This is a genomic window from Thermostichus vulcanus str. 'Rupite' (assembly GCF_022848905.1).
Lineage (GTDB): Bacteria > Cyanobacteriota > Cyanobacteriia > Thermostichales > Thermostichaceae > Thermostichus > Thermostichus vulcanus_A.
The window spans coordinates 6,659-121,633 of the sequence record NZ_JAFIRA010000005.1; the positions used below are offsets into that span (position 1 = coordinate 6,659).

Here is a 114,975-nt window from a genome sequence, read left to right on the forward strand (position 1 = left end):
ACGCATCCCTGACCTCTGCTCGGTCAGGATGGATCGTAAAAAATGGAGAGTAGGAAATAGGGAGGCTTCGCCCACGCATCCCTGACCTCTGCTCGGTCAGGATGGATCGTAAAAAATGGAGAGTAGGGAATTCGAATCCCTGACCTCTGCGGTGCGATCGCAGCGCTCTACCAGCTGAGCTAACTCCCCGTAGCTTTACCAGAATAACTCGAATCCGCAGCCAGTATCTGCTCCGCTCGCAATTCCAGCCCTGGGAACAGCTCAGACTTGACGGCATCGGATCCCTTCAGTTCCAGCGGGTCGTACCACCCCTCATGCAACAGCAGCAGGCTCACCTTCTCTTCTAATGGATCGACAATCCAATACTCCCCAATCCCCAACACACTGTATTCCGCCCGTTTGGCGCGATAATCACTGGCCCGGCTCGACTCGCTCACCACCTCCACCACCAAAAGTGGGGGCGGCTCATTCAAGCGGATCAACGCCTCTCGCCCTTGTAACCCCTGCCATTGCTCCTCCGTCAGCACCACCACATCCGGGATCCGCACCGTATCCCAGCGATTCCCCCGTGGCGATTGCACTCCCAGCCCCCCTTGTACAGTTGTCCAAGCCAACTGCTGTCGGGAGATCTCCGCATCAAAAACCCGACTCAGAAATTTTTGAATCTCTGTGTGCCGTCCAGTTGGCAGTGCCATAGGAACCAGCTCCCCCGCCACCAACTCGTAGCGAATATCACTGCCATCGGCATAGGTAAGGTATTCTGCCAGGGTTAGGTGATCGGACTCTGTTGTCAGGGTAGAACCTGTTGCCAAAGCCATAGAACTTGCTCAGCCAGGACTTGCTTATTCGCCATCGTAGCCTTGTCTGCAATTGATCTATCGAGCTAAGGATCCCGCGATGCCAATCTACAAAAGCCTGAGTACCCCCGAACTCATCCAGTCTGTGGATGAAAGCGGCGATCCTTTGGCTGCTCAAGAACTGGTAGACAGGATGAAAGCGGATCCCAGTCGCACCCCCGTCAATCCTCAGCAAGACCCAGACTGGCCTGCCAAGCTAGAGGCCCTTATCGCCCATCACCTCAACTCTACTAACCCACAATAAAAACCCTCAATAAAGAGGCTGCAACTGGGCGCAGCGGCTGGCTCCACCCAGCCAAAACAACCCCCTCAACAAACGATGCCGAGGGGGAATTGGTCAGCCAGGGGGCAAGGATGAAGCCGGGGAGCGGCCTGATTCAATAAAGCTCTTCTTCTTGGTGGGTGATGATGGTGCAGTCGGAGGTAGGGTAAGCCACGCAGGTCAACACATAGCCCGCCTCGATCTGATCATCATCCAGGAAGGATTGATCGCTTTGATCCACCGTGCCGCTGGTCAGTTTGCCCGCACAGGTTGAGCAGGCTCCCGCGCGGCAGGAATAGGGCAGCTCCAAGCCTTGCTCCTCAGCCACATCCAAAATGTACTCGTCATCCGGTACTTCGATGGTGGTGTTCAAGCCTTGCTCTTCGTTGATCAGAGTGACCTTATAGGTAGCCATCCTGGTTGTGTCTCCAGTGAAAAACATCCACTCCTCATCCTGCCACCCTTCTGCCCCGGATCAAGCACAATTCTGGAGGGAAATAGGCAAATCTTCCTGTTTTTTACAGAAACACCCCCAAACCCCCTGCCCAGTAACGGTTCTAGCCCTTGCCGGCTGACTGAAAATCCTCAGAAATAGCCCCACCGATGCGTACCGACAGCCTCTTCTAACAATCGGTTGGGTGCAACGGGTTTACCTAGCCGAGTTGAATCCCGGCCCAAATTGCCGAACTCCTGCAGATCCCCCTAGCCCAAGTGGAGCAACTTCTCTAAGACGCTACCCGTTGAGGGTCAAGAAGACTCTGTCCCTACCACCTCAATAGGTTCCAATCGATATGGATCCCTTTTTCCCAAGCTTTCTGCCCCGCCCAGCCAGAAAAAAACAGCAATACTTGTCAAACTGCGCGGATCTGCCTGTATGATTTACGGAGTAACCAGAGCAACCGCTGACACAGGCGTGTATGCGTCTCCCAGTCGATTGGCAATCTCCCAGGGCCTTCAGTTGCCTTAGAAAACCTGATCGGGTAAGTTAAGGGAAGTGTTCAGCCGAACCCTACTTTTTTGGTAAAGAGGAGAAAGAATGAACGGAAAATCATATAAGTGGCTGATGAAGTCACTTGGGTCTCTGTCGCTGGCATCCGCAGTAGTGATGCTACCGATGATTTTGGCTGGTTGTAGCGATGACAGCTCTTCCAGCACTGTGCCCCTGCCCCCTCCCCCGCCTCCGGCTCCGCCGCCAGCTCCCCCGGCTCCTCCGGCTCCGCCCCCAACCCCAACTCCTCAGAACCTGCTGCTCAGTGTCGTTGTTACCCGGACCAGCAGTGGTGGTTCTGGTTTAGGTGAAACCACGGGTCTTCTGCCAGGTGGTACAGTTACCGGTGTTAGCATTGACACCTCTTTCCGTTTCCGTTTCGGGACTTCTGTCAATGCGGCTCCCTTCGCGTCATCCTTCACGATTCGTGCCAGCAGCGGGGCTACCGTTTCCACAACCTGTGAGTTCAACTTTGACTCTACAGAAGTTGTCTGCACTCCCAACTCGCCGTTGGTGAATGATCAGACCTACACTCTGACCATTTCTAATGTGCCAGATCTGTTTGCGGATGGACGGCCTTTGTTCCCCAGTCCACAGACTTTCACCTTCACCACTGGCGCGACTGCGGTTGGGCCTGGCCCGATTAGCTTCTTGGCCAGTCAGTTTGCTGCAGTGACCCCGAATGGTCAGATCTTCTCTAACCCGGTGGTGATTCCGGTGGGTTACGGTATTCGCCGGACTAGCCCAGCTGAGAATGTGCCGGTGGGTGTGCGCACCGACTATCGTGCGCTGTTGTCCTTCCCGATTCCGTCTTCGATTCCTGCCAACGCGGTGGTGCAGAGTGCGCGGTTGACCTTGGTGCAGCTACCGTCGAATGACAGTGTTTCTCTGCCTGGGTTTGGGGATACGGGTCTGGGCTTTTTCTTCTTGGATCCGACTCCGCACAACATTCCTGCGAACAACGTGGTGTTCCAGGAAGTGACCTTGGGTGCACCCAACAATGTGGTTTCTAGCGATTTCTTTGCTCCTGCCTCGACTCCGAGTTTCATTGCTTTGAGCATCAATGGCAATGTACTGGGTGGGGATATATCGGCAGGGCCGCGGGTGGCTGATGTGGCACCGGGTGTGCAGCGTTCTGTTTCGGGTAGCCGGTTCTACCAGATTCGTCTGCAGTGTGCCCGTGAGGTGTTCAACAACCAAGCCACGCCTTCGCTGCTGAGTGTGGGCACGATTAGTCAGTCTTTCAGCTTTAACCTGCCGACTCAGAATGTGCAGTTTGAAGCCGTGGGCAATGCCACCTTCGCCCAGACGTTGATCACTCGGGATAATGGTGGTGAGGTTATAACAAATGCCGCTACGGTTAACGCGACTTTTGGATTGCAGGTTAACCCGAACACGGTCACTGTAGTTGTCAGTGGTTCTACGTTTGTGGGAACCATCAATCCTTCGAGTTCCATTGTCACCTTCTCGGCTAGCAATGCTGTTCCGCCTGCCGCACTAGCTATTCTGTTCCCAGGGAACTCGATTAGCGTCACTACCCAACCTGTAGTTGTAACGGGAGCAACTTCGCAGAGTCAGGTCAATGCCTTTGGGCAGTTTAATCCCATCTTCTTGGGTAATTTGGCTGCCACGATTGATCTGTTCTCGACGGTGAGCTTGGGTACGGCCAGTGCCAGCAGTGTGGTAGCCAATGCGGGTGGAGCCAACTTCGAGGTCAGTCAGGGTGTGAATGGTGTGTGCCGGGCTGAGTTTGATAAGGATCCGGGCACGGGTACTGCTCCGATTACCACGGCGCGTGGGCCGCGCTTGGATGTGACCTTCACCATCCCTCGGTAGAGGGTTGCTCTGATGAGCTAGTTTTCTAGGCCAACAGTGAAGCGGGTGCTGAAACCTCAGGCCCGCTTTTTCTACACTCTCTCTACTTTGGCTTTGGGAACATGCTTTATGTCCAGAGCAACCGCTGACACAGGCGTGTATGCGTCTCCCAGTCGATTGGCAATCTCCCAGGGCCTTCAGTTGCCTTAGAAAACCTGATCGGGTAAGTTAAGGGAAGTGTTCAGCCGAACCCTACTTTTTTGGTAAAGAGGAGAAAGAATGAACGGAAAATCATATAAGTGGCTGATGAAGTCACTTGGGTCTCTGTCGCTGGCATCCGCAGTAGTGATGCTACCGATGATTTTGGCTGGTTGTAGCGATGACAGCTCTTCCAGCACTGTGCCCCTGCCCCCTCCCCCGCCTCCGGCTCCGCCGCCAGCTCCCCCGGCTCCTCCGGCTCCGCCCCCAACCCCAACTCCTCAGAACCTGCTGCTCAGTGTCGTTGTTACCCGGACCAGCAGTGGTGGTTCTGGTTTAGGTGAAACCACGGGTCTTCTGCCAGGTGGTACAGTTACCGGTGTTAGCATTGACACCTCTTTCCGTTTCCGTTTCGGGACTTCTGTCAATGCGGCTCCCTTCGCGTCATCCTTCACGATTCGTGCCAGCAGCGGGGCTACCGTTTCCACAACCTGTGAGTTCAACTTTGACTCTACAGAAGTTGTCTGCACTCCCAACTCGCCGTTGGTGAATGATCAGACCTACACTCTGACCATTTCTAATGTGCCAGATCTGTTTGCGGATGGACGGCCTTTGTTCCCCAGTCCACAGACTTTCACCTTCACCACTGGCGCGACTGCGGTTGGGCCTGGCCCGATTAGCTTCTTGGCCAGTCAGTTTGCTGCAGTGACCCCGAATGGTCAGATCTTCTCTAACCCGGTGGTGATTCCGGTGGGTTACGGTATTCGCCGGACTAGCCCAGCTGAGAATGTGCCGGTGGGTGTGCGCACCGACTATCGTGCGCTGTTGTCCTTCCCGATTCCGTCTTCGATTCCTGCCAACGCGGTGGTGCAGAGTGCGCGGTTGACCTTGGTGCAGCTACCGTCGAATGACAGTGTTTCTCTGCCTGGGTTTGGGGATACGGGTCTGGGCTTTTTCTTCTTGGATCCGACTCCGCACAACATTCCTGCGAACAACGTGGTGTTCCAGGAAGTGACCTTGGGTGCACCCAACAATGTGGTTTCTAGCGATTTCTTTGCTCCTGCCTCGACTCCGAGTTTCATTGCTTTGAGCATCAATGGCAATGTACTGGGTGGGGATATATCGGCAGGGCCGCGGGTGGCTGATGTGGCACCGGGTGTGCAGCGTTCTGTTTCGGGTAGCCGGTTCTACCAGATTCGTCTGCAGTGTGCCCGTGAGGTGTTCAACAACCAAGCCACGCCTTCGCTGCTGAGTGTGGGCACGATTAGTCAGTCTTTCAGCTTTAACCTGCCGACTCAGAATGTGCAGTTTGAAGCCGTGGGCAATGCCACCTTCGCCCAGACGTTGATCACTCGGGATAATGGTGGTGAGGTTATAACAAATGCCGCTACGGTTAACGCGACTTTTGGATTGCAGGTTAACCCGAACACGGTCACTGTAGTTGTCAGTGGTTCTACGTTTGTGGGAACCATCAATCCTTCGAGTTCCATTGTCACCTTCTCGGCTAGCAATGCTGTTCCGCCTGCCGCACTAGCTATTCTGTTCCCAGGGAACTCGATTAGCGTCACTACCCAACCTGTAGTTGTAACGGGAGCAACTTCGCAGAGTCAGGTCAATGCCTTTGGGCAGTTTAATCCCATCTTCTTGGGTAATTTGGCTGCCACGATTGATCTGTTCTCGACGGTGAGCTTGGGTACGGCCAGTGCCAGCAGTGTGGTAGCCAATGCGGGTGGAGCCAACTTCGAGGTCAGCCAAGGTAGCAACGGTGTGTGCCGGGCTGAGTTTGATAAGGACCCTGGCACGGGTACTGCCCCGATCACCACGGCTCGTGGGCCCCGCTTGGATGTGACCTTCACCATCCCTCGGTAGAGGGTTGCTCTGATGAGCTAGTTTTCTAGGCCAACAGTGAAGCGGGTGCTGAAACCTCAGGCCCGCTTTTTTTTTAATACCAGTGTTGTAGCCCGTATCCTGATTCACCTCAGGATCACTTTAACTTAGGCCCATTCACCTAGCCAGATAATATAATTAGAGCCTGTGAAGTTCAAGGATCCAGCTCAAGTGACACCCGATACCTTTGCGGCAACCTTTCAAGCGGCAACCCAGTGGCATCAGTCTGGAGAACTGCAGCAGGCAGAGGCGGCCTATCGTCAGGTGCTCAGCCTAAAGCCCGACCAACCGGATGTACTGCACCTTCTGGGCATTCTTTACTATCAAACGGGTCATCTTGAGGAGGCGGTGGCTTTAATTTCTCAAGCCATCCAGATCAACCCTAAACAGGCTGCTTTTCACAGCAACCTTGGGGCAGTATTCCAGGCCCTGGGCAAGTTAGAAGAGGCCATTAGCCAGTACACGCACGCGGCTGCCCTCCAACCTGACCATTTGCAGGCTCTATTTAACCTTGGCCTTTGTCATTTTCAACTGGGCCAGTACGACCAAGCCGAGCACTACTATCAGCAGGCGCTGGCCCTTCAGCCACAGGATCCACATATCTTGACCGATCTAGCTCATATTTATCGACAGAGGGGATGGTTCTCGACGGCTATTGAACACCTGGAATTGGCTTTGCAAGCTGAATTCACACCCGATCGGGCTCGACAGTTGGCGGATCTATACCGGGATTCAGAGCAGTTTGAATCAGCGATTGCCCTGTATCAGCAGTTAATTCAACAAAACCCTGAACAGGCAGCCTTGTACAACGGCTTGGGGTTGACCCTGGCACAGCAGGGGAACCTAGAAGAGGCAGTTGTTGCCTTTCGAAAGGCGCTAACACTGGATCCGTTTCTGGTGGAAGCTCACCTAAACCTGGGTACGGCCCTACTGGATCAAGAAGAACCGACCGCAGCGATAGAAGCTTATCAAGCGGCTTTAGCTCTCCAACCAGATCGCCCGCGGACTTACTTTAACCTGGCTACAGCCTTTCGCAAGCTGAAGGAACCGGAACGAGCACTTGATTATTACCATGTGGCGATTGGTTTACAACCAAGCTACGCCGAGGCCTATCGGGGTTTGGCTGGGTTCTTGTCCGACCGCGAGTTCCGGAAAACCTTTCCGACTGGCATGTTGGATAGCATGTCTCACCTGACCCGTGCCTTGGGCTGGCGGCCAGATTATGCAGAAGCCTACTTTGAGTCAGGCTGTTTGTTGTTAGACCAAATGCAGTTTAAGGCGGCAATTTCCTTATTTGAGGCTGCTCTGGAGCACAAGCCGGACTTTGCCCTAGCTTACAACAATATGGGCATCGCCTATCGTCACTTGAATGAACCGGAGAAGGAGGAGATTCAATACCGCCAAGCTTTGGTCCATGATCCGGAGCTGGGGGAAGCCTACAGCAATCTGGGGTTAATGCTACAAAACCAAAGGCGGCATGCTGAGGCTGTGCCTGTTTTACAGGAAGCCATTCGCCTTAAGCCAGACTTTTTGGATGCTCATCGGGCACTGGGTTCTGCCTACAAAGATTTGAACCGTTTGGCAGAGTCTGTGGAGTCTTTTGAGCGAGCTTTAGAGATTAACCCGGAGGATCCTTCTACTTACGCTGGGCTGGCAGGTACGCTCCTACAACAATGTCGGCATGATGAAGCCATCAAAGCCTATCGCAAATCGGCCAAGCTGGCTCCGGGGGTGATTGCTTTCCACGGCAACATCCTGATGGGCTTACACTATGCTCCTGATTTTGACCCCGATGAAACTTACCGGGAGCATAAAAAATGGGGCGATGCCTATCAAGCTTCGGTAGCTCAGTACCGCCGACCCTATCATCGGGATCGAGATATGAAGCGCCCGTTGAACATCGGCTATATCTCAGGTGACTTCAAATTGCACTCGGTTAGCTTATTTTTCGAGCATGTCTATAACCATCATGATCACGAGCAATTTAAGATTCACTGTTATTCGAATGGGCCAACTTCTGATGCCGTAACAGAACGGATGAGGGAAAAAGCGGATGTTTGGCATGATATTTCTAAAACATCCTCAGATTTCGAGGTGGCGACTTTAATTCATGAAGACAAGATCGATATTTTGGTAGACTTGGCGGGACATACAGGTTACAACCGACTCAATGTGCTGGCCTTAAAACCGGCTCCTATTCAAGCGACTTATCTGGGATATCCAGACACAACGGGTTTGAGTCTGGTGGATTATCGAATTACGGATGCTTATGCAGATCCGCCCGGTATGACCGAGAGATATCACACGGAAAAGTTAATTCGGCTGCCCAAGAGCTTCTTATGCTACAACCCCATTGATGCTTTTCCGCCAGTATCGGAACTGCCTGCTTTGGCAACAGGCTACATTACCTTTGGCTGCTGCAACAATGCCACTAAAATTACCCCCAATGTGGTGGAGGTATGGGCGGAAATTTTGAAGCGGTTGCCCACCGCTCGGCTGTTGCTGAAAAATATGCGCTACACCGACCGCAGTGTGTGTGAGATTTTCTGGGAACGTTTCGAGCGCTGCGGAGTTGAGCGGGAACGGGTGCATTTGGTAGGTGATCGGCAAGGGTTTCTCGAACATTTCCAGGTTTATAGCGAAGTTGATATTGGCTTAGATCCGTTCCCCTACAACGGCACTACGACTACCTGTGAAACCTTGTGGGGAGGGGTACCGGTGGTTGTTCTGGCTGGGAACGCCCATGTGTGCCGAGTGGGTGTTTCTATCCTCACCAATGTCGGGCTTCCGGAGCTGATTGGGCAAACTCGTGAAGAATATGTAGAAATAGCTGTGCGTCTGGCGGAAGATCTCCCTCGGTTGCGAGACCTGCGGCACAATTTGCGCTCCATGATGGAGGCATCGCCGCTACGGGATCCACAGGCTCACGCACGTGCTCTGGAACGGGCCTATCGGCAAATGTGGAAAGCCCTTGTGGTTAGCGGTCAGTAGAATTGGGCGTAATCTGAAAGGTTGATCTAAGATTGCCGCTCTTTGTGATTTTGCTTCATCTCTGGAGCCAACTGCTCAAAGAGGTTCCAAAACTTTTTGGCAACAGCTGACCAGCTTAAATCCTTGGCCCGCTCTAACCCTTTTGCAATCAAGGGGGATCTCACCTGATAGTTCTGAATACGTTGTAAGGCCTCTGCCAGTTGCTGAACAGATCCTTGACACAGCAGGGAGGCAGAGAGCTGTTCTGCAGTTTGGGTGGATTTAAGAGACTCTAAGCCAGATGCACCTGAACGCTCATCCTGATAGCTGATGACAGGACAACCACAGGCCATGGCCTCAAGAGGGCTGTCGGCTCGGAAGGTTGAATGGGAGATCAGCGCTAGAGAAGAGGAATAGGCACAGGCTAACTCTGGATTGTTAAGGCTGAGGTAATGGATGCCATTGCCCTGCGGCAGTTGAGCCTTAGCAGGATCCACTGGAATATGGCTGGGAAAAGCAAAGACCAGCTCTGTGCGAGAAAGTTTCTGCCCTTGCAGGAGTTCCCAGGCTTGGCTAAGGGATTGAATCCCACGATAGTCCGTCAGCTGTTCGGGTAGGACGGCCAAGAAAAAGGGACGGGTTAATTTAAATTTGCGGCGAAACTCTGCCATCGCATCAGGGGTAGCAGGCTTAGCCCAGCCCCCAATGGCAGGATAAACAAGTGAGATTTGTTCTGGACGGATCCCTGGATAGTATGTCTGAAAGCCAGATAAAACATCATCTGAAAAGCAGATGTAGTGTGAGGCACTCAAGATAGAGTTTTTCTTCTCTATATATTCAGATTGAAACTGGCTGCCAGTTTCTGCTTCCAAGTCGTATATGCATGAAATAGAAGGGGTTGTTAGCGTTGTTGTATATCCGGTTGAGATGAACAAACTTGCATCTAGTTGGTCGCAGGCAGACTGTAAGCCCGCTCGATCATCTTCAGCATCTTCGAAGGAAAAATGGGGTATCTCAGAAAAAAAAGTCCCTGGGGGCATCCAGGTTTGTCCACGAGTTAGAACAACAAACTGAGTTGCTTTCTTATCTGCAACCCACTCTGCAAACAAACTCAGCCACATGTGGGACTGATCAATTCTATTGGAACGAAAGTATCCTTCAGACTGCCAGATCACACCATCGATCACAATCATACAGATCTCCCGTTATGAACCTTGCAGGGCTGCAAACATTTTTGCCAGGTAAAAGTCTTTGAATCGCGTTTGCATGAGCTGATCGTGAACGTTGAGAATGAATGCAGTGAGATCATACGACAGGAAGATTTCGTGTAGGATGACAGCCATTACCAGACGTTGGCGCGGTGTCAAACTCTCCAACTGCATAAAGTTCTTAGCATAGACGTAATCGCACCAGAGAACTTGGGTATAGGGGCGATAGGAACGGGCAGAAAAGGGCTTGAGGCAAGCCCCAGAGTTTCCGGTCATGCCATGTAACCAGAAGCCATGTTCTCGAAGGGCAACATCTACATCACTAAAAAGAGCTTGATTTTTATAGATTGGAATATATTCGACCTCTGTTTGGATAACCGTAATATTTTTTAGGGTTTTGCTTGCGCCTCGAATAACATCTAGTTCAGCACCTTGAACATCAATTTTGAGGAAATCAACTTCCCCTAATTCAGGAATATCGTCCAAGCGAGTTGTTTGTACCTCTTCGGTTCGTATGACCTGGCAGACATCTGACAATCCCTCAAAGTGTTTTAATACTTCCTCGTCTGGCTTATAGAGAGAGGAGGTGTACCCGACGTTGGTCAAGTAAAACTTCCGTCGAGAGCCATCACCAATGTAGTAGGGGAGATAAGTTCGCTTAACTTTATCTGCACTTGGAGCTTCAGTTAGCGCCCTAGCATTCAACTTTTCACATTCCTCTTTTTGTGGTTCAAATCCAATAACCTGGGCATGTCCCTCCTGAACGAGTTTATCGAAGTTATCTCCACCTAAGAACATAGCCCCTACATCCACAATTTTGATGAAGGGCATATCCTTACCAAGGATCTCACTGATTGGGAAAGGCATTACTTTGCTCCAGCAGATAATTCAGATTAAACCGGCTTCGCTCAGAAGTGGAAATCGATTTGGATGTACAGCGGTTAAGTTTAACGTACTAGGAGGCTGAACAGAAGCCTGAATTGGGCTGAGATCTTTGAGAAGGGGATTATACACATAAATGAGGTAGCCAAACTCAGCAAGAACTCTAGCCGACTCAAGTCCGGTTGTTTGACCAGCATGCTGATTCTCAAACATGATTACCGGGGTACATGCCTCGATCATTTTTCTCCCGCCCTTCAAGACAGGAACCTCTGCCCCTTCTGCATCAACCTTGAGGAGGTCAATGGTTGGATTCCCCTCTGAGATCCACAGTTCATCAAGGGTGATCTGCTGAACAGGTTTTGTTTCTTCCACTACCGACATCGGATCGGTAACGATGCGATTGAAGACACTTGCGCCTTCCTCGACAAGGTAAACTTCGCCGGGTTCTTCTCCTACGGCTGCCTCGATAACCTGTACGGACTTGTCCAGTTTATTTTGAGTGGTTGTAGCCCGCAAACATTCCAGACATCCCGGTGTTGGTTCGATGGCGTAGACTTTTCCGGACTTACCCACACAACGAGCAAACAAAAATGTATAGACACCAACATTGGCGCCTACATCAATAGCATTCATGCCAGGCTTGAGTATTTGCCTGCACAGCTCAATTTCACTTTCAAACCAGCGATCTTGAGTCAGGAGGACAAAAGTTACAATGCTTCTCAGATTAGGTTCTAGGTTGAACTTGTATCCTTCATACTGGATCCATATTTCAAGTTTTTCTTTCGAGCTAGAACCCTTGCCTTCTTCTTGAGGTGTTGCTTCTGCCTCTGAATCGGGTTCTACTATGGGGGATTGCTCCTGCTGAACGTAGTGATTAAGGGCAAGCTTGAGAGCTTGAATGGCTCTCTCTCTCTGGTTCGGGTAACGACTGGCAATTCTTTGCAGTAGGAAAGGGCCCTCTGGTTGTGCTTGAGCAACTGCATTCATGGCTACAACCATTTGCGCCTCTAGATCCTCAGGATCAATCGCTGCTGCCAGCCGCCAGTAGGGCAAAGCTTCAGGCCGATAAGCAACTCCACTGTGGTGAGCTAACCAGCGGGCTAAAGCATGTAGATACCGCTCTCTGAGATCCAGTTGTGATTTGGCAACTGTTTTTTTGATTCGCCCTGATGGTTTTCCGCCCGCGCTATGGCTTGCTGTAGTATCAGCCAGTTTTGTGGGATCCCAGACTAGCTTGGTTTCCAAGCCAGATAATCCCAGAGTGGGATCCTCGAGGTAGCGTTCAGTTAGCAATTTAGAGAGAAGATCTTTCCCTTCTTGAATAACGGTATGAAAGCTTCCTAGAGCAAGTAATGCATGAAGACGATTTAGTTGGCAAGGAAGATGAGTCGGATCAAGATCCAGCCCTTGACGCCAAGAAGCAAGAGCTAGAGCCCAGGCCGCGCGGCGTTCCCGAGATGTTTGAGCTTGTAGGGCCCGCAGGTGATGTGACAATCCCAGCTCATTATATTCATCGGGAGTAGTACACATCCCCATAAGTTACACCTACTCACTGAAGTCGCTGGACTATAATAGCATCTCATCTACTTGTTCTCTTCCCCATGCCTGTTCCTAGCTGGTTCGGAATTTGCCTTGAGGGGCTAGAAAAGTTTGATAAGTTAGGAAGCAGTGGATTGAGTTTTAAGGGGTGTTCATGTTGCGCCGTTTCCCTGTCTGGATTACCGTCGTCGCCCTGTGGGGAGGGATCGCCTGTACCCAGGCAGCACCCGTGCAAGCCCCTGACGAAGTTGTGAATACCTTTATTGCGGCTACCGACAAGGGGGACTGGGGTACTGCGGATAGCTACCTGACCGAGCGCTTCAGTAATGCCCTACGGCCCGGCTCTCTACCCTCAATCTGGGGCTTGGTCGGGGAGAATCCACAGATACGCAACCAAGAGGTGACTGGCAACACCGCCTACGTCTGGGTGGAAGGGACAAGTTCGCTGGAAGATGCAGGGCAGCGCCTGGGGCTAGATCCCCTAACCCTGCGCAGCTACTTAACCGAGCCGGATTTTGCGGATCCGAACTACCAACAGTTGGCCTCACAGTTGGTTGGGATGCGCCTGGAGGGAGACACCGTTATCTCTCGCGTCAAGATCACTCTTTACCGGCAGGAGGCAGGCTGGCGGATCGAGGTTTGGCAACCGGATGCCCCAGAAGGGGAGGCTTCTAGGCCGGACACAACCCCTCAACTTCAGCTAGCCCCCCAGGGATCCGAATTACAGAACCCAGGAGCCGCTGATTCCTCCTCAACCGAAGCTGAGGAACCTTCAGAAAACCCATAGTGCATGGGTGGTTGGGAGCTTAGGCGCTGTCATTGTTTCCGGGATGGTGTTGACGTGAGACCGTGGTTTTTTCTGGTTTTGGCTCTACTGCCTCTGAGCGGCTGCTGGCAGGTCAAAACAGCTGAGCAGACTTTGCAAGCATTTGTGGAGGCTGCCAATGCGCGGGACTTTGCCACTGCTGAGGCATTGCTCACCCCACGGCTGTTGCGAGGGATCCCTCCGGGTGCGTTGGATCAATCCTGGCCTTCGGCGGAAAATGCCACCCTTACCCAGATTCAAGAGGTGGGTAATACGGCTGTATACCGGGTGGATTCGGTTTTGACTCCCGAAGCAGTTGTGCCAACCTTTGGCTTCCAATTCACGGTGGAAGAGTTACAGACTTTTTTAACGGAGCCGGATCGGGAGGATCCCCGCTTTCGCCCGTTGAGATCTCAGTTGGCTTTTTATGAGCCTTTAGAGGATGGGCGTTTGCGCTCGGCAATGGATGTCACCCTTTATCGCAGACCTGAGGGGTGGCGGGTGGAGTTGGCTCGCTTGCGGCCCCTGAATACAGAGGTTCTGAATGAGCCTATAGAACTAGCAGAAGAAGGGCAGCCTTTCCAGCTAACTGGAACTGTGCGACTCCTCAACCGAACTGAAGGGTGGATTGGGGTCAACTTAGAAGAGGTCAGCCCAAGTTTAGAGCGCTATGCAGGCACCTGGATTTCAGTGGTTCCTGCAGAGAATGCCCAAGTTACACGCCTTGGCCGCCCTGCCAGTTGGTTAGATTTACAACCTGGGGATCCCGTGGAGATGGAAGGCACCGTTCGGTTTGCTATTGTCGCTGACGTAGAAGGACGGATCCCGGCAGCAATTACTGCCGAGCGTATTACAGTCATTGCAGATGGGGACAGTCGATGATTGCGAGAAGGGATCCACCCTGATGTTCCCTTTTGCCCCTGGCCAGCCATTGATATTCCCCCGCTCCTTGTCACAGAAGGGTTAGGAAATCGAATCAAACAGGTCATCCTAGTGAAGAAAGCATTCAAGAACTCTCGCGGAAAAGGATCTGGCTGTGGCCTGACTAGAATGGGATCCCAAGCTGTTGAGAGCAACACATGTCAGACCGTCTGGATCGCATCGAGGCCATTTTGATGACTGTGGCCGAGCAGACTGCCGCTAATACCCGTGCCATTCAAGCTCTAACGGAGGATCGAGAAGAAACACGCCGTGCGATTGGCACTCTCTATCAAACTGTGCAAACCCTAGCAGAGGATCGAGAAGAAACACGCCGTGCGATTGGCACTCTCTATCAAACTGTGCAAACCCTAGCAGAGGATCGGGTGCACCTCTACAGCATTTTGGAAACCCTCACCCAAGAAACCCGGCAAAATACCCGTGATATTGCTGAGCTGCGGGCTAGCATTGCCGAGCTGCGAACCAGCATTGTCGAGCTGCGAACCAGCATTGCTGAGTTGCAAGCCAGCATTGCTGAACTGCGGCAAATATCGGAGCAACAGAACCGCGCCATCACTTACCTGATGAGCAAAGATTAAGTCGGATTCTGAAACCAAGCCAGCAAATCCGCTTCAGAAGTAAAGTCCAGCAGAGCCACGGCCAAGTTTTCCAGCTGATCCAGCGGCAAGGCGCGGATCCGAGCCTCCAGCTCAGAAGATAGGGATCCGAACTTACGTTCCAGCTGACGCAGGGTTAGTTGAAGTTCTCCCTGTTGCAATCCCTGTTGCAATCCCTGTTGCAATCCTTCCTGGCGCCCTTCTTTGAGAGCTTCGGCTCGCCACTCTTGATAGATCACTGATTCCCGCATATCGATCTCCTCTAGGATTTGCCTGATGACCTCTTTGTCCAATACTAGCCCCGCCAAGACTGCTGTTGACGCTTTCAGATCTCCCTTGATCCGGGGATCCTCTATCTGCTGAAGTTGCCCAGCCACCTGTCTGAGCATGATCTCTGGAGCTTGATCCATTTGGGTCAACAGGACAAATGGCAAAAGTCCGGGTAGAGCCAGCAATGAAGCGGGATCCTGTTCCCACAATCGCAGCACCCCAAATCGGTGCCTTAGCTCATCAGCACGAAACTCTGTCTCAAATACCCATGAGGATCCGCTGCGGCGCAAATAAACCACAAGCTGTTGCACCCGCCGCTGTGGATATTTGCGATAAAGACGCAGACGATAATCTGCCATTCGAAAGGGCAATTGAGGATCTGGATCTGTCTGAAACTCCAGATGAAGAATCTGGTCAAAGTCACTGAGCAGTATCACCGAATCCGCTCGAATAGGCTCTGCTGACAATTCAGTTGGATCCAATTGCGTCAGAGAAAGAGGGGATCCGAGCAGCCACTGAGCAAATTGTTCAGGGAAAAGCTCCACCAGATATTTACAGACGTTGTCGTAGGCCATGAATCAAGGACAAGCAGAGGACTCAACGGTAACTGGGATCCAGGGATCCGTACTACCTGAGGTGTCGGAGCAACAAAACCGCGCCATCACCTACCTGATGAGCATTACAGCCCTTTGCGCCAAGGGCACGCTAGCGCGACCGTTAGTCACCTAGCACGGGGGAATCCCCTTCGCGACAGCGGTGCGGAGCACTCTAGCGCTTTCAAAATAGGGTAAGGACACAACAGTTGTTGTCGCAAACCCACGTTCACTTGATGGGATGGCGCAGCCTGCCGTAGGTATTGTTGCTACACGCAACGCTAATGCTACGTGACACGCGACTGCGGAGCATTAAAAGGCTGTAAGTTGGATTCTGAAACCAAGCCAGCAAATCCGCTTCAGAAATTTTGGCGATACAATGGCCAGAATTGGCAAATCTTTCAATTCAATCTTTCAATGACAGTGTGGAGCCTATCAGGAATGTGAGCGCAGTTCCACCTTTCCTTGGATTGAGAAAGCCTATCTCTATCTATTTCTGGAGCAAGCACAACAGGATGAAATTGCGGCTGAGCAAGCTTGACGAAAGTTGGTGTAAAAACACTTGGCAAGCCGGTAAAGTGGTGAAATAAGCAAGTGTAAGATAAATTTAATAAACCTACAGCCCTTTCGCTTTTCCCCAGAAGTCACACGATGATGCGCACCCTATCCCGCTTGCTGCTCACCTCAGGGATCCTTGGATTGATGTGGGCAGGGGATACCTGGGTGCGGATCTTTTCTGTTCCCGTTCCTGGTTGGTTTTCTGCTGCTGCTCAGGCTGAATCTATGGCGCAACTTCAGGAATGGGTGGTTAGTCCCGAAACCGCCAGCGAACTGATCCAGCAGGGAGCGACCCTCCTCGATGCCCGAGACGCGGAGTTGCACCCACAGGGGTTCCTCAAGGGATCCGTTCTTGCCCCTTGGAGGGAATTCTCGCAACAGGAAGCGCCCCACAACGGCAAACTTTTGACAGATGATGCCCTTCTGACGGAGAAATTGCAGGCACTGGGGGTGTTTCAGAATCGCCCAGTAGTGGTGGTGGGGGACTCGGTTCAAGGTTGGGGAGAAGATGGGCGGATTGTTTGGATGTTGCGCAGCCTCGGTCATTCCCAGGCGGTGATGGTGGATGGGGGCTATGGGGCCTTGGTGACGTTAGGGATCCCGACCACGACAACCTTGACCGCGCCACAACGGGGTGACTTTGAGGTACAACGCACTGACCTCTGGACCATTGATCGCGATACCCTACAGGCCAGCCTCGGATCCGATAGCGTGGTGATCATTGATAGCCGTGAAGCCAAAGAATATGAGGGGGCTACTCCCTATGGAGAAGCGCGCGGCGGGCATATTCCCGGTGCGGTTCACCTTCATTACAAAGAGCTGATGGATGCCCAGGGATCCCTCTTGCCACCTGAGGAAATTCGCGCCCGCTTGCAAAAGGCAGGGGTTAATCCAGAGGCCGAGATCATCTCCTACTGCACAGCCGGGATCCGCTCGGCTTGGTTGACCACCGTTTTGGCGAACTTGGGCTTGCGGGCGAAGAATTATCCGGGATCCATCTACGAATGGGCCGCCAGCGACCCCCAAGACTACCCCCTAGAAAAATGACGGGATCCCTGCCCACGGTGATCTTGGCCGGATGTGGTTACGGGGCCATCGATGCTTTGCGGGCCCTCAAAGGTCAAGCACGGGTGATTGCCATCAATCCCTACCCTTATATTGTCAATTCCGGCATGTCCACGCGGCTTTTGAGTGGCCGGTTCTCTCTGGACTTGGTGCGGATCCCGCTGTTGGAGCATATTCACACCAATGGGGCAGAGTATGTTCAGGGGCGGGTGACCCAGATCCAGCCCGAGGTGCAAACCCTCACGGTTCAAACGGAACTGGGCCGACGAAGGCTTGCCTATGACTACCTCCTGGTGAATGTGGGCCGGGAGCTGCGCACAATCGCGGGGATCCACCACGCTTTTACCATTCGTCCTGCCGAACAACTGCTGGCAGCTCAAACCTGGATCCGGGACTGTTGGCGCCGGGCAGCACAGGGGGATCCGACGCCGGGGTTGCTCACATTTGTTGTTGCGGGGGGAGGCTGCACCGGTACCGAGCTGATGGGAGAACTGTACGATCTCTGCCAAGAGATGAGCGCCACAACCGGGATCCCGCTCACTCAGGCCAGATGGGTGTTGATCAACCGCAACCGATATCTTGCCACCGGCATTGCGGTTGAAAAAGAGGGTCAAAACAACCGCTTCAGTCGCTGCATCGAAACCGGGATCCGCCGTTTGGGGGTGGAAATCTGGGCGGAATGCCAGGTGAAAGCCTTTGGGCCGGAGCAGGTGTGGTTAGAGGATGGCCGTGAACTGTTGGCGCAAACTCGCCTGTGGGCCGGGGGATTACAAGTGCCGCAGTGGCTGTCGGAATGTGGATTGCCGGTGGGGCCAGAGGGATCCCTGATCGTGGATGAATGTTTGCGGGTAAAAGGCTCAGAACGGATCTTGGCCATGGGGGACTGTGCCGATTTTGCCTGGGGATCCCAAACTCGACGCTTGCCCAAGATAGGGGTGTATGCGGTGCGCCAAGGGCCGATTGCCGCCCAGAACCTGCTGCGGCTGATTCGGGGCCAACCCCTCATTCCCTACCGTCCGCAAGCCACCGCTTTTGTCTGTGTGACCGTGGGCAATCGCATTGCTGTTGCCAAAAAGGGGTGGTTCATCTGGCGGGGGTACTGGGCCACCGTTCTGAAAAACCTGTTTGACTGGCTCTACATGCGCAACCTCAAGCCCGTGCGCTGGCGGGAGTTTTTCTACTAGTACCTTCTCTTCGAGCACTAGCCCAAGCTCCGCCAAGAACGGGGTTAAGATCAGATCAATATCCAGGATCAGCATCAAGAATCCCTACCCATCAGCCTCCCTTTCCCTTTGCGAGAGCAGCAGCCAGCCAGGAGTACGAATGCCTCTAGATAACCTGCGCGGACTCTATCAGCAAGTCATTCTGGAGCGATACAAAAAGCCCCACAACCGTGGCAAAGTGGATCCCGTTCATCGTTACCAACGGGGGCACAATCCCTCCTGCGGCGATACTATCGATCTCACCCTGCAACTGGATCCGGCCCAAGAGCGAATTGCAGATGTGAAATTTGAGGGGGAAGGCTGTGCCATAGCTCTTGCTTCAGCAGATTTGATGGCGGATGCTCTACGAGGGCGAACCATACCGGAGGCGATGCAGTTAATCGAGCGATTTCAAGCCATGATGCGGGGGGGGGAAGAGTTTCCCCGAGAACAACGGGCCCTGAATGCCATGAAAGGGGTAGCCCAGTTTCCGGTTCGAATTAAGTGTGCCAACCTGGCCTGGCATACCCTGAAACACGCATTGGAATCAGCCGAACCAAATGCAGCCGCCTTTGTGAGCAACGAAAGCACCGACTAATAACTTTTCCCCGGTCTTACCCCACTCCCTCGCTAATCTGAGTTAGCTAGAAAAGATTCCTAAGATTTACAGTTCTTGTTGGGGCGGGTCATGTCACAGCAGGTTTTGCTCGTTGAGGATGATGCCAATCTCTGCTACATCCTGAGTTTGCTGTTGGAGCGGGAGGATACCGAGTTCGTGGCGGTTGCTTCTGCCCGCAATGCGATTCGCCATTGCCAAACCTCTCGGCCGGATCTGATTATTCTGGATTTGGAACTGGCTGGAGATGAGGGATTTGCCCTCCTGGATTGGTTGGATAAAAATCCTCCTGCCAAACCGATTCCCATCCTGATCTATACCGCCCGCGATGTGGAATATCGGGAGCGTGTCCGCCTACAATCCCAGTTCACCCAGGTCTTCACCAAGGGACGCATCAGTCCAGCGGAGTTCCAAGAACGGGTACACCAACTGCTAGCCAAAGCCTCATGACCCATCGCCTCTTGATTATTGATGACGAACCCGATATCTGGGAGATGACCCAGCTGATCCTAGAAAACTTGGCCGGCTGGCAGGTCTTAACAGCGGGATCCGGCCCAGAAGGGATCCAGAAAGCAGCCCAAGAGCAACCGGAAGCAATCCTGCTGGATGTGATGATGCCAGACATGGACGGCCCAACCACTTTAGCCCGTCTGCGAGCCTTGCCGGAAACCCAAGGGATCCCGGTCATTTTCCTCTCGGCCAAGGTTAAGAATGCTCAGGATAGCTCCTTTGCACATTTGGGAGCGAATGGGATCATCAGCAAACCCTTTAATGCCGCCACCTTAGCTTCGGAAATCGCTGCCTTGGTGGGCTGGGATCCCTAACTGAGATTGACCTGAGATTGCCCAGATTCACTTCTCCCCCGTTACCGATCCTAAAGCAGGTCTTAAGAACTGTGAGGATTGCGGCTCGCATCCGCCAAATTGCGTAGGCAAAGAGTGCAAATGACTTACGTATATTCTCGGTTTTTCCCTGGTTTTTCCCCAGTCGATGCCTAAGATAGGGGCATGAACAAGAGAAGTCCCGAGGAAATACGGATGATAACTACCGTCGATCCAACCCTGGATTACCGCGCCTACCGCTTGGCAGCCCTGTTGAGTGAGAACCTGCCGTTGGGAGAGCTCTTGGGGATTTCCCTCAAGTGGCAGAACGACGCCTCTTCTCCTGACCAGCGTCAGTCTGGGGTTTCTCGTTTATCCATGCAGCAAATTGAACAACGTTACCTAAACCCACGCTAGAATACGCCATGACTACTTCTCCTTTTAATACAGCCTCTTTGACGGCTTCTAGCATCCAAGAAGTCGTAGAGCAGGTGTTCCGCAATCGATTCTTGAGTTTGGGCCAGGAAAATTTAATCAACGATCTCCTGTTTCAGCACCGCTACTCCGAAATTGACCTGGAGATGTTGGATCAGCTCAGCTTGGCTTTGCTCAATCATGAAATTTCAGTGGAATCAGTTGCCCCCCCACGAGCGCGTATGTCTTCGACAGGCTTTGCCAACGCCCAGCCGGCCCACAGGGCAACAGCTTAGGGTTCCCCGTGCAGCGTTGATGGGATCCCTCCAATCGGTGCGGTTGAGGTGGACAAGGCGAGGGATCCCCGTCAACACCAGCAGAAGAGTTTGTTGGTTCTCCAGATGGTGTGATTAAGTGAGGGATCCCTGCTCTGTTCCATATTGGGATCCGGAGAACCGCCAAAGCCAAGAGGATCCCATGTCCCAGCTCAACCTGAAAAGGAAGGGCTGACAGAAGACGTCGGCTCTAAGGCACGTAAGCGTTGGCGTAACTGGGTGATTAAATCTGCCCGTTCCAGCAGTGAATCGGGCATCTCCGGGCCGGTGATCACCATATCCATGGAAATGGGCCGCTGATCGATCAGAGCCAGCACCTCCTCCTCCGGGATCAGGCCCAGCTTCATGGCCAAGCTCAGCTCATCCAACACCACCAAGTCATAACGGCCACTGCCCACAGCCGCTTGGGTAAAGTGCCACAGCTCATCCAGAGCCACCCGTTCCTCGGGATCCAACTGGGGGGTATCAATACAGCGGTGGAGCCGACAGCGCGCCCACTCCAATGAGCTACCCAGCAAAAGACGATTCTCTGGCCCCTGGTTAATTCCACCCTTGAGAAATTGCACGATCAGCACCTGGGTTCCCTGACCTGCCAATCGCAAGGCTTGAGCCATGACGGGAGTAAAGGTGCCCCGACTGGGGTGGGTGTAAAGCTGCAGGGATCCCTGAGGAATCAACTTGGCAGATCGCTCGGGCGAGCTGGCCTGCTCTGCAGATCGTTTGGCACGGGTAATCGAAACGGCATCTTTGGAGGAGGGCATGGGATCTGGGGAAGCAGTGCAAACCACGGTTTTATCTCGTGAGCGGGTCGGGGAACTGGATTGCCGAACTGACATGGCGCAGGGCCTACAAGTGGTGGAGAGCAGTGACCATGGATTCCATCAAACACCACCTGTGCGTATCCGTCAATGAATTAGTTCTGGCTCTGCGGAACGCACAAATTGTCCTCAATACAGTGCCCAGAGGCACAATTCTTGTCCATCCTAGCTTTCCGTCGTGAGCAGCCTTGGCAAGAAAAGAAAGAGCTTTCTAGGGAGATGCGACATTTTTTCCATAATGGCTTAAGAGGTATTCTCTATCGCGTATTTCATTGGCAGGGAATACATATTGGGATAGATATAGCCAGAAGTAAGATTGCTTTACAGATAAAAATGCTGGCGCTTTAATGGTGACAACGAGAGACAATCGCAACAGGCTTAAAAGGGACAATCATACACCTAAGCCTTGCCTAGACTGGAAAATCGCCTGTTCCCTAGATGGGGAACAGAGGGCTGAGATGTAAAATTGATTTTGTTTTGTGTCATCAATTGGATCCATCTTTTGTAGCCTAAATTTTTGGTTTTCTTATGAAAAGCAACGGATTAAAAACTCCAAAAAATAAAAGATGGCGAGGAAGATTTTAGCCATTTTCGAGAATTTGCCTATCTCTCTGTGAAATTTCGTGTATTCTTGTCTTGTGGGGTTAATCCTTTGTTTGTCTCAGGGTTTTAATTTGTTTTCTCTGTTGGCTGTTCGGCTACTACTCTTGTATAGTATTTATTCGAAATTATTATTGCGGTAGATGCGATTTTGATATTCAGCAGAATCCTATTCAAGACTGGCGAACAGAAGCGCTGGATCCCTGAGGGCTGGGGCTGTCGGGATCCGGCCTCTGCTGTAAAGGAGAATCTTTCTGGCCCGAGAACGGCCTACTTACCGAGGGAGATCTGATCCCAGAGAGTGTCTGAACTATCATCAAAGCAACCGGGAGACGAATGGGGATCCAACCGTAAATGGGAACGAACCCTCCCCAAAAGGTGTCCCAACGGTTGTGATCCCCTTGCTCAGGACCTCGAGATTATCTGCCCTGCTCCCCCCCCCCGCTCCCATGGATCCCTTGAATGACTCTCTGAACCGTGCAGCGCAGGAACGACCCTACTGGTTGGCGTGGGCACAGGTGAAGGGAATTGGTCCCCACCGTCTGAAGCGGCTACGGGAGTGTTTTGGCTCTTTACAACGGGCCTGGGAAGCAGATGAACTGGCCTTGCAACAGGTAGAGGGAATTGGCCCTACACTAGCCCAGTCGATCCAAGCCGCCCGTCTGCACCTGATCCCGGAGCAAGTCCTGGAGCAAACCCTCAAGCCAGGGATCCCCTTCCTCACCCCCGCCGATCCCGACTATCCGCCCTTGCTGTGGCAGTTGCCGGATCCGCCGCCGATTCTTTACGTGCTGGGAGAGTGTCCCACCTGGGAACAGCCGGCCATTGCCATCGTCGGTACCCGTGCCCCCACCGCCTATGGTCGGCATTGGACAAAGCAGATCGGCGCTGCCCTAGCCGAAGCCGGATGTGTGGTGGTATCGGGGTTGGCGGCGGGGATCGATGGTGTGGCTCACCAAGCCTGTTTGGATGCCGGGGGCAAAACCCTTGCTGTGGTCGGCACCGGCGTGGATGTGGTGTATCCCGCCCAACATCGACCGTTGCACCAGCGCATTCAAACGCAAGGGGCGATCCTCAGTGAATATCCGCCCGGTACGCCCCCTGCCAAAGAACATTTCCCCCAACGCAATCGCATCATCGCTGGCTTGTGCCGTGCCACGCTGGTCATGGAAGCCCCCGATCACTCTGGTGCCCTGATCACTGCGTATTTGGCCAACAACTACGGGCGGGAGGTGTATGCCCTGCCGGGCAACATCAATACAGCGGCGGCCCGCGGCTGCCTCAACCTGATCCGGACAGGCGCGGGCATGATTTTGGGGATCGAGAGCTTGTTGGCAGATTTGCAGTTGGTTCAGGGATCCCCTCGGGAAACAGCAGACGCTGAATCTACCGGATCCGGGAAGGCCCAAGCTAGCCCCACGGATCCGAATCAACAGCTCCTTTGGCAAGTTTTGGGATCCGAACCCATAGGCATTGATGCTCTAGCCCAGGCCACCCAGATGGAGATCACCACTCTGTCCAGTACCTTGCTGATGATGGAGCTAGAGGGTTGGCTGATCCAACTGCCGGGAATGCGCTACCGCCGTGCTCCCTAGCGACAGAACTGTAACCGGCTCTCCGACCGGCTCTCGACAGGCGGGATCCTCGTGACGGGGGGAATTCACATGGGTACTGACCGGATAAGCCACCATCGCCTCAGGGGGAAAGGGGCGCAACAACGACACAACCCGCCTGGGATCCTGAAGGTTCGGATCCAGCCAGTCATCATAGGCTTCTGGAGGCAAAATTACGGGCATACGCTCATGCAGCACCTGCATCAACGCATTGGCGGTGGTGTTGAGAATGGCACAGGTCTCAATTACAGACCCTTCCGGCCCTTGCCAACGTTCCCAAATGCCTGCAAAGGCAAACACAGGCCGTTCTTGCAGATGAATCCAGTAGGGTTGCTTGGTTTTGCCGGATCCCGTCCACTCGTAAAAGCCATCCGCCGGGATCAAACAGCGCCGTCGCCGAAGTGCCGTTCTGAAGGAAGGCTTCTCAGCTGCCGTTTCAGAGCGGGCATTGATCCATCCCCCCTTAAATACCTTGCTCCAGGCGGGCACCAAACCCCAGCGAAAATGGGTTGCTTTGCGGGGAAGGGATCCCCCTGCCTCGAAAGCCACCACCGCCAGTACAGGCTGAGAAGGGGCAATGTTGTAGCGGGGGGCCAGTGGCGGGATCCCGGCTTCTTGGGCATCTTCTTGGGCATCCAGATGCAAATCGAAATGCTGCATGAGCACTTCCGGATCCACCGCCAAACTAAATCGCCCACACATAAAAGTGCCTCAGTAGAGATTCTTTTCGGATCCCGCTCCATGAGCTCAGACCTTAGTGGAAATGCCCAGCAATTGCAGGATCCCTCGCAACGGAATCTCCACCCAATCGGGGCGGTTGTTCAATTCATATCCCAATTCATAAATTGCCTTTTCCAACAAATAGGCATCCAACAAAACTTCTAACTCCTGCAGATTACGGGGCAAAAAAGCCGACTGGGAGGCCACCTGCAAATATTCCGCCAAAAAGCCTGCACACACCCAGCGATGCCAAAACTGGGCCCAGCGCATCATGGCAGCGCGGTTGTCCTCGTTGATCAAGCCACTGTCCAGTTGTTGGCGCAAGGCCATACTCACCGCATAGTGAAAGGAGCGCAGCATCCCCGCCACATCCCGCAAAGGGAATCGTTTCAGCCGCCGTTCCCCCAAAGAGCGGGCCGGTTCTCCTTCAAAGTCGATGATGACGAAGTCCTTACCGGTAAATAGTACTTGGCCGAGGTGATAATCCCCATGACAACGGGTGCGCAGAGCCGTGATCTTTTGCTCTAAGACCAAGCGAAAACGGCTCATGATCTCGTCTTCTTGATCTTTAACGACACGAGCCAATTTGGCTTCCGGCTCTGGTAGTTTGTGCATTTGCTTATGGAGCAGGGGAAACACCTGCCCGGCCAAATTGCGCATGGACTGGTAAATAGAGCGCTGATAAAGACTGGAAAAAGGTTCGGGCGCAAAATCTTTGTCTTCGGTCTCGGCAGCAAGGGCAATGTGCAACTCGGCGGTTCGCTTAGCCAAGATCCGCACCGACTCCAGGTAGCTGCCAATGGTGGCATAGGCCAGTTCTGGCAAAGGCAATTGGGCCAGTTGCAGCAGGGATCCCTGCGGTACGGGTACGGGATCCACCGCTTGGTGATGGATCAACACCGTCTCGAAGTACTGGCTAAGGCTGTCGAGAGTGTAGTGCCAGGCATCCCCCTCATTGGGGATGTACTCCTGCAAAATGGCCAAGGTAATCGACTTGTCGGCGGATTCAAAACTCCGGGATCCCTTGCGGCGGCGATACTCCAGGGATCCGAGCACCCGTGGCACCTGCACTTGGGCATGGTGTTGGACGAGGTAGCGGCCAATCTCCAGCTCCGGGTTCACTCCTTCCGAAACCTTGCGGTAAAACTTGAGAATGTAGTGATTGCCATAAACCACCGAGGTGTTGCTCTGCTCCGCCTTGAGAACGCGCGGCTCTAGGTCAGGATCGTACTCAAAGGGAGAAAGGGTAGTGGCCAACAGTTCCCCTGAACTTTGCCGCAGACGGCCCTGCTGGGCGATGATCTGCAACGGAATATGCAAAAAGGTCTTGTCTGCCAAAGCATCGAAGAGGATCCCAGGTGGCTCCCCCTGCACCTGTACCGGCGCAATAATGGCCTGAGGCATCTCCATGCGCATTTGCAAAGCGGCCTCTTGGGTGGCATAGCCCACCGGGATTAGGTAGGTTTCCGCATCTCCTTCCGTGAACTCCGTCTGTAGGATCAAAATCTGGCCGCGAAAAGGGGGATCCGCCTCCCGATTGCAGGGAATGGCATCCACAATTTGGGTTGCCTGAATTTGTCGGGCTTTGGAACCAAACCAACGACAGCGATAGAGGTAGTCGCCCAACACTGCTTCCACCAGCTTCCGGGTTTCCCCTTGAAAGAGACTTTCCCAAGAGCCATTTTTTGCCTTCAGAGTGGGGATGCGCTCCAACTCTTCCGGCTTGCTGTGGCTAGGGTGAAGCCGTTCCGATTGCCGTTGCGGTTCGATGGAAAACCAATAGAACGAATGGGGGCCCAACGTCAGGAAATAGGGCAACTGCCCAATCGGGGGGAACTCGGTGCGCCCGAAGATCTCCACCGGAATGAACCCTTCCCATTCCGCCAGCTCCAGCTCCACACACTGCACATAGCGAGATAGGTTGGCCACCACCAGGATGCGCTCCTCTTCAAACACCCGCATAAAGCAGAGCACCTTGCGATTTTCCGGATGCAACAGCTCGAAGGATCCCTGGCCGAAAGCTTGGAAGCGCTTGCGCACGGCGATCAGCCGTTTCATCGCCCACCACAAAGAATAGGGGTTGTTCCGCTGCGCCTCCACGTTGACGGTTTCGTAGTGGTATTCGGCATCGATCACAATCGGTAAATAGAGTTTTTGCGGATTGGCCCGCGAAAAACCAGCATTGCGGTCGGCACTCCACTGCATCGGGGTGCGTACCCCATTGCGATCCCCGAGGTAGATGTTGTCCCCCATGCCGATTTCGTCCCCGTAGTAGAGAACGGGGGTTCCCGGCAGGGAAAACAACAGGCTGTTCATCAATTCAATGCGACGACGGCTATTGCCCAGTAGCGGTGACAAACGACGGCGAATGCCCAGGTTCACCCGTGCGCTTGGGTCTTTGGCGTAAACCTGGTACATATAGTCCCGCTCTTCGTCGGTGACCATTTCCAGGGTGAGTTCGTCGTGGTTGCGCAAGAAGATGGCCCACTGGCAGTTCTCGGGAATGGGGGGTGTCTGTTGCAAGATATCAATAATCGGAAAGCGGTCTTCCATCTGGATGGCCATAAACAGGCGCGGCATCAAAGGGAAGTGGAAGTCCATGTGGCATTCATCTCCCTCGCCAAAATAGGCCACCGCATCTTCCGGCCATTGGTTGGCTTCGGCTAGTAACATGCGATCCTGATACTTGTGGTCGATGTGCTTGCGCAGGGCTTTTAGGAAAGCGTGGGTTTCGGGGAGGTTTTCGCAGTTGGTGCCTTCCCGTTCGTAGAGATAGGGCACTGCATCCAGGCGCAGACCATCCACACCCATATCCATCCAAAAATCCACCACCTCAAAGATGGCCTTCTGCACGGCGGGGTTGTCGTAGTTCAAATCCGGCTGGTGGGAATAAAAACGGTGCCAGTAATAGGCTTTGGCCACCGGATCCCAGGTCCAGTTGGAGGTTTCAAAATCTTGGAAAATGATGCGCGCTTCTTTGTATTTCTCGGGGGTATCACTCCAAACGTAAAAATCCCGTTCTGGGGTACCCGGAGCGGAGCGTCTGGCCCGTTGAAACCAGGGGTGCTGGTCAGAAGTGTGGTTGAGGATCAGCTCGATGATGACACGGATCCCCCGTTGGTGGGCGGCGTCTAGCAGCGCTTTGAAGTCTTCGAGGGTGCCAAAGGTGGGGTTAACGCTGGTGAAATCCGCCACGTCGTAGCCATCATCCCGCAAGGGAGATGGGAAAAAAGGCAGCAACCAGATGGCGGTCACCCCCAGATCCTGCAGGTAGTCCAGCTTTTCCGTCAGCCCCTGAAAGTCTCCTACCCCATCGCCATCGCTATCGGCAAAGGCTCGCACCGGTACCTCGTAAATCACCGCGTCCTTGTACCAAAGGGGGTTCGGGGTCAGGGTGGTGGAGACGGAGCGCAGAGAGGTTCGAGTCATCATACCGGGACAGAAATAGCAGGGGGTAACTTCGCAACCATAACCGCTGTACAGGGATCCCCTCAAGCTGGGTCAAGGTTGGAGCTGGTTTTACCAGTGTGTCTGGGTCGGTCTTGAACTGGAACCTAGATCCGCAAAACTTGGCCCAAAGCATCATTCCTTCATACTCTCTTCGCTTTCGGGTAACCTTCACGCAATGCCCCCCCGCTTTTGGGCTTCCTTGCGGGAGACGGCCACATTGCGTAGTCCGGTGCGGATCAACTCCTGTTCGATCAGGGCAAAGAACCGCTGCCGATCCCCACCCCGTACCACCGCCAAATGATGGGCTTCTGCCAAGGCAACCGGGTAGCCAAAGCCCTTTTGCACCTGGCTCAAGACTCCTGCCAAGGCTCGCTGTAGCAACTGGGCATCTTGTGCAACCCAAGCCGGGAACTCCACACGGGCAATCTCTGCCTCCTCCAGGGATCCCTGACTGACATTCAGGTAACAACAGTGAATATGGTGCTCTCCGAAGGGAGCCAATACCTTTGCCCCACTGCGCCAAATCGGGCTGCGCTCTCCCGGTTGTAGTAGGGATCCCCAGAAGATCCGATCCGGCAACGGCGCAAACGGCTGGCAAGGCGGAGCCTGCTCTGAGCTGCAATAGCGGTGACATTCACAGCTTAAGAACGGACACAGCCCCAAGCGCAGATAGTTCACCGTCTCGCTGCTGCGGGAGGCGCTGATGTACCCCACCAACGGGATCCGGGCCGCTCGTAACCGTTCCAGAACCGCCAACAGGGGATCCAACCACAGCCGTTGCTCCTCAGCCGCCAACGACTCCAGCCCCCACGGAATCAACGATCCATCCACCAGCGCCAAGGTGGTACGGCGACGGGGGACAGCAAGAGCCAACTGGGCCAGTTCCTCCCATTCCGCCTGGGTACGCCGCAGCGCCAAAACCTCTTCTGCCCGCAAACCGGAGTTGTGTTGCAGTTCGGCCGAGCGGTACAGCAACACCGGCAGGCTATCCAACAGCGGCCATTGCTGGGTGCCGTAGTGCAACACCACCCGTCCCACATTGATCAAGGAGCAATAGGCGATCTCGTGATGGTTGGGCACAATCTGGGATCCATCCGTGGCCACCACCGTGTGTCGTCCCTTTAGGGGCTCAATTTTGGCTTGGGATCCCCAGGTCTGCGGCGGCTCGGCTGGGCTGGCACAGGTAAACGAAAGATGGGATCCCCAATCGGCATAGCGAGATTGCCAAACCTGCGGTTCCTGTTGCAGCTGCTCTAGGATGTGTAGAGCCTGCTGCAAACGCTTCTGGCTGGCTTTGGCTTCCTGTTGCAGGTGTTGAGTCAGGCCGGGGATTTGGCCACTGAGCTTAACGAGATCCAACATAAGCGGGTGGGGCTACAGCTTCCCCAGCGGGGATCCCTAGGGGTTCCGTCCCGCTGACGGGAGCAGAGGCTGTTGCTTCCAGTTCTAATTCTTCCAGCGGAAACTCTCCGTACACCTCGCTACTGTTGTTGGGGCTTTCTTGCAAATGCACCCGATGCAACTGTACCCCCAGCTCCCGCACCGGCAAAGTGAGCAGTTGTTGAATGCGCAGGGCGATATTCTCGGCGGTGGGCACCACCTGGGCAAAGTATTCGATGTCTTCGTTCAAGAAGGTGTGGTCGAAGGGCTTCACCACCCAGTGGTCGATCACCTGCTGCAACGCCACCAAGTCCACGATCATGCCGGTACGAGGGTCGATGGATCCCTTGACGGTCACCTCCAGGCCGTAGTTGTGGCCATGGCCGTGGGGGCGGGCACACAACCCGTAAATCTGGCTATTTTCCTCAAAGCTGAGGTGATCCAACGCCAATCGATGGGCGGCGCTGAAATGGGTGGCTACGGTTAAATAGGCTTGCATGGCTTCTCCTCGATAGTCGGCCCAAAGCTCAGGACTTTCATACAGACGAATGCTCGTCAAGGGCAAAGCATCCCCCAGACGCTGCCAAATCGCATAGGCGATAAACTCAGTGGTCGGCAGGGTTTGAGCAAACTCCGGCCAAGCCTGATTCAGATAGGCAAAGTTGAGATCTTGAATCACCCGTTGTTGCAAAACCTGCTTCACATCCGACAGGTTCAAAACCATGCCATAGGCATCCACCTCCCCCTGCATACCAACCTGCAACACATAATTGTGCCCATGCCCAGGGAAACAGGCATTTGGGCCAAATCGGGCGAGATTTTCAGCTTCCGAGAGCTCAGGTAGCCAATAACGATGGCTGGCGGCAAATTGCGCACGGCGATAGATTGTACAGGTTCTGGACATGAGTTGAAAACATCCGCAAAGGGATCCACTCTCTCAGCATAAACCCCAGACTAAAAACTTTGTTAAATCCGGTCGCGGGAGGAAAAATCGGGTTGGATGGAACTTATGATCTGATCCCCTAGTCTGAAGAACAACAGTAATGCCATTCCAGAGACTCCGCCCCTCTGATGCCAGGGGAAAGCCTCCCCTCTCCCCCAAGGGTGATACGCTATTGAGCATGAGTGAGTCTTACCTGAATCACCCCACCTTTGGTCTGCTCTACAGCCTGTGTCAGGTTAATGAAAACCAGGCTCTTTTCACGACCCTTTACGCCCAAAGGCTGTTTTTTCGGGTTTATTTTGGATCCCTTGAGAACACCCCAGACGGCCAGAACGTGGGTGCTGAAGAGCTGATCTTTGATCCGATTAGCCGCAACGAGGCCCGCCAGTTAATCGAAGAACAGATGCGCTTGATGCGCCGGGCCGCCCGCAAAGATGAGCTGGAGCAGTTACAGCTGATCTATAAGCAAACCTTTGCCTAAAGATAAGACTTTCCTGAGACTCTCTTGTGTTCCGACTCAAGACGTTTTTCCCACAGACAACCGAGTGACATGCTCCCGACCCTCATGCTGTGCCTACCAGATGGTGTCTAAGTTCATCAACAACTTGAAGTCTGTATCTGGTCGCAGGCTGCGGTCTGAGTTTGCAGAGCGCATGAACAAGTTCTGTCGCGTAGCGGTGCAGAGCACTGTTGGAAGTCCGTGCTTGGGAATGAGTCGTACTTCATTGCCAGTTGTGGCGGGGTCACAGTGTCCGTCTTGAAACGGTACACTGAACAGCAGGATTCCCCTGATTCGGGCAGCGCGCGCGACTTCCTGCCGACTGGCTAAAAAACCCTGGTAGGATGGAGGATAAGATGTGAGCGTTCCCGCCATGATCACCGTTACCAACAGTGCAGTCCAAGAATTAAAGCGCCTGCGCAGCAAGTACGAAAAAGAGGGATCCGAGCCGATTCTGCGTTTGGGGGTGAAGCCCAGCGGTTGTTCCGGCCTGTCTTACGTGATGAATTTTGAGCCGCAGTTCAATCCCGACGACCAGGTTTTTGATTTTGATGGCATCCGGGTAGCTGTGGATCCCTTGAGCATGACCTTGATCAGCGGCATCACCGTTGATTTTTCGGAAGATTTGCTGGGGGGGGGCTTTCGCTTCAAGAATCCCAATGCTGTCGCCAGTTGTGGCTGTGGTACCTCTTTTGCCACTTCCGAGACTGCTGCCATGGCCAGCCATTAACTCCAATCTCAATCACTTTCCATCCCAATGATCTGGGTGCAAGGATCCAGGGAAGGAATTGAACCAAAAAACGACCCCAATGGGGGGCCGCTTGGTCTTTGAGGATCTCTGGCTCAGAACGCACACAGAATCCTCAGAAGTTGAAGAATCGCCTACTTGAGCCAGCAGTTAGTTAGTAGGTCACACCCCGGTAGATCAAAGGTTGATTAGGGTGAGGCATCGCGTTTTTGCTGGTGTGGTGTACCAGCAGGGTTTGGCCGCGATATTGAGCCTGCAATTCTTCATCGCTGAGCTGAGCATGCGCGGGGACGTAGTCAAAGTTGTTGCCACGAAAAGAGAGTTTCATGAGTCGCCTCCATCAACGAATGGTTGAATCTGATGTCGTTGAAACACTACGCCAAATAAGCATGGCGGAACTAGGTTGAGGCGCGTTCCTTCGGGGGGATCCCTACTTCCGTCTCTGTGCAGTTCCAGATAAATGACCAACCACAGAGATGAACGATTTATCCTATGTCTGTATCGTATCTTACGGTTTTGGAGATTTTTCTGCGGTTTAGAGAAATTTAATGTTTTAGTGTTGGCAACTGGGAACGCCAAGTCCTGGGAGTCAGGAATGGCTCCGTGTCACCCAGAATGAAATGGTTCAGTGCCCAAACCCTCTATCTGTCAGCTGGAGACTGCTTTCGCCATCCGGCGGAAAAATTGCCTGACACTCCTCACCAAGCTGGGGGCTGATTCTGGCCGTGCCGGGATCCCAGCCATCAGGGTGTGATAGTCGTCCAAAAGGCTGTGCTCTTCTGGTGAGACATTGTCGTCCGCGATCAAGAGGTTGCCGATCGCCCCCAACAACTGCATCCGTTCGGTTTCAGTCGCCTGCGTCAAATAATCTGCCATCCACCGTTCCGTTTGTTCAGTGGGGATTGGCTTTTGAAAGAGCTCCCGCAGTTCGGTATCGTGCTCCAGGTTATATCGCCGCAGCAGGGATCCAAGATAGGCCGATTCCTGAGGTTCCAAGTGCCCATCGGCCCAGGCCGAGCCGGCCACAATTTTGAGCAGCAACTGATGTTGGGTCGTGGGGTTCATGGTGGGATCCCTTTCAGAGAAACAAGAGGTGATACAAGGTAGCAGTTCGTTCACCTTAACTATGCCTTAGCAGGGCCCACCTCAAACAGGAGGATACCGTCATGTCCAAACCCCAACCATCAAGCGGAACAAGCTTTGAAAAATCTGGAGAGGGCTGAGTACAGCCCTTTACGCCAAGGGCACGCTAGCGTGACCGCTAGTCACCTAGCACGGGGGAATCCCCTTCGCGACAGCGGTGCGGAGCACTCTAGCGCTTTCAAAATAGGGTAAGGACACAACTGTTGTTGTCGCAAACCCACGTTCACTTTACACGTTCACTTTAGGGGTAGCGCAGCCTGCCATAGGCATTGTTGCTACGCAACGCTAATGCTACGCGACACGCGACTGCGGAGCATTAAAGGGCTGTATCTTTGACCTGGTCGAGAACAACTTTATCATTCTCGGTAATGGGGACAGGCTTATACAGTTGGGGTAGGAATCATCGTTCCAATTCACTTGAGGCACTGACAAAGTCAGGGTAAGCGATATTGCCGTGCTCACCGATATCCAAGCCGGCCAACTCTTCTTCTGCTGAGACCCGCAGGCCAATGGTACCCCTCAAAATCAAAAACAACACCAAACAACTCACAAACGACCATCCCCCCAGGGCGATCACCCCCAGCACCTGCACTGGCAAAATCTGCCAGCTCACCCCCGCCTCCGCATGGGCAAACCAGGGGATCCCGGCGGCAATCACCCCCCACGCCCCGCACACTCCATGCACCGATACCGCCCCCACCGGGTCATCCACCTTCAAGGTGCCTTCGATAAACAGCACCGAGATCACCACCAAAACCCCAGCAATGGAGCCAATTAAGATTGCTCCTACAGGATGAACCGTTGCGCAGGGAGCGGTGATGCCCACCAAGCCCGCCAGCACTCCGTTGGCCGCAAAGGTCATATCTGGCTTGGTAAAAATGGCCCAGGAGGTACAGAGGGCACCAATGGCTCCGGCTGACCCCGCCAAGTAGGTATTGAAGGCAATCCAGCCCATGTCAGGAATCGCTGCTGTGGTGGATCCGGCATTGAAACCAATCCAGCCCACCCACAAGATGAACACCCCCAACATAGATAGAGGTAAGCTGTGCCCAGGGATGGCACGCGGCTCCCCGGTAGCACTGTACTTGCCCAGGCGCGGCCCCAAGACCAAGGTTCCGGCAAAAGCTGCCGCTCCCCCCACCAGGTGGACCACCCCCGACCCGGCAAAGTCGATGTAGCCCAAGTTCTCTAGCCAACCTGCGCTGCCACCGTTGTAGTCGGCAAACAAGCCATTCCAAGCCCAACCTCCAGAAATCGGGTAGATAACTGCAGAAATCACAATGGAGTAGATCAAATAGGCCACAAAGCGAGTGCGCTCGGCCATCGCTCCAGAGACAATCGTGGCGGCTGTGGCAGCAAACACCAACTGAAAGCAAAAGAAGGTGAAAGGCCAAGCATCGTTTTGGCTACCCGCCTCAGCCGCCTGCTGCCAGGTGAAGAAAAACCAGTCTGTACCCAAGAAACCGGCTACGTGGGAACCAAACATCAACCCAAAGCCCAAAGCCCAAAAGGCACAGGCCCCACAGCAAAAATCCATCAGGTTTTTCAAGACGATGTTGGCGGCATTTTTGGCCCGCGTGAAGCCCGCCTCCACCATGGCAAAACCCGCCTGCATGAAAAACACCAGTGCCCCAGCCACAATAGTCCAGACAAGATCAGCATGATACTGCTGGGTTTGTAACAGGGCTTGCAGCTCAGCCCAGGCCTCGGGAGGCAAGGCTTGCTCCAATGCTGTCAGATCCGTTTGGGCCAGGGCGGGCGGGGCCATTACACTCCCCAACCCCAGCAGCCCCCCGATCCACAGCAGGATCCTCCCTCCTTTGCTCAAACCCAATGCACTCCCCTGCCGCAGACGCGGGAAAACCATCCTTCTCATAATTCTTAACGTTTAACGAACGAAATTTGTCCAAGTCCCTTGCCTTTGATCTTGAGGTGTCTTTTTCTGCTGAGCAAGTATCCCTTTATACCAAAAGAAAAGAGGGTCAATTCTGACCCCCTTTGATGCTATTCAGTGCTATCCAGGTTTTCTGTTAGCTCAAGTAGCTCAAGTAACTCTACTTAAGAGTTTAAGATTGCTCCGAGTCGGTGGCGGCACTGACAAAGTCGGGATAAGCCACGTTGCCATGCTCGCCCACGTCCAAACCGGCGATCTCTTCTTCAGCACTGGTGCGCAAGCCAGTGATTGCCTTGAGGATGAGGAATAGGATCAAACAGGTGATGAAGGGCCAGAGGAAGTAAGCCAAAGCACCGATAATCTGCACTCCGAATTGGCCCCAGGTGACATCCTCGGCATAGTTGGCATTGGCAAAGAAGGGGATCCCTGCCGCCAATACTCCCCAGATGCCGCAGGTGCCGTGTACCGAAACCGCGCCCACCGGGTCATCAATTTTCAGCACCGTATCCAGAATCACCACAGAAATCACCACCAGGATCCCGGCGATGGAGCCGATGATCAACGCTCCCAACGGATGAACGCTGTCGCAGGGAGCTGTAATACCCACCAAACCCGCCAGCACACCGTTCGCGGCAAAGGTCATATCCGGTTTACCAAAGTGGGCCCAGGAGGTAAACATTGCTCCAATCGCCCCGGCAGAAGCCGCCAGCAGGGTATTCATGGCAATCCAACCAATGTCGGTAGAAGCAGCGGTGGTAGAACCGGCGTTAAACCCAATCCAGCCCAGGGTGAGAATGAACACCCCCAACATGCCCAGAGGCAGGTTGTGGCCCGGAATTGCTCGCGGTTCACCGTTGGGGCCGTACTTGCCAATGCGAGGGCCCAGCACAATAGCACCCGCCAAAGCGGCAGCACCCCCCACCAAGTGCACCACACCAGAGCCAGCGTAGTCGATGTAGCCGAGGTTCTCTAACCAGCCAGCTGTGTCGCCGTTGTAGTCTGCAAATAAACCATTCCAGCCCCAGCTCCCCGAGATGGGGTAAATCAGCCCAGAGATGATCACGGAATAAATTAGATAGGCAGAAAACTTGGTACGCTCCGCCATTGCCCCGGAAACAATGGTAGCGGCTGTGGCTGCGAACACCATTTGAAAGACAAAGAACGTGAAGGGCCAGCCGCCTGCCTCATAGGCTTGTTGCCAGCCAAAGGCAAACCAACTGGTACCGAAGAAGCCGCCACTGTTGCCAAACATCAGACCAAACCCGAGGAACCAGAAGGCGCAACAGCCCATGCAGAAGTCCATCAAGTTTTTCATCATGATGTTGGCGGCATTCTTAGAACGGGTAAAGCCTGTCTCCACCATGGCGAAACCCGCCTGCATGAAGAACACCAAGGCTGCGGACACGATCGTCCAGACAATGTCAGCGTGGTACTGAACTTCGTCGGCCTCCTGGGCAAAGGCAGTTCCTTGGCTAAACAAAAACACCAACCCCCCGATCAGGGTGGCAGTCAGGCTCCACTTGGCTGGCCGCCAGAGCCACTGTGGCACTTGGCTTTTGAGCTTTTGGATCATCGTCATAGTCATGCTTTTCGACTCACCTAAAGTGACGGTACTTCTCACAACGCATTTCACAACGCATTACAGGGAAGGTTGGGCCAAAATCAGCCCACTGATACACCACAGCAAACTCACCCAAGGCTCGGGTCATCGACCCAAGCTTCTGGGACAACCCATCTGTAACCCATCTGTTTAGATTAGAGGGCGTCTTGGTTGAGCTCGCCAGTTCGGATGCGGATGGTCTTCTCAATGGGGCTGATGAAAATCTTGCCGTCCCCGATTTCGCCGGTGCGAGCTGCTGCGATCAGCTTCTCGACAACGGTATCCACCAGGTCATCTTCGACCACGATCTCCACTTTCAGCTTTTGCAGGAACTCTACCGTGTACTCGGATCCCCGATAGCGCTCGGTTTGTCCCTTTTGCCGACCAAAGCCCCGCACTTCACTCACGGTCATGCCGACAATGCCGGCATTGACCAAGGCAATTTTGACCTCATCCAGCTTGAAGGGCCGGATCACGGCCTCGATCTTTTTCATTCGCCTCCTGCACCCCGGACAATTCCGCTAATTTCTAACACTGCTGACACCACCAAATTGTAAATCTAGATACATTTTTATCTTTTACTGAAGATGTTTAGCACTCTAAATTCCCTCTCGTCAAGGCCAAAAGGCTAAAGTTAAGCCACGCTAACCGGACAAAGGCTTGGGCCTTGGCTTGGGATCCCTATTCGTTGCTCCTTTGCTCCTGTTGAGAAGGTATGGTTTGCAACGATCCCAAGCTGGCTGTGATCAAAGCCACCGCTAGCCACCACAGCATTTGAACCTGGGGGCGGTACCAGATGGTATCCACCAGCCCATGGGCCATCATGCCCACACAAGCAGCCAACCCTGCCGCCACCCACAGCCCTTGCGGATCTCGGGATCCCAGAGCCAAACGCCATTGGCGCCAGCCGTGATCGAAGAGTACCAACAAAAACCAGGCAAAGGTCAGGGATCCGATGAAACCCGTTTCCAAGGTTAGCTCCAGGGGCACGGAGTAGGAGCCGAGGGCACTGAAGTTGCCTCGTTGGTAGAGGGGATAAACGCGGTTAAAGGCGACATTACCAGGGCCGATCCCCAGAATCGGAAAATCACGGATCATGTCCAACACCGCCGCCCAAACATTGATGCGAAAGTTATTGCTGGTATCGACCCGCCCCAAAAAGAGGCTCTGCACCCGCAGTCGTAAGGGGCGTACCGTCAGGATCCCCAGCAGCAGAGCGGCTCCGCCTCCGGCAAACAGAGCGGGCAGAGTCCAGCGTCGCCACCGCCCTGGCAGATGGATGCTGTTCCATTGCACCAACAGCACCGCCATCGTGGCCACCATCACCAAAGCGCCAATCCAAGCGCCGCGACTGTAGGTGAGCAACAAACAGATCAGGTTCACCAGGGTGATGAAGGTTGCCAGCAGCTTCGCCCCCCAACTGGGCCAGATCCAGGCCGCCCCCAGCCCCAGCGGGATGAGCGGGATCAAATAGCCGCCGTAGAGATTGGGGTTGCGCAGATAGCTATACACCCGGGTTACACCGGCCAAGCCGGATTCCGGATCCACCCAGGTAGCCAGTTCCGCCGCCCCGTAAAAGTATTGCCGCAGGCCGTAGACTCCCATCACTAGGCTGACCAAAAGTAGGGATCCCACAACCCAATCCCGGCATCGAGGCTTTTGCAGCAGGCGATGCAGCAACAAGTAGCCCGCCAGGTAGAGGGTCAGCTTCAGCCAGCCATCCCGCGCTGCATAGGGAACCGGAGAAAAAATCGTCGCCAGAGTAGCGATGCCCCAAAACAGGCCCAGGGGCAGATGGGCTGCCACCCAGGATGGGGTTTGCACCAGCCAACCCAAACCCAACATTGCCGCCATCACCAGCAGGATGAGGCCGAGGATCCCGGTGGAGGGTTGCGCCGAGAAGCCCCAGTAGAGCATGACCAATCCCAGGGCGATCCCGTCAGAAGTTTGTACCCATAGACTGTTTTTTCCCCAGTGCTGCAGGGATCCCGACAAACGACCTAAGACACTCCCCTGCCACCAAGCTTGGACATCAAAATCCCGCAGTAGGAAACCGCGCCACAGTTCCATTGCTCGTTCCATAGTCCTCCAGATCCTGCGAAGCAGGTATTCATACACCCCAAGTCACGTTCCGAGTCTAGATCTCCTGGGGTTAGGAGCGGTCATCTGGATGTGGAAGGGATCCCTATGACTAACAAAAGGCTCGCACCGGACTATCCAGCCCCTGTGCGGCAGCTCTTTACGAAAACCAGCGTAAAGCCCCCGGTTTCTAACCGGGGGATATAAGCGCACAGGCTGAATTGATTCAGCCGTGGTGTGGGTCGTTGATGTATTCCAACACCTTTCCAACCGAATGCCGATAATGCTTGTACTCTGTCATGTAGATAACGGCGAAGCATCTACAGGAATAGTACAATAGCCCCCATGAAACGGGTCACCACCACACTCAAGCTCAAGTTTCTTGATCTCAACGCGGTCAAAGCAGAGATGTTTGCCCAGACGGTTTGGGCGACAACCGCACTGGCAAACGAGCTGCTGCGCATGAGTTCGAAGGAACGCAAAGCCTTGACCACCGCCAAAGTGGTGACACCCCTCAAGTCTGCCCTCTCCAACCAGGTGATTCGTGTCCTGAAGGGGAAAGCCGGCCAGCGGGCTAAACACTTCAAGGTGTTCTGGCCAGAGGTCAACAACCAAAACTGGAAGCTGCACAAAGTAGGTAGCACCTACTCAGTGAGTTTTCCCACAATTCAGGGTGACAAGCGGGTTCCCCTTGAGGTTAGCAGTTCCTACTATGCCGAGCGTCTTGAGCGCATCCTGGCCGAGCAGGATTGTGAACGGGGAACCTTGAAGCTGATGCAAATACGTGGGGCTTGGTATGCCGTTCTGTCTATCACTTGGGAAGTTCCCGAAGTGAAGAGTACGGAGCGACTAGGTGTTGACCGTGGGCAGAACCGTTTGGCGGTGGCGGCCACCCGTTGGGGTCGGGCGGTGTTTTTTGGGGGTGGAGAGGTAGCCTATCGTCGTCGTCGTTTCCAGAAGCGTCGTGCCCAGTTGCAACAGGCGGGTAAATACCGAGCACTCAAGCGACTGGAGCGCAAAGAAGCCCGTTGGATGAGGGCAGTCAACCACACCGTTAGCCGCCGCATTGTACGGTTTGCCAATGCGGTAAATGCAGATGTGTGGATGGAAGACCTCTCAGGTATCCGCCAATCCAGACAGAGCCAGAAGGCTCGCTCTGATGCCGGGAAATCGCGCCATACCTGGTCGTACTACGACTTGGAGTGGAAGGTTGCCTACAAGCTGGAAATGGCGGGCAGGACGCTGCATAAACGTCCTGCTGCCTACACATCCAAAACCGACCACAGGACAGGATTGATTGGGAAAAGGAGTGGGCATTTGTTCACCGGGCAGGACGGGTATTGCTGTGATGCCGACTGGAATGCCGCAATGAACCTAGCCCAGTGGGACGGATTCTCGTGTCCTCTGAGTCTAAAAGAAGCCGTATCTGTAATGGGTACGGTCGGCTCAGGGGATGGGGTAGTTGGCAATCCCCTGAACTCCATGAATCCCTCACAGCTTCAAGCTGTGGGGAGCTAGAAGGGAGAATCCCCCGGTTTCTAACCGGGGGAGTGTCAACTACGGCGACGCCACAGATAGCATCCACAATCAACCTCAGGGTTGGCCCAACTATCTCCAGCTAGGGCTAACTGAGGCTCATAGTCCTGCCCTAATTCAGGTGTTGCAGAGCCGTTCTTGGGAATGGGAGTTAGACGATCCGGAAGAGGAGGAGTACGTAGCTTTTTGGGCTTCGATTCATGCTTGGCGAGCCTTAGGGCAACTGAGGGCAGAGGCGGCCATACCCGAACTGCTCCGGTTGATCGTGCTCTGCACGGCGCGAAGCGCCATCGAAGAGTCTGATCAGATCATCCTATCCAACGATTGGATTCAGGACTGGATAGGAGAAGAACTGCCGCTTGTATTGGGGTTAATTGGCCCGCCAGCGCTACCTCCTCTGCAGGAGCTGATTACCCAACAACTGCAAGAGTTTCGGAACACAACCTCACCAGACATCTATGGTTTCACCACGGCGCTAGATGCCCTGCAAGAGATCGCCACTGGCTGCAGAAGGTTCCCAAATACGAAGCTAGGGGTACCCCTGCCGCCAGCGGATCCAGCGGCTGCCTCTAAAGTTTTGGAGTTATTGCACGCTTGGTTGCAGCCTTATGCCGAGCAGGATTCTGAGATCAACGCCTGGCTCATCGCTGCCTTTTTAGAAATCCAGAAACGTTTGTCAACAGAACCCGCTTTACTGGTGGATGCACCGATCCTTAAAGTGATTGAGAAAGCCTTTGCTGATGAGTGTGTGGATCACCAAATCTGCGGAGATTGGGAAGATCTACAGCTGGAACTGGGCTTGCTGACCTTTGAACAACTCTCGGCTGAGAAACAGGCCCAAGTCAAACAACAGGAAAAAAGAGAACGGTTGTTTCGTAAAGAATGGGCTGCTAGGAAACGCACTATGAAACAAGTTGAGAAAATAGGCTTTGGGTCTTCGACTCAATCCTCACAAAAGAAGAAGAAAACCAAAAAACGTCGCTGATGCAACCTTCCCCTAGAGGTGACTGAGAGCCTCTTGGGGAGCCAATCCCCCGTGCCCTTTAGGCGGCATAGACGGCAGATTGGCCCTGGGCTCCCGTTACCCATTCAGACACAAGAGAGGAGCTTTGGGAAGCAGACGTAGCTAAGGACTCCGTCCCGCTGTCGCGATCAGCAGCAGGCTGTTGGTTTTCTCGATTCTGCGCTGTACAGTAGTGAATCTCGATACGAGTTGGGCGGCCCAACCCCAGGGCGGATCCCATGCAACGGGCCAAGATCTGTACTTTAAACTCCAATTCGCTAATGCTTTCCATGGTTTTCAAGCCTTCAAATTTAATTCAGCAAAAAGAAAAAACCCAACAAAGCGGTAAATTCACTGAGAACGAGATATTGCTACTTGCGTTGGTCGCGATATCTGTTCATGCCTTAAATCATAAAAGAAGGTTTATCTATCCTCCTCGGTGGGAATACAGAATTTATTAGAATTTCTTGGCCTAGAGTGGCTTTGGCTCTATAAAGCTTGTGCAAAGCTATCACCTTTTCGGGGAGAAAAATGCGGCCTCCTTTATCCATTTTTAGTAAAGAGCAGCAGGAGTACAGGGATCCGCCCAGCTTCATCCTCAACTTTGCGCAGGGATCCCGGCTAAATTGCTTAGACAAGCGGCGCTGGCCTGCGCAAAATGGAGCCTAGGAGAAGTACGGATGGTCTGGGGAGTGGTGGTGAAGAATTTTCCGGCTAATTTTCTGGCCAACTGGGGAAGGCTGGGATGGCTTTCCAGCTTTGGTTGGATGGTTTGCACAGGAGCGCTCTCGGCTGCGGCCAGCAACCCCCAGGTTCAGATTAGCCCGACGGATCCCCCGTTGGGATACACCGTTTCTGTACAGATCACGGCCCCACCGGAAACCTTGCTTCTGGATCAGCCCTGGGTCAACCTCACCCATCCCGATGGCACACAAGCCGCCTATCCAGCCTTCCCTGTGGCACCCAACCGTTGGCGCGCTTTGCTCCCCACGACCCCTTTGGATGCCCCTGGATCCCGTCAGGTTCAGATTCACGGCTTTGCCGAGGAGCCTATCTTGCCCTTGTCCCTTCAGCCACGGGACTTTCCAGTCCAAAGCATTCGCCTGCCACCCGGAGCGAGTGTATGGGCTACAGAGGTGGAATGGGCCAAGGTGGAGGCCTTTCGTCAGCACATCAGCCCGGAAAAGTATTGGCAAGGGTATTTCCAACGTCCGGCCCAGGGCCCGGTGACCACCGTGTTTGGGGTGCGCCGCTACTACAACGGCGAATTTGCGGAAGATTACTACCATCGCGGCATCGACTATGCCGGCCCTGTGGGAGCAGTGGTGGTGGCTCCGGCAGCTGGCCGGGTTGGGTTGGTCGGGTACGAGTCGGAGGGCTTTCGCATCCACGGCAATACCGTTGGCATCGATCACGGCCAGGGGGTAACCAGTCTGCTGCTGCACCTCAGCCGCATTGATGTCCAGGAAGGGGACTGGGTGGAAGCGGGGCAGCCGGTTGGGGCCATTGGTGCTACCGGAACCGCGACTGGGCCTCACCTACACTGGGGGTTATTCGTTCACAATCGTTCTGTGGATCCTGTGCCGTGGTTGCATTTGGCTATCGAGTAACGGCCATCGAGTAACGGTTTGGGTTGACATCTGTTGGAAATACCGTGCCCGTCTATTTCTATTGGGGAGAAGATCACTACCGTCTTATGCAGGCGGTGCAACAGTTGCGGGAACAGGTGCTGGATCCCGATTGGGCCGCCTTCAATTACGATCGCCTACCGCCGGAATCCACTATCACCGGACTCAACCAGGCCATGACCCCCCCTTTCGGAGCAGGGGCTCGCTTGGTTTGGTTGGAAGACACCCATTTGACCCAACATTGCCCAGAGGACCTTTGGGAGGAAGTGGAGCGGACTTTGGCGCAGTTGCCCAGTACCACCCACCTGCTGTTGACCACCACCAGCAAACCAGATGGCCGCCTGAAATCCACCAAGATCCTAAAAAAAACGGCGATTGTGCGAGAGTTTCAACCCCTGGCCGCCTGGGATGAAGAAGGGATCCTCAAGCAGGTCCACTCTGAAGCCAGCCAACGGCATCTTAAGCTCAGCCCTGAAGCAGCCCAGAAATTGGCCGAGGCGGTAGGCAATGACTCCCGTCGCTTGGTGATGGAACTGGAAAAGTTGGCCCTCTTCACAGCCGGTTCAAGGGATCCGATTACGCCAGAGCAGATCGAAGCTTTAGTCCCAGCCAGTGCTTATAACAGCTTTCAATTGGCGGCCTGCCTACGCAAAGGGGACCTGGATCAAGCCCTGCTGATCTTGACCCATCTGCTGGATCAAAACGAGCCTGCCCTGAAGATTCTGGCGGTGTTGGTGGGCCAATTTCGCACATGGTTGTGGGTGCGGCTACTGCTGGATCAGGGGGAACGGGATCCCAAGGCCATTGCTCAAAAGGCGGAAATCGGCAACCCCAATCGGGTTTACTTCCTGCAGAAAGAAGTGGGATCCCTGAAAACGGTGACTTTGTTGAAAGTGATGCAGCAGCTTTTGCAACTGGAATATGACCTCAAGCAAGGGCAGCCGGAACGGGGTGCCTTTCAGGAGGCGCTGATCCAAATTGTTGCCCTTCTCAAGGCAGCCTAATTGTTCGGATCCCTGCTGTGTTCACCTATCCCCTAGGTTTCAAAAGCAGCTCGGCCTCACCCAAACGCTACAGTAGTAGACATCTGACTCACCCACACCTCTAGCTATACCTTTACCGGTTGAGCTGTCCTTCAGGAGGTATCCTGCCATGGTGATCACCGGTGAATTAACCCGTGACCCACTCCTTTCCCTTCCACCCTTAGAGAATGGGGATCACCTCAGCCGCGACGAGTTTGAGCGCCGCTATGCTGCCATGCCCCACTTGAGGAAAGCCGAACTGGTGGAAGGAGTGGTCTATATGGCATCACCCCTGAGAATGAGAAGTCATGGGGAACCCCACGGGGACTTGACAACTTGGCTGGGTGTTTACAAAGCATCAACACCAGGAATTGTGCTGGGCATTGAACCGACAGTCCGCTTGGATCCGGATAATGAACCCCAGCCGGATGTCGTGTTGTTTGTGCCCGGTCGTCAAGCCTCGATTAACGCAGAAGACTACATCGAAGGATCCCCCGAACTGGTGGTAGAAGTCGCTGCCAGCAGTGCCGCACTGGATCTGCACGATAAAAAGCGGGCTTATCACCGCAATGGCGTACAGGACTATATCGTTTGGCGTACCTTGGAAGGCCAGTTGGATTGGTTCCAATGGGAATCTCAGGGCTACGTTGCCCAAGTCCCCGATGAACAGGGGATCCTGCGAAGCCGGGCTTTTCCGGGGTTGTGGTTGGCTCTACCCGCTTTGCTGGCTGGAGAATTGGGACGGGTCTTGTCGGTGTTGCAAGAAGGCCTGAAAACACCCGAACATGCAACCTGGGTTGAGGAACTCCAGCGCCTTGGTCCATCCTCGCCAGCCTAGACTCTTTCCTCGGCTTGGATCCAAGTTGGGCTTGGGTCTTGGGTCTTTCACTGGGCGGAGGGGGGTGGGCCTGCAGTAGGCAGTTGCAACTCGATACGCGGTTGCCCTACGCCGTAGGTGAGGATGTAGCTCCAATGGAGGCACCGCAGCCAGAGACGCGGATAATGGGCCTCTAGCCAAGGTTGCAGACGCCGCAATAGCCCTGGCACCCAACCCCTGAGCAAAAAAGAGAGCAGGGCCAGCCCGGTATAGCTGAAATAGGTGGGCAACCAGTCGGCAAACCCCTTGGCCCCTACGGCGTTCCAGATCCACAGCAGCAGCCTTGGGTTTTGCAGAGCGGCCTTGATCGCCATGCGGTTGAACGGGATCCACCCAGCCCGATCCTTGATGAAATCATCCACCACTTCTGGGCTCTCACTGGCAAGAATGCCAAAAAAACTATTCAGAGTCGCGTTGATCCGGGCAGGGGGCAAAACCTTACCCGTGGGCACCATCATCCCCCGCGAGAACAGCCAAGTGACGGCGGAATTACCCTGATAGGCTCGGATTTGGGCTAGATCGGGGGCCGTGAGCAGATTGTGACGGAGGGCGGTATGGGAAAGATCGCACAGGCGCGGGCAGTTGCGGATTAACGAGCCAAAGCCGGTGAAACTAAGGGGCGATTGCATGGCTGCCGCATCTCCAATGAGCAGCACCCGGTCAAAGCGGCTGTCGGGATCCGAGTGAGGAGCACCGTGATGAAAACGTCCGGGGATATAGCCAAAGGTGGCTTTTTTCCACTGCAGTTGCTCGGGGTCGCAGCGGCGGTATTCCGGCAGGATGGTGAAAAAGTCTTCGTACAGCTCCAGCAGGGATCCGGGATTCTCGGGATGAACCTGGTGGTAATGAAACAGGTAAAACGTCAGGTCGTTGCCGGGGCCGGGGAAGAGTTCCCAAATCAACTGCCGACCGCGACTGATGTCCCCATGGCTGGCGAGAATATCCCCAAATTGGGGATCCCAAACCCCCGGCTCAAATCCCCCTTGGATGGTTGCTCCCACAGTTGGGCAAACGCTATCGAAGGCCCGTTGCCGATACAGCTGTTGAGCAATCGGTGAAGCGGTGCCCATCGCATCTACCAAAAGGCGGGATCCCAAGGTAAAAACTTGCCCCTCTCGCAAGTCCTTGAGAACCAGGGTTACCTCTTGCTCCGTGAGGTAAGCCCGTTGAAATTCGCTGCGGTCATAGATGGCTCCCCCGCAAGACCGGAGAATCTCACCGCACAGGTGCAACAGTTTTTCCGCATCAATGGCCAGGTTCAACACGGTTGGCGTATGCACCACGGGGGCCTTAATCGGGCTGTTACCATCAAAGAATTTGTTGAATCCATCCGTATATTCCCGCAGGATCAAGCTTTCCACTTGCTCCGCACTGAGAAGGCCCATCTCCACTAGGGTTCTCAACTCTCGCCGGGAAATGTTCCACTCGCGGTTCATGCGGCCAAAAGGCAGGCGCTCCACCAGGGCCACCCGGTAGCCCAGACGAGCCATGGCCGCTCCATAAATCGCCCCAAGCGCTCCACCCACGATCACCAGATCCCAATGGCTCTCAGCAGGGTCAGGTGAAGGTTGCTTAAACAACACCGGCTGAGGATGTTTTGGGGGGGATTGCACCTCCTCACGCCAACGCTTTTCCCACCAATAGACCCGTTGCAGGTCAAACTCCCCATTCGGGATCCGCCGGAAATACTTCACAGTTTGTGGGTAGAACGGCTCCAGTTGTTCAAAAATAGAACCCGCCTCCAAGTTAATTTCAGGCAATTGCGGGTAGCGATGGGGAAATTGTGCCTGAATCGCGGTTTCCAGCTCTCTCAGCCATTTGCGCTGCTTCGGAAAAGGCCGCTCCGACCACTGAAACACCTTCAGGTAGGTGGTATTCAATCCTGTCCAGGTCAACAAAGCCAGTTCGGCACCGGATCCCTGGATGCGCAAGCCACTGGCCGTCGGGATCCGTTTCCCCCCTTCCGGCAGAGGAATCGTTTGTAGCCATCGCACCACTTCAGCACGATTGGGAAAGGGGATCTCGCGGTAGTACAGCTGGGTGAGCACGGTGCCAAGAAATGAAACTGAGCTTGTCGTTTGCAGGGCAAATCTTTACTCATTGTGACATGAGGGATCCCTTGCACCCGAGGCAATTCAATTGTCCAGATGTCCAGGACAGACCCTCAAGGCCGAACCTCAGGGATTCGCACCCTCTAGATCCGCGGGGACATTGCAGTTGGTCAACATCTGCGCCTGCCAAAGCGGCAGCACCACCGTTGGGATCCCGGACAACCAGTCTTGAAACGATCCCCCGCCGGTTTGGAGAAAAGCCTCTAGCTGGTGCATCTGGGACAAGCGGTAAAAGCCGCATAGCGGTTCCCATCCCCGCTGGGTTTTGGGCAGAGCGGCAACCATTTCTGGGGGCAGGGATCCAAGGCGATGTCTCCATTCCCACAAGACTTGTTCATCCAAACAAGGCATATCGCAGGCCAGCAGCAAAACCCAGTCTGGAGGGATAGCCTCTGCCTGCAAGCGAGCTACCCCTTCCTGAAAAGCCAGCAACGGGCCGCGATGGGGGGCGCTTTCCCGCCAGAGGTGCCAACCCGGATCCACCACATCGGTGTAACGCTCCGGCCAAGGGGTGAGAATGTAAACCCTCTCGGTACAGGCTGCCGCCACCTGCGCCACTCGCCGTAACAACGGGATCCCCTGCCAAAGCAACAGGGCTTTATCGGATCCCATGCGGCGGCTATTGCCCCCCGCCAAAACCAGGGTATCCACCCGCGGTAGGGCAGAAAAAGCCTTAGTCATCCGGATTCAGACCTGACCGATCTGAGTGATCAGAGTTTTGCAAGTTGCGCTTGACCCACTGCTGGGGATATCCACCTCAATCGCCAAATCCGGAGGAGGATCTGGGAGGAGGATCTGTTTTCTGTTTTTAAATCAATAGCCACCTTACCCCGCACCGCCAACTCATTTTGATTTTGAATGTAGTAGCACTCATCAGACTCCAACCCTTTCCGGAGGTCTTCTCGATTCCAGGTAGTGGATCCAAAGTTGGCCATCTCTCACGTCCATTTCTTCTGTGGCGACCTCGACAATCCGCTCCAAAAGTCGTCTATAGCGCTCATGAATCGGTAGCAGCGACAGGATTTCTAACGTCCCCTCTTCATAGGTCAACCGTTTAGCGGGATCCGATTCCATCGCCTGAAAGGCTCCCATTCAGGAGGGCAAAAAACACTGTTTCATCTCTTGGAGTACCTTGACATCTTGGGAGGCGGTACGTGCCCCCGCTTGGGCAGCCCAACACTTGAGGTTCTCAATTTGGTCGCGGGCAATCGAGGCTAGCGGCACCGTTTCGGCAATTGCTTGCAGAATATCTGCCTGGGTAAAGTCCCGCCGGCCTTCTCCACTGCTACCCCCAAAGGCGTTGTACATGGCATCCACAATGGCTTGTTCGATTTCCGCCCCACTAAAGTTTTCCGACTGAGCCGCCAAAACCCCGAGGTCGAACTCCCGCAGGCGACTGGGTCGTAACCGTTGCAGATGGACACGAAAGATTTCTTTGCGTTCCGCTTCGGTGGGTAAGTTCAAGAAGAAAATCTCATCAAAGCGGCCTTTGCGCAGCAGTTCTGGTGGCAGCAACGGCACATTGTTAGCAGTAGCAACAATAAAGACGGGGCTGGTTTTCTCCTGCATCCAGGTGATCAGGCTGCCAAACACCCGCCGACTGGTCCCGGAGTCTCCGTCGGCACCACTGGCAATATTGCCAAAGGCTTTGTCGATCTCATCGATCCAGAGCACACAGGGGGCCATCGCTTCTGAGAGTTGGATCATCTGCCGTACCCGACTTTCCGATTCCCCGACAATCCCGGCGAACAGACGCCCGGCATCCAACCGCAGCAGGGGCAAGCGCCATTCGTTGGCAATGGTTTTGGCGGATAGGGATTTGCCAGTGCCTTGGATCCCGACCAGCAACACGCCCTTGGGATTGGGCAAACCGTAGCGACGTGCCTCTTCCGTAAAGGCCTCCTGACGCACCCGTACCCAGGCTTTCAGGTTGTCTAAGCCCCCCACACTTTTTAGGGTCTCGCGGGCGGTGAAAAACTCCAGAATACCGGTTTGGCGGATGGCTTGTTTTTTCTCCTCCAAGACCAGGTCAATATCGGCTTCGTTGACCTCTTGTTTGGCGGCCAAAGCGCGGGCTAAAACACGGCGGATGCGCTCCCGGCTCAAACCCTGGCAGGCTTTCACCAACTGTTCGTAGGCCAGGGGGGTCAGTTTTAACTTCTCCGGAGCCACGTAAAGCTGGATCAGACGGCTGATCTCTTCGCTACTGGGCAGAGGAATATCCACGACGGTCATTTCTTCTGCCAGATCACTGGGGATTTCCAGCGTGTGGCTGAGGATAAGCAAGATCTTGCGGCTGCGCTTCAGCTCGCGGCTGAGGTTCTTCAGTTCGCGGATGACTGGGGCATTTTTGTCACTGCTGGCGTTGCGCAAAACAAAGTGCAGATCCCGCAGCACAAACAGAGTATCTTCACTAGGGGCAGAGCGCATCACCCGCCCCAGGGCGGCCATGACCGAACCGCGATCCTCGCCATTGTCTTGCCAGCCCCGCACCAAGTCCCAGATCAACAGTTTGCGGGGTGGATCCGTGCGCTTGGCCACCTGGGCCAGCACAGCATCGGCAGGTTCCTCTTCTGGAGAAACCAAGTAAATGAGGGGGTAACGGGCCCGGATCATCAGGTCGAGAGCCGTGATCAGCTCCGCTTGTGGTTCCGACGGGATCCCGTTTGGGGAGAGAGCTAACCTGCTTTCGCTTTCAGGCAGGCGTTGGGCGGCATCAGTCATGGCATCGGTTGTGAAGTCAAGTTAAGACAAAGCAGGGATCCCTTGGGGTAGCAATTCCCCCAGCATCAGGCGTGCGGTTTGGGTCGGATCAGGGGCTTCCATCAACGCCCGCACCACGGCAACACGAGTGGCCCCCGCCTCCCGCACTTGGGCCAGATTGTGGGCATCAATGCCGCCAATGGCAAACCAGGGAATGTGGGCTTTATCGGCAGCCAAGCGCACATACTCCAGTCCGGCAGCGGGTTTATCGGCTTTGGTGGGGGTGGGGTAAACGGGGCCAACCCCGATGTAATCCACACCCGCAGTCAATGCCTGGGCCAATTCCTCCGGGTTGGTGGTGGAAAGGCCAATCAGCTTCTGGGATCCCAGCAGTTGTCGGGCCCAGGCCACCGGCAAATCGGTTTGGCCGAGGTGAACTCCATCCGCCTGACTGATCAGGGCCAAGTCAATGCGGTCGTTGACAATCATCAGGGCATGGTAACGGTTGCACAGTTGCCGCAGTTGCTCCAGTTGCCGCAGCATTTCACGGTCGGAGAGGTTTTTCTGACGGTACTGCACCAGCGTTACCCCACCGCGCAAGGATTTTTCCACCGCTTCTAGCCAGTCGGGGACGGGGCTGGTCACCAGGTAAAGATAGGCCGACAAAAGGCGTTGCCGCAGGGATCCCCCCAGGAGTTCATGTTCCAGTGTATAGAGGCGATAGCGCATATCCTGGGCCAGCTTGGCCAAGCCGGGCGCTACCCAATGGCTGGATTCTGCCAGTTTCCCGTATTCTTCTAAGACTCGTAGCGCTTCCTGAACGCGGCTGCAATTGGCCTGCAACAGATGGCTGAGATCGCGGCGTCGCTCTTCTTGGGGGTGGGAGAGTTGTGTCCCGGGATCGGCGGGAGTATCGCGGGCAAAGCGCAAGGGATCGCTGTGCCACTGGGCCAAAGCCTGGCGCATTTCCTTGCATTCACGGGAGCCTGCAGCATCTTCCAGGCCAAAGCGAAACCACTCTTCCAAAACCCGCAGTCCTTCACGGGCACGGTCCAGGTTGGCATCGAGAATACGGGCGACGGCCTGAGGTTTCATATTTCCCTTGACGTGGGGAAAGCTACCTTCACTGTAAATCGGAATGGTTATCCTGACTGTCTGTGGAGGTGAGGGAGGGAGCTTGTGGCTGTTGCCACAGCGCATTGAGAAACGCCTGCTCTAGGGTATGACCCCAGGCAAATTCTCGTGGGTTAGGCTGTTCTGGCAGGTAGGCCCAGGCATAACGCTCACAATCGGGAAAATAGCGAATTTCCCACCAAGTTCCCCCCACCGGCACATCTTTCACCGCCCGCAAAAAAGGACCGCGATGGCGGGTGAGGCGCTCTTCGACAAAATAGGGGCCTTCTAGCTGGAGGGTTTCTACGGCTGCGATGAACTCGGCCCGTTGTCGCTCATTTCGGATCATCTCCTCGGTTCCGCTCTCGAATTGGCTCTATTTTAGGGGGAGATTTCGGGTGTGCTGTGGGATCCCTCTCAATTCAGTCTCAATCCCGGCGAGATCCGCCGCGGGTGCTTTGCCTGAGCAATGGACATGGGGAAGATGAGGTGGCCAGTCGCATTGCGGTTGCGCTTGTGCAACGCGGGATCCAGGTGCGGGCTTTGCCGATTGTGGGGGAAGGGAAAGCTTATGTGCGCCAAGGGATCCCGATCTTGGTTACCCCTCAGGTGATGCCGTCGGGGGGCTTCATTTACCAGGATTGGCGACAGCTGTGGCGGGATGTGCGGGGCGGGTTGCTGGGGTTGACGGGTCGGCAACTGGCTGTGATCCGCCAGGAAGCGGCCCAGACGGATCTCGTGCTGGCGGTGGGGGATATTGTGCCGCTGCTGATGGCCTGGTGGAGCGGGATCCCCTATGGGTTTGTGGGTACAGCCAAGTCCGATTACTACTGGCGCGATGAACAAGGGCCCTACCGGCGCGCCTGGATCCCTTGGGGGGAACCCATCTCCGATTATTTGCCCTGGGAACGCTGGTTGATGGGGCACAAACGCTGTCGCGGAGCTTTTTTGCGGGATGAACTGACGGCCACCGCCCTATCCAAACGGGGCTTGAGAACCTTTTACCTGGGCAACCCGATGATGGATGGGCTGGAGGCGCAAAGGGACCTGCCCCTGGATCCACACCGACCGGCATTGTTGCTGTTGCCGGGATCCCGTCCGCCGGAAGCCTATCGCAACTGGGCCTTGATGATGCAGGTGGTGCAAGGGATCCCAGCGGAGATTCAAGTTTACGCCGCCCTCAGTCCGAATTTGGATCCGGCCCAACTCCAGGAGCGGATCCCGGCTGAGCGTAGAGATCTACCCCTGATCTGGGGAGACTTTGGCACCTGTGTACAACGGGCCACTGTGGTACTGGCCATGGCAGGAACGGCCACCGAACAGTGTGTGGGTTTGGGCAAACCGGTGATCACCTTGCCGGGAGAGGGGCCACAATTTACCCCTCGCTTTGCAGAAGCCCAAACTCGTCTGCTGGGATCCGCTGTCCAGCTCACGTCTGTCGAGCACGCCCCCAGGCTACTTCATCAGATTCTGGAGCGCCTGGCCACCGATCCAACCTACACCGCCCAACTGCAAGCCCATGGGCACCAACGGATGGGATCGCCGGGAGCAACCCAGCGCATTGCAGCTCAAATACAAACCTGGCTGAACTTTGGGGGATCCGACGCGATTTTGCGGCCAACTGGACAAGGTATATAGTGATTAAAAAATCCTTAATAAGCGGATGTCAAACCTTATTTTGTTGGAGAGCAGTTGGTGGATTCCTTTCTATGGACTGGCGGGGGCCGCTTTGGCTCTGCCCTGGGCCACAGGATGGGTGAAGCGCAGTGGCCCTCGTCCAGCAGCTTACCTCAATATTTTGTTGACTTTGGTGGCTCTTGTCCACGGCCTGTGGGTGCTGCGGCAGGTGTGGGGTCATGCCCCTTACATTGTGGACTACCCCTGGTTTCGGGTGGCGGATCTGGATTTGTTCCTGTCTCTGGAGATTTCTCCCCTCACCATGGGGGCAGTGGTCTGGATTAGCGGTCTCAGTTTGTTAGCGCAAATCTACGCGCTCGGCTACTTGGATAAAGACTGGGGCTTGGGCCGTTTTTCCGCGTTGATGGGCTTTTTTGAGGGGGCGCTCACCGGCATTGCCATGAGCGATTCGCTGTTTTTGAGCTACGCCTTGCTGGAGATGCTCACCCTCTCCACCTATCTGCTAGTGGGCTTCTGGTATGCTCAGCCTCTGGTGGTGACAGCGGCACGGGATGCCTTTTTAACCAAGCGGGTGGGGGATCTGCTGCTGCTGATGGGGGTGGTGACGGTTTCCAACTTCTCAGGGACTTTGACATTTTCCGGCCTGCGGGATTGGGCGGCGACGGCCAGTTTGGATCCCACCTGGGCGGCCTTGATGGGGTTGGCCTTGATGGCAGGGCCACTGGGCAAATGTGCCCAGTTTCCGCTGCACCTGTGGTTGGATGAAGCGATGGAAGGGCCTAACCCGGCCTCGATTATGCGCAACTCAGTGGTGGTAGCCTGCGGGGCCTTTGTGCTGATTAAGCTGCAACCGCTTTTGGCCCTCTCCCCGATCACAGATGGTTTTTTGGTTACCATCGGCACGATCACCGCCATTGGCGGATCCCTGGTGGCGCTGGCCCAAATCGATATCAAGCGAACCTTCTCCTATTCCACCAGTGCCTATTTGGGATTGGTCTTTGTGGCAGTGGGGATGCAGCAACCGGATTTGGCGCTGGAGCTATTGCTGATGCACGGTCTGGCCAAGGCATTGCTGTTTACGGGGGTGGGATCCATTATCTACACCACTGCTACCCAGAACCTGACGGAATTGGGGGGCTTGCGCAGTCGCATGCCGGCTACTGTAACCGCTTTTGCCGTGGGATCCCTGGGGATGGTGGCGCTGTTGCCGCTGGGGTGCTTTTGGACCATGGCTCGCCTAGCCTTGGTGTATAGCGTTTTGCAACCGGCGCTGGTGGGGGTGTTGTTGCTGGTGAATGGCTTGACCACTCTGAACCTGATGCGGGTGTTTGGGTTGGTATTTCAGGGATCCCCGCAACCGAAAACCCGGCGGGCACCGGAGGTGGGCTGGCTGATGGCCCTGCCGATGGGGATCCTAGCGGTACAAACCCTGCTCATGCCCTGGTTGTTCTGGCATTGGCAGCTTTATCCGGCTTGGATCCCGGAGCTGAAGCTGATGGCGGTGTTGCTGGTGGTTTCCGGGGCCTTGGGGGCCGGCCTTGGGGGCTGGCTCTACTGGGGGGGTAAACGGATGTTGCGCTTACCTTGGCCGGAGCTACAAAATCTGCTGGCCTATGACTTCTATACGGGGCAACTGTATCAATCTTTGGTGGTGCAACCGATCAGCAGCCTGTCGCGGGGGCTGGAGTGGCTGGATCGCCACTGGGTGGATGGGTTGGTGAATGGGGTTGGGCTAGCTTTTTTGTTCAGCGGCGAAACCTTGAAATACACCTTATCGGGGCGGATGCAACTGTACGTGTTGCTGATCCTAATTGGGGTCGTGGTGGTGGTGGCCTGGTTAATGCGCTCACCGCTACCGGGATTGGTTTAACGGGTGAGAACCAGGATGTGGGCTCATTGGGTTGGGTTTTGTTACCCCGTTGCGGAGCGACTTAGGCTGAAAGTGGTCAAGGGAACTTTGCTGAATGGTTGCAGGGGCTTTTACAAGAGTGGGGCCAATTAGGTAAGGATGTTCACTTGGGATCCAAATCGGGATCACATGGGATCACAACGGTTGGGTTTTGCAATGGTTTGCAATTGCTAGAGGTTTGAGGGTGAGCGTGCGAGCAGCTGGGAGAGAGAAATGTTAAGCCTACTGATTGGGATCCCATTGCTGGGGGCCGCCGTGATTGGGTTGATCCCCGAACGAGGGAATAAGCAGGTGCATCGAACCTTAGCCCTGATCTTTGGGCTAATCCTCTTGGGCCTGAGTTTAGGCTTGCTGTTGAACTTTGATCCCCATCTGGGCTCTTTACAACTGACGGAGACCGTGGCTTGGATCCCGCAGTTGGGTTTGATTTACGAATTGGGGGTGGATGGTCTTTCCCTGCCCTTGGTGGTCTTGAATGGTTTGCTGATGTTCATTGCCATTTGGGCCAGTGGCCAAGTGGAGCGGCCCCGTCTGTATTACAGCCTGTTGTTGATGTTGGCAGCAGCGGTGGCAGGGGCTTTCTTGGCGCAAAACTTGCTGCTGTTTTTCCTGTTTTATGAGGTCGAGCTAATTCCGCTGTACTTGCTAATTGCCATTTGGGGCGGGCCACGCCGTACCTATGCCGCCACCAAGTTTCTGGTGTACACGGCTCTGTCCGGGATCCTGCTTTTGATCGGCTTCTTTGGACTCAGTTGGCTGAGTGATACCAACAGCTTCACCTACACGGTGTTGCAGGCTCATCCTTTGCCCTTGCTGCAGCAGAGCCTATTGTTAATCCCGATTTTGGTGGGATTGGCCATTAAGATCCCGTTGGTCCCCTTTCATACCTGGCTGCCGGATGCTCACGTGGAAGCGTCCACCCCCATCTCGGTGCTCTTGGCGGGATTGCTGCTGAAATTGGGCACCTATGGTCTGTTGCGGTTTGGTTTGCAACTGTTGCCGGATGCTTGGGAACAAGCGGGGCCGTGGTTGGCGGGTTGGGCAGTGGTGAACGTGCTGTATGGCTCCTTGAATGCCCTAGTGCAGCAGGATATGAAGAAGTTGGTGGCCTACAGTTCAATCGCCCACATGGGCTACATTTTATTGGCGGCGGCGGCGGCCACTCCTTTGTCTTTGGTGGGATCCATCTTTCAAATGATCAGCCACGGCTTAATTTCGGCGCTGCTCTTTTTGCTGGTGGGGGCAGTTTACACCAACACAGGTACACGGGATCTAAAGCTGCTAGAGGGGTTGCTGAATCCCGAGCGGGGCTTACCCTTGATTGGCAGTTTGATGGTGTTGGGGGTAATGGCCAGTGGGGGTACGCCGGGCATGGTGGGTTTTATCGCTGAATTTGTTGTCTTTCGCGGCAGCTTTCCGATGTTTCCGCTGCAGACCTTACTGTGCATGATCGGGACGGGCTTGACGGCAGCCTATTTCCTGTTGATGGTGAACCGCGCCTTTTTTGGCCGCTTGTCGGAGGTGGCTATTGCAATGCCCCGCCGCCGCGTGGGAGAACGGTTGCCTGCCGCAGTCTTGGCGGTGCTCGTGGTGCTCTTGGGCCTACAACCGGCTTGGGTGACGGGATGGGTGGAACCCACAACCGCTCATCTGTTGCACCCACCAGCAATAGCTACTGCACCCGTTACGGCTGCAGAGGGTCCCTTGTCCCTGCTGTAAATCCGGTGTTCATCTCACCCTCTCACTGTTGATCCTGACCCTTCCTCCTCCTATGGCTTCCACTCTCCCTCGTGATGGCGCTGCTCTTTCTCCCTCCTGTTTTCTCCTGGTGGGCCTGGATCCCCTAGATCAGGTGCGGATTAGCCCGATTCTGCAACGGTTGGAGGCGGGTGGGGCTCTTTTACCGGATTCGCGGATTAACCGTCTGGAGGTGATCGGGATCCTGCACAGCTATGGGGAGGTATTGGATGCCTATTCCCGCAATTTGATCTTTATTGCCGACCATCAATTTCTCGAGCTTTTTCCGGCCTTTAAGTATTTCAACGGCGAGATTACCCTCGGCAAGTGGCTGCGCTACCTCTGGCATGACCGCATTAACTATGAGTTTGCGGAATATTGCATGAAGGCGATGCTTTGGCATGGGGGCGGCGGGTTGGATAGCTATCTGGATACGCCGGAGTTTGTTCAGCGGGCCAAGGCGGCCATTCAAGCCAAAATTCAATTCAATCCCTTTTTGCAGGGACTGGGGATCCTCTTTCCGGAGTTTGCTTTGGAGCAGGTGCGCATGCTGGCCATGTACAGCGGCTTGGGTCAGTTTTGGCGGGTGATGAGTGATATCTTTTTGGCCTTGGCCAAACGCTATGAGAGTGAGCCTCACCTGACAATTCCAGATGTGGTGGCCCATGTGCAGCAGGGGTTGGTGGAGGCTGCCAACAAACCGATTACTTATGCCCCTTGCATTTGGGGGCAACGCCATGAGGTGATCCCAGAGTCGGTGGGGCTAACCTTTTTGCCGGATACGGCCATTCCCTATGTGGAGGCGGTGTTTTTTCGCTCATTTCCCTTCATGGGTACCCTGTCCTACAATGCGCAGGCCGGGCAAATCCCGGAAGACCAGGCGGATTTTGCCTATGGTGCCCTCTATGCCGATCCCCTGCCAGTAGGGAGTGCCGGGATCCCGCCCACCCTGTTGATGCAGGATATGCTGCGCCATTTGCCCCCTTACCTAGAGGAGCACTACCGCCGCAGTCTGCGGGGAGAAGATGATATTCGGGTGAAGATCTGTCTGAGTTTCCAGAAATCCATGTTCTGTGTGACCACAGCGGCTCTGCGGGCTTTGGCTCCCTACCCATTGGAAACTCAGGATCCGGAACAACAACTGGCCAATCGAGAGTTTCTCACCCCCTGGTTGCAACGGCTGGCTAGATCCCAGCTGTTGAGTGTGCAGGAAGGGTGACGGGATCCCAAGTCGAATGGCGAGTTGAATGGATCGATCCGTGCTCCTCAGGCATCCAAATCGAAGAGGTGGGCGTAATCTTTGCAGAGGCCGCAAATACCCTGCTGAAAACCCTAATGGTGTTCATGGGTTTTCAAGGTTTTCAGACAAAACAGGGATCCCGGAAAGCAACCGGATCCCTGATTGGGGCTTGAACTGAGAAGAAACTGCCCGCAAGGGTAGGGAGTTGATCTGCAGTTGAGTGTGGATGAGAGCGGGGTGCGCCTCTACTACCGTTTGTTGACTTTTTAGGGAACACTCTCATGCGTAAGCATCTTGTTTCTTTAGTGGCCAGTGGCTTGGCTCTGCTCGGTTGTAGTAGCAGCAATGCTTCTCCGATGGGCATGATACCCTCCCAAGCCGATTTGGTGGCTTTGAGCAGCGGTAATCGCCTTACCTTGATTCGTTCTGCAGATGCGTCTGTACAGGGATCCCTGAGGGTGACTGGGGTGAATGGCAATTTGATCGGGATAGATGTGCGCCCCGCCAATGGAGCCCTCTATGCCCTTAGTGATACCAATATCCTCTACACCATCAACTTACAGACGGGAGCAGCCACCGTTGCCAGCAGGCTGTCGGTTCCGTTCACAGGGGGCAGCCTTTCCGGCATGGATTTCAACCCCGTTCCGGATCGTCTGCGGCTGGTGGGAGCCAACGGTCAGAACTTCCGCATCAATGTCGATACCGGTGAAGTGATTCAGGATGGCACCTTAGCCTTTGCCCCTGGGGAACTCCAGGGATCCCCACCGGCGATCACGGCGGCTGCCTACACCAACAACGTGGCTGGAGCCCAATCCACCCGACTGCTAAACATTGATGGGGAACGGAATCTGTTGGTGTTGCAAAATCCTCCCAATGACGGTGTGCTTACCCCGATTGGCCCCTTGGGCGTTCCTTTTGGCTCTGTGGGCGGGTTTGATATTCGTACCGATACCAATGGTGTGGACACGGGCTTTGCCATTGGGGGATCCACCCTCTATCGAATTGATTTGAGCTCTGGGCGAGCCACAACCTTGGGTACGGTGGCAGGTGGACCCTTTTTGGGCTTGGCCGCTTTGTAGGGGATTGAGCCTCAGTTGAGCCCTGGGTGAACCCTTCCTTCCTCTCTCGCCGGGTGCGCTGGGCTGGCCCGATTCCGCGCTCTGGGGTTGGGCTAGCCAGTGGAGCCTTCCTGGCTCCGTTGCTCTAGCTTGACCCCTATTTTTGCAAACGATAGATTATGGAGGGCCTCTTCCTGGGAACGGTTCTTTCCCCCATGCCTGCGTCTAGCTGGTTCTGTTGTTCCTTCCCTGCGGTGCTCCCTTGCCCATGATGAAATTCGAGGGTGATAAGACCGGCAGATCCCTGCAGGAGAGCACAGATGCAGAGGTATTTTCGGCTCTCAAGGCGGGTCAGTCCCAGGCACTGGCCATCCTTTATGACCGGCATGTGGGCTTAGTGTATGGTATTGCCTACAAGGTGCTGGGCAATGCTGCCGAAGCCGAGGACCTCACCCAAGATATTTTTTTGAACCTGTCTCGTTCCTCATTCGATGCCCAGCGGGGATCCCTGCGCACCTATTTGGGCATTCTGGTTCGCTCCCGCTGTTTGGATCGGCTGCGATCCTGGCGCAATCGACAGCGGTCTTTGGAACGGGGCAAAGTGGAACTACAGGCACAAGGAAGTAGCAGCGGGGATCCCTCCTTTGAGCACCTTTCCCAAACCGAACAGGTAGAAGAGGTACAAACAGCCTTGGCAGAGTTATCGGACAGTCAACGGCAAATTTTGAAAATGGCCTATTACGAAGGGATGAGCCAATCGGAGATCGCCAAACAACTGGATCTTCCCTTGGGCACCGTCAAGGCTAGGGCGAGGCGAGGACTGCTACGGCTGCGGCAATTATTGGATCCCAAAGGGAGAGGCCCGTCATGAAAGCAGAATCAGCATCTCCAGAAGAACTGCAACTGTGGCTGGCGGGCTATGTCCTTGGGGATCTCTCCCCAGAGGAGGCGGAAGGTTTGCAAGCTATCTTGAAGCAGCAACCGCAACTGCAACAGGAACTGGAAGCTCTCCAGCAGTCTTTAGAAATGGCTCACGCTGTGGAGGAACGGCAACCGCCCCCTTCACTGCGAGCCTCCCTGTTACAGGCTCAAGCGGAACAAGCCCGTCAGCCTTTGCCAACTCCGGGGCGTAGGCTTTCCTGGGGATCCCGGCTGAGTCCCGTGGGCGCTTTGGCGGCTGGGCTGATCCTGGCGTTGGGGTTGGGGAATCTTTACCTGTGGCGCCGGCTACAGGTAGCGCAGGTGCAGGAGGTGCCGGGAGCGGTTTTGACCTATGAGTTGCAGCCCACTGCCGAAAATCTCACCGGCTCTGTCACGGTAGAGGTGGATCCAGATCGCCTGCAGGGCCGCTTGCTGGCGCGGGATTTACCCCCTCTGCCGGAAGGACGAGTGTATGCCCTCTGGGTGGTGTTAGAGCCGGGAGCCCCTTTTACCACCGATGAAGCTGGGGCCATTCTCATCGAGGCCTTTCGCGTGGATAGGGCCAGACACCTAGAGCAAGAGCTTCGTCTGCCGCCTGTGTTTCAATCGGTGCAGTGGGTACAGACAGTGGCCATTACCGAAGAAGAGGACAGCCGCCCCCAAGCCCACCAGGGATCCCCCTTGTGGATTGCCGGTTGAGCGGTGCAGTCATCGCCTGGAGATAGAAGGTTATCAATGGTTAGGGGTGACACTTCACCAGGGATCCCCTGAGATTCCCTTGTGATTAAGAGATTAAGATAAGAGTCGCTACCCCTGCGCCGCAAACGGTAACTTGGAGGCCACCGATGGGCGAAGCTAAGCGCCGCAAAACCCGTGAAACCCAGGATCCTGACCAAGAGCTGGTGTTTCCCAAACTGAAGGATATTCCCCTCACCAAGGGGCAAGCCCGCACGATCTACAATTGGACAACCCGCGGAGCTTGGACAGGCATCATTCTGTTGGCCATTGTTTGGGTTGTCATCCGATTTGTAGGCCCAACCTTTGGCTGGTGGCATTTGGTCGGTTGAGCCTCTGCCCAAGCTTTTTAGGATACCTCAGCCTCTTCCGGAGTTTTCCCTATGCGTCCCTACCTGGCAGCCGCCATTCAGATGACCAGCATTCCCGATCTGGCCAGCAATTTGCAGCAGGCAGAAGAGTGGATTGATTTTGCGGTGCGGCAGGGATGTGAGCTGGTGACACTGCCGGAAAACTTTGCCTTTATGGGACCAGAGGCGGAGAAAACTCGCCTTGCCCAAGAGATCTCAGACCGAGCAGAAGAATTCTTGGGCAAAATGGCCCAGCGATACCAGGTGTTTGTCCTGGGCGGAGGGTATCCTGTCCCAGATCGGCAGGGCAGAGTCTACAACACCGCCGCCCTCTACGATCCCGAGGGTAAGGAAATCGCCCGCTATCGCAAAATTCATCTGTTTGATGTCAACTTGCCCGATGGCAACACCTACCGGGAGTCCAGCACGGTGGTCAGTGGCGATGAACTGGTGACCTGTGAGCAGGAACGGTTGGGGATCCTGGGATTGTCGGTCTGTTACGACGTGCGCTTCCCAGAGCTATACCGCTCTTTGGTGGATCGCGGTGCCCAGATCTTGCTCATTCCAGCTGCCTTTACCGCCTACACAGGTCGGGATCACTGGCAAATTTTGTTGCAATGTCGGGCGATTGAGAATACCTGCTATGTGATCGCTCCGGCCCAGGTGGGCAACCATTACGAACGGCGGCAATGCCATGGCCACGCCATGATTTTGGATCCCTGGGGTGCGATCCTGGCGGATGCAGGGGGTGAAAAACCAGGGGTTGCCATTGCCGAGATTGATCCCGATCGCCTGCAATCGGTACGGCGGCAGATGCCCTCGCTGCAACATCGTCGCTTAGCCTGCGCCGTTATCCCCTGAGAACCTATGATCGGAACCCTAGCTTGGCCCCCGCTGATTCTCTACAGCAAACCCGGTTGTCACCTTTGCGAAGGGCTAGCCGAAAAACTCTGGCAGATTCCGGAAATTCCCGCTTTGGAAATCCGCGACATCACCACGAATTCCACTTGGTGGGAGCGTTACCAGTTGGAAATTCCGGTGCTCAGCCTGGCAATGGATCCCGAGCGCCCTTTGCCCCAACCTTCGCCGCGACTGACGGTACAACAGTTGCGGACTTGGCTAGAGAAGCAATTAACAAGCTGTCAATATTGATTGAATGAACTAGAGGGTACCGGTGGCCCGGCGTAGCTGCACTAGGGCGCGGTTGTAGGCAAGGATGGCATTGGAGAGGTTCCCGCGAGCGGTGGTCAGGGCTGTTTCAGCGTTGATCACCTCCGTTTGGGTACCGACCCCGGCTTGCACGCGCAAACGGGCCAAGCGCAGGCTTTCTTCTGCGGAAGCAATCGCCACTTTGGCTGCATCGATCTGTTCGCGGCTGGATGCCAGGGTCAGGAAGGCTTCCTCCACCCCCCGTTGGATTTCGTTGCGGGATCCCACAAAACTGCTCACGGCCACTTGCCCATCAATCTGGGCTTGGCGGGCTTGAGCCTGAGACTCTCCCCCATCAAACCAAGTCAAGCTAAAATTGGCCCCTGCCGAGTAGCCCACATCAAAACTGTCGCGGCTGGCGTTGAAATCGTTGACGGCATCGAGGGTGGCGAACAACCCAATACGGGGGCCATTGCTGGCTTCTGCCAGGCGCACACGACTTTGGGCTTGTTCCAGTTGTTGCCGTTGAATCTCCAGTTCCTGCCGTTGGGCAAAGGCGGCCACAATTGTCTCTTCTAGGCTCAGATCCCATTCCCCCATCGGCTCAATGCGATCACTGGCCACCACATCGGTGGGGTTGGGAAAGTTGAGCAACTCTGCCAAGCGACGACGATTCAGTTGTTGGGTATTCTGTGCCGCCAGTAGCGTTTGCCGATTGTTGGCCACTTCTGTTTCTGCCTGTAGGATCTCGAAGCGGGTTCCCAATCCTGCCCGTTCCCGCGCCTGGGCATCGCGGAGGGTGGCTTCAGAGCTTTCAACAGCGGCTTGGCTGATGGCAACGCTGGCATCAGAACTTTGCAGGTCATAGTAGGCATTGGCCACACTTTGTTTTACCGTTTGCAAGGTTTGCTCCAATTGCAACTGGGCAATGCGCAGAGCTTCCTGGGCCAGCTTTAAGTTTTGATCCCGCAGGCCACTGTCAAAGGCGGTATACTCCACCCGCACGACGCTCGCCGAGAGAGTATGGGATTCACGGCTGGGCCCACCCCCCGGAGAAGGGGCATCGCTGTATTGGTAGTTAGCGCTGCTGGAGAGGGTAGGGGCATAGGCGGCCTCTGCCAGAGCAATTCCTGCCTCAGCGCGTTGCACGGCCAATTCTGCCTGTTGGATGGCGGGGTTTTGGGCTACAGCAATATCCAGAGCTTCCTCTAAAGATAGGCCTTCTCTGCGCTCAATCCGCACTTCCAAGGGGGATTGCGGGACTACCAATTCTTCTGCCGTCAGGGATCCCTCCAGAACTGGGGCAACAGTGGGAGCTGTGTCAGGTGGTATTGTGTCAGGTGGTATGGACAAGGTGGGGGGCGGAGCGGGGGTGATGATTTCGCGGCTGTCAGGTAAGACAAAAGCGGCAGGGTCAGGGGAGTCCGGTTGAGCAAGGGCAGGAGCAACCCAAAGCAGACCTAAAAGGATGCTCCAGGGGGTAGAACGAGTAAAGCGCAACTGGGATCCCGGTGGGCTTATCTGCTGGCGGAAAGATTGAAGCTGACTACTGGCCACATCCTGCATCACCATAGTTTGTAGTTCTTAACATCACCTTTAGCAGTATCGCAAAGTGAGGGACAAAGGCCAGACGGTTTTCCACAGGCTCCCTTTCCGCTCTGGACGGCTGTTGCTGTGGTAATCAGCCCGTCACACTCCTCAACAGACCCCTAAAGCCTTGCCAAAACCCCCCTACAATTGGGTCGGAGACGCTTTTGAAGGCAACCGATTAAGATGGTGCGAACCATCCTGGGTGTGCTGGATGGGTGTTGGTGGTGATGATAGGGGGCAATTGTGGCAGGTTCTCGAGGCAACAACGGGCCAGAGTCCACTCCTAAACGTGGGGAAGCATCCTCTCGTCGGGCTCGCGCCCCCAGACGAAAAAGCAAAACAGCTGCAGCCGATGGGCAACTCCCCGATTTGGAAACAGCTCAAGGGGAAGAAACAGGTTCGAAAATGCCCACAGAGCAGGGATCTTTACAGGGGAATTCACCTAGCTTGAGTCCACTGAAAAATCTCTCTATACTGCAAGGAACTTTATTGCCCGACTCTTCATCTTCTCTTCAACCTATGCATGTCTCTCCCTCAGGTGATTTGGATCCGTGCGCGTCAGCAGCGACAGGGCACATCCCACCCGCTGATGGCTTGCCCCCAGAGCGGGATCCCGACGCAGAGCACCACCAAGCCCTGAGACAGCGACAACAGCTAGAGGCCCGCTTGCTCAAAGCCGAGGCGGAACTGCAGGAGCGGCAGATCCTCCAGGAGCAACTGCAAGCCCAGGTGCAGGCCTTACGCACTCAACTGGCCCAAACCGAACTGCAGGCGCGCAAACAGCAGCAACAGCTAGAACTGCTGCAATTGAAGGCTCAGCCCACACCGGATCCGAATCGGGAGGCAGAGTATCAAGCCCTACGGCAGCAAGTGGCCGAGCAGCAACAGCGGTTGCAGGAGCGAGAGCAGGCTTTGCAGCAGATGCAACAGGTTTTGGCGGATCAGGCCGTGCAAGTGGCGGATCGGGAGGCGCAGATCGCGGCCCGTCAGCGGCTCAACGAACGTCAACGGCAGGATATTGAAGCCCTACAAGAACAGATCGAGCAGTTGCGGCTAGCCCACGCCCAGGAGCGTCGTCAGTGGGAGCATCGCCAACAGGAGTTACAAGCTTCTCTCCTGGAGGCACAGGATTTGGCGGAAAAACGGGTAGACATGTTGCAGCGCTTTAAGGCGGAACTCTCCCTTGCCCGGACGCAAATTGCCGAAACCCAAGCGGAGCTGAGCAGTTTGCGGGCCCTCCACGGGGATCAGCAGGCTGCCTGGCAAGAACAGCGGGAACACCTAGAGGCGCGGCTGGCGGGTTATGCGGAAACCGAAGCAGAAGCAGAGCAGCGCTGGCAAGAACAACGGCAGGAACTGGAAGCAGCTCTAGAGGCAGCACAAGCTCAAGTGGCCGCTCTACAGGCCAATCAAGAACACCTCCGCCAGGGATCCCTGGAACAGCAGCAGCTACGACAACACTGGCAAGCCCAGGCTGAGGCATTACAAGTGGCTCTCTCCCAAGCGCAAGCGGAAGTTACCCATTGGCAGCAGGAGTACCAACAGTTGCAGGAACGGTACAGCCAGCTGCAGCAGCAGTTACAAGCTGCTTTAGCCCAACTTGCCGCTCAACCGGACTGGCAACCGGAGTTACGGGCGGCTCAAACCACCATTGCCCACTTACAGGAACAGACCGAAGCGTTGCAAGCTCAGGCGGAGAAGCGGGAAGATCAGCTGAGGGCTCTGCAAGCAGAACGCACCGCCCTCTATGAAGAAAACCGGAACTTGAAAGAGAAATACGATGAGCAACAGATGCACATCCTCAGCTTGAAGGCAGCTTTGGAGCGCAAGGGACAGGAGATGCCTCTGGAGCCGACCAGCAAAACGCCTGCCCCTGTCAAGCCGTCTATCCAACCGCTACCCCGGCCTCTCCCGGCGCGGGTGAATAAGAAAGCGGTCGACTTGCCGAGGTTTTTGCCCCGTCCGTGAGGGATCCCGTGCTGCAACCGGTTCCTCCCCGCTGGCTTGAGGTGTGGGTGGATCATCCCCACTTGGGAGGCTGTTTTACCTACCGCGTGCCGCAGGAATGGGACCCCCAACCGGGCGATGTGCTCAGTGTGCCCTTTGGCCAGCAGATGGCGGGGGCAGTGGCTTTGGGTTGGCGCTCCGATCTGCCGGAAGGGGTGGATCCCCAGTCGATTCGAGATATTGAAGCGGTCGTGGCCAAAGGGATTCTACCCAGCGAGTTTTGGCCGCTGTTGCAACAGGTGGCCGACTACTACCTCACCCCTCTGGCCCAGGTGGTGCGCACCGTCTTGCCGCCGGGGTTGTTGAATCGTTCCCAGCGCCGCATCCGCTTATTGGCTACAACCAGCGGGGATCCCGGTGCTTGCTCCCCTGCTGCCCAAAAGGTGTTGCAACTGCTGCAAGCGCGGGGGGGGGATTTGGCTTGGCGCTACCTACAACACCAGGTGCCCAATGCCGCAGGCGCCCTACGGGAATTGCAGCAACAGGGTTGGGTGGAAAGCCACTGGCAGGAGAGTGGGGGTGGAAAACTCAAAACGCAGCAGGCGGCCAGTTTGGCGGATCCCTCCCCGGAGGGATTGAGTCCCTCGCAACAAAAGGCGCTGCAGTGTTTGCAGCAGGCGGGGGGGGAACTGCTGCTGACGGACTGGGCCACAAAAGCGGGGGTGAGCCGCGCCGTGTTGCAGGGGCTGGCCCGCAAAGGGCGTGTTCACCTTTACGAACGGCCTTTGCTGCGGCTGGAGACCGGGGGGGCTACGGCTCCACAGGATCCGCCTAAACCCCTAACAACGGCCCAAACCAAAGCGGTGCAGGCAATCCTGGCGGCCCTGGGACAAGCGCAGCGGTTTCTCCTACATGGGGTGACGGGATCCGGCAAGACGGAGGTCTACCTGCAAGTGATCGCCCAAGTGTTGCAGCGGGGAGGGTCGGCTTTGGTGTTGGTGCCGGAAATTGGCCTCACGCCCCAGCTCACGGATCGGTTTCGTGCCCGCCTTGGCTCCCGGGTTTGGGTGTACCACAGCGGCCTCTCGGATGGGGAACGCTACGACACCTGGCGGCAGATGCTCAGTCCTGGGCCGCAGGTGGTGATCGGGACACGCTCGGCGGTGTTTGCTCCCTTGTCTCAGCTGGGTGTAATTGTCTTGGATGAAGAACACGACGACAGCTTTAAGCAGGATCAACCTCAACCCTGTTACCACGCCCGTCAGGTGGCGGAGTGGCGGGCCGAGTTGGCGGGTTGTCCCTTGGTGTTGGGCAGTGCAACTCCCGCGGTGGAAACCTATGCCGCTCATCTTCAGGCTCCCCAGCAGTGGATCCGCCTTCCCTTGCCAGACCGGATTCCGCAACAGGGGATCCCGGCTACTCTGCCGCACCTAGAACTGGTGGATATGCGCCAGGAGCTGGCGGCGGGGAATTGGACTGTCCTCAGCCGTCGCCTCCGTCAGGCGTTGCAGCAAACCCTGGACAAAGGAGAACAGGCGATCCTGTTTGTGCCGCGGCGGGGCCACAGTACCTTCGTGCTCTGCCGTAGCTGTGGGGTTGTCCTGATGTGTTCCCACTGCGATGTTTCCCTCACCTTTCACCAGCTGGGGCAAGATCTGCGCTGCCACTACTGCGGTGCCCGACGCCCCCATCCGCAGCGGTGTCCGGAGTGTGGATCCCCCTATTTGAAGCATTTTGGCAGTGGTACCCAAAAGGTGGTGGAGGTGCTGCAACAGCACTGGCCAGATCTCTCCATTTTGCGCTACGACAGCGATGCCACCCGCCGTAAGGGATCCCATCGAGATCTCCTGGAGCAGTTCCGTCGCGGTGAGGCGCAGGTGCTGGTGGGTACCCAAATGTTGACCAAAGGTCTGGACATTCCGCAGGTGACCTTGGTGGGAGTGATGGCTGCCGATGGGCTGTTACACCAGTCGGACTATCGGGCGGGGGAGCGCAGCTTCCAACTGCTCACCCAGGTGGCGGGACGGGCGGGGCGGGGATCCCTGCCAGGGCAGGCAATCATCCAAACCTACCTGCCGGAACACCCGATTTTGGCAGCGGTGCTGGCTCAGGATTACGAGAGCTTTTTGCAGGCAGAGCTGAAGCAAAGGCAGGAAGGGGGCTATCCCCCCTATCGGGCTCTCCTATTGATGCGCTTGAGCAGCCCTCGCCTCGAGCCGCTGGAGCGCTACTGTACTCAGGTGGCGGAACGCCTACAGGGGATCCCAGGGGAACTGTTGGGGCCGGGGCCTGCCCAGGTGGAGCGGGTGAGTGGGCGCTATCGCTGGCAGATCTTGCTGAAGCAGGATCCCAACTGTCCTTGGGACCGTAGCCAACTTGCGGTTCAACTCCGCACAGCCATAGGTCACCCCCCCCAAGGGATCCGGGTCAGCTTGGATGTGGATCCCTTGCGGATTCTCTAGGGAATCAGTCAGTAGGTTCGAAGCATAGGGATCTTAAGGTAGTCTGGTTTCGGGGCCACTCGTATCCATTTCAACCTTGGGAAGGCATGGCTGAGAACCGGACTGGTGCATTTATCGGTGGGCTGTTGTTGGGCACAGCTGTAGGGACTGCCATTGGTTTGCTCCTAGCCCCCCGTAGTGGGCGTGAGACCCGGCGACTGCTCAAAAAATCGGCAGAGGCTTTGCCAGAGGTGGCAGAGGATGTGACCAGCAGTTTGCAATACCAGTCGGAAAAGCTGCTCGACTCTGCCCAAAAGAGTTTGGATGAAGCCCTGCTACGACTGCAACAGGCGGTGGCCGTGGGCAAAGAGGCGATGGTTCAAAAGCGGCAAGAACTCATTCAAGCCCAAAACCTGCGGGCTGTGGCTGTGGATGAGACGAGCTCAGAAGCTCAAGATCGGGAGGAAGAGGCGTGATGACCGACCCAGTGTTTTGGCTGGGCCTCTCGGTAGGTCTGGTGGCAGTGGGGATTTTGGCGGTGGTGATTACGCTGCTCCCGGCGGTGATCCAATTGGGTCGAGCCGCCCAAAGTGTGGAGCGCTTTTTTGATACACTGCTGCGGGAGTTACCCCCTACCCTGGAGGCCCTGCGCCTGACCAGTCTAGAAGTGAGCGAGATCGCCGACAGCCTCGATGAAGGGGTGAAAGGGGCTGGACAGGTGGTGAAGCAGGTGAACCGCTCCATTGAAGGAGCGCGTACCCAAGCCCGTGGCGCCCAAGTCAATGCCCGCAGCGTTTGGGCGGGGATACGGGCGGCTTGGCAAACCTTTTCCGGCGAGGCTTCCCCTGCTGCCAGTACAACCCGTAACCCCAGGCTGGGATCCCCAGAGGCCAACCGCTCTTTTCCGGTGACTCCCCAAACCATCCCGCTGACTGGTCGTGCCAGCGAACCGGAATCTTCCTTTCGCCCGCGCTCTGTTGGCTCCAGTCAGGAAAGATCTGCCCCTGATGCCTGGTCTTCCCGCTCAGAAGACATCGACTCGTGACATACTCCCGACGTCGACCGCTAAACGATTATTGCTACACAACGCTACGCGAGCGGCGCAGGCTTCTCCTCCGGGTTGCCCCAAATTCGTGTGGCAATGCTGATTTCAACGGGGCAAAAAACATTCAATCAATCGGGCTGCTTGTAAACCAGCCTCGAGGTTCCTGGTTACAGCCCTTTCATGCTCCGCATCCCTGAAGTGAACGTGGGTTTGCTACACCAACAGTTGCTGCCCAAACCCATTTCCAAAGGCGAAAGTGCTCCGCACCGCTGGCGCGAGGGGGATGAATTCCGTGCTGGATAACTAGCGGTCGCGCTAGCGTACCCTTGGCGCAAAGGGCTGTATCTTGCGAGATGACTGGAGGGCTACCGAAAGCCTGTGCTCTTTACCTGTTAGCGATGCGTAGTATGAGCATCGGGTAGTTTACATAAAAAATTAATCCCGACTGAAAAGATCTGGATTGGTTGACGGGCGAGATCCAGGGTGATACGATTCGACTTAATCCTGGGTAAACAAGATCTAGAGATCTAGCGCTCCTCCATCCCCCAAACCGAGACCTCTCATGACTCAAACCCTATCTGCCAGACCTCTTAGCACTGCCGACTCCCAGAAACTGGGCTTCAGTAACCTGCGCTGTCGGGAATGTGGGGCAGAGTACGAACCGGTCGCCAAGCATGTTTGCGAGCTGTGTTTTGGCCCGCTGGAGGTGGCTTACGATTACGACTGGCTGAAACGAACCGTCACTCGCCAAAGCATTCAGCAGGGGCCCCATTCGATTTGGCGCTATCGGCCTTTTCTACCGGTGACCTCCGAGCGGCCTATTGATGTGGGAACAGGCATGACGCCGTTGGTAAAAGCAGAACGGTTGGGGCGGCGGCTGGGGCTAAAAAATCTTTACATTAAGAATGATGCAGTCAACATGCCCACCCTCAGCTTTAAGGATCGGGTGGTGTCGGTGGCTCTGACTCGCGCCAAAGAATTGGGCTTTACGACGGTCTCTTGTGCTAGCACAGGGAACTTGGCTAACTCCACAGCGGCGATTGCCGCCCATGCTGGGCTGGAGTGCACCATTTTTATCCCGGCAGATTTGGAAGCGGGTAAGGTGCTCGGATCCCTGATCTACAACCCCACCGTGATGGCGGTGGAGGGCAACTACGATCAGGTGAACCGCCTCTGCTCGGAGGTGGCGGATCGGTATGGTTGGGGCTTTGTCAACATCAACCTACGCCCCTACTACTCCGAGGGATCCAAAACCCTCGCCTACGAAGTGGCCGAGCAACTGGGTTGGCAGCTACCGGATCAGGTGGTGATTCCTTTGGCCTCTGGATCCCAGTACACCAAGATCTACAAGGGTTTTCAGGAATTTGTGAAGGTGGGATTGGTGGCCGATAAACCCGTGACCTTCAACGGCGCTCAAGCGGAGGGGTGTTCTCCGATTGCCCAAGCCTTCCGGGAAGGTCGAGATTTTGTTACCCCGGTTAAGCCGAATACGATTGCCAAATCCATCGCTATCGGCAACCCTGCCGATGGCATTTACGCCCTGGATATCGCGCGTAAAACGGGCGGTCAGATTCAAGCGGCCACGGATCCCGAGATTGTGGCGGGCATCAAGCTACTAGCGGAAACCGAGGGCATTTTTACCGAAACGGCCGGTGGCACGACGATCGCGGTGCTGAAGCAGCTTGCCGAAAGTGGCCAGATCGACCCCGAGGCCGTGACGGTGGCTTATATCACGGGCAATGGCTTGAAAACCCAAGAAGCCATTCAACCCCATGTCGGGCATCCGTTGTTGATTTCACCCAAGATTGAAAGCTTTGAACAGGCGCTAGAGCGGGCGCGCACTCTAGAACGCTTGGATTGGCAAGAAGTCTCCGTATAGGGAGTTGGGCTGATTGGACAGCTTCTTAAAGAATTCTTAATGAAGAACCATTAAGATGCCCAGCATTACCTAGCTTGCACAGGAGCCTTGCATCATGTCTGTCCTCAGTTCGATTCGGCGTTGGATCCCGGCGGCAGCGGCAGTGGTCACTGTTTTGGCCTTCGCCCCCATCGCTCAGCCCCAAGGGTTAAACACCATCCCGGTGGAGTTGGAGACTTTGCCAAGTGGCTACTCCACCCTGGCAGCGGCTTTACAGGCGGCAGGGTTAAATACGGCCTTGGCTGGCCCTGGGCCATTCACGGTGTTTGCCCCTTCTAACGTTGCCTTTGGGCAGTTGCCAGCCGGTACCGTCGAGAGCTTGTTGCAGCCAGCCAACCGGGATCAACTGACGCGCATTCTCACGTATCATGTGGTGCCGGGGCGGATTACCTCGTTTGATTTGCAGCCGGGCCAATCGGCCACCCTTACCACTCTGGCGGGTTTGCCGGTTCAAGTACAGGTGGGATCCGACGGCAGCATTACGGTGAATGGGGCCAACGTGATTGTGGGTGATATCCCCGTCTCCAATGGTGTGATTCACGGCATTGATGGGGTGCTGCTACCCTAATTTTTTGATGTTTTGGATGGATGAGAGCATTTGGCTATGGCGGTAAAAGTTTTAATCCCCACCCCTTTACAGAAGCTCACCCAGGATCAAGCGGTGGTGAATTGCGAGGGATCCACAATTCGGGAATTGCTGGATTCTCTGGAGCACAACTGTCCCGGCATTAAGGCACGGTTGTGTGATGAAAGTGGGGAACTGCGCCGCTTCGTCAATTTTTACGTTAACAGCGAAGATATCCGCTTCCTGGAGGGATCCAATACCCCCCTTCAAGATGGGGATGAAGTGAGTATTGTTCCGGCGATTGCTGGCGGCTGAAACCAGGGTGCTGTGGACTGGTTGAGTCAACCGGCCCCTGTGGTGGCCCCAGCTTTGCTGGGCAGGGTGTTGGTGCGTCAATTTGTCGATGGGTCGCAACTGCGTGCCCAGATTGTGGAAACAGAAGCCTACGCTCCTGGGGATCCTGCCTGTCATGCCTACCGCCGCCAGACGGAACGCAACCGGGTCATGTTCGGCCCACCGGGGCATTTGTATGTGTATTTGATCTACGGCATTTACCACTGCTTGAACATTGTCACGGAAGCGGAAGGGATCCCAGCAGCCGTGTTGATTCGAGCCGTGAATTTGGACCCGATCCCGGAGTGGATCCCACCCCAGAAGCGTCGTAAACCGGAACGGGTTGGGGCCGGGCCAGGACTCTTGTGTCAGGCATTGCGAATTGATCGGTCTCACAATGGCTGGCCTTTGCGGCAGGTAACCAAGAATCAAGAGGGCTTTTGGTTAGAGGGATCCCCGCTGGATCCGGCCCAAACCCCAATTGTGCAGACCACTCGCATTGGCATTACCCAGGGAGCGGACATTCCCTGGCGCTGGTACATTGGTGGGCATCCATCGGTCTCCCGCTATTAGTGGCGGGTGAAGAAAAATGCTCACCAGGTACATCACAAGATACAGGGGTAGCTGGCAAGGGATCCCGTTACTCCTGGCTGGGCTTTTCTCCGTTTATCCAGCGCTGTCAAGCCAAGCTCAACTCTCCTTCGAGCCGGTATCTATGCAAGCCGAACCCCAGACAAACTCCACCTATCGCACGGGGTTTCATCGTTGGCGGGCAGGAGCAGGTCAGGGGTTTCAGGATTGGGCCACCCAAGGGATCCGGATCAATTCCCAGGGACAGCTGCAGTTGGATCCCCAAGGCTTAGTTCGAGAGCAGGATCCCGACCCAGACTTGGTTCAGACTCTGCCGGGAGAACCCAGCTCCTCCGGCCCCCAGTCAGGCGGTTTTTATACGGGGGGTAGCTATTGGGTGGGGGCGGCTACGAGTCCGGTAGTTGCCACCGGATTCGATATGGTGGGGGCGATTGCCTCCTGGAATGCCCGCACTCCCCGAGGCACTTGGTTGGAGCTGTTGATCCGCGCCAAGGTTCAGAACCGCTGGACGAAGTGGTACCACGGCGGGGTGTGGGCCTCGGATCCCTCGACGCTGGGCAGTCATTCGGTCAGAGGGCAACGGGATGAAGACGGCACAATGTACACCGACTTATTGGTACTGGAGGATGAACGGAACGGAGCAGAAGCCTTCCAAATCCAGTTGCGTCTCTTCACCCAGGATCCCGGTCGTTCGGCAACGGTGGATCAGATCGCGGTTGCCCTTTCCAATGTGCCCGTTAAACCCAAGCATTTGCAGCCAGGGGATCCCTCCCGTTGGGGTCAAGTCTTGGAGGTACCGCAATGCTCCCAAATGGTTTACCCGGATGGGGGGGAGGTGTGGTGTAGCCCCACCTCTTTGGCGATGGTGCTGGCCTACTGGCAGCAGGACACAGGCCCCTGTGAGCCAAGGGTGCGCTCGGCAGTGGCTGGAGTATACGACTGGGTGTATGGAGGCCACGGCAATTGGGTGTTTAATGTGGCCCATGCAGCCGAACAGGGTTTTGCTGGGGTGGTGGCGCGCCTAGAGAGTTTTGCACAAGCAGAAGAGTGGATTGCTGCCGGCGTGCCGGTGATCTTCAGCTTTGCTTGGGCAGAGGGAGACTTGCAGGGGGCACCGATCCCCAAAAGTGATGGCCACCTAGCGGTCTTGGTGGGGTTTGATGCCGCAGGGGATCCCGTGGTCAACGATCCGGCAGCTAAGACTGATGCAGAGGTGCGGCGAACCTACCCGCGTGCTCAGTTGGAGTCTTTGTGGCTAGAGCATTCCGGCGGAACAGTTTATCTCATTCATCCTCCCGACTGGCCGGTGCCCGAACTGTGAGTAAGGGGCAAAGGGGGCTAGTAGGGTGGAATGATCCCTTTGTGGAACAGAGAAGAGAGCGGCGTAACTGGGTTGGCAGGGATCCCAGGGTTTTCTTCTTCCACAGGATCTTCGGGTTCTTCTGGGGCAGGGGTTTCTCGGCGAATCTCCTGGGCTTGCACCACCTGAAAAATGAGGGTAAAGGGACGGCCCACATCCGATTCCACAAATTCTTCGAGTAAGGTCACCTGCCTAGGGGTAATCGGCTCATCCGCTCGTACCGACAACACCACCTCCGGCGGATAAACCACCCAGTTAAAGTCGCTGCGCACCAGGGTGACCCGTTGAAAGGTGATGGTTTTATTTAACAAAGCCGAGCGCAAAGCTGCCTCCAGGCGGGCCTGATAAATCAGCCGAGTCATCCCTGCCCCAAGCGGCACAATCAGCAGCATCACCAGCCCTAGCATCCAAGACAGGGCCGAGCGCGCTTTGTGTAGGGGTGCGTAGCCCATTGCCAGGAAGGTCACCATACAAGCCAGCGCGATCCCCAGCAAGTTGGTCACATACAACAGGGTCGCCCCCAAGCTGGTTCTCCAATCGGCGTGGGCCAGTCCCAATCCAATCACACAGACCGGCGGCATCAACGCCACCGCAATCGCCACCCCCGCCAAACTATCGGCAATCTCTTTGCGAACCCTGGCAAAAGCGCCAATTCCCCCTGCCGCCAGCGCAACACCCAAATCCAACAGGTTGGGTTGAGTCCGGGCCAGCACCTCGCTGCCCCACTGGGGTAGGCCCACTAGCCGACCCAGCAGAAACGATACCCCCACCCCGATACCCGTGCCGACGGCAATGGAGAGAATCCCCGTCCGAAACAGCACCAAATTCCCCTCCAAAGCTCCCATGGCCATGCCGCGAATCGGCAGCATCAAAGGAGCCACGATCATCGCCCCGATGATCACCGCCGGACTATTGGCCATCAACCCCAAGGTGGCGATTACACAAGAGCCAATCACCAGCATGAGATAGTTGAAGCTGAGGCGAGACTCCCGCATCAACCCCACCATCAGCTCTGCATACTCATCAGGATTGGCGACGGGCAACCGAAACACCACCGGCCAGCGGCGGGATGGCGGGATCCGATTGGAATCTATCGCTGGATCGGCTGCATTTGCATCGATCGGGTTGGGAGGGATCCCTTCCATACTCAACTCATCTCCCCAAGCACATTCCTTCAGCAGTCTAACTTGGCGGCAATTCGTCCCTTGCTCGGGTTTCTGGCATGGGTACAGGCTTGGCAGACTTAGGGGAGTGACGCATCAAATCCTGGACAGCTTCGGCATGGTAGGAGCTGCGAGTCAAGGGTGAAGACACCACCTGCAAAAAGCCCAACTCTTCCCCCACCCGTCGCCAATGGTCAAACTCCTCCGGTGTGACGTATCGCTCGACGGGCAGATGTTTGGGACTGGGTTGTAGGTATTGACCCAAAGTAAGAATGTCGCACTGCACCCGCCGTAGATCCTGCATGACCTGCACAATTTCTTCAGCGGTTTCCCCCAAGCCCAACATCACCCCCGACTTGGTATAGAGGCCGGGATCCTGTTGCTGGGCCAGCTCCAGTAGCTTTAGAGACCGCTCATAGTTCCCCTGTGGACGCACCCGGCGATAAAGGCGCGGCACCGTTTCTGTGTTGTGGTTGAGCACCGTCGGTTGGGCGGCCAAAATCTGCTCCAACGCCTGCCAGTTCCCGCACAGATCCGGGATCAGCACCTCGATGGTGGTCAAGGGCATGCGGCGACGAATGGCAGCAATACAAGCCACAAACTGGCGGGCTCCCCCATCCGGTAGATCATCCCGATTCACCGAGGTAATCACCGCATGGCGCAATCCCAACCGCTCCACCGCTTCCGCCACCCGTTCCGGTTCGGTGGCATCCAGAGGTTGAGGGCGCTTTTCAAAATCAATATCGCAATAGGGACAGGCGCGGGTACAGGCTGGCCCCATGATCAGAAAGGTGGCCGTGCGGTTGGCGAAGCATTCCCCCAAGTTTGGGCAAGAGGCTTCTTCACAAACCGTATTCAGGTGCAAATCCCGCAGCAGTTGTTTGACGGATCCCACCCGTTGCGGGGCTTTCACCCGTAGCCAAGAGGGCTTGCCAGTAGTCCCAGTAGTGGGAGAAGAAGCAGTCAAGGAAACACTCCAATCATGTACGGTTGTGGGTTGGTTATTTATGTGAGAGCAGCCAGCCCACCCTTCAGCTTATCCTGCCAGCCTCAGCGCAGTGGGATCCCTTTGTCCAAATCCCTGCTGGCGGTACAGATTGACCCAGACCAGTTCGGAAGCAAGACCCAAAACGGGGCATACTGGAAAGCGAATGTCGAGCGATAGGGATCCCCCCACATGGTTGTTGCTGCTCCTCCCTCCCTAGAACAACTCTCCATCAACACGATTCGCTTTTTGGCGGTGGATGCTGTTCAGAAGGCCAAATCCGGTCACCCTGGCCTGCCAATGGGGGCAGCACCGATGGCCTATGTGCTTTGGCAGCAATTCATGAAATTCAATCCCCGCAACCCCAAATGGGTGGATCGGGATCGCTTTGTGCTCTCAGCAGGCCATGGCTGTATGTTGCAGTATGCGCTGCTGCACCTGACTGGCTTCGATGTGACGATGGAGGATTTGAAGCAATTCCGTCAGTGGGGATCCAAAACCCCCGGCCATCCGGAAAACTTTGAAACCCCCGGCGTGGAAGTCACCACCGGCCCTCTCGGTCAAGGGGTAGGGAATGCAGTTGGGTTGGCCATTGCCGAGGCCCATTTGGCGGCCCGCTTCAACAAGCCCGGTCACACCATTGTGGATCACTACACCTACGTGATCTTGGGGGATGGCTGCAACATGGAGGGGGTGGCCTCGGAAGCCGCCTCTCTAGCAGGCCACCTGCAACTGGGCAAACTGATCATGCTCTACGACAGCAACCACATCTCCATTGACGGCAGGACCGAAATTGCTTTTACCGAAGATGTGGGCAAGCGCTATGAGGCCTACGGTTGGCATGTGCAGAAAGTGGAAGATGGCAACCATGACTTGAAAGGCATTGCCGCTGCCCTCCAAAAGGCCAAGGAAGTCACCAACAAGCCCTCCCTGATTATTGTCGAGACCACCATCGGTTACGGATCCCCCAACAAAGCCGGAACAGAAGGGGTACACGGGGCACCCCTGGGGCCAGAGGAGGTGAAGCTGACCAAAGAAAACCTCGGTTGGCCGCTGGAGCCGGAATTTTATATTCCCGATGAAGTGCTCGCTCACTTCCGGCAAGCCGTGGAGAAAGGTGCCAAAGCAGAGGCGGAATGGAACGAACGCTTTGCCGCCTATGAAAAGGCTTATCCGGCTGAAGCAGCAGAATTTCAGCGGATCATGGCCGGAGAATTACCGGCTGGCTGGAAAGAAGCCCTGGCCCCGATCGCCGAAACCGGCAAGGAATCCACCCGCAACCTGTCCAAGTTTTGCTTGAATGCTCTGGCAGCAGCCGTACCGGAATTGCTGGGGGGATCCGCGGATCTGGCCCACTCCAACATGACCTTCTTGAAAGGGATCCCGGAATTCCAACCGGGTTCTTATGAAGGGCGTAACTTCCGGTTTGGGGTACGAGAGCATGGCATGGGAGCCATTGCCAACGGTATGGCTCTCCACGGCGGCCTGATTCCCTACGATGCCACCTTTTTGATCTTCACCGACTACATGCGGGCGGCCATCCGGCTATCGGCCCTCTCGCAGGTGCGGGTGTTGCATGTGATGACCCACGACTCGGTCGCTTTGGGAGAAGATGGCCCCACCCACCAACCGGTGGAAACCATTGCCTCATTGCGGGCGATCCCCAATCTGTATGTGCTGCGTCCGGCGGATGCCCGGGAAACTGTGGGATCCTACCAAGTGGCTCTGGAAGCCAAAGAAACCCCCTCTTTGCTGATTTTCACCCGCCAAGCGGTCAACCCCGTAGAAGGTACCTCCATCGAAGGGGTCGCCAAAGGCGGATATGTGGTGGTGGATGCCGACAACCCTGAGTTAATTCTGATTGCCACTGGCTCTGAGCTGGAACTGGCGGTGAAAGCGGCTGCCCAACTCAAAGAAGCGGGTAAGGCGGTGCGGGTGGTATCGATGCCCTGTGTAGAATTGTTCGAGGCCCAACCCCAGAGCTACCGAGATACGGTGTTGCCCCCCAGCATCACCAAGCGCATCTCCATTGAGGCGGGATCCACCTTCGGCTGGCATAAGTTCCTGGGATTTGAAGGGGTGGCCATTGGCCTGGATCGTTTCGGTGCTTCTGCGCCCGGCCCGGTGTGTATGGAAAAGTTTGGCTTCACGGTAGAAAACGTCGTGAAAACGGCCAAGCAGGTGTTGGGCTAATCCCCTAGCCCTCTATCCTGTTGAACATCACAAAATAGGCCCAGCAGGGATCCCTGTTGGGTTCATCAGCTCTTAACCCATACCAGGGAGTCGTAGGGCGGCAGTAGGGTGCTGGAACGTATCTCCTTAGTTAACTTAATTAATAAAGTTCATTAATAAAGTTCCCACGACTCCGTTCTCAACTCACCGTGCCAAAGGGCGCAATTCTAACGGCTCTCCAGTCCTTGGGGATGAGTTGAGTGTTTGAGATAAGCTGGCCCTGAGCAGATGTTATCGGAACAGGAGTTGCAGCTATGCGGTGCTCATGGCCCTTGGCACTAAGCTTGTGTTGGACGTTGGGCTGGTCCAGTGTCAGCCTGCCGGTTTGGGCACAGGAGGTGGGGCAGGAGTCGTCGCTAGCCTGGGTGAATGCCTATGCTGCTGCATTGGAGCGGCAAACTGATGTGGTGATTACAGGGGATCCCTTGTCGGTAACCCTCACTCGTCTGGAACTGGCCCAATGGCTGACGGAATTTTTTGGCTATGTGCCCAACCCGCACCAAGTGCAAGTGATTAGCGATCTGGAACCCAATACCCCGGACTATTGGACAGCCCAGGCCGTTCTACAGGCGGGAGCGATGCGCTTGTTCGAGGGAAATCAGTTTCGCCCCCAAGGGGATCTCACCCAACTAGAGGCTTTGGCCATTTTGGTGCGAGCTCTACAACTGCCTGCCCCCAGTCAAGCGGATATTGAGGCTTGGATGGCCCTCTACACCGATGCGGCGGAGGTACCAGAGGTGGGTCGGCCCTTCATCGCGATGGCGGGGCAAGCGGGGCTGCTGGTGAATGTGCCGGATCCGGCTCGTCTCAATCCCAATCGGGTGCTCAGGCGGGGCGAAGGGGCGGTTCTATTGCATCAGGCATTGGCGCATCAGGGCCGGATCTTACCGTTGGATCCGCCAGTTGCTCAGTTGCGTCCCCTGCCAGAGCCAGCGGCAGCAACAACTCGACCCGAAATTTTTCAAACTCGCATCACCCCGGAATCGGGTGTTGTCCCGGCAGGTGGAACTTTAACCATCGAGGCTCAGGCCACCCCCAACGGCAGTGCCACCGTCGATATTGGCGGTTTGGTACAGGGTTTGCCGATGCAGGAGGTGCAGCCGGGTTACTATCGCGCCGTTTACAGCCTTGGCCCGCAAGATAGCGCCCTCAGCCCCGATATCAGCATTCAACTGACCGTCAACGGAGTCAGCACCCGTGTTCAACGGCGACAACCTCAACTGGTCTTGGGGGATGTGGCTCCACCCCCGGTTGAATCGGTCTTTTCTCCGACGACTCCGCAGGCTCCCCAGCCTGATCTCCCGGTTACTCCATCTCTCCCCAGCACCGCCAGTGGTGCCTATCCGCGCATCGAGGCCATTCGTCTGGATCCCCAGCGCAACTTAATCGAGGGGGATATCCTCACCATTGCCATCTGGGCGGATTCTGGGGGAATCGCACAGTTTGATCTGGGGAATCTGGCCTTGAACCAGCCGATGCGGGAAGTCCGCCCTAACCACTACGAAGGCACCTATGTGGTTGCCCCCACCCACCAAGCCAACAACCCGCTGTTGCGGATCGTGCTCACCAAAAATGGTCTAAGCCAAGAGCACCGGGAGATTTTGCCTTTTTCAATAGATGGTTCTGAGGGCACCCGCTCCACCATTCAACCGGTATCAACCCCCATCGCTACAGGGTTACCCCAGATTTTCAGCGTCACCACCAACAGCAACAACTTACGCATGGGAGAAATTCTGAAGGTGACGATGCGAGGGGATCCAGGAGGCCGAGCCGCCTTCCGAATTGTCGGTGTGACTCCAGAAATCGAGATGCGGGAAATTGCTCCGGGCCTTTACGAAACCCAGCAACAACTCCCCTTTAATATGCAACAGGTCAACAACGGTACGATTGAGGTAATTTTGCAGCGGGGCGGACAGCAGACGACTCAAACCAGCCCCTCACCCATCACCATTTCCCCTTGAGGTTGGTAGCAACCGGAGGCACACAAGTTGGTACTAAAGTTTATCCTTTAGACTGAGGTAGATTGAGGTAATCTCCAGCAACTTACGGCAATCTACAGCAACTTAAGAGCACCTAGATAACTGCCCCAAAGGGATCCAAAGTTTGTTCTGCCTGGGTTGATAACTTTGGAATAACTTCCAGCTTAAACTGTTGCTCAAACACTTCTTTTTTGGTCTTTAGGCTCCAGAGTTCTAGCGCACAATCATCGTTAGGATGCTTGGGATCCAAAATCAGCTCCATTTGTCGGGGGGCTTCTCCCAACAACTGAAAGCGACAGTGCAAGGATTGAATCGCCTGTAACCGGCGACGATCCAGAGCACAGGCTATGCGCAACAACGGGCTTAATTCCATAACAATTTGCCGATCCCGTTCATCCGTAAGGCGCTGAAAATTTTCGTGTTTCTTCTTGGGTGGTGACTTGCGGTGATAGCGGGCCAGATTGGCGATCAGCTCCACTTCTTCTTCGTTAAACCCTAGCAGTTCACCATGGCGGATTAAATAATAAGAATGCTTGTGGTGGGCGGCATGGCTAATGAAGTGACCACAGTTGTGCAGCATAGCCGCAGCCCAAAGGAGGGCCCGCTCTCGGGATCCCCAGCGGTGTAACAGACCACGGGTTTGATCAAAGAGGCTAAGGGAAAATTCCGCTACCCGCTCGGCATAGGGGAGCTCCACCTGATATTTTTCCGCCAACTTGAGAATGCTGCGTCGCCGCACAGAGCTGTGGTAGCGCAGCCGATCCTCAATCAGACCCTGGCTGATCATCCAATCGACAATCAGACCTTCTCGCAAAGCCCGTTCACAAAATTGAATTTGCTCTATCCCCAATAGGCTCATCACTTCTTCCAGGATCATCGTTCCTGCCAGGATGATCTCGCCGCGTTTTTCCCCAAGGCCGGGTAATTTTTGGCGTTCCGCAATGGTGAGGGCGCGAAATTCTTTGCTATAGCTGCGGAGGGCTTCTAGGGTAAATTCATACCCCTGCATACGGCTGGGGGGGCTACCCAAGCGACGACGGGCATCCAGTTGGGCCAAGGTTTCAATGGTGCCGGAGGTACCCACCAAGGTGAGGGATCCCTGATGTGCCCGCAGTTCAAAAATTCGTTTGATTTGTTCGATGGGCGCTTCTAACATGCCGCGAATGTGTTGCCGCAGCGCTTGCAATTCCGCAGAAGTGGGAGGATCCGTGTGGAGAAAAGCCTGGGTTAAGCGCACTGCCCCCACTTTGACACTGCGCAAAAATTCCGGTTCCTGACCATCTCCCAAAATCAGCTCTGTGGAGCCGCCCCCAATATCCACCACCACATGCAACCGGTTGTGGAACTCCATCGCCGAGAGCACCCCTAGGTAGATGCGCCGCGCCTCCTCTTGCCCGGAGATTAGCTCAATGCGTAGGCCCAACTCCTGCTCGATCCGCTTGAGAAATTCCAACCCATTGGGAGCCTCACGCACTGCACTGGTGGCTACCGCCACGATCGACTGCACCTGAAAAGCATCGGCAATGCGACAGAACCGATCCAGAGCTTCGAGTGCCCGTTCCATGGCTGCCGCAGTGAGCGCACCGGTTTTGTTGCAGTACTCGCCCAAACGGACAGTTGCCTTTTCGCGGGAAATGATGCTGAAACTGGGGATGCGGGGGTTGATGCGCACCACCACCATGTGGAGAGAGTTGGTGCCAACATCAATGGCGGCCAAAACGGGAGCACCTAGAGGTTGAGATTCAGGGAGTAGGGGTTGAGTCGGCTCAGGATCCGGAGGGGCAGAAGTGGCGGAGGGGTGAGTGGGATTGGCACGGGAAGAGATCATGGCCCAGGTCAGTTCCAACTCTATTTAGGATACTGTGCGCTTTCCCCCCTTTTTCTGAGCTGGGTTCTGGGATGAGTTTTGGACTTCAATTCAGATACAGGGTACAGATGTCGTGAGTATTCATCCTTCTGCGGAAATGGCCCTCAGCTTGGGATCCCTGCTGCTTGCAACCTTACAGGCAGCCTAAGATAAGGAGACTGGTTTCTTGTTTTGAAGTGGATCCCGATGTCTCAGTCACCTGAAGCGGCCCAGAACTCTCAAGCCAACAGCACCCTCAAGCTGCTGCGTACGCATGAGTCTCCCAAACTGGAGCGGATCCGTCATACCATGTCTCACGTGATGGCGATGGCGGTGCAAAAGCTGTTTCCCAAGGCTCAGGTGACCATCGGCCCAACCACGGATTACGGCTTCTACTACGATTTTGACAATCCGGATCCCTTTACCCCCGAGGATCTCAACCGCATCAAAAAAGAGATGCAGGCGATCATCAAAAAGGGCTTGCCGGTGATCCGTGAAGAGGTTAGCCGCGAGGAAGCCAAACGGCGCATCCAAGCCCTGGGAGAGCCTTACAAACTGGAGATCCTAGACAGCATTCCGGAGGGGCAACCCATCAGCCTCTATCACTTGGGGGATGAGTGGTGGGATCTCTGTGCTGGCCCGCATGTGGACAATACCAAAGACCTCAATCCCAAGGCTTTTGACTTGCTCAGTGTGGCCGGTGCCTATTGGCGCGGGGATGAAACCAAGACACAACTGCAACGGATTTACGGAACTGCGTGGGAGACCCCAGAAGAGCTGAAGGAATACAAACGTCGCCTTGAGGAAGCCAAACTGCGGGATCACCGCAAACTGGGCAAGGAACTGGGGCTGTTTATCTTTGCGGATGAGGTGGGGCCGGGGCTACCCCTGTGGACGCCGAAAGGAACGATTCTGCGTTCTACTTTAGAAGATTTTCTCAAGCAAGAACAGATTAAACGGGGCTATTTACCCGTCGTGACCCCTCACATTGCGCGGGTGGACTTATTCAAAATTTCCGGTCATTGGCAAAAGTATCGAGAAGATATGTTCCCGATGATGGCGGAGGATGAACAGGCTCGTGCTGCCGAGCAGGGCTTTGTCATGAAGCCTATGAATTGCCCCTTTCATATCCAGATTTACAAATCAGAGTTGAGATCATATCGGGATTTGCCCCTGCGCTACGCTGAATTTGGCACAGTTTATCGCTATGAGCAGTCGGGGGAACTAGGGGGACTGACACGGGTACGCGGCTTTACGGTGGATGACTCCCATTTGTTTGTCCGCCCCGATCAGTTGGACGAGGAATTCCTCAAGGTTGTGGATTTGATCTTGGTGGTCTTTGAGAAGCTGCAACTGAAAGATTTTCGCGCCCGTTTGAGTTTCCGGGATCCCAACTCAGATAAATATCTCGGCTCTGCCGAAGATTGGGATAAAGCAGAAAATGCCATTCGTCGTGCTGTCGAGCAACTTTCCATGCCCCACTTTGAGGGGATTGGGGAAGCGGCTTTTTATGGGCCGAAGTTGGACTTTATTTTCCGCGATGCTTTGGATCGGGAGTGGCAACTGGGAACGGTGCAAGTGGACTACCAAAACCCGCAACGCTTTGATCTGCAATACGTGGCGGAAGATGGATCCCGGCAGCGTCCGGTGATGATCCACCGTGCTCCCTTTGGTTCGTTAGAGCGTTTGGTCGGGATCCTGATCGAAGAATATGCGGGGGATTTCCCGTTTTGGTTGGCTCCAGAGCAGGTGCGTATTTTGCCGGTTTCCGATCAGTATTTGGGTTATGCCACACAAGTGCGGGATCAACTGCGGGAACACGGGATCCGAGTGCAGATTGATGCGGACAGTGACCGTCTCCCCAAGAAGATCCGCAATGCGGAAAAGGCCAAGATTCCCTTTATGTTGATTGTGGGAGAACAAGAACAAGCGGCGGGAACCGTGAGTGTCCGGCAACGCCACGGCGGCGAAGGGGGATCCCCAACGGTGACGGAGTTGATAGCCCAATTGGAGCAGCTCAATTCTGGGACGTAAGCACCCTAAAGTTAACCCAGCGATGGCGCTACGCGCCGTGCGTAGCATGATCATGGCCTACCCCATCCAGGTTCTTTAGCTGTTTCTCTATGAAGACCTCCGAAATTGCCGCCCCAGAGGGATGCCATCAGAGTGAAATTGCTTTGCGGTTGCAAGGCATTACCAAACGCTATCCACTGGTGCTGGCCAATGATCACATTGATCTGGAGGTGCGCTGGGGAGAAATTCTGGCTCTGATGGGGGAGAACGGAGCGGGCAAATCCACCCTGATGAAGATCGTCTATGGATTAGTGACCCCGGATGAGGGATCCCTTTGGGTGGATGGTCAACCGGTCAACATTCACAGCCCAACCGATGCGATTCGGCTGGGGATTGGTATGGTTCACCAGCACTTTATGTTGGTGGATCCCTTAACGGTGGTGGAAAACGTCATCCTCGGCGCGGAACCGGGCCATCGCTTCCAGGTGAATTTTCGCCAAGCACGGGCACAGGTGGCGCAGCTAATCGCGGAGATGGGCTTTGATCTCGATCCAGACGCGAAAATTGAGGATCTGCCGGTGGGGCTGCAACAGCGGGTGGAGATTCTCAAAACCCTTTACCGCAAGGCGCGCATTTTGATTTTGGATGAGCCTACAGCCGTCTTGACCCCCCAAGAGGCCAGCGAGCTATTTGCTTTTTTGCGCCGGTTTACTCAGCAAGGTGGGGCTGTCATTTTTATTAGCCACAAGCTGAATGAGGTGATGCAGATCTCAGATCGCATCACGGTGATTCGGGATGGCAAAGTGGTGGCAACGGTGCCCACAGCCGAAACCCATGCCCAGGAATTGGCCCGCTTGATGGTGGGGCGGGAGGTGAGCCTGACGGTCGAGAAGGATCCCTGTACCCCGGAGACCGTGTTGTTGGATGTGCAGGAGGTGTGGGTGGAGGTACCGGGGCGGAAACCGGCCGTGGCGGGGGTGAGCTTCCAGGTGCGTTCCGGCGAGATTGTCGGCATTGCTGGGGTGGAAGGAAACGGTCAAACGGAATTGGTAGAAGCCATTACCGGCCTGAGGAGCTATCGAGGATCCATTCGCTATGGGGAGAACAAGCCGGGTTCTGGCCAATGGAGCTCCCTGTCGGCTCGGCAGGTGCGCTATTGGGGCCTTAGCCATATCCCAGAGGATCGCAATGTGCGGGGGTTGGTTTTGGATTTTCCGACACGGGACAACCTGATCCTGGGGGATCATCACCAAAAGCCCTATGCTGGTTGGCTGGGATTTTTCAATGAACCGTCGATTAATCAACATGCTGAACAGGTGGTGAATACCTTCGATGTGCGTCCCCGCAGTATTTCCCTGACGGCACGGCGCTACTCTGGGGGCAATGCCCAAAAAATCATTGTTGGGCGGGAACTCTCCTGTGGGCCGAGGGTGCTGGTGGCAGCACAACCGACGCGGGGGGTGGATGTGGGAGCGATCGAGGCGATTCATCGGCGCATTGTGCAGGCCCGGGATCAGGGCATGGCGGTGTTGCTGGTATCGGCAGATCTGAATGAGATCATCGGCTTGGCAGATCGCATCTTGGTGATTCACGAGGGCCGCATTGCCGGGGAATTATCCCCTGCCGAGGCAACCGAAGAACGGCTGGGCTTGCTCATGGGCGGGATCCCCGTTGCTTCCGATTCCGAGGGATCCCTGAATCGGTAATCTTTTTTGCCCACCTGTCGGGGAATGGGTCGTAGGTCCAGGGGGCTAGAATGTGTTGACACTCCAGAAGAGCTGTGGACAGAAGTCCAGAACCTACAGGCAGAGTACATACGACAGGTTGATGCCGCTGTGGCTGCTCTCAGCGATGAAGAGTTGGAGGTGGTGGCGGGCGGGACAACCTCAGCCCTGCCCTTACTGCTTTCCGGGGTAATGCTGGGTGGTGCGAGGATGATGGCTCCTTCATCCTCAGCAATTTCTCCATCTCAGCAGCCAAAGTGGTGAGTTAGGCGGGATCCGACTTTGAAGCCAGTGCCGCCCGTTCTTGGGCCAGGGTTTCTCGCCGTTGATCCAGCTCTTGAGGAGAGATGCGCCCATAAGTCACACTCATTTCCGCCAGCCGGTGCCGCAGCTCATCTTGCAACATCTCTTCGCTGTAGCGCCAGGCCCAGTTATTCTCAACCGTGCCAGGGAAATTCATGCGAGAATCCGCTCCCAAACCCATCACATCCTGCAAGGGGATAATGGCCAGATCCGCCACCGACGAGAGGGCCAGCCGAATTAGATCCCAGTGGATGCCGTCGGATCCCTGGCAGCCTAGGTAGCGCAGTAGATTTTGCTTTTCCCAGTCGGAGCGCTCCGGATCGTAAAACCAGCCCACAACCGTGTTGTTGTCATGGGTGCCGGTATAGACGACAAAGTTGCGCTCGTAGCCATGGGGCAAATAGGGGTTATCCGGCCCGGAACCAAAGGCAAACAGGAGAATTTTCATCCCTGGCAGGCCAAATTGATCCCGCAGTTCCAGCACTTCTGGTGTAATTTCCCCCAGATCTTCGGCAATCACCGGAATATCCCCCAGCTTTTCCGCCAACACCCGAAAGAAATCTGCCCCTGGCCCCTTTTGCCACTGACCTTCCACCGCTGTTTCCGCATCCCCTGGAATGGCCCAGTAGCTCTCAAAACCGCGGAAGTGGTCAATGCGCACACAGTCCACCTGCTTGAGAATGGCTCGCATCCGTCGAATCCACCAGTCGTAGCCCTGGGCTTTCAGGGCCTCCCAGTTGTAGAGGGGGTTGCCCCAGCGTTGTCCTGTGGCGCTGAAATAGTCGGGGGGAACACCGGCCACTAGCAACGGTTGCCCTTGTTCATCCAGGTGAAACAGCTCGCGGTTGGCCCAGACATCGGCACTGTTGGGGGCGACATAGATGGGCAGATCCCCCATCAACTGCACCTGATGCTGGTGGGCATAGGCCTTCAGGGATCCCCACTGTTGCGCAAACAGGTACTGCCAAAACATCTGTTCGGTAATGGCATCGGCGTAGCGATCCCGGGCATCTTGGAGCGCTAAGGGATCCCGTTGCACCAGGGCGGGATCCCATTTCGTCCACTCTTGCCCTTCGTACACATCCTTCAGGGCCATGAACAGAGCATAATCCGGCAGCCAATCCGCCTCATCTTCACAAAAGGCTTGGAAGGCTTCCCAGTCGGAGGAGGAGGCTTTTTCGTTGAAGGATCTCCAGGCGCGGTGTAGCAGGCCGAACTTAAAGGGGATTACCGTTTCGTAGTCTACCCGCCCGACAAACCCCGATTGAATGGCCGGCCACTGGGGCAGATCCTGCCAGCTCCCTGGCTCTAGCCAGCCGGCCTGAACCAGCAGCTCTGGACTGAGGAGGAGGGGGTTCCCGGCAATCGAAGAAAAACTCATATAGGGGGAGTTACCCCATCCGGTTGGCCCTAGGGGGAGCACCTGCCAAAGCCGTTGGCCACTCTCCACCAAAAAATCCACAAAGCGATAGGCGGCTGGCCCCAAGTCTCCAATTCCGAATGGCCCCGGTAGAGAGGTGGGGTGGAGGAGGATGCCACTGAGTCTGCCCATGCGCATGGCTAAACCTTTCTTTGCCCTAAGGTTCCTAAGGTGCTTTCACCCCCTATCCTGTCACCTTTGCAGCCAAAAATTGATGTTGAGCTGTTATTGATACTGAGCTTGAATTAGGCTGGTTCAGGGGCAGGGTAAGCTTGGGTGTACCATTCGTAAATAGCATCGCTGGTGGTCAGCCAGGTATAGGGGTGGGCTTGGATGTGTTGTAAAGCCTTTTTCAGAGATCCCATACGCAAGGGTTGCCCGACGATGAAGGGGTGCAGCCCAATCGCCATGATGCGGGGGAATTGTTCTCCCTCTCGCCACAGCTGATCAAATTGATCGATCAGGGCTTGCGCAAAGGCTTCTCCCGGCAGGCGGGCACTGAGACAAAGGCTGATGTCGTTGGTTTCTAGGGTGTACGGGATCCCCAGCAGTGGGCCGGCAGCCGTTTCTAGCCAGTAGGGTTGATCATCGTTGACCCAATCGGTGGTGTAGCGGATCCCGGCAGCTCGCAACAGCTCAAAGGTGTTCTCAGTAATGGAAAATCCCGGTGTCAGCCAACCCCAAGGGCAGGATCCCGAGACTTTCTCCAAAAGGGTGAGGCTGCGCTCGATCAGTTCTTCTTCCGCTGTCCGGTTCATCCCACTGTGCCCGGTGGAATTGTTCCAGCCATGGGCCATCACCAACCATTGGTACTGACGGATCCCCTCGATGATGGGCGGGTAAAGCTCCACCATTTCTGCATTCAAAGCAGCAGTAACTGGGATCCCCAACTCTGCAAACAGATCAAACAGCCGCCATATGCCGACCCGATTGCCATAGTCCCGCCAGCCGTAGTTGGCGATCTCTGGAGAACTGGTGAGATGGGGTTGAATCGCCGTGCCCAGTTTACCGAAGGTGAAATGCTCAATGTTCATCACCACATACACCGCTACCCGCGCCTGATCGGGCAACCTTAGGGGAGAACGGTTGGGTAATGCAGAATAAGCAGGTGGCAGCATATTCACCCTCTTTCGCTTGCTCAAGAATATAGCCCTTTCTCTAGTCTGTTCCCACTGGCTCAATCAAAAGATGCCTTCAGATTACTCTCCTGCGGGGCATCAGGGACACCAGTAAGGCTAATCTCAATGTTTTCATAGAGGGCAATGATTTTGAATTGAGCTGCAAAACAGAAGTGTTGAAAGTTAGATTAATCTAGGAAAAAAAGGAGCTAGAATGTGATACACCATCCCCAGAAAAAGAAAAGATTGTTACTTATGGTAGCCTCATTTCCGCAGCTTATCCAACCCATCCTGAAGCAGCTTTGACCGCACGACTAACCCGTTTTGAACTCGCGCTTGTTCTTTGAAATCTGGTTGACTTTTGTGTTAGATAAGAGCTTGACCAACATGAGAGACTTGTTTTACAGCCCTTTAATGCTCCGCATCCCTAAAGTGAACGTGGGTTTGCTACAACAACAGTTGTGTCCTTACCCTATTTTGAAAGCGCTAGAGTGCTCCGCACCGCTGTCGCGAAGGGAATTCCCCCGTGCTAGGTGACTAACGGTCGCGCTAGCGTGCTCTTGGCGCAAAGGGCTGTATGTTGCAGGAAGAAGTTAGGAGTGGAGAATTGGGGATCCCTGCCGATGCGACGACGACAGTTTGGGATGGCAGCACTGGGATCCCTGAGCCCCATGTTCCGGATCCCGCAGGATTTTGGGTTGCAGCCAGCCAAGATTGGGGTGGAGGGTGAGGGTTTTCGATTAGGGGTCTGTCCGAGGTTTGGGCCAAAGTCTTATTCTTGTGCCCTTTACCGGGTGGATCCCAGTCAAGGGTAGGAGCGGGTATAGGGGTAGATCTGGAGATGTTACTGTCGGGTCTTGGATGAGGCCAAAGTATAATGTTTGAGCTTTGCTACCCAACTTGAGTCTTTGACCCCTAACCCTAACCTTATGACCCAACGTGCCTTGATTACTGGCATCACCGGACAGGATGGCTCTTACCTGGCCGAATTGTTAATGAAAAAAGGCTACGAGGTTCACGGCATCATCCGCCGCGCCAGCACCTTCAACACCGACCGCATCGATCACATTTACATCGATTCCCACGATCCGCAAGCCAAACTTTTTCTCCACTACGGGGATCTCACCGATGGCACTACCCTGCGCAAGATTTTGGAACAGGTACAGCCGACGGAAGTTTACAACCTGGGGGCACAATCCCATGTGCGGGTAAGCTTTGATGCGCCGGAATACACAGTCGATTCTGTGGGTATGGGCACGTTGCGCCTTCTGGAGGCGATTCGAGACTATCAGCAACGAACCGGGATCCGGGTGAAATTCTATCAGGCGGGATCCTCAGAGATGTTCGGGCTGGTGCAAGAGGTGCCCCAGAAGGAAACCACCCCCTTCTACCCCCGCAGCCCCTATGCCTGTGCCAAGGTGTATGGCTATTGGCAGACCGTGAACTACCGCGAAGCTTACAACCTGTTTGCTTGCAACGGTATACTTTTTAACCACGAAAGCCCCCGACGCGGAGAAACCTTCGTTACCCGCAAAATTACCCGTGCTGTCAGCCGTATCGTAGCTGGCAAACAGAGCAAGCTCTACCTGGGCAACCTAGATGCCAAGCGGGATTGGGGCTACGCCAAAGATTACGTCGAGGGCATGTGGATGATGTTGCAACAGCCGCAGGCGGATGATTTTGTCTTGGCAACGGGGGAAACCCACACCGTGCGGGAGTTTGTGGAACGGGCTTTTGGGCTAGTGGGGATGCCCATTACCTGGAAGGGATCCGGCGAACAGGAACAAGGTTTGTACAAGGATCAGGTTCTGATCGAAATCGACCCCCGCTACTACCGACCGACAGAGGTGGATCTGCTTTTGGGGGATCCCACCAAAGCCAAGCGGGTCTTGGGATGGGCGCCGAAGGTGAGTTTCCCGGAACTGGTAGAGCTGATGGTGTTGGCAGATCTAGAAGCCATGGGGCTAGATCCCGACCCCATCCTAGGGGAACGGCGTACCCTTAACGGCCTACTCAGCGAGGATCGCGCCTTTATCCGCACCCAACTTGGGGTTCACTACGATTGATGGTAGGGGATCCCTGCTTGTGAACAGAGCTAAAAAAACAGCTTTACCCCACTTGCACAAAGGAGGGGGTAAGCGCTTACCATAGTAGATCGCCGATTCTTTTGGCACCCTGTACTTGTGCCCTCTTGCTGAGCAACCTCTGCTGCTTTTGGAGAAACGTCCGCATGTCCCGCTACACAGGCCCCCGCTTAAAAATTGTGCGTCGTTTCGGGGGACTTGATCTGCCCGGCCTGACCCGCAAACGCCCCAAAAACACCAATCCACCGGGGCTACACGGGGCTGACCGCAAAAAGAAATCGGAATACGCCATCCGTCTGGAAGAGAAGCAGAAGGTACGCTTCAACTACGGTGTCAGCGAGCGGCAGATGATCCGGTACATGCGCAAGGCCCGCCGCTCCAAAGGGTCTACGGGTCTAGCTCTGTTGCAAATGCTGGAAATGCGGCTGGATTGCATTGTGTTTCGCCTCGGTATGGCCCCAACCATCCCGGCAGCCCGACAGGTGGTGAATCACGGCCACATCGAAGTGAATGGTCGCAAAGTGACGATCCCCAGTTATGGCTGCAAAGTGGGAGATGTAGTGACTGTGAAGAATAAGGAAGCCTCCCGCAAACTGGTGGCTGCCTACGCCGAATATCCCGGTTTGTTCTTACCCGATTACCTAGAATTTGACAAAGAGAAGTTACGCGGTCGCATTAAAGAGTTGCCTCCCCGTGAGCAAATTTCTGCCCCTGTGAATGAACTCTTGGTGGTGGAGTTTTACTCCCGGAAACTCTAGGGATCCGCGTGCTGGAATACATTACCCTACCAGATTTGCCTCCTGTTGCTCCCTATTCCCATGCGGTGAGAGCAGGGGATTTTCTCTTTGTGACGGGTCAGCTTGCTGAGGATCCAGAAACGGGGGCAGTGGTGTTGGGGCCTATTGCTGAGCAAACCCGCCAGGTGATGGAAAACCTAAAGCGGGTTTTAACCCATGTGGGCACGGGGTTTGATCGGGTGGTGATGGCGCGGATTTTCCTGACGGATTTTCGCGACTACGAAGTGGTGAATTCCATTTACGCCGCTTATTTTCAGCCCGGTCGTCTGCCGGGGCGAACTACCGTTGGAGTTCTGGGCTTGGCCGGACAAGGGAACGTGGAGATCGATCTGATTGTTTATTGTGGAGATTGATCCCGAAACTGTGAGGCCAAATCGCTACGCTAGGCTTTCTGCTCTGAGCGTGAGATGAGGTTCTGTTAATTGAGGCAAACTGCTTTTCCCAACTCACCCTCTATGAATCTACTGGACACTGCCCCTCTCACCCCATCAGCCTCAACCTCCAAATCCATTGCCGTCTTGCACCTAGGCTGTGAGAAAAACCGGGTGGATACCGAGCACATGCTGGGCTTACTGGCTACGGCAGGTTACCGGCTGGAGGAGGACGAAGAGACGGCAGATTATGTCATCGTCAACACCTGTAGTTTCATTGAGGCAGCACGGCGGGAGTCTGTCAGTACCCTGATGGAGTTGGCAGTGCAGGGCAAAAAGCTGATTATCTCCGGTTGCTTGGCCCAGCACTTTCAGCAGGAACTCTTGGATGAGATTCCGGAAGCTGTTGCTTTGGTGGGCACCGGCGATTATCACCAGATCGTGCAGGTGATCGAACGGGTAGAGCGGGGAGAACGGGTGAATGCTGTCACCTCCAGCCTGGACTATATCGCCGACGAAACAGTGCCCCGCTACCGCACCACCCATGCTCCGGTAGCCTATTTGCGAGTGGCGGAGGGCTGCGATTATCGCTGTGCCTTTTGTATCATTCCCCATCTGCGGGGCAACCAACGCTCCCGTTCGATTGAGTCGATTGTCCGGGAGGCAGAACAACTGGCGGCAGAGGGGGTACAAGAGCTGATCTTGATCTCTCAGATCACCACCAATTACGGCCTAGATCTCTATGGGGAGCCCCGTCTCGCTGAGTTAATCCGTGCTCTAGGAAGAACCGACATTCCCTGGATCCGCATGCTCTACGCCTACCCCACCGGCTTGACCGCCAAGGTGTTAGAAGCGATTCAGGAAACTCCCAACTTCTTGCCCTACCTGGATCTGCCTCTTCAACACAGCCATCCCGAGGTGCTCAAGGCCATGAATCGCCCCTGGCAAGGGCAGGTGAACGACCAAGTGATCGAGCGGTTGCGCCAGGTTCTGCCTCAGGCGGTGCTGCGAACTACCTTCATTGTCGGGTTCCCAGGGGAAACGGAAGCCCACTTTCAGCATCTGTTGGAGTTTGTGCAGCGCCATCAATTCGACCATGTGGGGGTCTTCACCTTTTCTCCGGAGGAGGGCACTCCCGCCTATACCCGTCCGGATCCCATCCCGGAGTCCGTGAAACAAGAGCGTCGGGATCGGCTCATGCAGGTGCAGCAGGGGATCGCCTTCCGGCGTAACCGTGAGCAGGTGGGTCAGATCGTACCCGTACTTTTGGAGCAGGAAAACCCCAAAACCGGAGAGTGGATTGGCCGTTCCCCCCGTTTTGCTCCTGAGGTGGATGGGGTGGTCTACGTGCGGGGCGGAGGATCCCTGGGATCCCTGGTGCCGGTACACATTACCCGTGCTGAACCCTATGACTTGTTTGGCCAGGTGGTGGCCGCTCCAGAGGGATTTAATTGGAGTGGGCGTTAGACGTTCCTGGGCAATTCAAATTCATGGGATCCCCGCAGGCTTTGACTCCATTGAGATGAGAGTTGATCCACCATTTTGTCTTACACTGCTAGTGCATTGACCTCTGCCTTTCAACCCTAGGGCTACATAGAGTTGACGCACCTGCGAAAATACAGCGCGCTCACAATGCGCTCAGCAAAAGAGGAATCAGGAATGGCCACGCAAGATGAACTGAAGCAAGCCGCCGCTCGTGCTGCTGCCCATAAGGTGCAATCGGGCATGGTGGTCGGTCTGGGCACGGGATCCACCGCCGCTTTTGCCGTCAGTGCCCTGGCTGAGCGGATGCAAACGGAGGGGTTGAAGCTGATCGGGGTACCCACCTCCGTCCGAACGGCAGAACAGGCCCGCTCCCTCGGGATCCCCTTGGCCACCCTGGAGGAGCAACCCCATCTGGATATGGCCATTGACGGGGCTGATGAGATCGAGATCGGATCCCTGAATTTGATCAAGGGGGCGGGTGGAGCTCTGTTGCGGGAAAAATTGGTGGAAGCCAGCGCCGCCGAGCTGATCATCATCGCTGATGCTTCTAAAAAAGTGACCCAATTGGGTACCCGCTTTGCTTTGCCGGTAGAGGTGGTGCGCTTTGGTTGGAAAGCTACCTTTGCCCGGGTTGAGGCATTGGGCTGTACCCCCGTTTTGCGGCTAGATGAGAAGGGGGATCCCTACCTCACGGATGAGCAGCACTACATTCTGGATTGCCAGTTTGGCCCCATGGCAGATCCGGCCAAGCTTGCCGATCAACTCAAGGGAACGGTGGGTGTTGTGGAGCATGGTCTGTTCATTGGTATGGCCAAAGAAGCCATCATCGCGCTCCAGGATGGAATCGAAACCTTGGTTCCCACTCCTTAAGTGTTTGTGGAGTGTTTTTGGCGCAACGGGAAGGTTCCCATTTGCAATTATTTCCCTGAGGATCTCTCGTGAGTGGGGATTAAGGACACAAACAGGATTTGCAGCAACTTTGCGCCAGCCCCAACACCAGTCACCGCGGGGACAATCCCTAGAGTCCTTTTGAAATGGGTTAGGGACACAACCGTTGTTGTAGCAAACCCGCGTTTACTTTTGGGGTGGCGCAGCCTGCCGTAGGCATTGTTGCTACGCAACGCTAATGCTACGCGACACGCGACTGCGGAGCATGAAAGGGCTGTAAATTGTAAATGGGAACCTTGACATAGGAGTTGATATGGAGTGGTACATTGTGAGCAGGTTCCTATGGATTGGAAAGCTTGGAAACTCAGTAGGCAGAATATGGCAGGTGCTGCTATGAGGCAACTTTTTTTGCGTGCAGCAATCTGTGCCCTAATTGCCATAGTCGGCGTGCATTTTGTTGCCGCTGATCAGAGGTGGCTGCTGTTGGTTCTGGTAGGCATCTGCGGTATTGTTATCTCACTTACTCGTGCTGCGTTCGACAAAACGTTGAGTAGGGCGGAGCGTATCGTTTTTGTTCTGTGGGACGTGATAATCTTTCTTATTTTGATTGGTCTGATTCTCTTCTGATTCTCTTTTTGTGTGCTGATGGTTGTACGCCAGGTGAAATGTTAATCCCTATTCACTATTCATTTTGGGGATCCCATAAGAGCACTTGGATTAACTGGGCTGTTGTGAATGCAAGAGGGCTGAAAGCTGTATCCCATCGTTTGCATTCTCAATAAGGAGTGAATTTTTCGAGGTGTCCTCTAGTGAATAGGGACTTAAAAACACAAACAGGATTTGCAGCAACTCCGCGCCGGTGGTTTAGCTACTGTTTGAGCCTACAGCCCTTTGCACCAAGGGCACGCTAGCGCGTATCTCTCCGACAGGCTTTGCCAACGCCTCTCGTCCTGCGGACGAGCCGGAGGGTCATGGCAGCCCCAACACTGGTCACCTAGCACGGGGTTAATCCCCCTCGCGACAGCGGCGCGGAGCACTTTCGCCTTTTGAAATGGGTTAGGGACACAACCGTTGTTGTAGCAAACCCGCGCAAGAGCTGTCTTTTGGTTAAGACATCTAGGTATGGTGGCAATTGCAGTGTAATCATCGGTTGGATCCCTAGTCCTGGATGAGTAGAACGGGATCCTAGGAAATCTTTGCTCCAATTCCCTGAATTTGCCATCTTCAGCTCGGTCGTCTTTTCGCGTCACCATCTGGCCTTTCGGTAGGGATTCGAGTAAGGATAGATAGAGTGAGGAGTGTGACTCACCTGTGGGTGAGGATGGTCAATCATGGATCGCGTTCAGGGGTTAGGGCATTTGCCCAAGTCGCCCAGGGTATCGTTTGGAAAAGAGAGTACAGCGTTTCAGACAGAGGGAGAGCAAGCAGCTTCTGTTTGCAGGCTAATGGGTTCGGGTTTCCGCCAAGCTCCAGTCTGTAGGAGAGGATGAGTCGGATCATGCCACGACGGGTTCCTTCTACGCCGCCATCTCTGCCTGTTTTGGGTGCCCTAGTGCTGGCTCTCTCTGCTTGTGGCAACCTCTCTTCTTCTACCCTATCCCCCAGTGTTGTTCCGCCCTCAGCTCTACAACCAGTCTTCACCCCTAGCCCTTCTCCGCCAGCACCAGATTCTCTGACTCTGCAACAAGCGCGTCAGTCGGGTTTGTCGGTGCCAGACAACCGCATCGTTCTGCTGCTCCAGGAACAGGGATCCGACCTAGTGGCCCAGTTACCAGCCTCAGAAGTGGATCGTTGGTTGGCCCGCACCTCTGAGTGGCCGGGAGTGGAAGGGATCGACCTCAGCATCACTCGGGGCTCCTATCGCCAAACCGCCACGGCCACCCTTCGCCAGGGGCAACCCGCCACCTTCACCTTTACCAATCCCCCGGCTGGGGAAGCTGAGCTGAGTGCGATTGCCTACCGGGGCTCAACCACTTTGGCCCAAGGGAAGGGATCCCTGACCCTTTCTCCTCGCACCAGCGGTTCTGGTGCCAGTACCAACAACAGCGCCAACAGTAATCGTCGCCTTTCCCTGTTGGTTCTCTCCGAGGTGGAGGTGCCCCTACTCCATGCCGGATCTCCCGAGGTGACTCCGGGGCAACCGCTGCTGCTCTCAGGGGAAAATCTGGAACGAGTCGAAGCGGTTCTCTTTGCTTCGGCAGCCAACCCCAGTCGTATCCTCAGGGGCGAGATCCGCTCCCGCAGCGAAGGCCGTCTGACGGTGATGCCCCCTTTGTCTCTCTCTGGCTCCGTCTGGGTAGCCTTTGCCGATGCTTCGGGGCAGGGCTTGGGAACCTTGATCCTCGACTGGCCGGTGGCGACTCGTTCCCCCAGTCCTTCTCCCACACCCACTGCCACAGCAACGCCAGCCTGGGTTGTGGAAACCTTATCGATCGGCAACACTTCCGTTTCTAATGCCGACACAGAATCCACGCTCTCGGTGCGAGAGATCGCTGGCATTGCCGTGGATCCTGAGGGATACCTCTATTTAGCGGATGCAGCCCAGCATCGAATTTTTCGCCTTTCTCCAGAAGGAGAGCTAAAGGTTTGGGCAGGTGCCGGCACCGCTGGCTATCAGGATGGGTTAGCCGATCAGGCGCGGTTTGATGCTCCCCAAGGGCTGCTCTGGGATCCGGAGGGAGGGCTGTGGGTGGCAGACAGTGGCAACCATTGCCTGCGCTATATCGACCGTCAACAACAAGTCACCACCTTTGCCGGCACTTGTGAGGCTGGATACCGGGATGGGGATCCCACTCAGGCTCAGTTTCGTGCGCCCGTTGGCTTAGCCTTAGGGCCAGATGGTAGCCTTTATGTTGCGGATCGAGCCGACCACCGCATCCGCCGCATTACTGCCGAAGGGGAAGTTATGACGGTGGCCGGTACGGGGCAGGCGGGATCCGCAGATGGCCCAGCTGAGCAAGGGCAGTTGTCTCAACCGACGGCAGTTGCGGTGGAAGCCAACGGACGGGTTTGGATCGCGGATCAAGGCAACCACCGCATTCGGGTGCTATTGCCCGGTGGGCAGCTGACCACTTTATCAGGACAGGAGGCGGGCTATGCGGATGGCCCGCTAGCTCAGGCCCGCTTTCAATTTCCCAGTGGGCTAGCCTTTGATGCCACAGGGATCCTCTGGGTAGCGGATCGAGATAACCATCGCATTCGTCGCCTCAATCCCAGAGGTCAAGTTTCTACCTTGGCAGGCCAGGATGAACCCGGCTGGCAGGATGGCCCGGCTGCCCAAGCGCGCTTTGAGCAACCTTCCACCTTGGCCTTGTTACCGGATGGCAGTGTGGTGGTGGCAGATGCAGGATTGCCGGGATTGCGCCGCCTAAGCCTTCTCCCCACGTTGTCAGCGACTCCAGCACCGGTGGGATCCCTGTAGAATAATGCCTTCTGCCCACGACCCGACCGAGGGCTCTTATCATGCTGCCGTTGCCCAGCTTCCGTTCCCGCGATGCCCTGAATACAGCTTCCCAAAGAACCCTCAAGGATCAAGTATCGCAATGGCTGCAGGAACCGGGGTTAGAGTTTTTGCTGATGGGGCTGATCGTGGCTTCGGTTCTGCTCGTCGTGGCAGAAGCGGAGCTGAACCGCACAGGCCTGGGTCAGCCTTTGCAGCGCCTGGGGGATGGGATCAACGGCCTGTTTATGCTGGAGTTATCCCTGCGTTACTGGACAGCCAATCGCAAAGCCCGGTTTTTTCAGAACTACTGGCTGGATATCCTCTCGGTTGTGCCGTTGTGGCGGGGGCTGCGCCTGTTACGGTTGTTGCGCCTGCTGCGCTTGGGTATCCTCCTCAATCGTCGCCTCGCCCGTCGGGCCGGCCCCCTGTCCACCAGTCTGAGTTTGCAAATCGGTATTTTTCTGGTGATTGGATTGATCCTCATTGGTGGCACCTTGGCCATCTACCAATTTGAAGGGGATCCTGAGGGGAATTTTTCCAATCTCAATGAAGCCTTTTGGTGGAGTGTCTTCACCATGATCGCGGCAGAACCCATCGGCGCTGAAGCCAGTACGGGGCCGGGACGACTGGTAACGCTGGTGGTGACTCTGAGCGGTTTGACCATGTTTGCCGTCTTGACGGGGATCGTCTCGGCAGTAATGATCGAGCGGCTGAGGGAGGCTCTTGAGGTGCGTTTGATGGAGTTGGATGAGCTACGCGGGCACATCGTCATTTGTGGCTGGAACCGCAGCGGCCATTTGGTGATTGAGGAGTTGCAATCGGATCCAAAACTGCGGGAGTGCCCGATCGTGATCGTGGCGGAATTTGTGGAAACCCCAGAGCGGGATCTGCGCAAGGTTGATCGCTCCCAGCTCTACTTCCATACGGGGGACTACACTGCTTTGGATGTCCTGGAGAGTATTGGCATTCGGCAGGCTAGCCAAGCCATCTTGCTGGCAGACTCCACCCGGCCTCGCAGCGACCAAGACCGGGATGCCCGTACGGTGCTAGCGGCCCTCACCATCGAGAAGCTCAACCCCAGCATTCATACCTGTGCGCAACTGCTGGATCGCAGAAATGATGTCCAAATGCGGGTCGCAGGGGTAGAGGATGTGGTCGTTGGGGACGAAATGACCAGCCACCTGATCGCCACCTCCACGCGCAACCGTGGCCTCACAGACATCTTAGCGGAATTGCTGACGGTGCAGATCGGTAACCAATTCTACAAGGTGCCTTTGCCCAAAAGTTGGGTGGGTCTCACTTTTGCCCAGGGATCCCTGCGGGCAAAACAGGATTTTGATGGGATTTTGGTTGCTATAGAACGCCGACAAGGGGGATCCCGTACCTCACGGGTCAACCCCCCCGCCGATACTGAGCTCCTAGAAGACGACTTGATCGTGGTCATTGCTCGCCAAGCCCCCCATTCCTAGCCGGAGGAAAGCAGCACCATCCCCCCATCCCCTGCCGAAGCCAAAACTAGAGCAGGGTTCGCACATCCACAATCTTGCCACTGACAGCCGCTGCTGCCACCATAGCCGGGCTCATCAACAGCGTGCGTCCACTGGCGGATCCCTGGCGACCCTTGAAATTGCGGTTGGAAGAAGAAGCGCTCAGTTGGCGACCCACCAGCTTATCCGGGTTCATGGCCAAACACATCGAGCAGCCCGGCTCCCGCCACTCAAATCCTGCCGCCTCAAAGATCGCTTGTAAGCCTTCTTGCTCCGCCTCTTGCTTCACCCGTTCCGAACCGGGTACCACAAAGGCCTTGACCCCCGCTGCCACCCGCCGACCTTTGGCGATCCTGGCGGCTTCTCGCAGATCACTCAAACGGCCATTGGTACAACTGCCAATGAAGCAGACATCCACAGGCGTGCCCAAAATCGGTTGACCGGGCTCTAGATCCATATAAGCGTAGGCTTCTTGGGCTAAAACTCGCTCACTTTCCGGTAGATCCTCTGGCGCAGGGATCCGCTCATCTACGCCTATCCCCTGGCCGGGAGTAATTCCCCAAGTCACCGTTGGAGCAATCTCAGCCGCATCAAAGACCACCCGATCGTCGTAGACCGCGTCGCGATCACTGGCCAGACTCTTCCACCAAGCCACCGCTTCCTCCCAAGCCGCGTCCTGAGGAGCAAAGTCTCGTCCCTGCAGATATTCAAAAGTCACCGCATCCGGGTTGACATAACCACAGCGAGCCCCCCCCTCGATCGACATGTTGCAGAGGGTCATGCGCTCTTCCATGCCCATGGCCTCGATGGCACTTCCCCCATACTCATAGGCATAGCCAACGCCCCCTTTCACCCCCAACTTGCGGATGATGTGCAAGATGACATCTTTGGCGTAAACGCCAGGGCTAAGGCGACCGTTCACCTCAATGCGGCGCACCTTCAGCTTGGCAAGGCTAAGGGTTTGGCTGGCCAAAACATCCCGCACCTGGCTGGTGCCGATCCCAAAGGCAATCGCTCCGAAAGCGCCGTGGGTAGAGGTATGGCTGTCTCCACAGGCAATGGTCATCCCCGGCTGGGTCAAGCCTTGCTCTGGGGCAATGACATGAACGACCCCTTGTCTGCCGGAGCCGCTGTTGTAGAAGCGAATACCGTAGTGCTGGCAGTTGCGCTCCAGCTCCTGAATCATCTCCTCCGCCAAGGGATCCGCAAAAGGCCGGGCCAGATTGTCGGTGGGGATAATGTGATCAACAGTCGCGACGGTACGCTCTGGGAAGAGGACCGGTAGGTTTCGTTCCCGCAGCATGGCAAAAGCTTGGGGACTGGTGACTTCGTGAATCAGGTGCAGGCCAATGAACAGCTGGGTCTGACCGGAAGGGAGAATGCGCACCGTATGGGCATCCCAAACCTTATCAAATAACGTCCTTTCGCTCATTCCCTCTCCTCTGGGCCCTGGGTCAGATTTCTAATGTCATCTTCGACTGGAAGCTTGTCAAGCACCGTCGAGAATAGGCGATACAATCATCCCCAAATCTAGACTGGAGCCAGGTTCTGAACTGCCGGTGCTCTTCTCTGCCATGGCATTTTAGCCAGTCCTTGGCCAACCTCCCGAAAATCCCTCTGAAGACCCATGAAAGCCATTGTGATTACAGAATTGGGTGGTCCAGAAGTTTTGGTTCTGCGGGATCTGCCGGAACCTGAGATCCAAGCGCCCAATGAGGTCAAGGTGCAACTGCGGGCCGCCAGCGTCAACCCGATCGATACCAAGCTGCGGCAACGGGGTACCTTTTACCCCAATCGATGGCCGGCCATTCTGGGTTGTGATGGAGCCGGGGTTGTGGTGGCTGTGGGTGCGGCAGTGCAGCGATTTCGAGCAGGAGATGAAGTGTATTTTTGCTACGGCGGTCTTGGGGATCGCAGTGGCTGCTACGCCGAGTACACCGTTGTTCCCGAAATCGCCCTTGCCCACAAACCCAAGTCTTTGTCGTTTGTGCAAGCAGCAGCCCTACCTTTGGCGGTCATTACCGCCTGGGAAGCCTTAGGGGATCGAGGCAAAGGAACTTCTCTGGTAACCAACGCCAAGACAGCCCTAGTTCATGCCGGTGCTGGAGGGGTAGGGCATTTGGCGATTCAGTTGGCGCGGCGCTCCGGAGCGGCTGTGGCCACCACCGTTGGCTCTCAGGCCAAGGCCCAATTTGTGGAACAGCTGGGTGCTACCTTGGCTATCCCCTACAAAACGGAGGACTGGGTGAGCGCTCTGCTGAACTGGACTGCAGGGGAGGGAGTTGATTTTGCCCTGGACACCGTCGGCGGCAGCACCTTTGGCCAAACTTTTGGGGTTGTACGTCCCTATGGCAGTCTCTGCACCCTCCTGGAGCCCGCTTCAGACACCCCTTGGAAAGTGGCCCGCCAGCGCAATCTAGAGATCCAATTGACCCTCATGCTCACACCGCAACTGATGAACCTCCCCGCCGCTTTGGCCCATCAACAGCACATCCTGGAACAGGTGGCTGCCCTGGTGGATCGAGGGGAACTGCAAGTGGTGGTGGACAAGAGCTTTCCCCTTGGGGCTGCAGCCGATGCCCACTACTACCTGAGCCAACGGCTGGTGCAGGGCAAGGTGGTGTTGGTTCCTTAGGCTTTGGCCTGCTGCTGCCGCTACAGTCCTAGATCGGCTTTGGCCTGCTGAGCCGCCAACAACACCTCCGCATCCGAAGCCTGGGACCAATCGGGATCGGCAATCTCGGCGTAGAAGCGCTGATCATAGGGGCGGGTTTGCACCACCACCGGCATCGGTACGGCATGGCCAAGAACAAGGGCTTGCTGTTTCGAGTCCAGCTTGGCCAGAACGGTTTTTAGGTTTTGACTACCGGCTACCCCGGTGAAGACCGCTTCGATATCTTTGTCATCGTTGAGGAGGGCGGTAATGCGCGTACCCAACTGCGACATCACTTCACTGTCAATACTTGAGGGGCGTTGATCCACCACCATCAGGGTGACAAAGTATTTGCGCATCTCGCGGGCGATGGTGCCGAAAATGGTTTGCTTGGCGGCGCGGGGATCCAAAAAACGGTGGGCTTCTTCGATGGTGATACACAGTTGACGCGGTTTATCGAGGGGATTTTTGGATTGCAGGTAGCGCTCCGCCTGATGAACATAAGCTTGGTGAATGCGGCGGGTGATGACATTAGTGGCCAACATATAGGAAAGCAAGTTGGACTGGGATCCAAACTCGATCACCACATGAATGCCCCGGCTAAGGGCATCCAAAATTTGGCCGATGTAGTTGTGGGGTAGGCTGTTGCGGATGTATTTCAAGTCATCCAGGCGGGTCAGTTTGCGCTGCAACGCCATCATCGAGGCTTTGTTGCCCATTTTCTGCTCGCAAAACTCTTGAATCTCTGTGTTGGAGAGGCTTAAGAGGCGGCTGATCCAATCGCGGCCAAACTCGTTGCGCAGAATAATGGCATTTTCTAAGCTTGCTTCCGACAGGTTCAACTCTCCCGCCAACAGCGCCAGATCCTCCACCTCAATTTGGTTGTAGGCGATGTAGAGTTCCTGGGCGTCGCGCACCCCCCGCCGCTGGGTGGAATCGGGATCCAGAGTATAGATTTGCACTTGGCCAGGGAACAGTTGCCGCAGGCCTTTGACGGTGTTGAGGTGTCTCCCTTCGGTGGCTGCTTCCCAGCCGTATTCCGAGTGCATATCGAAGATCAGATTCACCGCCGCCCGTTTGCGAATAATGCCGGAGAGGATCAGACGGGTAAGGAAGGATTTGCCCGTTCCGGATTTGCCAAAAATGCCGTTGCTGCGCTCCACCCAGCGATCCAGATCCAGACAGATGGGGACGGACATATCGATCGGCTGTCCAATGGCGAAGTTACGCCGCTCCGGGTCTTCTTCCCAGCCGAAAACGGTGCGAAAATCCAACTCCCGCGCTTCGTACACCTGGGAGAAATGGGCCGGAACGGTTTTGACTGGTAGCAACTCCAGACTTTCTGGGGATTGCCCCTCAGTATCTGCCCCCACGAGAGGATATTCCCGTTCTGTCTCAGCCTGCCGGGGCACCAACATCAGCATTGGGGTGAGGGCGATGATGCCATAGGTACTGGTACCGGCCAAAACCTCCCGCAGCAACACCTCTTCCGGTCGCGGCGGGTTGATCAAGATCTGGTTGTTACTGGCCTCCAGGGTGACATCGGTGAGCAGGCCGAAGAAGCGGTTCCGTTGCCCTTGAATGACCATAAACTTACCCACCCGCAGATCTTCTACGGAAATGCCAGGGTTGAGGCGAGCTTCCAATCCACGACTCAGGGATCCCTGGATAACGGTGGCGAGCGGTTGCGAGGGGTTCATGGTCATGCGGCTCCAAAACAGATCCTTGACGCCCATCCCGCTAACGCTTTGCGTACAGCAGGAGATTCCCCGTTCATAGAGTCTTGGCTAGACGTCCCAAAGGACACCCCCGCCAGAACCTCTCCAGGGGCATTTTCAGCACGGTGCGCCCCACCGCGCTTTTGTTCCCGATAGGGTGCCGTAGGCATAAACCTATTCCGCAGAACCAACGCGCTGGCAATATCCCTAGGCATGGAGCAGCCACAGGGGCATTCATGCCAGCGCACTGACAGCGTTTTGCGAACGGCTTCCCCACACTTAGGGCACTCCTGAGAGGTGCCCGCTGCCTGCTCCTTCACCACCGCCTTGCCACGTTTGAAACCCACCCAGGGCAGCACCGAGTTAGTGCTCCGCACCGCTACGCGATCAGAAACTGTCCGTGGCCGGCATCCAGCATGTGCTTGCCCAACATGCCGCGACTGAGGTCGACTGAGGTTAATCAGGTTTAAGTCCTCAACCACAATCACATCAGCTTCATGACAAAGTCGGTGAGCTGCCTTGAAGTGGAAGTCTTTGCGGGTATTGGCAATCCGCTCATGCAGCCGTGCCACCTTGAGCTGAGCCTTTTTCCAGTTCGCAGACCCAATCTGTTTCCGCTTCAGCCGGCGTTGCAGCAATTTAAGCTTGCGGTGCAGACCCACGAAAAACTTGGGACGCTCGAGTTGGAGCCCGTCCGAGGTGGAGAGAAAATATTCCAGGCCCCCATCTACGCCAACCACAGGCCCCACCAACGGTGGTTCTGGGATGGCAATGTCCGCCTGAAAAGTGAGCAGGACGTAATAGCCAGAGGCCCGCTTGACCACCCTGGCTTGCTTGACCATGAAACCCTCTGGGTATGGCCGTGACTGACGAATGGCCATCCACCCCAGCCCAGGCAACTTAACTGCCCCATTGTTCAGGGGAGTCTTGCCTAGTTGAGGGAACGCAAACGACCGCATCTGTCCCGGCTTTTTGAACCGGGGGAACCCAGTCCCCAACTTTTTGCGACGGTCAAAGGCTTGGTCTAAGCGCCTCAAAACCTGCTGCAAGACCTGAGCATTGACAGACGCCAGATCCTTGTCAAGCCGCTTTGCCTCACTCAGCCGTTGGCATTGCAGCTTAAAGCTGGGGTATGGCGCGTCTGCCGGGATGATGGACTCGCTACGCAGAGAGCAGGCATTGACCGGACATTTGCGAGAAGCCATCCAGTCTTTGCGCTCTCTCAGAGCATCATTCCAGACCCTACGGCATATCTCCAGATGGTGGTTGATCTGTTCGGCCTGCTGCTGAGTCGGTTTGAGCTTGTACTCATACGTCAGGGTTATCATAGGCGCACTGTAACACTTAGTCGCTTCTGATGTCACTGCCCTTAAACACCCTCTATCACTGCTCTTACAGCATCTACTTTCACTTAGTCACTTGCACCAAGTACCGCCGCAAGTGTATCACTCAACCCATGCTGAATAGGCTCAGAGAAATATTTGCGGAAACCCTGCAAAAGTGGGAGGGAGAATTAATCGAGTTCAATGGGGAGGCGGATCATGTTCATGTGCTCATGTCCGTTAACCCAAAGGTTCAGCCCTCAAAACTGGTGAACAACCTGAAAACTGTTTCCAGTCGCTTGATTCGCAAAGAGTTTGCTGAGCACCTAGTCAAGGTTTACCGTGGCAAGCCCGTCTTCTGGAACCGTTCATACTGCATCATTTCTTGTGGCGGCGCACCTCTTGCTGTGCTCACCCAGTACATTCAGCAGCAGGCCAAGATTGAGTGATTGCTGGGCGCATTGTCCTCCGGACGACCCGGAGGGTCAACGCCTCACCACCACCCAACCGCAAGCGGTATAGGCGGAGCACTGCGATGTTCTTGGGTAGGGGGGGCTGTTGGTGTTTCACCCGAGCAAAGGCATGGCGGGTTAGGAAAGAAGATAGACAAGTCCCATCAGCGGGATCCCGGCGAAGAATGGACTTTTACCCACCCGCCTGCACACGGGCACTGGTTTGAGGGGCCCCATCCTGCACAATCCAGGTGCGGACGATCTCCACTTCCTCCGGGGTCCAGAGACCAAGGCGGGACAAAGGCAGTCCACGGGCCTGGATATAGGCAATCTCTGGGGATCCGCCACGCGGTTGGGGACGGTTGGGGTTGTTCGCATTCAGGATAGTGGCATGACGGCCCGTCCAACGGGGGTTAAGCAATTCACTGTTGGGATCTCCTGGCGTTACATAGGCCAAAGTTGCCTCGTAGCTATCCAACAGTTGCGTGCGTTGACGGCCCCCCGGCTGATGACAGCCCACACAACTGGCTTCCAAAAGCGGCTTGACATCCTTTTCATAGGTGAATTCCGGCTCAGTCCGAAAAGGTAGCCGTATCGCCTGCTCTAGTGGCAATCCTTCCTGAGGAGAAACCGTGAGAGTGTAATCGGTACTAAAACTCAAGGGATCCCGAGATTTCAGCAATAGCTCATTCCCTTGCACATCAAAAATAACCGCTGCCGGGGGATCCAGATCCGTAACCAAACGCCGCAGGTTGGGATCCAACGGCTGATTAAATTGCAACCGGATCACCCCATCGACATAGACATCCCGTTGTTCAGGGGTAGGCTGAGAAGAAACCCACTGCAACGGGGCGTTCGATTGTGACCAAACCGGCGGATGAGACTGGATCACCCTGACGGCAAAGAACATCACCCCCAGCAACAACAGCCCTACCTAAGTTCGCCACCGTCGCCACCGACGAGAAACATTCTGCAACGTCGGAGTGCTCATCGCCACAGCCCAAATTCAACTGTTCTCAGGATAACGAACCCACACTGGTCAAGCCATTGGTTGATATAAAGTTGAAAGTTGATATAAAAGCCATCAGGGATCCCCATCCAACAGAGCTCCCCTTGTGGAAGATCCGAACCGGAGAGGTGTTCGCCCCTCCGGCACTCTTAGGAAAGTAAGCCACCAAGGTAAAGACCTACCCAGAAGGAGCACTTGATGATGAAGGACTTAGATCGACATCGATAAACAACGTAAAGATCAGTCGATGCGCTCCAGTTTGATGTTGTGGTGACCTAACTTGATCTCGAACTCATCCCCGGGCTTGAGCCCCATCTTCTTAGTATAGGCGGCTCCAATCAGCAGATTGCCATTCTTATGAACTGAAACTCGGAAGGTGGGTGCGCGACCCCGAGATCCATTTTCATCACTGGCATCTAGGTCTACGCCGACAGCCTTGAGCAGTGCATTGTTAAACTGCATCAAATTCACACGCTCTTGGCCATTCTTGGTATAGGTAACATAACCACAGGCACGGGCCTTTTCCTTGCGATCCACATTCTCCATCGAAGTCACCTTATCGAGGAGTTCCTGACCAGTCAGTGGTTTTGGTTTGGGTGTTGTAGCCATATCAAGATGGTTTGAGAACAACAGTTAGTGTAGCCAGAAAGAAACAGAACTTGCAATAGAGTTTTGATCAAATCTGTTCTTATCCAACAAGATAACTTCACCGATCTGATTTCGGCTAGTAGAGGGAGTGCGCAAAACAGCAGTGGGAATTGACTTGCCTGATGGCAGGGTCGGCGATTGTCTGGGCTGAGACTTTCACATCAGTTGAGAAGAGGGGTTTGTCCTCAGGTAGATGGACAACCCATGCAGACCGAGGGGAATGTTCCCGGCAACATCCTTTAGGCAGACAAAGCCATCTTTAATCTTTAGTCTATAGATTCGGATTCCTACGGCGGAATCCGGCAAAAACAGGGAAACTGGAATCAAGACGGTTTTGTTGTCAACTCTGTATGGATCTCTTTTGGTTGGGTCGGCGCCTTCTGATCGGGGTGAGTGGAGGAATTGCCGCCTACAAAACCTGTGCCTTGGTCTCTGGGTTGGCCCAACAGGGAGCAGAGGTGAAAGTGGTTTTAACGACGGCAGCGGAAAAGTTTGTTTCCTCTCTAACCTTTGCGGCTTTGTCCCGACAACCGACTCTGACCGACGCAGACTTTTGGCAACCTACACGAGGCCGCCCCCTGCACATTGAGTTGGGGGAATGGGCAGAAGCGATTTTGATCGCCCCACTATCGGCCAATACATTAGCGAAATTGGCTCATGGCCTTGCGGACAACTTGCTCACCAATGTGATCTTGGCTTCCCAGTGCCCAGTGGCTTTGGCGCCCGCGATGAACACTCAAATGTGGCAGGCTCAAGCGGTGGCTCAGAATTGGCAGAGGTTGCAGCAGGATTCCCGCTTTTGGGCTTTGCCGACCGCCAGTGGGCGTTTGGCCTGTGATGCCGTGGGGGAAGGACGCCTGTTGGAACCGGAGGCGTTGCAGGAGTACGCACTGGCTCTGTTGTGGACAAAGGGGCAACGGGACTGGCAAGGCAAACGGGTTTTGATCAGTGCCGGCGGGACTCGTGAGCCGATCGATGCGGTACGGTTTATCGGCAATCCCTCCAGTGGTCGGATGGGGATCGCCTTGGCGGTGGCGGCTGCCTGTCGGGGGGCAAGTGTGACCCTGGTGCATGGGCCGCTCGGGATCCCGTTTCAGCCGGAATGGTTTGGCATTCAAGCCCTGTCTGTGGAGACCGCCGCCCAATTGGAACGAGTATTGACCAGCCTCTTCCCCCAGATGGATATGCTCTGGATGGCTGCTGCTGTAGGAGATGTACGCCCTGCTCAGCCTTTTGCGGGAAAGTTACCCAAGGCCCAGTTGCCGGAGACGCTGCCATTGGTACGGATCCCAGATGTGGTTGCAGCCCTGAGCCAAGGCAAACGGCCCCAGCAACGCATCATCGGCTTTGCGGCGCAAACGGGGGATCCCTTGCCCCCGGCTCAGGAGAAACTGCATCAGAAAGGACTGGATGCCATCGTGGCCAACCCGATCGACCTGCCGGACAGTGGATTTGGTAGCCTCCACAACCAGGGCTATTGGATCCCCCGCTGCGGAGACATTGAAACCATCCTCCCCTGTGAAAAATCGATAATGGCCCATCGACTGCTGGATCTGGCGCTCCGGTTGGGTTGAATGGGGTATGACGCTCTCCGAAAAAATCAGGTACCTTTGAGGCTATGTGCAGAGGGATCCCATGGCGATCATCGTCCTGAAAGCCTGGTACTTGGACTCCGTTCTATCCGCCTCCCAAGTTCAGCAGAAAAGCCCTGATCTGCGTTTGAGTCGCACCGGCTTACTCAAAACGGCGATGCGGGCCGATTTTCTCGACGATGTGGAGCAGGTAAAGACCTCCCTTTGGTGGCAGCGCTACTTAGAGGGAGAACTGGTGGAGTTTTACATTGAGGGCAGCGGTGCTTACAGTATTTCCAATCTAGATCTGATCAGCCGCGAGATCTACTTCAACAAGCGCGCCACCCTGAGCATGACCGAGCCGCTGATCTATTTTTGCGGCCAATCGGATTACCCCGAATCCAGCCACACCCTGCAGCGCACCCTCGAGACGGTGGTGGAAACCCTGAACCGCAAACACAAGCTCAGCCTCCCCCTGCAGTTGCAGGGATCCCCTCTCTCTGAAGCGGAAACCCTGCTTATCGATGCCGCCCTAATTCGCAAGCTCAAGCATGCCCTGCTGGTGGTGGCCGATGTCACCCCTGTACAGGTGAATGGGCATGGCCGCCCGTTGCCCAGCCCGCAAGTCTGTCTGGAGTTGGGCTATGCCCTGCAATCGAAGCGTCCCGAACAGTTGCTACTGGTGCAACTGCCCCGTGAGGGTGTGACGGGATCCTTTCCTTTCGAGGTGGAGGGCAGCAGCGTCTTAAAAATTGCCGACCCGCGCCGTTTATCCGAACAACTGGGGGCCGAGATCACCCGTCAGCTAGAACGCACTCGCGTCATTTCCCCCTAGCTGCGAGCCTCTATTCAACCCCTCCTCACAACCGCTAGACTTTTGGGGGTGGCTTATCCTGTTGCCTGTAAGCGCTGGGATTAGGCAGCTTTCTCCTGACTGCCTCTGCTGGCTTACCGTGTTTTCTCTCCCCCTGTGCAACCATGACTCTTGCTGATGTGAATCCTCTGGTTTCTCCAGATCGTTCTGCCGAAGGTTGGCAGAGAGGTTTGAACAGCTTAATGATTGTGTTGTTGGCCGGGATCCCTTTGTCGTGGGTGGGGCACTTTCAGGGTTGGGATCCCAATGTGGTCTTTATTTGTGCGGCTTTGGCGGTGGTGGCCTTGGCGAAGTTTATGGGTCAAGCCACCGAAGAGATTGCCGCCCTGACGGGGCCCACGATCGGGGGACTGATGAATGCCACTTTTGGCAATGCCACGGAGTTGATCATTGGGTTGGTGGCGCTGCAGGCTGGGTTGGTGGATGTGGTCAAGGCTTCGATTACCGGCTCAATCATCGGCAATCTGCTCTTGGTGGCGGGCTTGGCCATGTTTTTGGGGGGCATTAAGTTTCGGGAGCAGAGCTTTCGGCCCGAAGTGGCTCGGATGAATGCCTCGGTGATGAATCTGGCGGTGGTGGCTTTGATCTTGCCCAGTGTGGTCACCTACGCCGATGTCACCCTGGGGGAGCTGTCGATCCAGGAGCTATCCACAGCAGTGGCCTTGGTGTTGATCGGGGTGTATGGATTGACTTTGCTGTTCTCCCTGAAAACCCACAGCTACCTCTACAGCATTCACGAAGCGGAGGCTGCCGAAGATGAAGCCGCCGATCGCCTCGCCCCCAATCCAGTGTTGCAAGCTCAGGGATCCATTCCCCAGGTGTTGACAGCGCCTCCAGAGCAAGTTGGGGTGTGGCCTTGGCTGTTGGCCCTGCTGGGGTTGACGGTGTTGGTGGCGGTGGAGTCTGAGCTGCTGGTGGGCACCCTGGAGAGCACCCTGGAGCACTTTCACGTCACGCCGCTCTTTATGGGGGTGATCCTGCTGCCGATTATCGGCAATGCCGCAGAACATGCAACAGCGGTGACGGTGGCCATGAAAGACAAGATGGATCTATCCTTTTCAGTGGCCCTCGGTTCGACGATGCAAATTGCCCTGTTTGTGGCACCCCTGTTGGTACTAGCAGGGGATGTACTCCATCAGCCGATGAATTTCAATTTCGGCATGGTGGAATTGGTGGCGATCGCCGTCTCGGTCTTGTTAATCAATTCGGTCAGCAGCGATGGACGTTCTAACTGGTTGGAGGGGTTGCTGCTTCTGGCTACCTACACCATTCTTGGTATCGCATTTTTCTTCCTAGATTGATCCTAGATTGATCCCAGACTGAGATCCAGCATCGGCTCATGCCGCAGAATCCGCGACATCCACACAGGCTAAAGCTCGGGAAAACGGGATCCCTGCTTTGGCTACCGCTCCTCAGCATTGTTTTGGCTGCCCCACCCACCTGGGGACAAGAAACCCCCGCCCCTAACAACACCTCGCTGCCCAGTCTGCCTTTGCTGAATACGGTGGATGCCATCGAAGAATTGCGGCAAGCGCTTAGCCTCCCGGCCTCTTCCCCGATTCAAACGGGAGCGGTCACATTGGATGGGCGACGTCTGTTTTTGGTGACAGCGCCGCAAGGGGATCCCGGTAGTACCCCGCCGGTATCCCAGCGGATCCGCTCCATTGAACAAACTTTGCGTCGCCTGGCTGCCATGCCTCTGGATTTGGACACGCTGGAGGTATCGGTGGTCATCGATGCCCAGACCAATCAGCCGGTGGTTCAGGTTAACGGGCAGTATCTACTCACGGTCACTTCCCTTGACGCCCAACTGCAGGGAACTCAGGCCATTGATTGGGCAGAGCAGGTGGCCGATATTGTCGAGCAGGCCCTACGCACCTCACAGCAGGAGCGGCAACCCCAGTTTTTGCGCCGGCAGGGATTGATTGCCCTTGGGATCCTGTTGGCGGTTTGGGGCACAGGTCGGCTCTGTCAGCGGGAGCGCCGGCGCCTCACCCAGCAACGAGATGCTTTACAGGCAGAATACAGCGCGATTCAGGCCGAAATGCAGGAACGCCTTCAGGAAGAGCAGCAACCGGGTGTCGATCCGATCCTGATGGAACAACAGGCTCAACGCAAACGGCAGGAATCCTATCTGGAGCTGCAAATTCGTCTGCTGCGCTTGGTGCAAGTTGGCGTCTGGATAGGGGGTGTGGGGGTGAGCTTGGGGCTGTTCCCACAGACTCGAGCTTTACAAACCTTTTTCCTGGTTTCTCTGCGGGGGCCTCTGTTGCGGCTGGCGGGAGTGGGTTTCGCCACCTACGGCAGTGTTTGGCTGAGTGGCCTGGTGCTGGACAACCTCTTTGCTGCTTTGCGCCAAGAACAGTGGCAAAATGCTCCCACAACCCCCACCTATCGCCTTAGTAAGCGTCTCAGCACCTTTGCCGGGGTCGCGAAAGGGATCGCCGCCACCACACTGATTTTGGTGGGATCCCTGGTGGGGCTGGCTTTGGTGGGGGTGAATATTGGCCCCTTGGTGGCTAGCCTTGGCTTTATTGGCTTGGGGATTTCTCTGGCGGCACAAGATCTGATCAAAGACATCATTAATGGTCTATTGATTTTGTTGGAGGATCAGTTTGCCGAAGGGGATGTGATTGTGGTGGATGGGCGGGGGGGCCTGGTGGAACACATGGATCTGCGACTGACCCAATTGCGCAACACCGAGGGCACCTTGATTTCCATCCCCAATAGTGCCATCCGCGTTGTGGAGAATCTCTCCAATGGCTGGTCTCGGGTCGATCTGGGGATCGAGATTGCCTACGAAAATGATCTGGAGCAAGCGATGCGCATCACCGAGCAGGTGGCCCTGGAGATGTACCGAGAGCCCGTTTGGCGAGAGAAAATTTTGGATCTGCCGGAGATGCACGGTGTCGATCACCTAGGGGAGCGGGGGGTAACCCTGCGCCTTTGGATCAAGGTGCAGCCCCTACAACAGTGGAAAGTGGCACGGGAGTACCGTCGTCGCCTCAAACATGCCTTCGATCAAGCCGGGATCCAGATCCCTTTCCCTCAGCAAACCTTGGGGTTCCGCACCCCCCTGCAAATGCACATTCAGGGCCTCAGCTCAGAAGAAACCCAGCGACTGCTACACCTGATGGAATCGCATCTGCACGACCGCAGCAGTCCATACGAAGAGAAGAAACCCTCTTCCGAGAGCCTAGCGGACGGATCCCATCGCAGTTAGGATCCCCTTGGGCATGGCTTAAGGCGGGGTAACTTGTCCTGACTCGCCCCTATTCATCACCAATAATTTCTGGCTCCGTCAGCTCGTCCGACATTTCGATCACCGCCCGGCGGATCGGCTTCATCCAGCCATCTTCCATATCGTCTGGATCCTCGTAGCGGCGGCGCTTGGCACGGTTGGCTACCTGGACGGTAATGCGATAGCGATTTTTGGAGGCATTGATCAGATCTTCCACCCGACGCATCAGCTCGTCGTTGTCGATGGCAAGGTGATGATTGTTGCGTGGGGTCATAGTCGAAACTTTGCTTGTTGGGTTGCTAAGGGGATCCCAATTGTAGCAAGGTTACCCAGTCAGATAGGCTCTGCGAGAATGCGAGGATTTACTCCGTTGCTCAGAGATCCACTTCCGGGGCTTCTGACGGTTCAAGTGGGGTCAACTCTACATAGCCAGGGTTGACTGGGTAGCGGGCCACAAAAAAGATCCAGAGGCTGTGGATCCCAAGGCTCAAAGCCCACCAACCCAGGAGCGGCACCAACCACTGCCAGTCTGCCCGGTAAAGCTGCTGAAAAAACACCAACCCAGAACCGACACAGAGAAATACTGCAATATGGGCGGCATAAGTATAGCGGTCGTCCAACTTGCGAAACTCGGGATCTTGGCGGGAGGGTTTACGGGGCCAGCGAGGAGGCATGAAGGCAACAATCCGAAACTCAAACTCTCTTAAGTGTAGAACAACAGTCTAGAACCGCTGTTATAGGGATCCCTGCTCAGCTTGGGGTAGGAGAGGAGCCGGTTGCACGGGATCCCTGATGTTTTTGACGAAACAACAGTCGCAACGCCCGCTTACCCAGCCAATACACCAACAGGCCAAACATCACCACCGCCAGCCAGGGGGCCAGCACTGCTACCACCGCCAGCATCAGAGAGGTGAGGTTTTCGGTGGTCGCCAGCAACGGATTGCCCAAACCCCCGGTGGTTGTGGTGGAAACCAAACGCAGCACATCGGTTGTCCCCTGGGTGATCCCAGCGGCCCCACCCCCAAGGATGGCAGCCAAAGTCCAGCGCAGGAGCGGGCTGAGTGCGGCAATGTCACCGATTGCCGCCGACATGACAAGGATCCCGGCTATCACCGCCACTGGCGTTGCCAGCACATCCAGCAGGTTGTCCACCCAGGGCACATAATAGGCAGCCACCTCAAAAAAGGTAGCCACCGCAAAAACCATCAAGGCTACATCCGAGCCAACCCACTGCAAATCGTCAGCCAACTCCAGATGACCCGACTGGGCGGCAATGTTCATTACCAGGAGGGGCACAAAAATTCGAAATCCACAAGCTGCACTGAGACCCAAGCCCAAGAAGATGGTCAGTAGGCTTTCCATCCGATTACCTCCCCTTGTAGGAATGCTAGGCTTGCCCTCGCACTTCCCATACTGTAGACAACCTGGCTTGGGCTGCCAATGTTGTCTGCCTCCTTCAGGCTGGGTCTGGTTCCTTCTTCAACCTTCGGGTGGATTCGGGTACACCCTCTTGTTCAGGGCCATCTCGCCAGCCACAACTGGGGGGATCCGTCTCCCCTTGAAAGGCAGCGAACTCAACCGGCAAGCCATCCGCCATACCCTGCAGATGCAGATCGAACCAGAAGGTGGATCCCTGCTCCAGCTTACTTTCCAGATGGATGCGGCTGTGGTGCTTCTCCAGGATGTTGCGGACAATCGCCAGCCCCAAGCCTGTGCCCTCCAGGGTATGTACCCGGTTTTCTACGCGGAAAAAACGGTCGAAAATCCGCTCTTGATCTTCAGGGGCAATGCCAATGCCCGTATCGGCCACCGCCACCCGCACCGCCTGCGGGGATCCATCCGGCTGAGTGACCACATGGGCGTGCAAACTCACAGAACCCTCGGCAGGGGTGAACTTGAGGGCATTGCCCAACAAATTGGTCAGCACCTGCAGCAGCAAATCGTAGTTACCCCACACCAGCGGCAGATCCGGATCCACGAATTTGCGCAAGTGGATCCCTTTGTCGCGGGCCTGGAGGTGGTGGGTGCGCAGCGTTTGCTCGATCACTGCCGAGATGTCGATGCCCTCGAAACGATACTGCTTGCCGGATTCCAGGCGGGATAGATCCAAAACATCGTTGACCAGGCGGGTGAGGCGATCCGTCTCACGGTTGGCAATTTCCAGGTAATCTTGCCGCTCTGCAGCGCTCATCTGCTCGCCGTACTCGTAGAGGGTTTCAATAAAGGATTTGATGCTGAAGAGGGGGGTACGCAGCTCATGGCTGATGTTGCTGATAAATTGAGCTTTCGCCTCGTTCAATTCCACCTCGCGGGTGATGTCCTGCACCGTTACTACGATCCCCTTCAGATTTTGCCGACGGGGATCCGACACTGGGGAGAGCATGACGCGGATGATACGGGCAGTGGGGCCATTGAGGTTGACGCGAATTTCCTCAGCCTCTTGATCGCCGCGGGCAATTTGTAGCAGCGGGCGAGCCAGTTGCAGGCGCAAATCTTCTGGCAACAGCTCCGGCAAGGTTTTGCCCAAAACCGGCTCCCCTTCCCAGCCAAACATTTTCGAGGCCGCTGGATTGAGCAAGAGCACCCGAAACTCCGCATCGAGCAGAATGGCGGCATCCACAATCGAGGAAACCAAGGTTTCCAGCTTGGCCTTAGCTGCCGTCAGTTCCTCGATATTTTGCTCTTCGTAGCTCTGCAGCCGTTCTGCCATCTCGTTAAAGCTATCAATCAGCTGGGCCAGTTCGCCGCCAAAGGGGAGATCAATGCGCTGCTTAAAGTTGCCTTTGGTAATCTCCTGAACACCCTTGACCAATTCTTTGATCGGCTGGGTGATGGTGAGGGCATTGACCACCGAGCCGAGAATAGCCAAGACCCACACTGCTAAAAAGACCCCGATCGACACTTCCCGCGCCAACTGAGTGGAGCGCATCAGGGCGGGGTTCGGGTTAATGCCTAGGCCCAAGGTGCCCAGAAACTGGCCCTGGTGGTAGATGCCAACAAAAATATCCGTAACACGCCCAGCAGGGGTGAGATGGGTGCGCACCAGCGGTTGACCCTCCGCAGGGGGGCGATTGTCCGGCAGTTGAATGCGCCGGGTCAGGCTAAGGGAGGTTTTGACTTCCTGGTTGGAAAACGGGATCCCGTAATAAATATCTCCATTCGGGTCGGCGTAGAGCAGGTAGCGAATGCTGCTGGTACTCTCAAAGTATTGCCGCGAGAGTTGGGCCACTTCGCTAATTCGATCTTCGGCCACCAAGGGGGCGACATTGGCCGCCAAAAGCAAGCCCAGATCCCGACCAAAGCGCGCCTCGTTAAATTGGGCA

General features: G+C 55.5%; 104 protein-coding genes, 1 tRNA gene, 1 pseudogene and 1 riboswitch (1 of these 107 running past the window's edge). Of the genes and pseudogenes, 66 read left to right on the forward strand and 40 right to left on the reverse strand.

Features of this window, described 5'->3' with window-relative positions; translation table 11 throughout:
• Positions 1-116: 116 nt before the first annotated feature.
• A tRNA-Ala gene (locus JX360_RS03285) sits at positions 117-189 on the reverse strand.
• Positions 180-818, reverse strand: a complete 639-nt coding sequence (locus tag JX360_RS03290) for a Uma2 family endonuclease (protein WP_244349153.1) — start codon at positions 816-818, stop codon at positions 180-182. The genes JX360_RS03285 and JX360_RS03290 overlap by 10 nt, the downstream gene beginning before the upstream one ends.
• A 79-nt stretch (positions 819-897) precedes the next feature.
• Between JX360_RS03290 and JX360_RS03295 the strand changes: the two genes are divergently transcribed.
• A complete protein-coding gene (locus JX360_RS03295; protein WP_244349154.1) occupies positions 898-1,101 on the forward strand; it encodes a hypothetical protein in 204 nt (67 codons plus the stop codon).
• 133 nt (positions 1,102-1,234) lie between these two features.
• Here the strand turns inward: JX360_RS03295 and JX360_RS03300 are convergent, their stop codons facing one another.
• Positions 1,235-1,534, reverse strand: a complete 300-nt coding sequence (locus tag JX360_RS03300) for a ferredoxin (protein ID WP_235278964.1) — start codon at positions 1,532-1,534, stop codon at positions 1,235-1,237.
• Between the two features lie 699 nt (positions 1,535-2,233).
• On the opposite strand from JX360_RS03300, the gene JX360_RS03305 reads away from it, so the two are divergent.
• The 3 genes from JX360_RS03305 (at position 2,234) to JX360_RS17690 (ending at position 8,998) form a co-directional block, all read left to right on the forward strand.
• On the forward strand, positions 2,234-3,943 hold the full coding sequence (locus tag JX360_RS03305) for an Ig-like domain-containing domain (RefSeq protein ID WP_244349155.1): 1,710 nt from the start codon (positions 2,234-2,236) through the stop codon (positions 3,941-3,943).
• Between the two features lie 336 nt (positions 3,944-4,279).
• Entirely contained in the window at positions 4,280-5,989 is a 1,710-nt protein-coding gene (locus JX360_RS03310) for an Ig-like domain-containing domain (protein WP_244349156.1), read from the forward strand.
• 189 nt (positions 5,990-6,178) lie between these two features.
• The gene (locus JX360_RS17690) at positions 6,179-8,998 is read left to right on the forward strand and encodes a tetratricopeptide repeat protein (protein ID WP_244349157.1); all 2,820 of its coding nucleotides are present in this window, start codon (positions 6,179-6,181) and stop codon (positions 8,996-8,998) included.
• 26 nt (positions 8,999-9,024) lie between these two features.
• Here JX360_RS17690 and JX360_RS03320 read toward each other — a convergent pair whose 3' ends face one another.
• The 3 genes from JX360_RS03320 to JX360_RS03330 all read right to left on the reverse strand — a co-directional run bounded on the left by JX360_RS03320 (position 9,025) and on the right by JX360_RS03330 (position 12,597).
• Positions 9,025-9,789 (reverse strand): glycosyltransferase family protein, encoded by a 765-nt coding sequence (locus tag JX360_RS03320; protein WP_244349158.1) that lies wholly within the window; start codon positions 9,787-9,789, stop codon positions 9,025-9,027.
• Positions 9,790-10,182: 393 nt separating this feature from the next.
• Positions 10,183-11,052 (reverse strand): FkbM family methyltransferase, encoded by an 870-nt coding sequence (locus tag JX360_RS03325; RefSeq protein ID WP_244349159.1) that lies wholly within the window; start codon positions 11,050-11,052, stop codon positions 10,183-10,185.
• Between the two features lie 21 nt (positions 11,053-11,073).
• The gene (locus JX360_RS03330) at positions 11,074-12,597 is read right to left on the reverse strand and encodes an FkbM family methyltransferase (RefSeq protein ID WP_244349160.1); all 1,524 of its coding nucleotides are present in this window, start codon (positions 12,595-12,597) and stop codon (positions 11,074-11,076) included.
• A gap of 163 nt (positions 12,598-12,760) precedes the next feature.
• Between JX360_RS03330 and JX360_RS03335 the strand changes: the two genes are divergently transcribed.
• The 3 genes from JX360_RS03335 (at position 12,761) to JX360_RS03345 (ending at position 14,928) form a co-directional block, all read left to right on the forward strand.
• Complete coding sequence (locus tag JX360_RS03335; protein WP_244349161.1) at positions 12,761-13,393, forward strand: hypothetical protein; 633 nt, start codon at positions 12,761-12,763, stop codon at positions 13,391-13,393.
• A gap of 54 nt (positions 13,394-13,447) precedes the next feature.
• Positions 13,448-14,293 (forward strand): hypothetical protein, encoded by an 846-nt coding sequence (locus JX360_RS03340; RefSeq protein ID WP_244349162.1) that lies wholly within the window; start codon positions 13,448-13,450, stop codon positions 14,291-14,293.
• 197 nt (positions 14,294-14,490) lie between these two features.
• Positions 14,491-14,928: a hypothetical protein gene (locus JX360_RS03345; protein WP_244349163.1), complete on the forward strand. Its 438-nt coding sequence runs from the start codon at positions 14,491-14,493 to the stop codon at positions 14,926-14,928.
• On the opposite strand, the gene JX360_RS03350 is transcribed toward JX360_RS03345, so the two are convergent.
• Positions 14,925-15,791, reverse strand: coding sequence for an Rpn family recombination-promoting nuclease/putative transposase (locus JX360_RS03350; RefSeq protein ID WP_244349164.1), 867 nt, complete (start codon positions 15,789-15,791; stop codon positions 14,925-14,927). The genes JX360_RS03345 and JX360_RS03350 overlap by 4 nt on opposite strands.
• Between JX360_RS03350 and JX360_RS03355 the strand changes: the two genes are divergently transcribed.
• The 8 genes from JX360_RS03355 (at position 15,790) to JX360_RS03390 (ending at position 20,781) form a co-directional block, all read left to right on the forward strand.
• Positions 15,790-15,945, forward strand: coding sequence for a hypothetical protein (locus JX360_RS03355; RefSeq protein ID WP_244349165.1), 156 nt, complete (start codon positions 15,790-15,792; stop codon positions 15,943-15,945). The two genes, JX360_RS03350 and JX360_RS03355, sit on opposite strands and share 2 nt — an antisense overlap.
• Before the next feature lie 515 nt (positions 15,946-16,460).
• The gene (locus tag JX360_RS03360; protein ID WP_244349166.1) at positions 16,461-17,414 is read left to right on the forward strand and encodes a sulfurtransferase; all 954 of its coding nucleotides are present in this window, start codon (positions 16,461-16,463) and stop codon (positions 17,412-17,414) included.
• Positions 17,372-18,616 carry an NAD(P)/FAD-dependent oxidoreductase gene (locus JX360_RS03365; protein ID WP_244349167.1) on the forward strand — a complete coding sequence of 415 codons (1,245 nt, stop codon included), beginning with the start codon at positions 17,372-17,374 and terminating at the stop codon, positions 18,614-18,616. The genes JX360_RS03360 and JX360_RS03365 overlap by 43 nt, the downstream gene beginning before the upstream one ends.
• Positions 18,617-18,755: 139 nt before the next feature.
• The gene (gene sufU, locus JX360_RS03370; protein WP_244349168.1) at positions 18,756-19,232 is read left to right on the forward strand and encodes a Fe-S cluster assembly sulfur transfer protein SufU; all 477 of its coding nucleotides are present in this window, start codon (positions 18,756-18,758) and stop codon (positions 19,230-19,232) included.
• Between the two features lie 90 nt (positions 19,233-19,322).
• A complete protein-coding gene (locus JX360_RS03375) occupies positions 19,323-19,700 on the forward strand; it encodes a response regulator (RefSeq protein ID WP_244349169.1) in 378 nt (125 codons plus the stop codon).
• Entirely contained in the window at positions 19,697-20,074 is a 378-nt protein-coding gene (locus JX360_RS03380; protein WP_244349170.1) for a response regulator, read from the forward strand. The genes JX360_RS03375 and JX360_RS03380 overlap by 4 nt, the downstream gene beginning before the upstream one ends.
• Positions 20,075-20,287: 213 nt before the next feature.
• Entirely contained in the window at positions 20,288-20,488 is a 201-nt protein-coding gene (locus JX360_RS03385; protein ID WP_244349171.1) for a hypothetical protein, read from the forward strand.
• Between the two features lie 8 nt (positions 20,489-20,496).
• The gene (locus JX360_RS03390; RefSeq protein ID WP_244349172.1) at positions 20,497-20,781 is read left to right on the forward strand and encodes a hypothetical protein; all 285 of its coding nucleotides are present in this window, start codon (positions 20,497-20,499) and stop codon (positions 20,779-20,781) included.
• 191 nt (positions 20,782-20,972) lie between these two features.
• Here JX360_RS03390 and JX360_RS03395 read toward each other — a convergent pair whose 3' ends face one another.
• Complete coding sequence (locus JX360_RS03395) at positions 20,973-21,581, reverse strand: cob(I)yrinic acid a,c-diamide adenosyltransferase (RefSeq protein WP_244349173.1); 609 nt, start codon at positions 21,579-21,581, stop codon at positions 20,973-20,975.
• On the opposite strand from JX360_RS03395, the gene JX360_RS03400 reads away from it, so the two are divergent.
• Positions 21,580-21,732, forward strand: a complete 153-nt coding sequence (locus tag JX360_RS03400) for a hypothetical protein (RefSeq protein WP_244349174.1) — start codon at positions 21,580-21,582, stop codon at positions 21,730-21,732. The genes JX360_RS03395 and JX360_RS03400 overlap by 2 nt on opposite strands.
• 955 nt (positions 21,733-22,687) lie before the next feature.
• Complete coding sequence (gene dprA, locus JX360_RS03405) at positions 22,688-23,833, forward strand: DNA-processing protein DprA (protein WP_425244349.1); 1,146 nt, start codon at positions 22,688-22,690, stop codon at positions 23,831-23,833.
• Here the strand turns inward: dprA and JX360_RS03410 are convergent.
• From JX360_RS03410 to JX360_RS03425, 4 genes are all read right to left on the reverse strand, one after another.
• Positions 23,780-24,553: an SOS response-associated peptidase gene (locus JX360_RS03410; RefSeq protein ID WP_244349176.1), complete on the reverse strand. Its 774-nt coding sequence runs from the start codon at positions 24,551-24,553 to the stop codon at positions 23,780-23,782. The two genes, dprA and JX360_RS03410, sit on opposite strands and share 54 nt — an antisense overlap.
• A 45-nt stretch (positions 24,554-24,598) precedes the next feature.
• Entirely contained in the window at positions 24,599-28,000 is a 3,402-nt protein-coding gene (gene treS / locus JX360_RS03415; RefSeq protein ID WP_425244351.1) for a maltose alpha-D-glucosyltransferase, read from the reverse strand.
• A 189-nt stretch (positions 28,001-28,189) separates the two neighbouring features.
• Positions 28,190-29,383: a DNA double-strand break repair nuclease NurA gene (locus tag JX360_RS03420; protein ID WP_244349178.1), complete on the reverse strand. Its 1,194-nt coding sequence runs from the start codon at positions 29,381-29,383 to the stop codon at positions 28,190-28,192.
• The gene (locus JX360_RS03425; protein WP_244349179.1) at positions 29,367-30,305 is read right to left on the reverse strand and encodes a 6-carboxytetrahydropterin synthase; all 939 of its coding nucleotides are present in this window, start codon (positions 30,303-30,305) and stop codon (positions 29,367-29,369) included. The genes JX360_RS03420 and JX360_RS03425 overlap by 17 nt, the downstream gene beginning before the upstream one ends.
• Before the next feature lie 217 nt (positions 30,306-30,522).
• On the opposite strand from JX360_RS03425, the gene JX360_RS03430 reads away from it, so the two are divergent.
• From JX360_RS03430 to JX360_RS03440, 3 genes and pseudogenes are all read left to right on the forward strand, one after another.
• Positions 30,523-30,825: a PipX family protein gene (locus JX360_RS03430; protein ID WP_244349180.1), complete on the forward strand. Its 303-nt coding sequence runs from the start codon at positions 30,523-30,525 to the stop codon at positions 30,823-30,825.
• Positions 30,826-30,928: 103 nt separating this feature from the next.
• Positions 30,929-31,173, forward strand: a pseudogene (locus JX360_RS03435) (transposase); the annotation flags it as partial.
• A 43-nt stretch (positions 31,174-31,216) separates the two neighbouring features.
• Entirely contained in the window at positions 31,217-31,573 is a 357-nt protein-coding gene (locus tag JX360_RS03440; protein WP_244349260.1) for a HesB/IscA family protein, read from the forward strand.
• A 172-nt stretch (positions 31,574-31,745) separates the two neighbouring features.
• Here JX360_RS03440 and JX360_RS03445 read toward each other — a convergent pair whose 3' ends face one another.
• From JX360_RS03445 to JX360_RS03470, 6 genes are all read right to left on the reverse strand, one after another.
• Entirely contained in the window at positions 31,746-31,919 is a 174-nt protein-coding gene (locus tag JX360_RS03445) for a DUF4278 domain-containing protein (RefSeq protein ID WP_244349181.1), read from the reverse strand.
• Positions 31,920-31,998: 79 nt separating this feature from the next.
• Positions 31,999-32,076, reverse strand: a riboswitch (Glutamine riboswitch).
• 163 nt (positions 32,077-32,239) lie between these two features.
• Positions 32,240-32,656, reverse strand: coding sequence for a tellurite resistance TerB family protein (locus tag JX360_RS03450; RefSeq protein WP_244349182.1), 417 nt, complete (start codon positions 32,654-32,656; stop codon positions 32,240-32,242).
• Positions 32,657-33,134: 478 nt separating this feature from the next.
• Complete coding sequence (locus JX360_RS03455; RefSeq protein WP_244349183.1) at positions 33,135-34,601, reverse strand: ammonium transporter; 1,467 nt, start codon at positions 34,599-34,601, stop codon at positions 33,135-33,137.
• A gap of 199 nt (positions 34,602-34,800) precedes the next feature.
• Positions 34,801-36,213 (reverse strand): ammonium transporter, encoded by a 1,413-nt coding sequence (locus JX360_RS03460; protein ID WP_244349184.1) that lies wholly within the window; start codon positions 36,211-36,213, stop codon positions 34,801-34,803.
• Between the two features lie 170 nt (positions 36,214-36,383).
• Positions 36,384-36,722 (reverse strand): P-II family nitrogen regulator, encoded by a 339-nt coding sequence (locus tag JX360_RS03465; RefSeq protein WP_235276790.1) that lies wholly within the window; start codon positions 36,720-36,722, stop codon positions 36,384-36,386.
• A 187-nt stretch (positions 36,723-36,909) separates the two neighbouring features.
• Positions 36,910-38,310, reverse strand: a complete 1,401-nt coding sequence (locus tag JX360_RS03470; RefSeq protein WP_244349185.1) for an IctB family putative bicarbonate transporter — start codon at positions 38,308-38,310, stop codon at positions 36,910-36,912.
• 342 nt (positions 38,311-38,652) lie between these two features.
• Here JX360_RS03470 and JX360_RS03475 point away from each other — a divergent pair, with 342 nt between their 5' ends.
• Entirely contained in the window at positions 38,653-39,825 is a 1,173-nt protein-coding gene (locus tag JX360_RS03475; RefSeq protein WP_244349186.1) for an RNA-guided endonuclease TnpB family protein, read from the forward strand.
• 142 nt (positions 39,826-39,967) lie between these two features.
• The gene (locus tag JX360_RS03480; RefSeq protein ID WP_244349187.1) at positions 39,968-40,828 is read left to right on the forward strand and encodes a hypothetical protein; all 861 of its coding nucleotides are present in this window, start codon (positions 39,968-39,970) and stop codon (positions 40,826-40,828) included.
• A 58-nt stretch (positions 40,829-40,886) separates the two neighbouring features.
• Here JX360_RS03480 and JX360_RS03485 read toward each other — a convergent pair whose 3' ends face one another.
• Positions 40,887-41,138, reverse strand: coding sequence for a hypothetical protein (locus JX360_RS03485; RefSeq protein WP_244349188.1), 252 nt, complete (start codon positions 41,136-41,138; stop codon positions 40,887-40,889).
• A 239-nt stretch (positions 41,139-41,377) separates the two neighbouring features.
• Between JX360_RS03485 and JX360_RS03490 the strand changes: the two genes are divergently transcribed.
• From JX360_RS03490 to JX360_RS03505, 4 genes are all read left to right on the forward strand, one after another.
• Positions 41,378-41,515: a hypothetical protein gene (locus JX360_RS03490; RefSeq protein ID WP_244349189.1), complete on the forward strand. Its 138-nt coding sequence runs from the start codon at positions 41,378-41,380 to the stop codon at positions 41,513-41,515.
• Between the two features lie 11 nt (positions 41,516-41,526).
• Positions 41,527-42,456: a M23 family metallopeptidase gene (locus JX360_RS03495; protein ID WP_244349190.1), complete on the forward strand. Its 930-nt coding sequence runs from the start codon at positions 41,527-41,529 to the stop codon at positions 42,454-42,456.
• Between the two features lie 44 nt (positions 42,457-42,500).
• Positions 42,501-43,478 (forward strand): DNA polymerase III subunit delta, encoded by a 978-nt coding sequence (holA, locus tag JX360_RS03500; RefSeq protein ID WP_244349191.1) that lies wholly within the window; start codon positions 42,501-42,503, stop codon positions 43,476-43,478.
• Between the two features lie 148 nt (positions 43,479-43,626).
• Positions 43,627-44,334, forward strand: a complete 708-nt coding sequence (locus JX360_RS03505; RefSeq protein WP_244349192.1) for a Uma2 family endonuclease — start codon at positions 43,627-43,629, stop codon at positions 44,332-44,334.
• Between the two features lie 47 nt (positions 44,335-44,381).
• Here the strand turns inward: JX360_RS03505 and JX360_RS03510 are convergent, their stop codons facing one another.
• From JX360_RS03510 to JX360_RS03535, 6 genes are all read right to left on the reverse strand, one after another.
• On the reverse strand, positions 44,382-46,421 hold the full coding sequence (locus tag JX360_RS03510; protein WP_244349193.1) for an NAD(P)/FAD-dependent oxidoreductase: 2,040 nt from the start codon (positions 46,419-46,421) through the stop codon (positions 44,382-44,384).
• A gap of 129 nt (positions 46,422-46,550) precedes the next feature.
• Complete coding sequence (locus JX360_RS03515; RefSeq protein ID WP_244349194.1) at positions 46,551-47,165, reverse strand: molybdenum cofactor guanylyltransferase; 615 nt, start codon at positions 47,163-47,165, stop codon at positions 46,551-46,553.
• Between the two features lie 192 nt (positions 47,166-47,357).
• Complete coding sequence (locus tag JX360_RS03520; RefSeq protein WP_244349195.1) at positions 47,358-47,558, reverse strand: hypothetical protein; 201 nt, start codon at positions 47,556-47,558, stop codon at positions 47,358-47,360.
• Positions 47,559-47,576: 18 nt separating this feature from the next.
• Positions 47,577-49,100, reverse strand: a complete 1,524-nt coding sequence (locus JX360_RS03525; RefSeq protein ID WP_244349261.1) for an AAA family ATPase — start codon at positions 49,098-49,100, stop codon at positions 47,577-47,579.
• Positions 49,101-49,229: 129 nt separating this feature from the next.
• Positions 49,230-50,282 (reverse strand): thiamine phosphate synthase, encoded by a 1,053-nt coding sequence (locus JX360_RS03530; RefSeq protein WP_244349196.1) that lies wholly within the window; start codon positions 50,280-50,282, stop codon positions 49,230-49,232.
• A gap of 28 nt (positions 50,283-50,310) precedes the next feature.
• Complete coding sequence (locus JX360_RS03535; protein WP_244349197.1) at positions 50,311-50,649, reverse strand: hypothetical protein; 339 nt, start codon at positions 50,647-50,649, stop codon at positions 50,311-50,313.
• Between the two features lie 56 nt (positions 50,650-50,705).
• On the opposite strand from JX360_RS03535, the gene JX360_RS03540 reads away from it, so the two are divergent.
• From JX360_RS03540 to JX360_RS03590, 11 genes are all read left to right on the forward strand, one after another.
• Positions 50,706-51,938 (forward strand): lipid-A-disaccharide synthase-related protein, encoded by a 1,233-nt coding sequence (locus tag JX360_RS03540; protein ID WP_244349198.1) that lies wholly within the window; start codon positions 50,706-50,708, stop codon positions 51,936-51,938.
• 25 nt (positions 51,939-51,963) lie between these two features.
• Complete coding sequence (locus JX360_RS03545) at positions 51,964-53,808, forward strand: NAD(P)H-quinone oxidoreductase subunit F (protein ID WP_244349199.1); 1,845 nt, start codon at positions 51,964-51,966, stop codon at positions 53,806-53,808.
• A gap of 252 nt (positions 53,809-54,060) precedes the next feature.
• A complete protein-coding gene (locus tag JX360_RS03550; RefSeq protein ID WP_244349200.1) occupies positions 54,061-55,566 on the forward strand; it encodes an NADH-quinone oxidoreductase subunit M in 1,506 nt (501 codons plus the stop codon).
• Positions 55,567-55,618: 52 nt separating this feature from the next.
• Positions 55,619-56,803 (forward strand): CO2 hydration protein, encoded by a 1,185-nt coding sequence (locus tag JX360_RS03555; RefSeq protein ID WP_244349201.1) that lies wholly within the window; start codon positions 55,619-55,621, stop codon positions 56,801-56,803.
• Positions 56,800-56,997, forward strand: coding sequence for a hypothetical protein (locus JX360_RS03560; protein WP_244349202.1), 198 nt, complete (start codon positions 56,800-56,802; stop codon positions 56,995-56,997). The genes JX360_RS03555 and JX360_RS03560 overlap by 4 nt, the downstream gene beginning before the upstream one ends.
• A 108-nt stretch (positions 56,998-57,105) precedes the next feature.
• On the forward strand, positions 57,106-57,903 hold the full coding sequence (locus JX360_RS03565; protein WP_244349203.1) for a DUF4394 domain-containing protein: 798 nt from the start codon (positions 57,106-57,108) through the stop codon (positions 57,901-57,903).
• A gap of 250 nt (positions 57,904-58,153) precedes the next feature.
• The gene (locus JX360_RS03570) at positions 58,154-58,753 is read left to right on the forward strand and encodes a sigma-70 family RNA polymerase sigma factor (protein ID WP_425244352.1); all 600 of its coding nucleotides are present in this window, start codon (positions 58,154-58,156) and stop codon (positions 58,751-58,753) included.
• Positions 58,750-59,502 carry an anti-sigma factor gene (locus JX360_RS03575; protein ID WP_244349205.1) on the forward strand — a complete coding sequence of 251 codons (753 nt, stop codon included), beginning with the start codon at positions 58,750-58,752 and terminating at the stop codon, positions 59,500-59,502. The genes JX360_RS03570 and JX360_RS03575 overlap by 4 nt, the downstream gene beginning before the upstream one ends.
• Before the next feature lie 146 nt (positions 59,503-59,648).
• Complete coding sequence (locus JX360_RS03580) at positions 59,649-59,870, forward strand: DUF2839 domain-containing protein (protein ID WP_244349206.1); 222 nt, start codon at positions 59,649-59,651, stop codon at positions 59,868-59,870.
• Positions 59,871-59,921: 51 nt separating this feature from the next.
• Positions 59,922-60,749: a carbon-nitrogen hydrolase family protein gene (locus JX360_RS03585; protein ID WP_244349207.1), complete on the forward strand. Its 828-nt coding sequence runs from the start codon at positions 59,922-59,924 to the stop codon at positions 60,747-60,749.
• A 6-nt stretch (positions 60,750-60,755) separates the two neighbouring features.
• Positions 60,756-61,040: a glutaredoxin family protein gene (locus JX360_RS03590; RefSeq protein WP_244349208.1), complete on the forward strand. Its 285-nt coding sequence runs from the start codon at positions 60,756-60,758 to the stop codon at positions 61,038-61,040.
• A gap of 9 nt (positions 61,041-61,049) precedes the next feature.
• Here the strand turns inward: JX360_RS03590 and JX360_RS03595 are convergent, their stop codons facing one another.
• The gene (locus JX360_RS03595) at positions 61,050-62,609 is read right to left on the reverse strand and encodes a TolC family protein (protein ID WP_244349209.1); all 1,560 of its coding nucleotides are present in this window, start codon (positions 62,607-62,609) and stop codon (positions 61,050-61,052) included.
• Between the two features lie 561 nt (positions 62,610-63,170).
• Between JX360_RS03595 and JX360_RS03600 the strand changes: the two genes are divergently transcribed.
• The 10 genes from JX360_RS03600 (at position 63,171) to JX360_RS03640 (ending at position 72,788) form a co-directional block, all read left to right on the forward strand.
• On the forward strand, positions 63,171-64,595 hold the full coding sequence (locus tag JX360_RS03600; protein WP_244349210.1) for a coiled-coil domain-containing protein: 1,425 nt from the start codon (positions 63,171-63,173) through the stop codon (positions 64,593-64,595).
• A gap of 8 nt (positions 64,596-64,603) precedes the next feature.
• Complete coding sequence (priA, locus tag JX360_RS03605) at positions 64,604-67,036, forward strand: primosomal protein N' (protein WP_244349211.1); 2,433 nt, start codon at positions 64,604-64,606, stop codon at positions 67,034-67,036.
• Between the two features lie 86 nt (positions 67,037-67,122).
• Entirely contained in the window at positions 67,123-67,491 is a 369-nt protein-coding gene (locus JX360_RS03610; protein WP_244349212.1) for a YtxH domain-containing protein, read from the forward strand.
• Positions 67,491-68,060: a hypothetical protein gene (locus tag JX360_RS03615; RefSeq protein WP_244349263.1), complete on the forward strand. Its 570-nt coding sequence runs from the start codon at positions 67,491-67,493 to the stop codon at positions 68,058-68,060. The genes JX360_RS03610 and JX360_RS03615 overlap by 1 nt, the downstream gene beginning before the upstream one ends.
• Before the next feature lie 180 nt (positions 68,061-68,240).
• Positions 68,241-68,363: a hypothetical protein gene (locus JX360_RS17465; RefSeq protein ID WP_279611211.1), complete on the forward strand. Its 123-nt coding sequence runs from the start codon at positions 68,241-68,243 to the stop codon at positions 68,361-68,363.
• Between the two features lie 259 nt (positions 68,364-68,622).
• Complete coding sequence (gene thrC / locus JX360_RS03620) at positions 68,623-69,939, forward strand: threonine synthase (protein WP_244349213.1); 1,317 nt, start codon at positions 68,623-68,625, stop codon at positions 69,937-69,939.
• Between the two features lie 94 nt (positions 69,940-70,033).
• Positions 70,034-70,546 carry a fasciclin domain-containing protein gene (locus tag JX360_RS03625; protein ID WP_244349214.1) on the forward strand — a complete coding sequence of 171 codons (513 nt, stop codon included), beginning with the start codon at positions 70,034-70,036 and terminating at the stop codon, positions 70,544-70,546.
• Between the two features lie 36 nt (positions 70,547-70,582).
• On the forward strand, positions 70,583-70,858 hold the full coding sequence (locus tag JX360_RS03630) for a MoaD/ThiS family protein (protein WP_244349215.1): 276 nt from the start codon (positions 70,583-70,585) through the stop codon (positions 70,856-70,858).
• A 12-nt stretch (positions 70,859-70,870) separates the two neighbouring features.
• Entirely contained in the window at positions 70,871-71,449 is a 579-nt protein-coding gene (locus tag JX360_RS03635; protein WP_244349216.1) for a DNA-3-methyladenine glycosylase, read from the forward strand.
• Between the two features lie 142 nt (positions 71,450-71,591).
• A complete protein-coding gene (locus JX360_RS03640) occupies positions 71,592-72,788 on the forward strand; it encodes a peptidase C39 family protein (protein WP_244349217.1) in 1,197 nt (398 codons plus the stop codon).
• A gap of 17 nt (positions 72,789-72,805) precedes the next feature.
• Here JX360_RS03640 and JX360_RS03645 read toward each other — a convergent pair whose 3' ends face one another.
• Both JX360_RS03645 and lipA read right to left on the reverse strand, forming a co-directional pair.
• Positions 72,806-73,972, reverse strand: coding sequence for a DUF389 domain-containing protein (locus tag JX360_RS03645; RefSeq protein WP_244349218.1), 1,167 nt, complete (start codon positions 73,970-73,972; stop codon positions 72,806-72,808).
• Positions 73,973-74,009: 37 nt separating this feature from the next.
• Positions 74,010-74,957: a lipoyl synthase gene (lipA, locus tag JX360_RS03650; RefSeq protein ID WP_244349219.1), complete on the reverse strand. Its 948-nt coding sequence runs from the start codon at positions 74,955-74,957 to the stop codon at positions 74,010-74,012.
• A 210-nt stretch (positions 74,958-75,167) separates the two neighbouring features.
• On the opposite strand from lipA, the gene tkt reads away from it, so the two are divergent.
• Both tkt and JX360_RS03660 read left to right on the forward strand, forming a co-directional pair.
• The gene (tkt, locus tag JX360_RS03655) at positions 75,168-77,168 is read left to right on the forward strand and encodes a transketolase (protein ID WP_244349220.1); all 2,001 of its coding nucleotides are present in this window, start codon (positions 75,168-75,170) and stop codon (positions 77,166-77,168) included.
• A 293-nt stretch (positions 77,169-77,461) separates the two neighbouring features.
• Positions 77,462-79,168 carry an S-layer protein gene (locus tag JX360_RS03660; protein WP_244349221.1) on the forward strand — a complete coding sequence of 569 codons (1,707 nt, stop codon included), beginning with the start codon at positions 77,462-77,464 and terminating at the stop codon, positions 79,166-79,168.
• A 112-nt stretch (positions 79,169-79,280) separates the two neighbouring features.
• On the opposite strand, the gene JX360_RS03665 is transcribed toward JX360_RS03660, so the two are convergent.
• Positions 79,281-81,014 (reverse strand): Ppx/GppA phosphatase family protein, encoded by a 1,734-nt coding sequence (locus JX360_RS03665; protein ID WP_279611213.1) that lies wholly within the window; start codon positions 81,012-81,014, stop codon positions 79,281-79,283.
• 225 nt (positions 81,015-81,239) lie between these two features.
• Here JX360_RS03665 and thrS point away from each other — a divergent pair, with 225 nt between their 5' ends.
• The gene (gene thrS / locus JX360_RS03670) at positions 81,240-83,066 is read left to right on the forward strand and encodes a threonine--tRNA ligase (protein WP_244349222.1); all 1,827 of its coding nucleotides are present in this window, start codon (positions 81,240-81,242) and stop codon (positions 83,064-83,066) included.
• A gap of 89 nt (positions 83,067-83,155) precedes the next feature.
• Positions 83,156-84,751: an ABC transporter ATP-binding protein gene (locus JX360_RS03675; RefSeq protein WP_244349223.1), complete on the forward strand. Its 1,596-nt coding sequence runs from the start codon at positions 83,156-83,158 to the stop codon at positions 84,749-84,751.
• Between the two features lie 283 nt (positions 84,752-85,034).
• On the opposite strand, the gene malQ is transcribed toward JX360_RS03675, so the two are convergent.
• Positions 85,035-86,630, reverse strand: coding sequence for a 4-alpha-glucanotransferase (malQ, locus tag JX360_RS03680; protein ID WP_244349224.1), 1,596 nt, complete (start codon positions 86,628-86,630; stop codon positions 85,035-85,037).
• 107 nt (positions 86,631-86,737) lie between these two features.
• The gene (locus JX360_RS03685; RefSeq protein WP_244349225.1) at positions 86,738-87,610 is read right to left on the reverse strand and encodes a polysaccharide deacetylase family protein; all 873 of its coding nucleotides are present in this window, start codon (positions 87,608-87,610) and stop codon (positions 86,738-86,740) included.
• 577 nt (positions 87,611-88,187) lie between these two features.
• Between JX360_RS03685 and JX360_RS03695 the strand changes: the two genes are divergently transcribed.
• From JX360_RS03695 to JX360_RS03735, 9 genes are all read left to right on the forward strand, one after another.
• The gene (locus JX360_RS03695) at positions 88,188-88,340 is read left to right on the forward strand and encodes a hypothetical protein (protein ID WP_244349226.1); all 153 of its coding nucleotides are present in this window, start codon (positions 88,188-88,190) and stop codon (positions 88,338-88,340) included.
• 199 nt (positions 88,341-88,539) lie between these two features.
• Positions 88,540-89,676 carry a GDP-mannose 4,6-dehydratase gene (gene gmd / locus JX360_RS03700; RefSeq protein WP_244349227.1) on the forward strand — a complete coding sequence of 379 codons (1,137 nt, stop codon included), beginning with the start codon at positions 88,540-88,542 and terminating at the stop codon, positions 89,674-89,676.
• Positions 89,677-89,840: 164 nt separating this feature from the next.
• Positions 89,841-90,452 (forward strand): 30S ribosomal protein S4, encoded by a 612-nt coding sequence (rpsD, locus tag JX360_RS03705; protein ID WP_244349228.1) that lies wholly within the window; start codon positions 89,841-89,843, stop codon positions 90,450-90,452.
• 8 nt (positions 90,453-90,460) lie between these two features.
• The gene (locus JX360_RS03710; protein WP_244349229.1) at positions 90,461-90,844 is read left to right on the forward strand and encodes a RidA family protein; all 384 of its coding nucleotides are present in this window, start codon (positions 90,461-90,463) and stop codon (positions 90,842-90,844) included.
• A gap of 102 nt (positions 90,845-90,946) precedes the next feature.
• Positions 90,947-92,329 carry a 30S ribosomal protein S12 methylthiotransferase RimO gene (gene rimO, locus JX360_RS03715; RefSeq protein WP_244349230.1) on the forward strand — a complete coding sequence of 461 codons (1,383 nt, stop codon included), beginning with the start codon at positions 90,947-90,949 and terminating at the stop codon, positions 92,327-92,329.
• Between the two features lie 192 nt (positions 92,330-92,521).
• A complete protein-coding gene (gene rpiA, locus JX360_RS03720; protein ID WP_244349231.1) occupies positions 92,522-93,217 on the forward strand; it encodes a ribose-5-phosphate isomerase RpiA in 696 nt (231 codons plus the stop codon).
• Between the two features lie 360 nt (positions 93,218-93,577).
• Complete coding sequence (locus JX360_RS03725; protein WP_244349233.1) at positions 93,578-93,862, forward strand: hypothetical protein; 285 nt, start codon at positions 93,578-93,580, stop codon at positions 93,860-93,862.
• Positions 93,863-94,721: 859 nt separating this feature from the next.
• Positions 94,722-96,656 (forward strand): NHL repeat-containing protein, encoded by a 1,935-nt coding sequence (locus JX360_RS03730; RefSeq protein ID WP_244349234.1) that lies wholly within the window; start codon positions 94,722-94,724, stop codon positions 96,654-96,656.
• Positions 96,657-96,697: 41 nt separating this feature from the next.
• The gene (locus JX360_RS03735) at positions 96,698-98,146 is read left to right on the forward strand and encodes an ion transporter (protein WP_244349236.1); all 1,449 of its coding nucleotides are present in this window, start codon (positions 96,698-96,700) and stop codon (positions 98,144-98,146) included.
• 46 nt (positions 98,147-98,192) lie between these two features.
• Here the strand turns inward: JX360_RS03735 and leuC are convergent, their stop codons facing one another.
• A complete protein-coding gene (gene leuC, locus JX360_RS03740) occupies positions 98,193-99,596 on the reverse strand; it encodes a 3-isopropylmalate dehydratase large subunit (RefSeq protein WP_244349238.1) in 1,404 nt (467 codons plus the stop codon).
• A gap of 195 nt (positions 99,597-99,791) precedes the next feature.
• On the opposite strand from leuC, the gene JX360_RS03745 reads away from it, so the two are divergent.
• On the forward strand, positions 99,792-100,799 hold the full coding sequence (locus tag JX360_RS03745; protein ID WP_244349239.1) for a zinc-binding dehydrogenase: 1,008 nt from the start codon (positions 99,792-99,794) through the stop codon (positions 100,797-100,799).
• Between the two features lie 20 nt (positions 100,800-100,819).
• Here JX360_RS03745 and JX360_RS03750 read toward each other — a convergent pair whose 3' ends face one another.
• The gene (locus JX360_RS03750) at positions 100,820-102,517 is read right to left on the reverse strand and encodes a helicase HerA domain-containing protein (RefSeq protein WP_244349266.1); all 1,698 of its coding nucleotides are present in this window, start codon (positions 102,515-102,517) and stop codon (positions 100,820-100,822) included.
• 2 nt (positions 102,518-102,519) lie between these two features.
• On the reverse strand, positions 102,520-103,863 hold the full coding sequence (locus JX360_RS03755; protein WP_244349240.1) for an RNA-guided endonuclease InsQ/TnpB family protein: 1,344 nt from the start codon (positions 103,861-103,863) through the stop codon (positions 102,520-102,522).
• Positions 103,864-103,892: 29 nt separating this feature from the next.
• Here JX360_RS03755 and tnpA point away from each other — a divergent pair, with 29 nt between their 5' ends.
• Complete coding sequence (gene tnpA, locus JX360_RS03760) at positions 103,893-104,306, forward strand: IS200/IS605 family transposase (protein WP_244349241.1); 414 nt, start codon at positions 103,893-103,895, stop codon at positions 104,304-104,306.
• A 196-nt stretch (positions 104,307-104,502) separates the two neighbouring features.
• On the opposite strand, the gene JX360_RS03765 is transcribed toward tnpA, so the two are convergent.
• Together JX360_RS03765 and JX360_RS03770 are read right to left on the reverse strand one after the other, a co-directional pair.
• On the reverse strand, positions 104,503-105,219 hold the full coding sequence (locus tag JX360_RS03765) for an Ig-like domain-containing domain (protein ID WP_244349242.1): 717 nt from the start codon (positions 105,217-105,219) through the stop codon (positions 104,503-104,505).
• A gap of 339 nt (positions 105,220-105,558) precedes the next feature.
• On the reverse strand, positions 105,559-105,927 hold the full coding sequence (locus tag JX360_RS03770; RefSeq protein ID WP_244349243.1) for an AbrB family transcriptional regulator: 369 nt from the start codon (positions 105,925-105,927) through the stop codon (positions 105,559-105,561).
• A gap of 389 nt (positions 105,928-106,316) precedes the next feature.
• On the opposite strand from JX360_RS03770, the gene coaBC reads away from it, so the two are divergent.
• From coaBC to JX360_RS03790, 4 genes are all read left to right on the forward strand, one after another.
• Positions 106,317-107,540, forward strand: coding sequence for a bifunctional phosphopantothenoylcysteine decarboxylase/phosphopantothenate--cysteine ligase CoaBC (gene coaBC / locus JX360_RS03775; protein WP_244349245.1), 1,224 nt, complete (start codon positions 106,317-106,319; stop codon positions 107,538-107,540).
• A 61-nt stretch (positions 107,541-107,601) separates the two neighbouring features.
• Complete coding sequence (locus JX360_RS03780; RefSeq protein ID WP_244349246.1) at positions 107,602-108,372, forward strand: hypothetical protein; 771 nt, start codon at positions 107,602-107,604, stop codon at positions 108,370-108,372.
• A gap of 221 nt (positions 108,373-108,593) precedes the next feature.
• Complete coding sequence (gene cax, locus JX360_RS03785; protein ID WP_244349267.1) at positions 108,594-109,712, forward strand: calcium/proton exchanger; 1,119 nt, start codon at positions 108,594-108,596, stop codon at positions 109,710-109,712.
• A 38-nt stretch (positions 109,713-109,750) separates the two neighbouring features.
• Positions 109,751-111,634, forward strand: coding sequence for a mechanosensitive ion channel family protein (locus JX360_RS03790; RefSeq protein ID WP_244349248.1), 1,884 nt, complete (start codon positions 109,751-109,753; stop codon positions 111,632-111,634).
• A gap of 49 nt (positions 111,635-111,683) precedes the next feature.
• On the opposite strand, the gene JX360_RS03795 is transcribed toward JX360_RS03790, so the two are convergent.
• From JX360_RS03795 to JX360_RS03810, 4 genes are all read right to left on the reverse strand, one after another.
• Complete coding sequence (locus tag JX360_RS03795; protein WP_244349250.1) at positions 111,684-111,926, reverse strand: DNA-directed RNA polymerase subunit omega; 243 nt, start codon at positions 111,924-111,926, stop codon at positions 111,684-111,686.
• 100 nt (positions 111,927-112,026) lie between these two features.
• Positions 112,027-112,326 carry a hypothetical protein gene (locus JX360_RS03800; RefSeq protein ID WP_244349252.1) on the reverse strand — a complete coding sequence of 100 codons (300 nt, stop codon included), beginning with the start codon at positions 112,324-112,326 and terminating at the stop codon, positions 112,027-112,029.
• Positions 112,327-112,402: 76 nt separating this feature from the next.
• A complete protein-coding gene (locus JX360_RS03805) occupies positions 112,403-113,014 on the reverse strand; it encodes a DUF4126 domain-containing protein (RefSeq protein ID WP_244349254.1) in 612 nt (203 codons plus the stop codon).
• A gap of 94 nt (positions 113,015-113,108) precedes the next feature.
• Positions 113,109-114,975, reverse strand: the 3' portion of a protein-coding gene (locus JX360_RS03810; RefSeq protein ID WP_244349268.1) for an ATP-binding protein. It continues 140 nt past the right edge of the window; only the last 1,867 of its 2,007 coding nucleotides appear in the window; its start codon lies beyond the right edge, outside the window; it ends in the stop codon at positions 113,109-113,111.

What these genes read in the sequence shown, in the direction of transcription:
- JX360_RS03565 (WP_244349203.1), top strand. Translation starts at nt 57,106, where the DNA reads ATGCGTAAGCATCTTGTTTCTTTAGTGGCCAGTGGCTTGGCTCTGCTC.
- tnpA (WP_244349241.1), top strand. Translation starts at nt 103,893, where the DNA reads ATGTCACTGCCCTTAAACACCCTCTATCACTGCTCTTACAGCATCTAC.
- JX360_RS03460 (WP_244349184.1), bottom strand. Translation starts at nt 36,213, where the DNA reads ATGACTATGACGATGATCCAAAAGCTCAAAAGCCAAGTGCCACAGTGG.
- JX360_RS03770 (WP_244349243.1), bottom strand. Translation starts at nt 105,927, where the DNA reads ATGGCTACAACACCCAAACCAAAACCACTGACTGGTCAGGAACTCCTC.
- JX360_RS03305 (WP_244349155.1), top strand. Translation starts at nt 2,234, where the DNA reads ATGATTTTGGCTGGTTGTAGCGATGACAGCTCTTCCAGCACTGTGCCC.
- JX360_RS03355 (WP_244349165.1), top strand. Translation starts at nt 15,790, where the DNA reads ATGAATCAAGGACAAGCAGAGGACTCAACGGTAACTGGGATCCAGGGA.
- thrC (WP_244349213.1), top strand. Translation starts at nt 68,623, where the DNA reads ATGACTCAAACCCTATCTGCCAGACCTCTTAGCACTGCCGACTCCCAG.
- JX360_RS03360 (WP_244349166.1), top strand. Translation starts at nt 16,461, where the DNA reads ATGATGCGCACCCTATCCCGCTTGCTGCTCACCTCAGGGATCCTTGGA.
- JX360_RS03470 (WP_244349185.1), bottom strand. Translation starts at nt 38,310, where the DNA reads ATGGAACGAGCAATGGAACTGTGGCGCGGTTTCCTACTGCGGGATTTT.
- sufU (WP_244349168.1), top strand. Translation starts at nt 18,756, where the DNA reads ATGCCTCTAGATAACCTGCGCGGACTCTATCAGCAAGTCATTCTGGAG.
- dprA (WP_425244349.1), top strand. Translation starts at nt 22,688, where the DNA reads ATGGATCCCTTGAATGACTCTCTGAACCGTGCAGCGCAGGAACGACCC.
- thrS (WP_244349222.1), top strand. Translation starts at nt 81,240, where the DNA reads ATGTCTCAGTCACCTGAAGCGGCCCAGAACTCTCAAGCCAACAGCACC.
- JX360_RS03800 (WP_244349252.1), bottom strand. Translation starts at nt 112,326, where the DNA reads ATGCCTCCTCGCTGGCCCCGTAAACCCTCCCGCCAAGATCCCGAGTTT.
- JX360_RS03555 (WP_244349201.1), top strand. Translation starts at nt 55,619, where the DNA reads ATGGCTTCCACTCTCCCTCGTGATGGCGCTGCTCTTTCTCCCTCCTGT.
- treS (WP_425244351.1), bottom strand. Translation starts at nt 28,000, where the DNA reads ATGACTCGAACCTCTCTGCGCTCCGTCTCCACCACCCTGACCCCGAAC.
- JX360_RS03475 (WP_244349186.1), top strand. Translation starts at nt 38,653, where the DNA reads ATGAAACGGGTCACCACCACACTCAAGCTCAAGTTTCTTGATCTCAAC.
- JX360_RS03575 (WP_244349205.1), top strand. Translation starts at nt 58,750, where the DNA reads ATGAAAGCAGAATCAGCATCTCCAGAAGAACTGCAACTGTGGCTGGCG.
- JX360_RS03455 (WP_244349183.1), bottom strand. Translation starts at nt 34,601, where the DNA reads ATGGTTTTCCCGCGTCTGCGGCAGGGGAGTGCATTGGGTTTGAGCAAA.
- JX360_RS03345 (WP_244349163.1), top strand. Translation starts at nt 14,491, where the DNA reads ATGTCAGACCGTCTGGATCGCATCGAGGCCATTTTGATGACTGTGGCC.
- JX360_RS03420 (WP_244349178.1), bottom strand. Translation starts at nt 29,383, where the DNA reads ATGTTGGATCTCGTTAAGCTCAGTGGCCAAATCCCCGGCCTGACTCAA.
- JX360_RS03310 (WP_244349156.1), top strand. Translation starts at nt 4,280, where the DNA reads ATGATTTTGGCTGGTTGTAGCGATGACAGCTCTTCCAGCACTGTGCCC.
- JX360_RS03410 (WP_244349176.1), bottom strand. Translation starts at nt 24,553, where the DNA reads ATGTGTGGGCGATTTAGTTTGGCGGTGGATCCGGAAGTGCTCATGCAG.
- JX360_RS03520 (WP_244349195.1), bottom strand. Translation starts at nt 47,558, where the DNA reads ATGGAATCGGATCCCGCTAAACGGTTGACCTATGAAGAGGGGACGTTA.
- JX360_RS03445 (WP_244349181.1), bottom strand. Translation starts at nt 31,919, where the DNA reads ATGAAACTCTCTTTTCGTGGCAACAACTTTGACTACGTCCCCGCGCAT.
- JX360_RS03630 (WP_244349215.1), top strand. Translation starts at nt 70,583, where the DNA reads ATGGCGGTAAAAGTTTTAATCCCCACCCCTTTACAGAAGCTCACCCAG.
- leuC (WP_244349238.1), bottom strand. Translation starts at nt 99,596, where the DNA reads ATGAGCGAAAGGACGTTATTTGATAAGGTTTGGGATGCCCATACGGTG.
- JX360_RS03495 (WP_244349190.1), top strand. Translation starts at nt 41,527, where the DNA reads ATGGTCTGGGGAGTGGTGGTGAAGAATTTTCCGGCTAATTTTCTGGCC.
- rpsD (WP_244349228.1), top strand. Translation starts at nt 89,841, where the DNA reads ATGTCCCGCTACACAGGCCCCCGCTTAAAAATTGTGCGTCGTTTCGGG.
- JX360_RS03755 (WP_244349240.1), bottom strand. Translation starts at nt 103,863, where the DNA reads ATGATAACCCTGACGTATGAGTACAAGCTCAAACCGACTCAGCAGCAG.
- JX360_RS03325 (WP_244349159.1), bottom strand. Translation starts at nt 11,052, where the DNA reads ATGCCTTTCCCAATCAGTGAGATCCTTGGTAAGGATATGCCCTTCATC.
- JX360_RS03660 (WP_244349221.1), top strand. Translation starts at nt 77,462, where the DNA reads ATGCGGTGCTCATGGCCCTTGGCACTAAGCTTGTGTTGGACGTTGGGC.
- JX360_RS03290 (WP_244349153.1), bottom strand. Translation starts at nt 818, where the DNA reads ATGGCTTTGGCAACAGGTTCTACCCTGACAACAGAGTCCGATCACCTA.
- gmd (WP_244349227.1), top strand. Translation starts at nt 88,540, where the DNA reads ATGACCCAACGTGCCTTGATTACTGGCATCACCGGACAGGATGGCTCT.
- JX360_RS03725 (WP_244349233.1), top strand. Translation starts at nt 93,578, where the DNA reads ATGGATTGGAAAGCTTGGAAACTCAGTAGGCAGAATATGGCAGGTGCT.
- JX360_RS03330 (WP_244349160.1), bottom strand. Translation starts at nt 12,597, where the DNA reads ATGTGTACTACTCCCGATGAATATAATGAGCTGGGATTGTCACATCAC.
- coaBC (WP_244349245.1), top strand. Translation starts at nt 106,317, where the DNA reads ATGGATCTCTTTTGGTTGGGTCGGCGCCTTCTGATCGGGGTGAGTGGA.
- JX360_RS03745 (WP_244349239.1), top strand. Translation starts at nt 99,792, where the DNA reads ATGAAAGCCATTGTGATTACAGAATTGGGTGGTCCAGAAGTTTTGGTT.
- JX360_RS03295 (WP_244349154.1), top strand. Translation starts at nt 898, where the DNA reads ATGCCAATCTACAAAAGCCTGAGTACCCCCGAACTCATCCAGTCTGTG.
- JX360_RS03615 (WP_244349263.1), top strand. Translation starts at nt 67,491, where the DNA reads ATGACCGACCCAGTGTTTTGGCTGGGCCTCTCGGTAGGTCTGGTGGCA.
- JX360_RS03645 (WP_244349218.1), bottom strand. Translation starts at nt 73,972, where the DNA reads ATGGAAGGGATCCCTCCCAACCCGATCGATGCAAATGCAGCCGATCCA.
- JX360_RS03440 (WP_244349260.1), top strand. Translation starts at nt 31,217, where the DNA reads ATGATCACCGTTACCAACAGTGCAGTCCAAGAATTAAAGCGCCTGCGC.
- JX360_RS03350 (WP_244349164.1), bottom strand. Translation starts at nt 15,791, where the DNA reads ATGGCCTACGACAACGTCTGTAAATATCTGGTGGAGCTTTTCCCTGAA.
- rpiA (WP_244349231.1), top strand. Translation starts at nt 92,522, where the DNA reads ATGGCCACGCAAGATGAACTGAAGCAAGCCGCCGCTCGTGCTGCTGCC.
- JX360_RS03675 (WP_244349223.1), top strand. Translation starts at nt 83,156, where the DNA reads ATGAAGACCTCCGAAATTGCCGCCCCAGAGGGATGCCATCAGAGTGAA.
- JX360_RS03685 (WP_244349225.1), bottom strand. Translation starts at nt 87,610, where the DNA reads ATGCTGCCACCTGCTTATTCTGCATTACCCAACCGTTCTCCCCTAAGG.
- JX360_RS03380 (WP_244349170.1), top strand. Translation starts at nt 19,697, where the DNA reads ATGACCCATCGCCTCTTGATTATTGATGACGAACCCGATATCTGGGAG.
- JX360_RS03395 (WP_244349173.1), bottom strand. Translation starts at nt 21,581, where the DNA reads ATGCCCTCCTCCAAAGATGCCGTTTCGATTACCCGTGCCAAACGATCT.
- JX360_RS03485 (WP_244349188.1), bottom strand. Translation starts at nt 41,138, where the DNA reads ATGGAAAGCATTAGCGAATTGGAGTTTAAAGTACAGATCTTGGCCCGT.
- JX360_RS03790 (WP_244349248.1), top strand. Translation starts at nt 109,751, where the DNA reads ATGCCGCAGAATCCGCGACATCCACACAGGCTAAAGCTCGGGAAAACG.
- JX360_RS03515 (WP_244349194.1), bottom strand. Translation starts at nt 47,165, where the DNA reads ATGACTAAGGCTTTTTCTGCCCTACCGCGGGTGGATACCCTGGTTTTG.
- JX360_RS03595 (WP_244349209.1), bottom strand. Translation starts at nt 62,609, where the DNA reads ATGGTGATGCAGGATGTGGCCAGTAGTCAGCTTCAATCTTTCCGCCAG.
- JX360_RS03665 (WP_279611213.1), bottom strand. Translation starts at nt 81,014, where the DNA reads ATGATCTCTTCCCGTGCCAATCCCACTCACCCCTCCGCCACTTCTGCC.
- JX360_RS03390 (WP_244349172.1), top strand. Translation starts at nt 20,497, where the DNA reads ATGACTACTTCTCCTTTTAATACAGCCTCTTTGACGGCTTCTAGCATC.
- JX360_RS03530 (WP_244349196.1), bottom strand. Translation starts at nt 50,282, where the DNA reads ATGAAACCTCAGGCCGTCGCCCGTATTCTCGATGCCAACCTGGACCGT.
- JX360_RS03580 (WP_244349206.1), top strand. Translation starts at nt 59,649, where the DNA reads ATGGGCGAAGCTAAGCGCCGCAAAACCCGTGAAACCCAGGATCCTGAC.
- JX360_RS03300 (WP_235278964.1), bottom strand. Translation starts at nt 1,534, where the DNA reads ATGGCTACCTATAAGGTCACTCTGATCAACGAAGAGCAAGGCTTGAAC.
- JX360_RS03400 (WP_244349174.1), top strand. Translation starts at nt 21,580, where the DNA reads ATGGGATCTGGGGAAGCAGTGCAAACCACGGTTTTATCTCGTGAGCGG.
- JX360_RS03465 (WP_235276790.1), bottom strand. Translation starts at nt 36,722, where the DNA reads ATGAAAAAGATCGAGGCCGTGATCCGGCCCTTCAAGCTGGATGAGGTC.
- JX360_RS03805 (WP_244349254.1), bottom strand. Translation starts at nt 113,014, where the DNA reads ATGGAAAGCCTACTGACCATCTTCTTGGGCTTGGGTCTCAGTGCAGCT.
- JX360_RS03750 (WP_244349266.1), bottom strand. Translation starts at nt 102,517, where the DNA reads ATGAACCCCTCGCAACCGCTCGCCACCGTTATCCAGGGATCCCTGAGT.
- JX360_RS03610 (WP_244349212.1), top strand. Translation starts at nt 67,123, where the DNA reads ATGGCTGAGAACCGGACTGGTGCATTTATCGGTGGGCTGTTGTTGGGC.
- JX360_RS03570 (WP_425244352.1), top strand. Translation starts at nt 58,154, where the DNA reads ATGAAATTCGAGGGTGATAAGACCGGCAGATCCCTGCAGGAGAGCACA.
- JX360_RS03640 (WP_244349217.1), top strand. Translation starts at nt 71,592, where the DNA reads ATGCAAGCCGAACCCCAGACAAACTCCACCTATCGCACGGGGTTTCAT.
- JX360_RS03375 (WP_244349169.1), top strand. Translation starts at nt 19,323, where the DNA reads ATGTCACAGCAGGTTTTGCTCGTTGAGGATGATGCCAATCTCTGCTAC.
- rimO (WP_244349230.1), top strand. Translation starts at nt 90,947, where the DNA reads ATGAATCTACTGGACACTGCCCCTCTCACCCCATCAGCCTCAACCTCC.
- JX360_RS03780 (WP_244349246.1), top strand. Translation starts at nt 107,602, where the DNA reads ATGGCGATCATCGTCCTGAAAGCCTGGTACTTGGACTCCGTTCTATCC.
- malQ (WP_244349224.1), bottom strand. Translation starts at nt 86,630, where the DNA reads ATGCGCATGGGCAGACTCAGTGGCATCCTCCTCCACCCCACCTCTCTA.
- JX360_RS03335 (WP_244349161.1), top strand. Translation starts at nt 12,761, where the DNA reads ATGTTGCGCCGTTTCCCTGTCTGGATTACCGTCGTCGCCCTGTGGGGA.
- JX360_RS03525 (WP_244349261.1), bottom strand. Translation starts at nt 49,100, where the DNA reads ATGATCCGGGCCCGTTACCCCCTCATTTACTTGGTTTCTCCAGAAGAG.
- JX360_RS03385 (WP_244349171.1), top strand. Translation starts at nt 20,288, where the DNA reads ATGATAACTACCGTCGATCCAACCCTGGATTACCGCGCCTACCGCTTG.
- JX360_RS03625 (WP_244349214.1), top strand. Translation starts at nt 70,034, where the DNA reads ATGTCTGTCCTCAGTTCGATTCGGCGTTGGATCCCGGCGGCAGCGGCA.
- JX360_RS03545 (WP_244349199.1), top strand. Translation starts at nt 51,964, where the DNA reads ATGTCAAACCTTATTTTGTTGGAGAGCAGTTGGTGGATTCCTTTCTAT.
- JX360_RS03535 (WP_244349197.1), bottom strand. Translation starts at nt 50,649, where the DNA reads ATGATCCGAAATGAGCGACAACGGGCCGAGTTCATCGCAGCCGTAGAA.
- JX360_RS03590 (WP_244349208.1), top strand. Translation starts at nt 60,756, where the DNA reads ATGATCGGAACCCTAGCTTGGCCCCCGCTGATTCTCTACAGCAAACCC.
- tkt (WP_244349220.1), top strand. Translation starts at nt 75,168, where the DNA reads ATGGTTGTTGCTGCTCCTCCCTCCCTAGAACAACTCTCCATCAACACG.
- JX360_RS03795 (WP_244349250.1), bottom strand. Translation starts at nt 111,926, where the DNA reads ATGACCCCACGCAACAATCATCACCTTGCCATCGACAACGACGAGCTG.
- JX360_RS03505 (WP_244349192.1), top strand. Translation starts at nt 43,627, where the DNA reads ATGGTGATCACCGGTGAATTAACCCGTGACCCACTCCTTTCCCTTCCA.
- JX360_RS03585 (WP_244349207.1), top strand. Translation starts at nt 59,922, where the DNA reads ATGCGTCCCTACCTGGCAGCCGCCATTCAGATGACCAGCATTCCCGAT.
- JX360_RS03765 (WP_244349242.1), bottom strand. Translation starts at nt 105,219, where the DNA reads ATGTTCTTTGCCGTCAGGGTGATCCAGTCTCATCCGCCGGTTTGGTCA.
- JX360_RS03450 (WP_244349182.1), bottom strand. Translation starts at nt 32,656, where the DNA reads ATGAACCCCACGACCCAACATCAGTTGCTGCTCAAAATTGTGGCCGGC.
- JX360_RS03425 (WP_244349179.1), bottom strand. Translation starts at nt 30,305, where the DNA reads ATGTCCAGAACCTGTACAATCTATCGCCGTGCGCAATTTGCCGCCAGC.
- JX360_RS03735 (WP_244349236.1), top strand. Translation starts at nt 96,698, where the DNA reads ATGCTGCCGTTGCCCAGCTTCCGTTCCCGCGATGCCCTGAATACAGCT.
- JX360_RS03430 (WP_244349180.1), top strand. Translation starts at nt 30,523, where the DNA reads ATGAGTGAGTCTTACCTGAATCACCCCACCTTTGGTCTGCTCTACAGC.
- JX360_RS03730 (WP_244349234.1), top strand. Translation starts at nt 94,722, where the DNA reads ATGAGTCGGATCATGCCACGACGGGTTCCTTCTACGCCGCCATCTCTG.
- cax (WP_244349267.1), top strand. Translation starts at nt 108,594, where the DNA reads ATGATTGTGTTGTTGGCCGGGATCCCTTTGTCGTGGGTGGGGCACTTT.
- JX360_RS03550 (WP_244349200.1), top strand. Translation starts at nt 54,061, where the DNA reads ATGTTAAGCCTACTGATTGGGATCCCATTGCTGGGGGCCGCCGTGATT.
- JX360_RS03490 (WP_244349189.1), top strand. Translation starts at nt 41,378, where the DNA reads ATGCGGCCTCCTTTATCCATTTTTAGTAAAGAGCAGCAGGAGTACAGG.
- JX360_RS17465 (WP_279611211.1), top strand. Translation starts at nt 68,241, where the DNA reads ATGCTCCGCATCCCTGAAGTGAACGTGGGTTTGCTACACCAACAGTTG.
- JX360_RS03695 (WP_244349226.1), top strand. Translation starts at nt 88,188, where the DNA reads ATGTTGCAGGAAGAAGTTAGGAGTGGAGAATTGGGGATCCCTGCCGAT.
- JX360_RS03365 (WP_244349167.1), top strand. Translation starts at nt 17,372, where the DNA reads ATGGGCCGCCAGCGACCCCCAAGACTACCCCCTAGAAAAATGACGGGA.